The 112,417-nt window shown below is 73.0% G+C and carries 102 protein-coding genes and 7 tRNA genes (1 of these 109 cut by a window edge); 34 read left to right on the top strand and 75 right to left on the bottom strand.

The features are described 5' to 3' along the window. Positions 1-12, bottom strand: the start of a protein-coding gene (gene pgsA / locus IH25_RS0123295) for a phosphatidylinositol phosphate synthase (RefSeq protein ID WP_030613806.1). The gene continues 651 nt to the left of window position 1, outside the view; the window shows 12 of its 663 coding nt (coding positions 1-12); it begins with the start codon at positions 10-12; its stop codon lies beyond the left edge, outside the window. A 309-nt stretch (positions 13-321) separates the two neighbouring features. Between pgsA and IH25_RS0123290 the strand changes: the two genes are divergently transcribed. Further along, the gene (locus IH25_RS0123290) at positions 322-2,523 is read left to right on the top strand and encodes an elongation factor G-like protein EF-G2 (RefSeq protein WP_030613804.1); all 2,202 of its coding nucleotides are present in this window, start codon (positions 322-324) and stop codon (positions 2,521-2,523) included. Positions 2,524-2,723: 200 nt separating this feature from the next. After that, positions 2,724-4,370: a hypothetical protein gene (locus IH25_RS0123285; protein WP_030613801.1), complete on the top strand. Its 1,647-nt coding sequence runs from the start codon at positions 2,724-2,726 to the stop codon at positions 4,368-4,370. A 39-nt stretch (positions 4,371-4,409) separates the two neighbouring features. Here IH25_RS0123285 and IH25_RS0123280 read toward each other — a convergent pair whose 3' ends face one another. Both IH25_RS0123280 and thrS read right to left on the bottom strand, forming a co-directional pair. Then, positions 4,410-4,970, bottom strand: coding sequence for an HIT family protein (locus tag IH25_RS0123280; protein WP_037655464.1), 561 nt, complete (start codon positions 4,968-4,970; stop codon positions 4,410-4,412). Positions 4,971-5,076: 106 nt separating this feature from the next. Continuing rightward, complete coding sequence (gene thrS, locus IH25_RS0123275) at positions 5,077-7,053, bottom strand: threonine--tRNA ligase (RefSeq protein ID WP_030613795.1); 1,977 nt, start codon at positions 7,051-7,053, stop codon at positions 5,077-5,079. A 498-nt stretch (positions 7,054-7,551) separates the two neighbouring features. Between thrS and IH25_RS0123270 the strand changes: the two genes are divergently transcribed. Then, complete coding sequence (locus IH25_RS0123270; protein ID WP_030613792.1) at positions 7,552-8,277, top strand: 3'-5' exonuclease; 726 nt, start codon at positions 7,552-7,554, stop codon at positions 8,275-8,277. Between the two features lie 79 nt (positions 8,278-8,356). Here the strand turns inward: IH25_RS0123270 and IH25_RS0123265 are convergent. From IH25_RS0123265 to IH25_RS0123215, 10 genes are all read right to left on the bottom strand, one after another. After that, positions 8,357-8,428 (bottom strand) — tRNA-Val (locus tag IH25_RS0123265). Positions 8,429-8,467: 39 nt separating this feature from the next. Continuing rightward, positions 8,468-8,914: an SRPBCC family protein gene (locus IH25_RS0123260; RefSeq protein ID WP_030613789.1), complete on the bottom strand. Its 447-nt coding sequence runs from the start codon at positions 8,912-8,914 to the stop codon at positions 8,468-8,470. A 129-nt stretch (positions 8,915-9,043) separates the two neighbouring features. Next, positions 9,044-11,782 (bottom strand): exo-rhamnogalacturonan lyase family protein, encoded by a 2,739-nt coding sequence (locus IH25_RS0123255; RefSeq protein WP_030613786.1) that lies wholly within the window; start codon positions 11,780-11,782, stop codon positions 9,044-9,046. A 462-nt stretch (positions 11,783-12,244) separates the two neighbouring features. Continuing rightward, positions 12,245-12,835, bottom strand: coding sequence for a hypothetical protein (locus tag IH25_RS0123250; protein WP_030613783.1), 591 nt, complete (start codon positions 12,833-12,835; stop codon positions 12,245-12,247). A 3-nt stretch (positions 12,836-12,838) separates the two neighbouring features. Next, the gene (locus tag IH25_RS0123245) at positions 12,839-13,738 is read right to left on the bottom strand and encodes a carbohydrate ABC transporter permease (RefSeq protein ID WP_030613782.1); all 900 of its coding nucleotides are present in this window, start codon (positions 13,736-13,738) and stop codon (positions 12,839-12,841) included. Beyond that, positions 13,735-14,706: a carbohydrate ABC transporter permease gene (locus IH25_RS0123240; RefSeq protein ID WP_030613779.1), complete on the bottom strand. Its 972-nt coding sequence runs from the start codon at positions 14,704-14,706 to the stop codon at positions 13,735-13,737. Before IH25_RS0123240 ends, IH25_RS0123245 begins: the two co-directional genes overlap by 4 nt. Then, a complete protein-coding gene (locus IH25_RS0123235) occupies positions 14,706-15,989 on the bottom strand; it encodes an ABC transporter substrate-binding protein (RefSeq protein ID WP_030613776.1) in 1,284 nt (427 codons plus the stop codon). The genes IH25_RS0123240 and IH25_RS0123235 overlap by 1 nt, the downstream gene beginning before the upstream one ends. A gap of 240 nt (positions 15,990-16,229) precedes the next feature. Next, the gene (locus IH25_RS37745; protein WP_051754089.1) at positions 16,230-17,267 is read right to left on the bottom strand and encodes an alpha/beta hydrolase; all 1,038 of its coding nucleotides are present in this window, start codon (positions 17,265-17,267) and stop codon (positions 16,230-16,232) included. Between the two features lie 1,294 nt (positions 17,268-18,561). Beyond that, positions 18,562-18,633 (bottom strand) — tRNA-Val (locus IH25_RS0123220). Between the two features lie 84 nt (positions 18,634-18,717). Continuing rightward, entirely contained in the window at positions 18,718-19,182 is a 465-nt protein-coding gene (locus tag IH25_RS0123215; RefSeq protein ID WP_030613774.1) for a TIGR02611 family protein, read from the bottom strand. Between the two features lie 191 nt (positions 19,183-19,373). On the opposite strand from IH25_RS0123215, the gene IH25_RS0123210 reads away from it, so the two are divergent. Beyond that, the gene (locus tag IH25_RS0123210) at positions 19,374-19,787 is read left to right on the top strand and encodes an SsgA family sporulation/cell division regulator (protein WP_004002642.1); all 414 of its coding nucleotides are present in this window, start codon (positions 19,374-19,376) and stop codon (positions 19,785-19,787) included. A 399-nt stretch (positions 19,788-20,186) separates the two neighbouring features. Beyond that, the gene (locus IH25_RS0123205; RefSeq protein ID WP_030613772.1) at positions 20,187-20,747 is read left to right on the top strand and encodes a CGNR zinc finger domain-containing protein; all 561 of its coding nucleotides are present in this window, start codon (positions 20,187-20,189) and stop codon (positions 20,745-20,747) included. 99 nt (positions 20,748-20,846) lie between these two features. Here the strand turns inward: IH25_RS0123205 and IH25_RS41280 are convergent, their stop codons facing one another. Both IH25_RS41280 and IH25_RS0123195 read right to left on the bottom strand, forming a co-directional pair. Next, the gene (locus tag IH25_RS41280) at positions 20,847-21,014 is read right to left on the bottom strand and encodes a hypothetical protein (RefSeq protein WP_157847001.1); all 168 of its coding nucleotides are present in this window, start codon (positions 21,012-21,014) and stop codon (positions 20,847-20,849) included. A 138-nt stretch (positions 21,015-21,152) separates the two neighbouring features. Continuing rightward, complete coding sequence (locus tag IH25_RS0123195; protein ID WP_030613770.1) at positions 21,153-21,608, bottom strand: hypothetical protein; 456 nt, start codon at positions 21,606-21,608, stop codon at positions 21,153-21,155. A gap of 185 nt (positions 21,609-21,793) precedes the next feature. On the opposite strand from IH25_RS0123195, the gene IH25_RS0123190 reads away from it, so the two are divergent. Next, positions 21,794-22,327 (top strand): DsbA family protein, encoded by a 534-nt coding sequence (locus IH25_RS0123190; RefSeq protein WP_030613768.1) that lies wholly within the window; start codon positions 21,794-21,796, stop codon positions 22,325-22,327. A 73-nt stretch (positions 22,328-22,400) separates the two neighbouring features. Here the strand turns inward: IH25_RS0123190 and IH25_RS0123185 are convergent, their stop codons facing one another. From IH25_RS0123185 to IH25_RS0123175, 3 genes are all read right to left on the bottom strand, one after another. Then, positions 22,401-23,225: a GNAT family N-acetyltransferase gene (locus tag IH25_RS0123185; RefSeq protein ID WP_030613764.1), complete on the bottom strand. Its 825-nt coding sequence runs from the start codon at positions 23,223-23,225 to the stop codon at positions 22,401-22,403. Positions 23,226-23,342: 117 nt separating this feature from the next. Then, positions 23,343-24,164: an aminotransferase class IV gene (locus IH25_RS0123180; RefSeq protein WP_030613761.1), complete on the bottom strand. Its 822-nt coding sequence runs from the start codon at positions 24,162-24,164 to the stop codon at positions 23,343-23,345. Beyond that, the gene (locus IH25_RS0123175) at positions 24,161-25,216 is read right to left on the bottom strand and encodes a chorismate-binding protein (protein ID WP_030613758.1); all 1,056 of its coding nucleotides are present in this window, start codon (positions 25,214-25,216) and stop codon (positions 24,161-24,163) included. The genes IH25_RS0123180 and IH25_RS0123175 overlap by 4 nt, the downstream gene beginning before the upstream one ends. A gap of 178 nt (positions 25,217-25,394) precedes the next feature. On the opposite strand from IH25_RS0123175, the gene IH25_RS0123170 reads away from it, so the two are divergent. From IH25_RS0123170 to IH25_RS0123150, 5 genes are all read left to right on the top strand, one after another. Continuing rightward, positions 25,395-25,467: transfer RNA gene (locus IH25_RS0123170), tRNA-Gly, on the top strand. Between the two features lie 38 nt (positions 25,468-25,505). Continuing rightward, a tRNA-Cys gene (locus IH25_RS0123165) sits at positions 25,506-25,579 on the top strand. Position 25,580: 1 nt separating this feature from the next. Next, a tRNA-Val gene (locus tag IH25_RS0123160) sits at positions 25,581-25,652 on the top strand. Between the two features lie 38 nt (positions 25,653-25,690). Continuing rightward, positions 25,691-25,762, top strand: a tRNA-Val gene (locus IH25_RS0123155). A 29-nt stretch (positions 25,763-25,791) separates the two neighbouring features. After that, positions 25,792-25,863: transfer RNA gene (locus IH25_RS0123150), tRNA-Val, on the top strand. 52 nt (positions 25,864-25,915) lie between these two features. On the opposite strand, the gene IH25_RS0123145 is transcribed toward IH25_RS0123150, so the two are convergent. From IH25_RS0123145 to IH25_RS41710, 3 genes are all read right to left on the bottom strand, one after another. Continuing rightward, positions 25,916-26,215, bottom strand: coding sequence for a TFIIB-type zinc ribbon-containing protein (locus tag IH25_RS0123145; RefSeq protein WP_078844370.1), 300 nt, complete (start codon positions 26,213-26,215; stop codon positions 25,916-25,918). Between the two features lie 80 nt (positions 26,216-26,295). Next, positions 26,296-27,300, bottom strand: coding sequence for a phosphotransferase family protein (locus tag IH25_RS0123140; RefSeq protein ID WP_030613752.1), 1,005 nt, complete (start codon positions 27,298-27,300; stop codon positions 26,296-26,298). 238 nt (positions 27,301-27,538) lie between these two features. Continuing rightward, a complete protein-coding gene (locus IH25_RS41710) occupies positions 27,539-27,715 on the bottom strand; it encodes a hypothetical protein (RefSeq protein ID WP_030613749.1) in 177 nt (58 codons plus the stop codon). Between the two features lie 605 nt (positions 27,716-28,320). Between IH25_RS41710 and IH25_RS0123130 the strand changes: the two genes are divergently transcribed. Then, the gene (locus tag IH25_RS0123130) at positions 28,321-29,760 is read left to right on the top strand and encodes a serine/threonine-protein kinase (RefSeq protein ID WP_078844369.1); all 1,440 of its coding nucleotides are present in this window, start codon (positions 28,321-28,323) and stop codon (positions 29,758-29,760) included. Positions 29,761-29,919: 159 nt separating this feature from the next. Here IH25_RS0123130 and IH25_RS0123125 read toward each other — a convergent pair whose 3' ends face one another. From IH25_RS0123125 to IH25_RS0123080, 10 genes are all read right to left on the bottom strand, one after another. Beyond that, complete coding sequence (locus IH25_RS0123125) at positions 29,920-30,738, bottom strand: TrmH family RNA methyltransferase (protein WP_030613744.1); 819 nt, start codon at positions 30,736-30,738, stop codon at positions 29,920-29,922. Positions 30,739-30,852: 114 nt separating this feature from the next. Further along, a complete protein-coding gene (cobA, locus tag IH25_RS0123120; protein ID WP_030613741.1) occupies positions 30,853-32,085 on the bottom strand; it encodes a uroporphyrinogen-III C-methyltransferase in 1,233 nt (410 codons plus the stop codon). Positions 32,086-32,368: 283 nt separating this feature from the next. Beyond that, a complete protein-coding gene (cobT, locus tag IH25_RS0123115) occupies positions 32,369-36,679 on the bottom strand; it encodes a nicotinate-nucleotide--dimethylbenzimidazole phosphoribosyltransferase (RefSeq protein ID WP_030613739.1) in 4,311 nt (1,436 codons plus the stop codon). Positions 36,680-37,023: 344 nt separating this feature from the next. Beyond that, positions 37,024-38,271: a precorrin-6y C5,15-methyltransferase (decarboxylating) subunit CbiE gene (gene cbiE, locus IH25_RS0123110; RefSeq protein ID WP_030613736.1), complete on the bottom strand. Its 1,248-nt coding sequence runs from the start codon at positions 38,269-38,271 to the stop codon at positions 37,024-37,026. 91 nt (positions 38,272-38,362) lie between these two features. After that, on the bottom strand, positions 38,363-39,001 hold the full coding sequence (locus IH25_RS0123105) for a GNAT family N-acetyltransferase (RefSeq protein ID WP_030613734.1): 639 nt from the start codon (positions 38,999-39,001) through the stop codon (positions 38,363-38,365). A gap of 174 nt (positions 39,002-39,175) precedes the next feature. Next, positions 39,176-40,003, bottom strand: coding sequence for a MetQ/NlpA family ABC transporter substrate-binding protein (locus IH25_RS0123100; RefSeq protein ID WP_030613730.1), 828 nt, complete (start codon positions 40,001-40,003; stop codon positions 39,176-39,178). 21 nt (positions 40,004-40,024) lie between these two features. After that, on the bottom strand, positions 40,025-40,855 hold the full coding sequence (locus tag IH25_RS0123095) for a MetQ/NlpA family ABC transporter substrate-binding protein (protein WP_030613727.1): 831 nt from the start codon (positions 40,853-40,855) through the stop codon (positions 40,025-40,027). A gap of 118 nt (positions 40,856-40,973) precedes the next feature. Beyond that, a complete protein-coding gene (locus IH25_RS0123090; RefSeq protein ID WP_030613724.1) occupies positions 40,974-41,711 on the bottom strand; it encodes a methionine ABC transporter permease in 738 nt (245 codons plus the stop codon). Then, a complete protein-coding gene (locus IH25_RS0123085) occupies positions 41,708-42,742 on the bottom strand; it encodes a methionine ABC transporter ATP-binding protein (RefSeq protein ID WP_030613721.1) in 1,035 nt (344 codons plus the stop codon). The genes IH25_RS0123090 and IH25_RS0123085 overlap by 4 nt, the downstream gene beginning before the upstream one ends. A gap of 345 nt (positions 42,743-43,087) precedes the next feature. Further along, on the bottom strand, positions 43,088-43,738 hold the full coding sequence (locus tag IH25_RS0123080; RefSeq protein ID WP_030613718.1) for an HAD family hydrolase: 651 nt from the start codon (positions 43,736-43,738) through the stop codon (positions 43,088-43,090). Positions 43,739-43,807: 69 nt separating this feature from the next. Here IH25_RS0123080 and IH25_RS0123075 point away from each other — a divergent pair, with 69 nt between their 5' ends. Both IH25_RS0123075 and IH25_RS0123070 read left to right on the top strand, forming a co-directional pair. Next, positions 43,808-44,167 carry a hypothetical protein gene (locus tag IH25_RS0123075; RefSeq protein WP_030613715.1) on the top strand — a complete coding sequence of 120 codons (360 nt, stop codon included), beginning with the start codon at positions 43,808-43,810 and terminating at the stop codon, positions 44,165-44,167. 1 nt (position 44,168) lies between these two features. Then, positions 44,169-44,588 carry a hypothetical protein gene (locus IH25_RS0123070; protein ID WP_030613711.1) on the top strand — a complete coding sequence of 140 codons (420 nt, stop codon included), beginning with the start codon at positions 44,169-44,171 and terminating at the stop codon, positions 44,586-44,588. Between the two features lie 72 nt (positions 44,589-44,660). Here IH25_RS0123070 and IH25_RS0123065 read toward each other — a convergent pair whose 3' ends face one another. From IH25_RS0123065 to IH25_RS0123055, 3 genes are all read right to left on the bottom strand, one after another. Beyond that, entirely contained in the window at positions 44,661-45,158 is a 498-nt protein-coding gene (locus IH25_RS0123065) for a GNAT family N-acetyltransferase (protein WP_030613708.1), read from the bottom strand. A gap of 45 nt (positions 45,159-45,203) precedes the next feature. Beyond that, positions 45,204-45,710 carry an RNA polymerase sigma factor gene (locus tag IH25_RS0123060; protein ID WP_030613705.1) on the bottom strand — a complete coding sequence of 169 codons (507 nt, stop codon included), beginning with the start codon at positions 45,708-45,710 and terminating at the stop codon, positions 45,204-45,206. A gap of 91 nt (positions 45,711-45,801) precedes the next feature. Continuing rightward, positions 45,802-46,977, bottom strand: a complete 1,176-nt coding sequence (locus IH25_RS0123055; RefSeq protein WP_030613703.1) for a glycerophosphodiester phosphodiesterase — start codon at positions 46,975-46,977, stop codon at positions 45,802-45,804. Between the two features lie 331 nt (positions 46,978-47,308). Between IH25_RS0123055 and IH25_RS0123050 the strand changes: the two genes are divergently transcribed. Together IH25_RS0123050 and IH25_RS0123045 are read left to right on the top strand one after the other, a co-directional pair. Then, positions 47,309-47,998 (top strand): lysophospholipid acyltransferase family protein, encoded by a 690-nt coding sequence (locus tag IH25_RS0123050; protein ID WP_078844368.1) that lies wholly within the window; start codon positions 47,309-47,311, stop codon positions 47,996-47,998. 123 nt (positions 47,999-48,121) lie between these two features. Next, positions 48,122-49,729, top strand: coding sequence for a multicopper oxidase family protein (locus tag IH25_RS0123045; protein ID WP_030613697.1), 1,608 nt, complete (start codon positions 48,122-48,124; stop codon positions 49,727-49,729). A 45-nt stretch (positions 49,730-49,774) separates the two neighbouring features. On the opposite strand, the gene IH25_RS0123040 is transcribed toward IH25_RS0123045, so the two are convergent. The 5 genes from IH25_RS0123040 to IH25_RS0123020 form a co-directional block, all read right to left on the bottom strand. Beyond that, positions 49,775-51,298, bottom strand: coding sequence for an MFS transporter (locus tag IH25_RS0123040; protein ID WP_030613695.1), 1,524 nt, complete (start codon positions 51,296-51,298; stop codon positions 49,775-49,777). Further along, positions 51,295-51,846 carry a TetR/AcrR family transcriptional regulator gene (locus tag IH25_RS0123035; protein ID WP_030613693.1) on the bottom strand — a complete coding sequence of 184 codons (552 nt, stop codon included), beginning with the start codon at positions 51,844-51,846 and terminating at the stop codon, positions 51,295-51,297. The genes IH25_RS0123040 and IH25_RS0123035 overlap by 4 nt, the downstream gene beginning before the upstream one ends. 83 nt (positions 51,847-51,929) lie before the next feature. After that, a complete protein-coding gene (locus tag IH25_RS0123030; RefSeq protein WP_030613691.1) occupies positions 51,930-52,901 on the bottom strand; it encodes an aldo/keto reductase in 972 nt (323 codons plus the stop codon). An 88-nt stretch (positions 52,902-52,989) separates the two neighbouring features. After that, a complete protein-coding gene (gene argH, locus IH25_RS0123025; RefSeq protein ID WP_030613689.1) occupies positions 52,990-54,420 on the bottom strand; it encodes an argininosuccinate lyase in 1,431 nt (476 codons plus the stop codon). 116 nt (positions 54,421-54,536) lie between these two features. Next, positions 54,537-55,739: an argininosuccinate synthase gene (locus IH25_RS0123020; protein ID WP_030613687.1), complete on the bottom strand. Its 1,203-nt coding sequence runs from the start codon at positions 55,737-55,739 to the stop codon at positions 54,537-54,539. Between the two features lie 126 nt (positions 55,740-55,865). Here IH25_RS0123020 and IH25_RS0123015 point away from each other — a divergent pair, with 126 nt between their 5' ends. From IH25_RS0123015 to IH25_RS0122995, 5 genes are all read left to right on the top strand, one after another. Further along, positions 55,866-56,453, top strand: coding sequence for a pyridoxamine 5'-phosphate oxidase family protein (locus IH25_RS0123015; protein ID WP_030613685.1), 588 nt, complete (start codon positions 55,866-55,868; stop codon positions 56,451-56,453). A 3-nt stretch (positions 56,454-56,456) separates the two neighbouring features. Then, complete coding sequence (locus IH25_RS0123010; RefSeq protein WP_030613681.1) at positions 56,457-57,161, top strand: L,D-transpeptidase family protein; 705 nt, start codon at positions 56,457-56,459, stop codon at positions 57,159-57,161. Between the two features lie 81 nt (positions 57,162-57,242). Next, positions 57,243-58,625 (top strand): ferredoxin reductase family protein, encoded by a 1,383-nt coding sequence (locus tag IH25_RS0123005; protein ID WP_030613679.1) that lies wholly within the window; start codon positions 57,243-57,245, stop codon positions 58,623-58,625. Between the two features lie 17 nt (positions 58,626-58,642). Beyond that, the gene (locus tag IH25_RS0123000; RefSeq protein ID WP_030613677.1) at positions 58,643-59,080 is read left to right on the top strand and encodes an FMN-binding protein; all 438 of its coding nucleotides are present in this window, start codon (positions 58,643-58,645) and stop codon (positions 59,078-59,080) included. A gap of 37 nt (positions 59,081-59,117) precedes the next feature. After that, positions 59,118-59,858, top strand: coding sequence for an FAD:protein FMN transferase (locus IH25_RS0122995; RefSeq protein ID WP_209445357.1), 741 nt, complete (start codon positions 59,118-59,120; stop codon positions 59,856-59,858). 93 nt (positions 59,859-59,951) lie between these two features. Here IH25_RS0122995 and IH25_RS0122990 read toward each other — a convergent pair whose 3' ends face one another. From IH25_RS0122990 to IH25_RS0122950, 9 genes are all read right to left on the bottom strand, one after another. Further along, entirely contained in the window at positions 59,952-60,497 is a 546-nt protein-coding gene (locus tag IH25_RS0122990; protein ID WP_030613671.1) for an arginine repressor, read from the bottom strand. Positions 60,498-60,504: 7 nt separating this feature from the next. Continuing rightward, the gene (locus IH25_RS0122985) at positions 60,505-61,710 is read right to left on the bottom strand and encodes an acetylornithine transaminase (RefSeq protein ID WP_030613668.1); all 1,206 of its coding nucleotides are present in this window, start codon (positions 61,708-61,710) and stop codon (positions 60,505-60,507) included. Further along, a complete protein-coding gene (gene argB / locus IH25_RS0122980; RefSeq protein ID WP_030613666.1) occupies positions 61,707-62,606 on the bottom strand; it encodes an acetylglutamate kinase in 900 nt (299 codons plus the stop codon). Before argB ends, IH25_RS0122985 begins: the two co-directional genes overlap by 4 nt. Continuing rightward, positions 62,603-63,754, bottom strand: a complete 1,152-nt coding sequence (gene argJ / locus IH25_RS0122975; RefSeq protein ID WP_030613662.1) for a bifunctional glutamate N-acetyltransferase/amino-acid acetyltransferase ArgJ — start codon at positions 63,752-63,754, stop codon at positions 62,603-62,605. The genes argB and argJ overlap by 4 nt, the downstream gene beginning before the upstream one ends. A gap of 88 nt (positions 63,755-63,842) precedes the next feature. Beyond that, on the bottom strand, positions 63,843-64,871 hold the full coding sequence (gene argC / locus IH25_RS0122970) for an N-acetyl-gamma-glutamyl-phosphate reductase (protein WP_030613658.1): 1,029 nt from the start codon (positions 64,869-64,871) through the stop codon (positions 63,843-63,845). A 45-nt stretch (positions 64,872-64,916) separates the two neighbouring features. After that, entirely contained in the window at positions 64,917-65,285 is a 369-nt protein-coding gene (locus IH25_RS0122965) for a GtrA family protein (protein ID WP_030613656.1), read from the bottom strand. Beyond that, a complete protein-coding gene (locus tag IH25_RS0122960) occupies positions 65,285-66,235 on the bottom strand; it encodes a glycosyltransferase family 2 protein (protein WP_030613653.1) in 951 nt (316 codons plus the stop codon). The genes IH25_RS0122965 and IH25_RS0122960 overlap by 1 nt, the downstream gene beginning before the upstream one ends. A gap of 22 nt (positions 66,236-66,257) precedes the next feature. Continuing rightward, complete coding sequence (locus tag IH25_RS0122955; protein ID WP_209445356.1) at positions 66,258-68,798, bottom strand: YfhO family protein; 2,541 nt, start codon at positions 68,796-68,798, stop codon at positions 66,258-66,260. A gap of 255 nt (positions 68,799-69,053) precedes the next feature. After that, positions 69,054-69,656: an ABATE domain-containing protein gene (locus IH25_RS0122950; protein ID WP_245172862.1), complete on the bottom strand. Its 603-nt coding sequence runs from the start codon at positions 69,654-69,656 to the stop codon at positions 69,054-69,056. Between the two features lie 81 nt (positions 69,657-69,737). Between IH25_RS0122950 and IH25_RS0122945 the strand changes: the two genes are divergently transcribed. Continuing rightward, on the top strand, positions 69,738-70,970 hold the full coding sequence (locus IH25_RS0122945) for a cysteine desulfurase (protein ID WP_030613644.1): 1,233 nt from the start codon (positions 69,738-69,740) through the stop codon (positions 70,968-70,970). Positions 70,971-70,985: 15 nt separating this feature from the next. On the opposite strand, the gene IH25_RS0122940 is transcribed toward IH25_RS0122945, so the two are convergent. Further along, positions 70,986-73,466 (bottom strand): alpha-L-arabinofuranosidase C-terminal domain-containing protein, encoded by a 2,481-nt coding sequence (locus IH25_RS0122940; protein ID WP_030613641.1) that lies wholly within the window; start codon positions 73,464-73,466, stop codon positions 70,986-70,988. Between the two features lie 132 nt (positions 73,467-73,598). Here IH25_RS0122940 and IH25_RS0122935 point away from each other — a divergent pair, with 132 nt between their 5' ends. Continuing rightward, positions 73,599-74,075 (top strand): DUF6314 family protein, encoded by a 477-nt coding sequence (locus IH25_RS0122935; protein WP_030613638.1) that lies wholly within the window; start codon positions 73,599-73,601, stop codon positions 74,073-74,075. Between the two features lie 9 nt (positions 74,076-74,084). Here IH25_RS0122935 and IH25_RS0122930 read toward each other — a convergent pair whose 3' ends face one another. Next, positions 74,085-74,522, bottom strand: a complete 438-nt coding sequence (locus tag IH25_RS0122930; protein WP_030613634.1) for a GNAT family N-acetyltransferase — start codon at positions 74,520-74,522, stop codon at positions 74,085-74,087. A gap of 43 nt (positions 74,523-74,565) precedes the next feature. Next, positions 74,566-75,999: an aminotransferase-like domain-containing protein gene (locus tag IH25_RS0122925; RefSeq protein WP_209445355.1), complete on the bottom strand. Its 1,434-nt coding sequence runs from the start codon at positions 75,997-75,999 to the stop codon at positions 74,566-74,568. On the opposite strand from IH25_RS0122925, the gene IH25_RS0122920 reads away from it, so the two are divergent. Both IH25_RS0122920 and IH25_RS0122915 read left to right on the top strand, forming a co-directional pair. After that, positions 75,998-76,909, top strand: a complete 912-nt coding sequence (locus IH25_RS0122920; RefSeq protein WP_030613628.1) for a DMT family transporter — start codon at positions 75,998-76,000, stop codon at positions 76,907-76,909. The two genes, IH25_RS0122925 and IH25_RS0122920, sit on opposite strands and share 2 nt — an antisense overlap. A gap of 17 nt (positions 76,910-76,926) precedes the next feature. Next, positions 76,927-77,127 (top strand): DUF1918 domain-containing protein, encoded by a 201-nt coding sequence (locus tag IH25_RS0122915; protein WP_030613626.1) that lies wholly within the window; start codon positions 76,927-76,929, stop codon positions 77,125-77,127. Here the strand turns inward: IH25_RS0122915 and IH25_RS0122910 are convergent, their stop codons facing one another. Beyond that, positions 77,128-78,426 carry a family 10 glycosylhydrolase gene (locus tag IH25_RS0122910; RefSeq protein WP_030613623.1) on the bottom strand — a complete coding sequence of 433 codons (1,299 nt, stop codon included), beginning with the start codon at positions 78,424-78,426 and terminating at the stop codon, positions 77,128-77,130. A 171-nt stretch (positions 78,427-78,597) separates the two neighbouring features. Between IH25_RS0122910 and IH25_RS0122905 the strand changes: the two genes are divergently transcribed. Then, complete coding sequence (locus tag IH25_RS0122905) at positions 78,598-79,458, top strand: 3-hydroxybutyryl-CoA dehydrogenase (protein WP_030613619.1); 861 nt, start codon at positions 78,598-78,600, stop codon at positions 79,456-79,458. A 207-nt stretch (positions 79,459-79,665) separates the two neighbouring features. Further along, entirely contained in the window at positions 79,666-79,926 is a 261-nt protein-coding gene (locus IH25_RS0122900; protein ID WP_030613616.1) for a hypothetical protein, read from the top strand. On the opposite strand, the gene IH25_RS0122895 is transcribed toward IH25_RS0122900, so the two are convergent. From IH25_RS0122895 to infC, 10 genes are all read right to left on the bottom strand, one after another. Continuing rightward, positions 79,923-80,459: an NUDIX hydrolase gene (locus tag IH25_RS0122895; protein ID WP_209445354.1), complete on the bottom strand. Its 537-nt coding sequence runs from the start codon at positions 80,457-80,459 to the stop codon at positions 79,923-79,925. The two genes, IH25_RS0122900 and IH25_RS0122895, sit on opposite strands and share 4 nt — an antisense overlap. 65 nt (positions 80,460-80,524) lie before the next feature. Then, positions 80,525-81,865 (bottom strand): hypothetical protein, encoded by a 1,341-nt coding sequence (locus IH25_RS0122890; RefSeq protein WP_030613610.1) that lies wholly within the window; start codon positions 81,863-81,865, stop codon positions 80,525-80,527. A 28-nt stretch (positions 81,866-81,893) separates the two neighbouring features. Continuing rightward, entirely contained in the window at positions 81,894-82,961 is a 1,068-nt protein-coding gene (locus IH25_RS0122885) for a PP2C family protein-serine/threonine phosphatase (protein WP_030613607.1), read from the bottom strand. Positions 82,962-83,162: 201 nt separating this feature from the next. Further along, the gene (gene pheT / locus IH25_RS0122880) at positions 83,163-85,676 is read right to left on the bottom strand and encodes a phenylalanine--tRNA ligase subunit beta (RefSeq protein ID WP_030613605.1); all 2,514 of its coding nucleotides are present in this window, start codon (positions 85,674-85,676) and stop codon (positions 83,163-83,165) included. Then, positions 85,676-86,797: a phenylalanine--tRNA ligase subunit alpha gene (gene pheS, locus IH25_RS0122875; RefSeq protein ID WP_051754086.1), complete on the bottom strand. Its 1,122-nt coding sequence runs from the start codon at positions 86,795-86,797 to the stop codon at positions 85,676-85,678. Before pheS ends, pheT begins: the two co-directional genes overlap by 1 nt. A gap of 128 nt (positions 86,798-86,925) precedes the next feature. Then, positions 86,926-88,059 (bottom strand): sensor histidine kinase, encoded by a 1,134-nt coding sequence (locus IH25_RS0122870; RefSeq protein ID WP_030613598.1) that lies wholly within the window; start codon positions 88,057-88,059, stop codon positions 86,926-86,928. Between the two features lie 50 nt (positions 88,060-88,109). Beyond that, entirely contained in the window at positions 88,110-88,973 is an 864-nt protein-coding gene (locus IH25_RS0122865; RefSeq protein ID WP_030613595.1) for a TrmH family RNA methyltransferase, read from the bottom strand. A gap of 178 nt (positions 88,974-89,151) precedes the next feature. Continuing rightward, positions 89,152-89,535 carry a 50S ribosomal protein L20 gene (gene rplT / locus IH25_RS0122860; protein WP_006141703.1) on the bottom strand — a complete coding sequence of 128 codons (384 nt, stop codon included), beginning with the start codon at positions 89,533-89,535 and terminating at the stop codon, positions 89,152-89,154. Between the two features lie 98 nt (positions 89,536-89,633). Next, positions 89,634-89,828: a 50S ribosomal protein L35 gene (rpmI, locus tag IH25_RS0122855; RefSeq protein WP_004933563.1), complete on the bottom strand. Its 195-nt coding sequence runs from the start codon at positions 89,826-89,828 to the stop codon at positions 89,634-89,636. 124 nt (positions 89,829-89,952) lie between these two features. Then, positions 89,953-90,600, bottom strand: coding sequence for a translation initiation factor IF-3 (infC, locus tag IH25_RS0122850; protein WP_078844373.1), 648 nt, complete (start codon positions 90,598-90,600; stop codon positions 89,953-89,955). Between the two features lie 400 nt (positions 90,601-91,000). On the opposite strand from infC, the gene IH25_RS0122845 reads away from it, so the two are divergent. Beyond that, the gene (locus tag IH25_RS0122845; protein WP_030613570.1) at positions 91,001-91,357 is read left to right on the top strand and encodes a DUF1844 domain-containing protein; all 357 of its coding nucleotides are present in this window, start codon (positions 91,001-91,003) and stop codon (positions 91,355-91,357) included. 24 nt (positions 91,358-91,381) lie between these two features. On the opposite strand, the gene IH25_RS0122840 is transcribed toward IH25_RS0122845, so the two are convergent. The 3 genes from IH25_RS0122840 to IH25_RS39690 all read right to left on the bottom strand — a co-directional run bounded on the left by IH25_RS0122840 (position 91,382) and on the right by IH25_RS39690 (position 94,208). Then, positions 91,382-92,113: an SseB family protein gene (locus IH25_RS0122840; RefSeq protein ID WP_030613555.1), complete on the bottom strand. Its 732-nt coding sequence runs from the start codon at positions 92,111-92,113 to the stop codon at positions 91,382-91,384. Positions 92,114-92,232: 119 nt separating this feature from the next. Further along, positions 92,233-93,414, bottom strand: a complete 1,182-nt coding sequence (mycP, locus tag IH25_RS0122835) for a type VII secretion-associated serine protease mycosin (protein ID WP_030613551.1) — start codon at positions 93,412-93,414, stop codon at positions 92,233-92,235. Next, positions 93,411-94,208 (bottom strand): hypothetical protein, encoded by a 798-nt coding sequence (locus IH25_RS39690; protein ID WP_245172861.1) that lies wholly within the window; start codon positions 94,206-94,208, stop codon positions 93,411-93,413. The genes mycP and IH25_RS39690 overlap by 4 nt, the downstream gene beginning before the upstream one ends. Before the next feature lie 1,035 nt (positions 94,209-95,243). On the opposite strand from IH25_RS39690, the gene IH25_RS0122825 reads away from it, so the two are divergent. After that, positions 95,244-96,446 (top strand): amino acid deaminase/aldolase, encoded by a 1,203-nt coding sequence (locus IH25_RS0122825; RefSeq protein ID WP_030613545.1) that lies wholly within the window; start codon positions 95,244-95,246, stop codon positions 96,444-96,446. Between the two features lie 15 nt (positions 96,447-96,461). On the opposite strand, the gene IH25_RS0122820 is transcribed toward IH25_RS0122825, so the two are convergent. The 3 genes from IH25_RS0122820 to IH25_RS0122810 are packed head-to-tail and all read right to left on the bottom strand — an operon-like array spanning position 96,462 to position 99,984. Beyond that, positions 96,462-97,244, bottom strand: coding sequence for a 3-oxoacyl-ACP reductase (locus tag IH25_RS0122820; RefSeq protein ID WP_030613542.1), 783 nt, complete (start codon positions 97,242-97,244; stop codon positions 96,462-96,464). Beyond that, a complete protein-coding gene (locus tag IH25_RS0122815; RefSeq protein WP_030613538.1) occupies positions 97,241-98,614 on the bottom strand; it encodes an aldehyde dehydrogenase family protein in 1,374 nt (457 codons plus the stop codon). The genes IH25_RS0122820 and IH25_RS0122815 overlap by 4 nt, the downstream gene beginning before the upstream one ends. Before the next feature lie 11 nt (positions 98,615-98,625). Continuing rightward, a complete protein-coding gene (locus tag IH25_RS0122810; RefSeq protein WP_030613535.1) occupies positions 98,626-99,984 on the bottom strand; it encodes a glutamine synthetase family protein in 1,359 nt (452 codons plus the stop codon). A 96-nt stretch (positions 99,985-100,080) separates the two neighbouring features. Between IH25_RS0122810 and IH25_RS0122805 the strand changes: the two genes are divergently transcribed. Beyond that, on the top strand, positions 100,081-100,818 hold the full coding sequence (locus IH25_RS0122805; RefSeq protein WP_030613533.1) for a FadR/GntR family transcriptional regulator: 738 nt from the start codon (positions 100,081-100,083) through the stop codon (positions 100,816-100,818). A 110-nt stretch (positions 100,819-100,928) separates the two neighbouring features. Then, positions 100,929-101,615, top strand: a complete 687-nt coding sequence (locus tag IH25_RS0122800; protein ID WP_030613530.1) for a gamma-glutamyl-gamma-aminobutyrate hydrolase family protein — start codon at positions 100,929-100,931, stop codon at positions 101,613-101,615. On the opposite strand, the gene IH25_RS0122795 is transcribed toward IH25_RS0122800, so the two are convergent. Beyond that, entirely contained in the window at positions 101,584-102,549 is a 966-nt protein-coding gene (locus IH25_RS0122795; protein WP_030613527.1) for a phosphotransferase family protein, read from the bottom strand. The two genes, IH25_RS0122800 and IH25_RS0122795, sit on opposite strands and share 32 nt — an antisense overlap. A gap of 154 nt (positions 102,550-102,703) precedes the next feature. Next, on the bottom strand, positions 102,704-103,627 hold the full coding sequence (locus IH25_RS0122790; protein ID WP_030613524.1) for a LysR family transcriptional regulator: 924 nt from the start codon (positions 103,625-103,627) through the stop codon (positions 102,704-102,706). 70 nt (positions 103,628-103,697) lie between these two features. On the opposite strand from IH25_RS0122790, the gene IH25_RS0122785 reads away from it, so the two are divergent. Beyond that, on the top strand, positions 103,698-104,843 hold the full coding sequence (locus IH25_RS0122785) for a TDT family transporter (RefSeq protein WP_030613521.1): 1,146 nt from the start codon (positions 103,698-103,700) through the stop codon (positions 104,841-104,843). On the opposite strand, the gene IH25_RS0122780 is transcribed toward IH25_RS0122785, so the two are convergent. From IH25_RS0122780 to IH25_RS0122765, 4 genes are all read right to left on the bottom strand, one after another. Beyond that, positions 104,755-105,477, bottom strand: a complete 723-nt coding sequence (locus IH25_RS0122780) for a helical backbone metal receptor (protein ID WP_030613518.1) — start codon at positions 105,475-105,477, stop codon at positions 104,755-104,757. The genes IH25_RS0122785 and IH25_RS0122780 overlap by 89 nt on opposite strands. A 20-nt stretch (positions 105,478-105,497) precedes the next feature. Then, on the bottom strand, positions 105,498-106,070 hold the full coding sequence (locus tag IH25_RS0122775) for a helix-turn-helix domain-containing protein (RefSeq protein WP_030613515.1): 573 nt from the start codon (positions 106,068-106,070) through the stop codon (positions 105,498-105,500). 382 nt (positions 106,071-106,452) lie between these two features. Continuing rightward, on the bottom strand, positions 106,453-108,267 hold the full coding sequence (locus IH25_RS0122770; RefSeq protein ID WP_030613512.1) for an ABC transporter permease/substrate binding protein: 1,815 nt from the start codon (positions 108,265-108,267) through the stop codon (positions 106,453-106,455). Next, on the bottom strand, positions 108,260-109,336 hold the full coding sequence (locus IH25_RS0122765) for a quaternary amine ABC transporter ATP-binding protein (protein WP_030613509.1): 1,077 nt from the start codon (positions 109,334-109,336) through the stop codon (positions 108,260-108,262). The genes IH25_RS0122770 and IH25_RS0122765 overlap by 8 nt, the downstream gene beginning before the upstream one ends. A gap of 154 nt (positions 109,337-109,490) precedes the next feature. On the opposite strand from IH25_RS0122765, the gene IH25_RS0122760 reads away from it, so the two are divergent. Together IH25_RS0122760 and IH25_RS0122755 are read left to right on the top strand one after the other, a co-directional pair. Then, positions 109,491-110,411, top strand: a complete 921-nt coding sequence (locus tag IH25_RS0122760) for a 5'-3' exonuclease (RefSeq protein ID WP_037655454.1) — start codon at positions 109,491-109,493, stop codon at positions 110,409-110,411. Positions 110,412-110,602: 191 nt separating this feature from the next. Continuing rightward, positions 110,603-111,454 carry a siderophore-interacting protein gene (locus IH25_RS0122755; protein WP_030613504.1) on the top strand — a complete coding sequence of 284 codons (852 nt, stop codon included), beginning with the start codon at positions 110,603-110,605 and terminating at the stop codon, positions 111,452-111,454. A 282-nt stretch (positions 111,455-111,736) separates the two neighbouring features. On the opposite strand, the gene IH25_RS0122750 is transcribed toward IH25_RS0122755, so the two are convergent. After that, positions 111,737-112,318: a GNAT family N-acetyltransferase gene (locus IH25_RS0122750; RefSeq protein WP_030613500.1), complete on the bottom strand. Its 582-nt coding sequence runs from the start codon at positions 112,316-112,318 to the stop codon at positions 111,737-111,739. Positions 112,319-112,417: the final 99 nt, after the last annotated feature.

Raw genomic sequence — 112,417 nt, 5'->3', positions numbered from 1 at the left:
CTTGTTCAGCATGGCCTTCCCGACGGTCGGTGACGCCGCGGCCCCTGCTGGCCGCCGGCTGGCCCATCGTAGCCACGCGCGCGCGTGGGCGACGGGCGGGCACCCGCGGCCGGTACCCGCCGGGCGCCGCGCACGGCGCCCCACGAGGGAGGTGTGACGGAAACGGACATCGGTGCGCACTCTTCGTAGTCCTTCGTATGGACGCGACGTGACGGGAGTGGAAAGCTCGAAGAACCGCGGGCGTCGCCGGAAGCCGCCACAGCACGCGGATCCCGCGTGTCCGCGCCCACAGTGACCTCACCGTGCACGGGAGGCAGGATCATGGGCGACAAGGCACAGACACACCACCCCGGAGCCGCCGGCAGGGCTCTCACGGCCGACCGGCCCACCTCCGTACGGAACGTGGTGCTGGTCGGCCACACCGGCTCGGGAAAGACGACCCTGGTGGAGGCCCTCGCGCTGACCGCGGGGGCGGTGAACCGGGCGGGCCGCGTGGAGGACGGCGGCACCGTCTCCGACTACGACGACATCGAGCACCGCCAGCAGCGCTCGGTCCAGCTCTCCCTGGTGCCCGTCGCATGGGACGGCATCAAGGTCAACCTGCTCGACACCCCCGGGTACGCCGACTTCGTCGGGGAACTGCGGGCCGGGCTGCGCGCCGCGGACGCGGCCCTCTTCGTCGTCTCGGCCTCGGACGGGGTCGACGGCTCCACCCGGATGCTGTGGGAGGAGTGCGCGGCCGTCGGCATGCCCCGCGCCATCGTGGTCACCCACCTGGAGGCCGCCCGCGCGGACTTCGAGGAGATGACCCGGATCTGCGCGGAGGCCTTCGGCGGCGACGACCCCGACGCCGTGCTGCCGCTGTACCTGCCGCTGCGCGCACCCGAGGGACCCGACGGGCACGCGCCGGTCACCGGGCTGGTCGGGCTGCTGTCACGGAAGCTGTTCGACTACTCGACCGGGGAGCGCAAGGAGTCCGAGCCCGGCGAGGACCAGCTGCCCGGCATCGAGGAGGCCCGCAACCGGCTCATCGAGGGGATCATCGCCGAGAGCGAGGACGAGACCCTCATGGACCGCTACCTGGGCGGCGAGCAGGTCGACAACAAGACCCTGGTCCAGGACCTGGAGCGGGCCGTGGCACGCGGGTCCTTCTTCCCCGTGCTGGCCGCCGCACCCGCCGCCGACGGCGCCCGGCAGGGACTCGGCACCGTGGAACTGCTGGAACTGGTCACCGGCGGCTTCCCGACCCCCTTCGAGCACCCCATGCCGGGGGTCACCACGATCGACGGCAGGCCGCGCGAGCTGAAACCCTGCGACACCGACGGCCCGCTGGTCGCCGAGGTCGTCAAGACCTCCTCCGACCCCTACGTCGGCCGGCTCTCCCTGGTCCGCGTCTTCTCCGGCACGCTCCGCCCGGACCAGCCCGTGCACGTCTCCGGGCACGGCCTCGCCGACCGCGGCCACGAGGACCACGACGTGGACGAGAAGGTCGGCGCCCTGTCCATGCCCTTCGGCAAACAGCAGCGCCCGGTCACCCACGCCGTCGCCGGCGACCTGGTGTGCGTGGCCAAGCTGGGCCGCGCGGAGACCGGCGACACCCTCTCCGCCAAGGACGACCCGCTGCTGATGGAGCCCTGGCAGATGCCCGACCCGCTGCTGCCGGTCGCCATCCGCGCGCACAGCAAGGCCGACGAGGACAAGCTCTCCCAGGGCCTGTCCCGGCTGGTCGCCGAGGACCCGACGATGCGCCTGGAACAGAACCAGGACACCCACCAGGTCGTCCTGTGGTGCCTGGGCGAGGCACACGCCGACGTCGCCCTGGAACGGCTGCGCAGCCGCTACGGCGTCCAGGTCGACGTCGTCCCGCACAAGGTCTCCCTCCGCGAGACGTTCGCCGGCAAGGCCACCGGGCGGGGCCGGCACGTCAAGCAGTCCGGCGGGCACGGCCAGTACGCCATCTGCGAGATCGAGGTGGAGCCGCTGCCGGGCGGCTCGGGCATCGAGTTCGTGGACAAGGTGGTCGGCGGCGCGGTGCCCCGGCAGTTCATCCCGTCCGTCGAGAAGGGCGTCCGCGCCCAGGCCGCCAAGGGCGTCGCCGCCGGATACCCCCTCGTCGACGTCCGGGTCACGCTACTGGACGGCAAGGCCCACTCGGTGGACTCCTCCGACGCCGCCTTCCAGACGGCGGGCGCGCTCGCCCTGCGGGAGGCCGCCGCGGACGCGCGGATCCATCTGCTGGAGCCGGTCGCCGAGGTGACCGTGCTCGTCGGCGACGCGTACGTGGGCCCCGTGATGAGCGACCTCTCCAGCCGCCGCGGCCGGCTGCTCGGCACCGAGCAGGCCGGCTCCGGACGGACGCTGATCCGTGCCGAGGTGCCCGAGTTCGAGATCGGCCGGTACGCCGTCGACCTGCGCTCGCTCTCGCACGGCACCGCGCGCTTCGACCGCGCCTACGCCCGGCACGAACCGATGCCGCCGCAGATCGCCGAACGCCTGCGCGAACAGGCCGAGGACGAGGGGTAGCACGGAAGCACCGGACCGGCGCACGGGCGGGCGGCTTCGGCCGTCCGCCCACGGCTGTCGGTGCCGGCCGATACGCTGATCACCTGAAGACGTCGTGCCGCCGCCGTCCCGGCGGCGGCCCGGCAACCGGTCCAACAGGTGTGCGGAGCAAGGAAGTCGGGAAGGCCGCAGGCACGGCACCGGCGGCGATAGGGGCGGGAATGTCGATAGGAACGGAGTGGGACGGGCCCCAGGTACCCGTCTCGGTCGGCGAGGGACAGGCGGCGACCGCCGCGCTGGCCTCCGCGGCATACCGGGACAGCCCGATCGAGGAGATCAAGAAGGCCGACAACGAGTGGCACGAGTCGACCGTCAAGGCAGGCCGGATCAAGATGTTCCGGCCCAATCTGGGCGAGGCGTTCTCCCGGGCCCTGGTGGACCGGATGCTGTCCCCCGGCCGCAAACCGCTCATCCAGTCCTTCGGCACCGAACCGCAGTTCGTGGTCGAACACGCCCTGGCCGCCAACAACATCCGCCGGGAGCGGGACAACCGCCTGACGGTCATCACCGTCGTCTGCGGCCTGATCTTCCTGCCCGGCATGATCGGCTGGCTGCTCGTCTTCCTGCTGCGCTCCTTCGTCGCCCGCCGCGACGACAAGCGGGCCGGCACGCTGGCCACCACGCTCCTGCTGGGCTTCGGCCTGCTCGCCGCGCTGTTCCTGGTCAAGATGCCGTTCTCCGGCTTCTGGGCGTGGTACGCCCGCGCGGCCGTCGTCGCCCCCGTGGTCGGCTGGTACCTGGCCAAGCAGCTGTGCGAACGCACCGCCAGGGACCTGCGCGCGCGCTGGGACGGCCTGCTCTCCGGGACCAGCGTCGGCGCCAAGATCCCGGAGGCGGTGCCCCGCGGCCCCGACCAGACCGCCGCCGAGGAACTGCGCCAGTCCCTGGCCCGGCTGACCGCCGAGCAGCAGTCCAACTCGGTCTTCTACGCCGGCCCCAAGGGCATACTCGGCATGGGCACCCGCTGGGGCGCCTGGCAGCTCGCCGAGGACCTGGTGCCCGCCGACCCCGGCCGGGAGATCCACCCCTTCCGCAGCTGGGACGTGATACGCGCGATCCACGACAAGCTGTCCCTGCTGGAGCGCGGCCCGCTGCACACCGGCGGCTTCCCCAAGCCCTCCATACGGCACTGGATCGTCACGCCGATCGGTGAGAAGGCCACGGCGGTGTCCCGGCCCGAGGGCGCCGACGTCGAGGCGTTCCAGGTCAAGCCGCACGCCATACAGGAGATCTGCAACAAGCAGCAGTTCGGCAGCGGCGACCGGCACTACCTGGGCGTGCAGTGGACCCTGTGGGACGGACAGCTGGTCATCACCATGCTGATCACCGTCACCGTGCTGCACCAGACCCTGCGCATCGAGGTCACCGGGCACGCGCTGGGGCCGGTGAACCCGCTGTTCACCAGCAAGCCGGAGGCGCCGACCAAGGAAGTCGCCAAGTCCCTCAAGCCCTGGGAGAACCGCACGATCAAGCTGCCGCTGGTCACCACCGACGAGGTCGTACGGCTCGCCGTCCGCGCCCCGCTCACCTGGTACCCGCCGCTGCTGAACTGGCTCGGCGGCTCCCTCGGCCTGCCCGAGCCGTTCGGTCTGCGGCACGCCTGGGCCGACCAGCCGTGGCGCCATCGTTTCATGGCCGACGACGCGCTGCGCGCGGCCACGCCGGTGCTGCGCGTGGTGCACTCGGCGGCGATCAAGGTGCTGGAGGAGAACGGCGTGGACACCGAGAAGTTCGGCGCCCGCTCGTCGTTCCTCAGCGGCAACGTCCAGGACCCGATGCCGAGGAAGGCCGATCTCTACGACGCGTGAGCGGGTGGGTGCCCTGCGGAGAGGGCACCCACCGTCCGGCTAGGCGGCCGGCCAGGCCTCCGCGAGCATCTTCCGGGTGTCGGCCAGCAGCTGCGGCAGCACCTTGGTGTGACCCACCACCGGCATGAAGTTCGTGTCCCCGCCCCAGCGCGGCACGATGTGCTGGTGCAGGTGCGCGGCGATGCCCGCGCCCGCGACCGAGCCCTGGTTCATGCCGATGTTGAAACCGTGCGCGCCGGACGCGGTGCGCAGGGCCGTCATCGCCTGCTTGGTCAGCTCGGCCAGCTCGGCGGTCTCCGTCCCGGTCAACTCGGTGTAGTCGGCCACATGCCGGTAGGGCACGGTCATCAGGTGGCCGCCGTTGTACGGGTACAGGTTGAGCACGGCGTACACCTGCTCACCGCGCCGCACGATCAGCCCGTCCTCGTCCGACTTGGCCGGGATCGAGCAGAAGGGACAGCCGTCGTCGGCCCCCGGACCGGTCGGCTTGTTCTCGCCCTGGATGTAGGCCATCCGGTGGGGCGTCCACAGGCGCTGGAACGCGTCCTGCGTCCCCACTCCGATCTGCTGCTCCGGCTCACTCGTCATGCTAGGCAGCATATGGCGTCACCCCGGCCCACCGTGCGGCCGGGGCGGACTCGGGCGCTCTCCGCAACGGGCGCGGCCCCCGGGACGGTGGTCCCGGGGGCCGCGGAGCCGGTGCGGATCAGACCTGGGTCCGCTCCGTCACGATCTGCTCGATCTTCGCGATGGCCTCGTCGAACGGGATGCCGTTCTCCTGCGAGCCGTCGCGGTAGCGGAAGGACACCGAGCCGTTGGACATGTCCTCGTCGCCGGCGATGACCATGAACGGCACCTTCTGCTTCTGCGCGTTCCTGATCTTCTTCTGCATGCGGTCCGAGGAGGAGTCCACCTCGACGCGCAGGCCCTTCTTCTTCGCCGCGGTCGCGAACTTCTGGAGGTACTCCACGTGCGCGTCGCCGATCGGGATGCCGATCGCCTGGACCGGGGCCAGCCAGGCCGGGAAGGCGCCCGCGTAGTGCTCCAGCAGGACGGCGAAGAACCGCTCGATGGAGCCGAACAGCGCGCGGTGGATCATGACCGGGCGCTGCTTGGAGCCGTCCGGGCCGGTGTACTCCAGGTTGAACCGCTCGGGCAGGTTGAAGTCGAGCTGGATGGTCGACATCTGCCAGGTCCGGCCGATCGCGTCCTTGGCCTGGACGGAGATCTTCGGACCGTAGAAGGCGGCGCCGCCCGGGTCGGGAACCAGGGGCAGACCCTGCTTCTCGGCGACCTCGCGCAGGGTCTCGGTCGCCTCCTCCCAGACCTCGTCGGAGCCGACGAACTTCTCCGGGTCCTTGGTCGACAGTTCCAGGTAGAAGTCGGTCAGGCCGTAGTCCCGCAGCAGGCCGAGGACGAAGGTGAGCGTCTTGTCCAGCTCCTCGGACATCTGCTCACGGGTGCAGTAGATGTGCGCGTCGTCCTGCGTGAAGCCCCGCGCGCGGGTCAGGCCGTGCACGACGCCCGACTTCTCGTACCGGTACACGGTCCCGAACTCGAACAGGCGCAGCGGCAGCTCGCGGTACGACCGGCCGCGCGCGTCGAAGATCAGGTTGTGCATCGGGCAGTTCATGGGCTTGAGGTAGTAGTCCACGCCCTCGTCGAGCTGCATGGGCGGGTACATGCCCTCGGCGTACCAGTCCAGGTGCCCGGACGTCTCGAAGAGCTTCCCCTTCGTGGCGTGCGGGGTGTAGACGAACTCGTAGCCCTCTTCCTCGTGGCGGCGGCGCGAGTAGTCCTCCATCACGCGGCGGACGATGCCGCCCTTGGGGTGGAAGACGGCCAAGCCGGAGCCGATCTGCTCGGGGATCGAGAAGAGGTCCAGCTCGGCACCGAGCTTGCGGTGGTCGCGCTTCTCGGCCTCGGCGAGGAAGTCGAGGTACGCCTTCAGCTCGTCCTTGGACGGCCAGGCGGTGCCGTAGATGCGCTGGAGCATCGGGTTCTTCTCGCTGCCGCGCCAGTAGGCGGCGGCGTTGCGCATCAGCTTGAACGCCGGGATGAGCCGGGTGGAGGGCAGGTGCGGACCGCGGCACAGGTCCTTCCAGCACAGCTCGCCGGTCTTGGCGTCCAGGTTGTCGTAGATCGTCAGCTCGCCGGCGCCGACCTCGACGTCCGCGCCGTCGTCGTGCGAGGCCGAGCCCTTGAGGCCGATCAGCTCCAGCTTGTACGGCTCGTCCGCCAGCTCCTCGCGGGCCGCCTCGTCGGTGACGACACGACGGGCGAACTTCTGCCCGCGCTTCTGGATCTCCTGCATCTTCTTCTCGATGGCCTTGAGATCCTCGGGCGTGAACGGCTTGTCCACGTCGAAGTCGTAGTAGAAGCCGTCCTTGACGGGCGGGCCGATGCCCAGCTTGGCCTCGGGGAACAGCTCCTGCACGGCCTGCGCCATGACGTGCGCGGTGGAGTGGCGCAGGATGTTCAGGCCGTCCTCGGACGAGATCTCGACGCCCTCGACCTCGTCGCCGTCGGACAGTGCGTACGTGAGGTCCTTCAGCTCGCCGCCCACGCGCGCGGCGATGATCGAGCGCTCGCCCGCGAAGAGGTCGGCGGCCGTAGTGCCCGTCGTCACCACGCGTTCTTCCCGCTCGGAATCGCGTTGGATGATCACACGGACGTCTGACACCGGTCTCTCCTGACTGAAGGTGGGGTGCGGCGCCATACCAGGAGCGCGCGCACAGGCGATCGTACCGACCCGACGGCACCGACCGCGAAACGGTCACCCTGGGTGCGCGCCCGGCTACGGGGCCCGCCGGTCTCCTCCGGGAAGTACGGGTTTGCCGAGGGTGACGCGAAGTGCGGGACCGGAGGCGTCCATGGCGCCGGTGGCCCGCCGGTGGTCGACGGCCTCGCGGGTGCCGTGCGGGGCGTGGGCCGCCGGGAGTATCGCGCCACCAGCGGATCTTGTCGCCGGGTACGGCCAGGACGATCCGGTCGATGCCGTTGTCCGGACTCTGACCATGCCCAACTGCCTTACCAGCTCGGCGTTTTGCCGCTGCGGATCGCTGAACTGCGCTGATCCGCACGCCTGTTGACTTCTCGCGGCGTACGGCGCAAACAGGCCGGGTATCACCAAACTCCAGAAGTCGGCACGACAGCTGCCATGGGGGAGCGAGGAGTTGGGATGACGACCTGGTACGAGGGGCCGCTGGCCGCCTTCGACACGGAGACGACGGGCGTGGACGTCGAGACCGACCGGATCGTGTCGGCCGCCGTCGTCGTCCAGGACGCGCCGGGAACCCGGCCCCGGGTGTCGCGCTGGCTGGTGAATCCGGGGGTGCCGGTGCCGGCGGAGGCGACGGCGGTGCACGGGCTGACGGAGGAGCACCTCCAGCACAACGGGCGCTGGCCGGCGCCGGTGATGTACGAGATAGCGGAGCAGCTGGCGGAGCACGCGACGCTGGGCCGCCCGCTGGTGGTGATGAACGCGCCGTTCGATCTGACGCTGCTGGACCGTGAGTTGCGCCGGCACCGGGCGTCGTCGCTGGCGCGCTGGTTCGACTCGGTGCCGCTGAAGGTGCTGGATCCGCAGGTGCTCGACCGGCAGCTGGACCGGTACCGCAAGGGCCGCCGCACGCTGGGCGATCTGTGCGGGCACTACGGCGTGACGCCGCAGGGCGCGCATGACGCGGCGGCGGACGCGCTGGCCGCGCTGGATGTCGTACGGGCGCTGGGGCGGCGTTTCGCGACGCGGCTGGAGCGGCTGTCCCCGGCCGAGTTGCACGCGCTCCAGGTGGAGTGGCACGCGGCGCAGGCGCGCGGGCTGCAGGCGTGGTTCGCGCGCAGTGGTTCGGAGGAGACGGTGTGCCCGGAGTGGCCGCTGCGGCCGGAGCTGCCGGCGGCGGCGTGACCCGGGCGGCGGGGTGGAAGCGGACATCGAGAGGGCATGAAGAAGGCCGGTCCGCTGTTGGCGGACCGGCCTTTTCCGGTGGGCGATACTGGGATCGAACCAGTGACCTCTTCGGTGTGAACGAAGCGCTCTCCCGCTGAGCTAATCGCCCGGGAACGCACTGAACAATACAGGTCCGGGCGCCCTTCGTTCAAACCGCCTCCAGACGGCGCAGCAGTCCGCGCCGTCCGGCCCGCATCATCAGGCGGTGGTTGAGGCGGAACAGGGGCCGGCCGGGCAGGGCGAGCCGCCTGAGCAGGGGCCGGCCGACGAAGACGTCCTGTTCGTAGCGGGCGAGGGTGCCGGGGCCGCCGGCGGTGATCGTCCAGCGGGCCCAGCCTTCGAGGTCTCCGGAGAGGGCGGCCTCCAGGACGCCGGCGGCCGGGTCGCGGCGGGTCTGGCGCAGGGTGGCGGTGAGGGCGAGGGGCAGCGCGGACCGGATGACGATCAGGCCGGTGTGCTCGGCCAGACGGGTCGCCGACCGCACCTGGGGCCACCACCGGGGGTAGTCCTCGGCCCGCTCCAGCACCGCGTAGACGGCGGCCGGCGGGGCGGGCAGGGGCCAGAGGCTGTGGAAGTGGTAGTGGTGGGGGTCCATGGGGCGAGTGTGCCGGGGTGGGTTCACGAAGGTGAGTACGCGTACTCATGTGCCCCGCCGTGGGCCGGGTCACACTCGCAGGGCGAGCGCCGCCGCCCGTGCCGCGGCGCTCCCCCAGCCACCTCCCGGCTAGGCGGGCATCCTGTCGCCGAGCAGGGCGAGGTTCTCGATGGCGGCGAGGCCGTAGAGGGCGGTGTCGTTGGTGGACACCCAGGGCGCCTCGCCGCCCTCCACGAGGGCGGCCGGTCCGGTCAGCTTCTCCGTCCTCCAGGGGGAGGACTCGGTGTAGCCGTCGGAGTGGTAGAACTTGGCCCAGGCGCGCTGGGCGAGGGCCGCGTCGCCGGTCTGTACGGCGGCGTAGGCGTCGAGGCGTGAGTGCCCCTGGAAGAGCAGCAGGGTGCCGAAGCTGGTGCCGTAGCGGGCGGTCTGTTCGGTCTTGGTGGCGTTGAAGTAGCGGCAGTAGTCCAGGTAGGCCTCCTTGAACTCCGGCATGTCGACGAGGTGGATGAGTTCGGCGCACAGTTCGTTGAGTCCGAAGACGGCCGAGAGGTGGGAGACGGAGACGGCCGGCTTGTCGGCCACGGCGAACTCGCCGGTGTCGAGGTCGTAGAGTCCGCTGCCCTGGACGAAGCCGTTGGGCTGGGCGGCGATGCCCGCCATCGTGGACAGCACGCGTGCCCTGGCCTTCTCCCACTTGGGGCCCTTGCGTTCCCACTCGGTGAGCCAGGCCGAGACCAGGCCGCTCCAGTCGGTGCCGAAGCCGATGGACAGGGCGTGCCGGTCGGGGGTGTAGGGGTCGGTGCGGACCTTGCGCTGGGGGTCGAGGACGAGGAAGGTCTCGTCGGAGTCGACGTTGGCGTGCATGAGGTCGCCGACGCGTTCGTCGGCGGTGAGGAAGTAGTAGAAGCGCCGGTAGGTGGTGTTGGCGATGCGCTGCTGTTTGGCGCTGTCGGCGAAGTGCTGGACGCCGTGCCGGGTGCCGAGGCCCGCCCACTTGCCGAGGTGGTAGACGTCGACCTCGCCGGTGTGCCGGGTCATGGCCTCGGCGAAGCGGAAGATGTCGGAGCGGCCGCTTCTGAGGTAGGCGTACCAGAGCCACAGGTCGGGTGAGAGCTCGGAGTTGTCCCAGGCGTAGCCGCCGATGTCGTAGCGCCATACGTGCCGGGCGGAGTCGTAGGTGTGCATGATGTCGCCGTAGTCCCAGAAGCCGTACCAGCGGCGCGTCTCCACCTGGTCCTTGTAGTAGGTGAAGAGGAAGTCGAGGTGGTCCTCGATCTTCGCCTTGGCGGGGGTGGAGCGGTCGGGCTCGGAGTACAGGCCGGGGCCGAAGACCTTGGCCTTGATGAGCTGGCGGGGCGGGGCGGCGAGCTGGGGCAGGACGCGTACGGCGCGGGCCTGGCGGGCGAGGGTGTCGGCGGTGGGGGTGGAGTCGTTGGCCCAGAAGAGGAGTTCGGAGGTACGGGCGATGCCGTAGGGGGTGCCGAAGCCGGGCTCGTAGTCCTCGTAGGTGATGTTGAGGCCCTCGAGCTGTTCGGCGTAGGTGTCCTGGCCCATGCCGTCGTGGTAGAAGCGCAGGTCCATGGGCTGGGCCTCGGGTGACCAGAGCCAGAGGGTGACGGTGGCCTCGTCGGTGTGGGCGTCGCGGATGTCGAGCTGGGCGGGGAACTTCTCCCAGAAGTCGCGCAGGCCGAAGGAGAGGCCGCCGCTCGCGCCGCCGACGTAGCCGAAGCCGGAGGCGCGCCGGCCGCCGCCGGCGGTGATCCAGCCGTGGCCCTTCTTGGTGCGCTTGCGGACGGTGAAGCCGTCGGCGGAGAGCTGGGCGAGGGTGTAGTCGCCCCAGTGCGGGATGTACCGCAGGCGGGTGGTGACCCGCTGGTCCCAGGTGGCGGGGTCGGGCAGCTTCTTGCCCTCGTACTGGGCGGCCTGGACGGCGGCGCCGGGGTCGCGGCGCAGTCCGGTGATGCCCTGGACGGCCTCGCGCAGCAGTCCGCTGCCCTCGCCGCCGAGGCGGATGTGCCGGTCGTAGGCGGCGTCGCGCATCGGCACGGTGAAGCGGACGCCGAGGCCGCGGATGAAGTCGCCGCTCGCCTTGCCGGGCTCCTGCCTCCCGTCGTAGGTGAGGGTGTGCACCATGCGGAAGGAGTCGGAGCCGGCGTAGAAGTACAGGCGGAGGGAGAACGGCAGCCACTCGCGGTCGCCCTTGCGGTGCTTGCCGTCGACGCGGACGACGGCCCGGACCGGTCCGTCCTGTTCGACGGTGACGGACAAGACGGCGCCGTCGAAGCGTTCGGTCCTGACCGTGCCCTGGTCCTCGTCCTCGATCTCGGGCTGGCGCAGGAGGACGAGCCGGCCGTTGCGGGCGATCTCGGTGGAGCCGCGGGTGACGGACTTGATGAGCGTGGAGCCGTTCTTGCCGATCTTCGCGGTGATGACGCCGGTGGAGACGTCGACGGTGCCGCCGCCGCTGTCGACGGTGACCTTCTTCGCGGGCTCGGCGGGGGTGCCCGTGGTGAGGGTGAGTTCGCCGGTGCCGGTGCCGACGGCGTGGGCGGTCCATTTCAGGGAGCCGTCGGGCCAGTAGGCGAGCGGCCAGGTCTGCACGGGGACGTGCCTGCCGTCGGCGTCGGTGACCGCGAAGGACCGGTCCGCCGGGTGGGCGCCCATCGGCCAGGGCACGCCGACGGTGGCCCCGGGCGCGGCGCCGAGGCCGCCGTCCTCCAGCCAGTCCAGGGTCACCGGGTCGGCGCCGTCGGCGGCGGCAGCGGGCGCGGCCTCGGCGTCCCGGGCGCCCAGGGCCCAGCTGAACTGGGCGACCGCTCCGGCGACGGCGGCGGCCTTGAGGAGGGACCTGCGGGGGATGGGGGACATGACCTTTCCTTCCATGACGGTGCGGTCAGGGGCATGACAGCGGTGGTGACGGTGCTGGGGGCGGGTCCCGGAGAGGGGGGAGGGGTGCGGGTCCTGGGGAGGGGCTCGGGTTCCGGGCAGGGCGTGGGTCCGGTGGTGCCCGGCTCCCGGGGCCGGGCCGCTGGTGCCGGGCCGCTGGTGCCGCCCGGGTCCGGGAACGGTCCGTTCGCGGCGCCGGGTCCGGGAACCGCCTGTTCAGCGACACCCGGCTCCGGCGGACCACCCGTTCGGCGCAGCCGGAGTACGGGGCCGCGGGTTCCAAAGCGCCGGCCTCCGGTGGCCGCTGGTTCCACCGGTTCCGGGGTCCGGGCGGTCCGGTCTTCCAGCGGTGCCGCGCTCCACCGGCCGCCGCTTCCCGCCCCGTCCGGCGCCGGACGGGGCGCCGTCGGTCTCGGCGGTGGCCGGCCTGGGCGGAGCCGGGGGTCAGCGGCGGTGGTAGCGCTCCTCGACGGCGACGGCCGCCGCGGCCACGGCCCCCAGCACGGGAACCGCCAGCGGGGCGATGAGCAGGGCGGAACAGCAGATCAGGACGGCCCCGCCGACCAGCAGGGAGGACCCCGCGGGATCCCGTACGGTACGGCGCGCGGCGGCGGCGAACAGGACCCGCCACCGCTCCCCGGGCGTCCACACCGCCGCCGCCCGCAGCCCGGCCACCGCGAGCCCGAGCAGCGCGAACAGTCCCACGGCCCCGGCCAGGGGCCCGCCGGGCAGTCCGGCGTGCACGGCCCGGACGTCCAGCCAGGCGACCCATGCGGCGGCCCAGCCGGCGGCGCCGACGGCCCATCCCCCGCGCAGCGCGGAGCGGAAGTCGGCGGTGAACTCCCGCCATCCGCCGCCCTGGTGGGCGGTACGCCGGCGCAGGTGCCGGGCGCCGGCGGCGAACGCGGCCGGGTAGGTGACCACGCCGAGGCAGGCCACCGCGATCCACACCCCGGTCAGCAGGGACTCGGCGAAGACGCCGTACCGCTCCGCGAACCCGGACTCCCGGCGCGGTCTCACCCGAGCTTGGGACATGGTTCAGCCCTTCAGTCCGGAGGTCGCCATGCCGTCGATCAGATAGCGCTGGAAGGCGAGGAAGAACAGCAACACCGGCAGCAGCGCGACCAGCGACATGGCGATCATGCCGCCGTAGTTGGCGGCCACGCCGTCGGAGTCGCGGAACATCATCAGGCCCAGGGAGACGGTGTACTTGCCGGGCTCGTTGAGGTAGATCAGCGGGCCCATGAAGTCGTTCCAGGCGTTGATGAAGGTGAAGATCGCGCTGGTGATGAGCGCGGGCCGGCACAGCGGCAGCACGATCGACCAGTAGGTGCGCAGGTGCCCGCAGCCGTCGAGGCGGGCGGCCTCGTCCAGTTCCCGGGGCAGGTTCCGCATGAACTGCACCATGAGGAAGACGAAGAAGGCCTCGGTGGCGAGGTACTTGCCGATCAGCAGCGGGACGTAGGTGTTGACCAGCTCCAGCTTCTGGAACATCACGTACTGCGGGATCAGCAGCACGTGGTACGGCAGCAGCAGCGTGCCGATCATGAGGGAGAACAGCAGGTTGCGGCCGGCGAACTTGATACGGGCGAAGGCGTAGGCGGTCAGCGAGCAGGAGACCAGGACGCCGACGACCGCGCCGCCCGCGTAGAGCAGCGAGTTCTGGAAGAACGTCCAGATCCCGACATCCGCTATGCCGTCGGCCAGTCCCTTGAAGTTGGACAGGATGGGGCGGGAGGGGAACAGCGTGAGGCTGTTGATGATGTCCTTGCTGGGCTTGAACGAGGCGCCGATCACCCAGACGACCGGGTAGAGGATGACGGCCAGGATCAGCAGGGCGCCGAGGTGCCAGGCCAGGGAGCCGGCCCGGCGGCGGCCGGGGCCCGGGGTCCGGATGCCGGCCGCGCGCACCGGGGCCTTGGTGGTGGTGGCGCTCATCGGGCGTCCTCCTCGTAGTGCACCCACTTCTTCTGGGACCAGAAGAGGACGGCCGTCACCAGGGCCACGGCGAGCAGCAGCATCCAGGCCATGGCGGAGGCGAAGCCCATCTGGGCGTTCTTGAAGCCCTGCTGATAGAGGTAGCAGGTGTAGACGAGCGTGGCGTCGGCCGGTCCGCAGGCGGTGTTGGAGACGACGTAGGCCGAGCCGAAGATCTGGAAGGAGTGGATGGTCTCCAGCAGCACGTTGAAGAACAGCACCGGGGAGATCATCGGCAGGGTGATGTTCCAGAACCTGCGGAAGGGCCCGGCGCCGTCCATCTCGGCCGCCTCGTACAGTTCCCTGGGCACCTGCTTGAGCCCGGCCAGGAAGATGACCATGGGCGCGCCGAACTGCCAGACGGTCAGTGCGACCAGGGAGTACATCACCCAGTCGGCGTTGCCGACCCAGCCGCCGACGTGGAAGCCGAGGAAGGTCTGCGTACGGTCCACGACGGCGCCGTCGGAGAACAGCGAGCGCCAGACGAAGCCGACCGAGACGCTCGCGCCGATGAGCGAGGGGGCGTAGAAGGCGGCCCGGTAGAAGGCCTGGCCGCGGCGGCTCTGCGCGAGGAGCAGGGCGACGCCGAGGGCGAGGAGCAGCTTGAGCGGGGTGCCGATGACGACGTACTTGGCCGTCACCTCCACCGACTTCTGCCAGCGCGGGTCGTCGAACATCTTGGTGAAGTTGTCGAGACCGACCCACTTGGGGCTGGTGAAGAGGTTGTAGTCGGTGAACGCGAAGTAGAGGGAGGCGATCATCGGGCCCGCGGTCAGCAGCAGGAACCCGGCGATCCACGGGGACATGAACAGATAGCCGGCGAGGTTCTCCCGCCGCCGGCCCGGCCGCCCCGTCCTCGCGGTGGCGGCCCGGCGTGCGCCGCGGGTCGCGGGCACGGAGTCCTTGACGAGCGTCACGGCGTTTCCCATCAGGCCTGGAAGGCGGCTTCGGCCTCGGTGAAGAACTGCTTCACCGCGTCGGAGACCTTGGACTTGCCCTGTCCGAGGTCGCCGCCGATGCGCATGAAGGCGGCCTCGATGGTGTCGGCACCGGAAGGGTGCGGGGTGATCGCGCCGAGGACGCCGGCCTTGGCGGTGTCCTCCTCGTACTGCGCGATCTCCTTGTTGACCGCGTCGGCCGGCTTGTAGGCCGCGAACTGCTCGTTGCTGGTGAGGATGCCGCGGTCGTAGCCCATGATCGTGCCGACCCGGGGGTCGTGGACCATGAAGTCGATGAACTGCGCGACCTCCTTGGGGTGGGAGGTGCGGGCGGAGGCGCTGAGCATCAGGGAGGCGAGGTACTGGCCGGTGTGCTTGCCGTCCGTGGTGGGGATGGGCGCGAGGCCGTACTCGCTGTCGCCCTCGGCCGAGTAGCGGACGGTGAAGTTGTCCCAGGTGAACTCCGAGGCGCCGTGGCCGGCGGAGAGGGAGGACTTGGGCTTGTCCTGCTGGACGGTCTTGGGGTCGGTGACGACACCGGCCCTGACCCGGCCCAGGCCGTCCGTCCACCACTCCGTCAGATCGGCCTGGTCGAAGCCGAGTCCGTCGTCGGTGAAGAACGCCTTGCCGTTCTGGCGCAGGTAGAGGTCGTACAGGTACATGATGGTGAAGTAGCCGGTGTCCCCGGGGACCCGCGTCTTGTCGCGGATGGTCTTCAGGGCCTTGAAGTACTCGTCCCAGGTCCAGCCCGGCCGGGGTTCGACGCCCGCCTTCCGGAAGAGCTTCTTGTCGATGACGAGTGACATGGTGTTGGAGCCGACCGGGATTCCGAGTTGCTTGCCGTCGACTTCACCGACCTTCGTGACGCCCGCGCGGAAGTGATCCAGGCTCAGATTCCCGGCCTCCACCTGAGGCTTGAGATCGAGGAGAATTCCGCGCTTGTCGTACTTCCTGAGGAAAGTGACGGCGTTTTGGAAAACGTCCGGGGGGTTTCCGCCGGCGGCCTGGGTCTGGAACTTCTCCCAGAACGAGTCATACGTCTGGAAATCGGTTTTGACCTTGATCTTGGGGTATTTCTGCTCGAAGAGGGCGATGGACTGGTTGATCTTCTTGGCCCGCTCCTCGGCACCCCACCAGGAGTAACGGATCGTCACCGTGCCGTTTCCGGAGCCGCTTCCGCCGCCGCAGCCGGTGGTCGCGGCGAGCCCGAGCGTGGCCGCCGACGCCCCGGCCGCCTTCAGGATCGTACGCCTGTCAAGATTCCTGGTTCCCACAGTCGGGCCTCCCCGCAGCATCTCCGCCACGCGCATGAATCGTTTCAAGTAAGCGCTTGCTGGCACAAGGTACGAAGGGGCCCGGGGTGCGTCAATGACCCGAGCAGGATTTTCTTGCGGGCGCCCGGAGCGGCGGGCCCGCCCGGCGCCCGTCCCCACCGCCGGAAACAGGCCGGCCCGCCGGCCGTTCCCACTGGTGAGGGAAGCGTGGCCGACGGGCCGAACGAACCGAACGCCGCGTCAGGCGGGCAGGGAGGCCAGCCAGTCGAGCAGGATCCGGTTCGTCTCCTCCGAGCGCTCCTGCTGGACGAAGTGCCCGCAACCGTCCAGGATGTGCGAACCGAGAAGGCCGGGCAGCGTCTCGGGAAACGCCTTGACGGCGTCGGCCAGCCAGGTGAGGGAGGCGTCCCGTTCACCTCCGATGAACAGCGAGGGCCGCGTGATCGGCCGCCCCGCCCAATCGGCGAGGTCCGCCCAGTCCCGGTCCATGTTCCGGTACCGGTTCAGGGCCCCGGTCATCCCCGTCCGCTCGAACTCACCGGCGAAGACATCGAGGTCCCGCTCCCCCAGCCAGGACGGCAGCACGCCGACGGGGAAACGCTCGCGCAGCGTCCCGCCGGCCCCGGTGAAGTGCGGGTCGGGGGCGCCGGGGGCAGCCATGGTGTCGGCGGACAGAGCCGCGTAGAAGCCCGCGAGCCAGCCGCGCACATCGGGCTCCATCTCGGCCTCGGCCCGGCCGGGCTGCTGGAAGTAGGAGATGTAGAACTCCTGGGGGCGGGGACGGGGGTGGGGGTCGTGGTCGGGGCGGACGCCAGGTGACCCGGCGCCCGGCCGCTCGGCGCCGGGTTCGTCGCCCGCGCCGGGGCCGTCCGTGCCGGGTCCATCTGTGCCGGTTCCGCCCATGCGGGCGAAGATCTCGCTGGGGCGGGGGCCGCCGGGCGGGGTGTACGGCACGCCGAGCAGTCCCACGGCCCGGAACACGTCCGGCCTGGTCAGAGTGGACATGGCGGCGATCGTCGCGCCCCAGTCGTGCCCGACGACCACGGCGGAACGCTCGCCCAGCCCCTCCACCACGGCCACGTTGTCCGCGATCAGGTCGAGCATCCGGTACGCCTCCACGGCCTCCGGCTTGGAGGAACGGCCGTACCCGCGCACATCGATCGCCACCGCGCGGTAACCGGCCGAGGCGAGCGCCGCCATCTGGTGCCGCCAGGCGTACCAGGACTCCGGGAAGCCGTGCAGGAGCAGCACCAAGGGCCCGCTGCCCTGCTCGACCAGGTGGACACGGCCGGCCGGGGAAGGGAGGAGGCGATGGGTGGGTGTGGAGGAAGGCGCGGCGGAGGATCGGTCGGTGAGGGCGGAATGGCTGGACGCGGTGGAGACGGCGGGGCTGGAGCCGGCGGTCGGGGGCACGGGATCTCCTGGGGTTCGCGGAAGCTGGGACGGGCGGGTCTGGGTGAGTCCTGGGGGTGGGGGTGCGTGGGGGCTGGGGTGTGGGGCTTGGGCTCTGAGGGCCTGGGGCTCGGGGAGGTCGCGCGGTTTCGAGGTGCCGTCGGTCGACCTGAAGGCAGGAGACGGAGGGCGGAGGTCTGGTGGGCCACTGGGCAGAGCGCGGCAATGGGACACCCCGGGGCAGGAGCGCGCGGGCTGGCTCACTGAGGGCCGGTTGGCTGCGGGCGCGGCCCCGCGAAAGGGCCGGTCGGAAGGGGTCCGGTGGGCTGTGGGCGTAGGTGCGTGCGATCAGGTGTCGGAGACGGTGGGCGGCTCTTGCTCGGGGCCCTGGACACCATGATCCGGCGGATGGCCGGGCCGGGACGAGGGTTGTTGCCGGTTCGGCAAAACGCTCGGCTTGGGGTTGAACCGGGGGCCGAGCAAGGCCATTCACGTGCCTGGCCACGGTCACGTGTCGGACCAGCCACCCTCCGTCCAGCGCCGACCGCGCGAACCCGGCGCCCGACCAGGACCGGATGCCCCACCGCGGGCGCGGCCCGGCGCCCCGGACTCAGCGAGCCCCGCGCCGAGGCGTCCCGAGCCGTCGCCGCGGGCCGTACGCCCGAGCCGTCCCCGCGCCGCTGCGGTCACAGGGGCTCGCGGTTCAAGCAAGCCGCGAGGTCCGCTACCACCTCCGGTGGATCGGGGCCGGACGCAGGCGGGGCGGAAAGCTTCGGAACCCGAAATGACAGGGAGCCGCCCAGGAGAGGCACCAGGATCGAGAGGCTGGGGTGCCGAGGAGGCGCGTGCGACCTGAAGGGGGCCATGAGGCCGCCAGGGGTCAGGGGGCGCCAAAGAGGCCAGGCAGGAACGGGTAACGCCCGACAGACCCGGCCAAGCAGCCTGAGAGGGCCCCGAGGCCCCAGGGCGGAGGAGGCCGACGCCCCTACCACGCCGCTCCCCCGGCCCCGACCACCAGCCGTGCCACTCGCTCCCCGCCCGACTCCGGCCGTGTTGCCCCCCTGCCCGACCACCGGCCGTGCCTCCCCGCTCTGCCCTACGCCCGCTCCGGTGCGGGTGCGGGTGGGTGCGGATACGCCGACGGCCCATCTGCCTGTCGCAGATGGGCCGTCGGTCCGGGTGGGCGATACTGGGTTCGAACCAGTGACCTCTTCGGTGTGAACGAAGCGCTCTCCCACTGAGCTAATCGCCCGGGCGCAGGAAGAACATTACCCCATGTCAGGGGGTGCTTCCGACCAGGGGCGGGGCGGTGGAGGGCACCGGCCCCGCAGCCGTGTCACTGGTCCTTGATCTTCCAGGGCATGACGAAGCCGAACTTCCACAGGTAGATCCCGGCGAGTACGCCGATGATCACCAGTCCGATCACGGTGAGGGTGATGTTGCGGCGGCGCACCTTGGGATCGAGGGCCCGCTGGGCCGCCTCGGTGACCTTGCGTTTGGTCCAGCGGAGCACCAGCTGGGCCCACACGAACTCGGTCGCCCAGATCGCCATGCCGCCGAAGATCACGACCCAGCCGGGCCCGGGCAGCGGCAGCATGACGATGCCCGCGCCAACCACCGCGAGGCCGACCACGAAGACCCCGACCTGCCAGCTCAGATGCAGGAGCCGGCGGGATTTGATGAACTCCGGCGCCCGCGAGCCCAGCCCGCGCGCGGCTGCTTCACCGGTCTCCTGCCGGTCCGTCTTCGCCTTGTCCGATGCCACGGCGACCTCGCCCGGTTCGTCACTCCCCGTATTCATATAGACAAACCCTACCCGAGTGAAACCAGTCACCGGAATGGTGGTAGATCCGGTACGAGTTCTCGGCCGGAAGAGTTACGTAAACACACGCAAAACCCTCAGAGGGGTTTACAACGGCACCGTAGGTGGCATGTCGATTTCGCCGACGTGCGAATCCCCGAGCGCACACTGAGCGAAAGGCCCTGGCGCTTATGAACACCACGGTCAGCTGCGAGCTGCACCTGCGCCTCGTTGTGTCGAGCGAGTCCTCCCTGCCTGTCCCCGCAGGCCTGCGGTACGACACGGCCGACCCCTACGCCGTGCACGCCACCTTCCACACCGGAGCCGAGGAGACCGTCGAGTGGGTGTTCGCCCGCGACCTCCTCGCCGAGGGCCTGCACCGGCCCACCGGGACCGGCGACGTCCGCGTCTGGCCATCGCGCAGCCATGGCCAGGGCGTCGTGTGCATCGCCCTCAGCTCCCCGGAGGGAGAGGCTCTGCTGGAGGCCCCCGCGCGGGCCCTGGAGTCCTTCCTGAAGCGAACCGACGCCGCCGTGCCGCCCGGCACGGAGCACCGGCACTTCGATCTGGACCAGGAGCTCTCGCACATCCTGGCGGAGAGCTAGGTCGCGGCCCCTCCGAGCAGCCCGGCGCCGTCCACTCGGGGAGACGGCTCGGGCCAAGACAACCGCATACGGCAACGGACCGACGCCGCCCTCGTGAGCGTTCACGGGCGGCGTCGGTCCGGCCGCCGTCGACCGCGGTCCGCGAGCGGCCGAGTGCGATGCGTATACGGCGACGCCCGGACTCGGCCGCCGTATGCGCGCGCCCGGCCGTCGCCCGTGTACGGCCGGGCGGGCGCCTGTACCGCGCGGACGGAGCGGTGCGGCGGGAACCCCGTGCGGCGCGGGGGCGTTCTCACGGCAATCGGGGCGGGGAAGGACGGGTGCGGCCGGCGCGGTTGTCGCTACCATCGGCCAGCAATCGGCGGGCGCCCGCCCGACCCCCAGGCCAGGGAGCGAAACGTGCTGATCACCCACGACACCCGGTGTGCCCTCGACACCGTGGTGGATCTGGTGAACTCCGCGCCCGAGGACGATCCGGCGGCGGACGGTCTGCCCGACGTCCAGGCACTCACGGAATTCGTACGAAGCCACAAAATCAGCGACGTCGGCGTGCTGTCGGAGCTGGATCTCTCCGCCGTACGCAGGCTCAGGGGGCGCTTCACGGCGATCTTCGCGGCCCCGGACGCCCGGTCCGCGGCCCTGATGATCAACGAGCTGGTCGCCGCCGCCGGCACCACGCCCCGGCTGACCGACCACGACGGCTACGACTGGCACATGCACTACTTCGCGCCGGGCGCCTCCGTGGCCGACCATCTGGCCGCCGACTGCGGGATGGCGCTGGCCTTCTTCGTGGTGGCCGGAGAACAGGAGCGGCTGCGGCGCTGCGAGGCACCGGACTGCCGGCGGGCCTTCGTGGACCTCTCCCGGAACCGGTCGCGCCGCTACTGCGACAGCCGTACCTGCGGGAACCGGCTGCATGTCGCCGCCTACCGGGCCCGGCGCAAGGAAGCGGCCGGCTGAGCGAGGGCGGGACGGGGGCCGGTCGGCCGCGGGCGGCCCGGACGGCGCCCGGATGCGACGTCGGTCCCGGCGGGTGGCGCCGGGACGGACGTGTACGGCTCACAGCAACAGCAGATCATGCAGCGCAGCCATGAGCAGCAGACACCCGATCACCGCCAGGAAGATCATCAGCGGTGGCTGGGAAAGGGCGAAGAGGCACCCGCGAGGCTCGTCCTTGGGCGGCGCGGCCTCGCTCTGTGTAGTGTCCAGCATCTTGCCGCAGATCATGGCGTACCCGGTGCCCGGTCGCGATCAGCGCTCGGAGATCTTGCGGGAGTCGCCGAATACCGTGAGGTCTCGTCCGGGTGGTGAACGATTCCGGCCGCCCGGGGACTCACTGTGTCCCTTCGGCCAGTTATGTGACTGTCATATGCCGTGCTTCTTGAGGATGGCCTCGATGTCGCCGAAGTCCTCCGACGCGTCGGCGGACCGGGGGGTGGGCCGGGCGGTGGAAGGGCGTGCCGAGGGGCCCGCCGTCGTCCCGCCGAGGCGCGGCGCCGGCGCCGCGGGGGCCACCGCCTCCCGCTCCGCCCGTCTCGCCGGCTTGCGCTCGGCGCCGGTGGTTCCGCGCCGGCGCTCCACGGCCCGGGTGCCGGTGAACAGGAGCCAGGCCGCGCCCAGCACGCCGAAGCCGGCCCAGGCGGTGGGGCTCAGCGCGGTGTCGGCGAGCCAGCCGACGACCCCGGTCAGCACCAGGCCGACCGGGACGAGCGAGTAGGCCGCGAGGCGCGCCGCCGCCAGGAAGCGTCCGCGGTAGGCCGTGACCACCGCGATACCCAGACCCGCCGCGGAAACGGCGGAGCACACTGTCTCGGCGATCATCCGGTCCTCCTGGCGGGTTCGGTCCGTCGCTTCCATCGTGCACCGCCGGCTCCCCGCGAGGCCATGGTCCAGCCGGACATCAGGGACATCTCCGGGTCCTCTCCTACTGGAGTCCCGGTACGCGCCCCGCTCGCACGCCGAGGTCCGGTTGGGCCGCCCGGGCCCGGCCTGGAAGACTGGTGGGCATGAGCGACTCCTCCCCCGCCCGCACCGAAGCCCTCGTCCTCGACGTCTGGTGTGAGCTGCAGTGCCCCGACTGCCGTACGGCCCTGGACGACGTACGTGCCCTGCGTGCCCGCTACGGCGACCGGCTGGAGCTGCGGCTGCGGCACTTCCCGCTGGAGAAGCACAAGCACTCCTTCGCCGCCGCGCAGGCCGCCGAGGAGGCGCTGGAGCAGGGCAAGGGCTGGCCGTACGTGGAGGCCGTGCTGGAGCGGGTGGCGGAGCTGGACCGTCAGGGGGAACCCTTCCTGGTCGAGGTGGCGCGGGAACTCGGGCTGGACGCGGAGGAATTCGACACCGCGTTGATCGACGGCCGGCACATCCTCGCCGTGGACGCCGACCAGGCCGAGGGCAAGGCCATCGGTGTGACCGGCACGCCGACGTACGTCATCGGGGGCGAGCGTCTCGACGGCGGCAAGAGCCAGGAGGGCCTGCGCGAGCGCATCGAGCACATCGCGGACCGCCTGCTGGCCGACCGCACCGCCGAACAGGGCTGAGCACCGGCCGGGCCACCGGACGCGCCCTGCCGCGAGGAGGCGGGGAACGGAGGTGTCCGGCCGGTGGTGCCGTTCACAGCAGGGGTTTGCTCAGGGAGTACGTCACCGTCTCGTAGCCGAGCGAGGTGTACAGGGCCTCGGCCGGGGTGTTGCCCGCGAAGACGTTGAGGCCCAGCACCGGGCGGCCGGAGCCGGCCGCCTGGCGTTCCGCCAGGCGCATGAGCGTACGGCCGTGCCCCCGGCCCCGGTGGGCCGGATACGTCTGCACGTCGAACACGAACGCCTTGCCCTCCAGGAGTGCCACCCACAGCGTGCCCACCGGGCTGCCCTCGTGCTCCAGCACGCTGAAGAGCATGCCCTCGGTCGCGAGACCGTGCGGCAGCAGCCGTGCGTGGTCGTCGCGGGACTTGGCGCGGGCGGCCGCCTCCGGGATGCCGAGGTCGGTCCACGTGCGCGCGAACCGCTCGCGCTCCGCCTCCAGCCAGGCGTCGAACTCCTCCCCCGTCATGGGCCGCGCCCGGCTGCCCGGGGGCAGCTCGGGCAGGGTGCCGTCCAGGTGTTTCTCCATGCCGCGGTTGCGCACGGTGTAGCCCAGGGTGCGGAACAGGCTCAGGGCGGCGTCCGCCGTGACGGGCACCAGGGCCTCCAGCTGCGCGCAGCCCCAGCCGCGGGCCACCTCCTCCGCGGCCAGCGCCGCCACCGTGCCCCGCCCGCGCCGCCGGTCGGGCTCGGCGATCCGCAGGTCGATGACCCGGGCCACGGAGTCACCGAGGGACGGCGAGGTGCCGAGGTGGATCTCGCCGACGGGACGGCTGTTCACGCACACCGCGTAGCGCCGTGAGCGGGTCCCGTCGGGGTTCTGCCGGAGCGGCTCGGCCGGCCGCAGGGTCGTCGTCATCACAGAGGTTCTACCCGCGCCGGCCGGCCGAGTCAGCCGGTTTTCGGCCCCGGCCCCCGGCGACAGCGCCCCCGGCCCGGCGCGTCGCGGCTCGCCGGGGCCGGTCCGGCCGTCGGCTCAGGGGTCCAGGTCCTGCCCGGACCGCTCGTCGAAGACGCGCATCGCCTTGGCGGTCACCGGGCCCTCGGCGCCGGGCAGTTCGCGGCCGTCGACGCGGTGCAGGGCCTGTACGTCCCGCAGGGAGGAGGTGAGGAAGACCTCGTCGGCGCGCTGGAGGACGTCCAGCGGCAGGTCGGTCTCCCGGGCGCCCGTCCACTCGATGACCAGGGCGCGGGTGACGCCGGGCAGGCAGCCGGAGGCGACCGGCGGGGTGTGGATCTCGCCGTCCAGGACGACGAAGACGTTCGTCGCGGTGCCCTCGCAGAGCAGTCCGGCCGTGTTGCCGAACAGCGCCTCGGAGGCGCCCAGTTGGCGGGCGCGTTCGAGGGCGATGAGGTTCTCGACGTACGACGTGCTCTTCACGCCGGCGAGGGCGCCGCGCTCGTTGCGGGTCCACGGGACGGTGACCGCCGCGGTGGAGTCCGGGCGGCGGGTGGTCTCGGCGACGGCGACCACCAGGGTCGGGCCGTGCTCGCCGCGGCCGGTGCCGAGCGGGCCGTGGCCGCCGGTGCAGGTGATCCGCAGCCGGCCCAGCGGCATCGGGTTGGCCTCCAGTACGGCCGTACAGGCGCGGCGGATCTCGTCGTGGTCGGGGTCGGGCAGGCCGAGGACGCGGGCCGAGCGGGTCAGCCGGTCCAGGTGCCGGGTGAGCGCGAAGGGCCGGCCGTGGACCGTCTTCACGGTCTCGAAGACGCCGTCGCCGACGGTCAGGCCGCGGTCGAGGACGGAGACCCGGGCGGTTTCCGCCTCGCGCAGCCCGCCGTCCAGCCAGATCCTCATCCGAGGGCCTCCTCGGTCTCCTCGTACGCGCCCGACGCCACCGCGAGCAGCCGGGAGGCCTTCAGCTCGGTCTCCCGCCACTCCCTCTCCGGGTCGGAACCCCAGGTGATGCCGGCGCCCGTGCCGAAGCGCAGGACGCTCTCGGCGCGGTCGATCCAGAAGGTGCGTATGCCCACGGCCAGCTCGGCGGTGCCCCGGTCGGCGTCCACCCAGCCGATGCCGCCGCAGTAGGGGCCGCGCGGTGCCGTCTCCAGGGCCTCGATGATCCGCAGGGCGCTCGACTTGGGGGCGCCGGTGACCGAGCCGGGCGGGAAGGCCGCGGCCAGCAGCCCGGGCCAGCCGGTGTCCGGGCGCAGCTCGCCGCGCACGGTGGAGACGAGGTGGACGAGCCCGGGGTGCTTCTCCACCACGCACAGGTCGGGAACGGTCACGGTGCCGGTCGCGCAGACCCGCCCGATGTCGTTGCGGACCAGGTCCACGATCATCACGTTCTCGGCGTGGTCCTTGTCGAGGAGGTCCGCCTCGGTCCGCCCGGTGCCCTTGATCGGGCCCGACTCGACGATGCGGCCGTCCCGGCGCAGGAACAGCTCGGGGGAGGCGGTGGCGATCTCCACGCCGTGCTCCGGCAGGCGGATCGTTCCGGCGTACGGTGCCGGGTTGCCGCGGGCCAGTACGGCGGTCAGGGCGTCCACGTCGGCGCCGGGGGCGACGGGCGCGCTGAGTACGCGGCAGAGGTTGGCCTGGTAGACCTCGCCGGCCGCGATGTGCTCGCGGATGCGGTGGACGGCCGCGATGTATCCGGCGCGGTCCAGGGAGGACGTCCACTGCCCCGGCTGCGGGCCCCGCCACCGGCCGGGCCGCGGCACGGGCACCGGCTCCTTGCGTACGTGCGCGAAGCGGGCGCAGGTCAGCCGGCCCTCGAAGTCCGCGCAGACGGCCCAGAAGCCGCTGGAGTCCAAGGCGGCCGGGTCGCTGGTGACGTCGAGCAGACCGGTGGCGACGCGGTCCCCGAAGCGGGCGAGAGGGGGGAGGCCGGATGGGTGGTGGAGCACGATGTCGAGTCTAGGTCGGGTGTCCGCCGGGTGGCCGCGGGATGTCCCGCGCGGGGCGCTGACCACGGGGTACGCGGGGCGCACCGCAGCACGCTGCGCAAACGCGTTTTTGTACTGGCCGGGGAATCCGCTAGAGTTCAACACGTCGCCGGGACGCGGAAGCGGACCGAAACGACAAGCGGACGTAGCTCAGTTGGTAGAGCGCAACCTTGCCAAGGTTGAGGTCGCGAGTTCGAGCCTCGTCGTCCGCTCGAAGGAAGAAGGGGTCATCCCGATCCCCTACACTCCTGGTGGAGTGGCCGAGAGGCGAGGCAACGGCCTGCAAAGCCGTCTACACGGGTTCAAATCCCGTCTCCACCTCCAAGGACGATTAGCTCAGCGGGAGAGCGCTTCCCTGACACGGAAGAGGTCACTGGTTCAATCCCAGTATCGTCCACTGGATCTTCGGATCCCGGATCTTCTCGAAGGTCCCCCGCGCGATTAGCTCAGCGGGAGAGCGCTTCCCTGACACGGAAGAGGTCACTGGTTCAATCCCAGTATCGCGCACTGCCTGTGACCCCCGGGTCACGGTCCGCGGACGATTAGCTCAGCGGGAGAGCGCTTCCCTGACACGGAAGAGGTCACTGGTTCAATCCCAGTATCGTCCACACAGCAAGGAGCCCCCGGCCGTCTTATACGGCCGGGGGCTTCTTCGTGTGCTCAGCTGGAGAACAGCATGTGGCCGAAGCTCTTGTGGCGGTGGTGGCCGTAGTGACCGTGGTCACCGTGGTGACCGCCGTGCGGGGCGCCCCATGCGGGCGCGGGCGGGGCCGCCGCGGGGTAGGCCTGCGGGGCGGGCGGCGGGGGCGGGGCCGGCTGGGACCACTGGGCCTCCAGGCGGGTCAGCGCCTCCAGCTCGCCGTAGTCGAGGAAGATGCCGCGACAGCCGCTGCACTGCTCGATCTGGACGCCGTTGCGGTTGTAGGTGTGCATCGGCGCATGGCACTTCGGACACTGCATGCTCGGCTCAACTCCTCGCCGGTCGGTACTGCTTCGTGCTTCCCCAGGACAGACTCCGTCCGGCCCCGGGCGGTTGCAGCCTAGCCCGGGATTCCGGGCTCGCGGCGGGGAGGGTGCGCGGGGGCGGACGGCATGCGCGCGCAGGCGTCGGCCAGGGCCTGTTCCACCTCGTCCAGCGGGCGGCCGGCGGCGAGCGCCTTCGTGATCGCCAGGGCGGCCGTCTGCACGGTGAGCGCGCGGGCCGGGACGTCCAGGGCGGGCCAGGGGTCGCCGTCCGCGGGCACGGCCGGGCCGCCGGCCCGCCGGTAGGCGGTCAGGAAGCGGGTCCACTCGGCGGGTGGGAGGAGCCCGCAGGCGTACCAGGCGGCGGGGCGGGCGAGGTCCCAGGCGGGGACGCCCGCGCCGAGGTCGTCCACGTCGATGAGCCGCCACGGGCCGCCGGGCGCGGGGTGCCGGACGAGCTGGCCGAGATGCAGATCGCCGTGGCACAGGGCCGCCGGGCCGGGCATCGGGGCCCCGGCCCCGGCCCAGGCGGGCAGGGCGGCCCAGGCGGCCAGCACCGGGCGGGCGGCGGGGCGGGCGGGCCCGTGGGGCGTGGCACGCAGGGCCGCGTGGAGCCGGTCGAGGGCGCGGGCGGCCTTGGCGGGGCCGCGCATCGGGGGGAGGCCGGCGGGGACGGGGGTGCGGTGCAGCCGGGCCAGGAGGGTGGCCACGGCTTCCCAGGGGGCCGCGTCGGGGTCGTCCCGGTCGACGGGGGCGCCGTACGGCCAGAGGGTGACCAGACGGCCGTGCGGGTCGCGCGGTGGGGCCGGGGCGGGGGTGAGGGGCGGGAGCAGCACGTCCGGGAGGCGGGTGGCCGTGGTGACGCGGAGGGCCAGTGCGGCGGGGTCGGTGTCCGGGGCGTGGGCCTTGGCGACGGTGCCGGCGTGGCGGATGACGGTGGCGTCGGGGCGGACGGCGAGGGGGGTGGTGGCGCACCGGCAGGGGGCCGGGGTGCCGTGGGCCGCCGCCCTGGCCTGGGCGGTCAGGGCGGATATGAGGGGGTCGGCGGGCGTGTCCGTGCTGGTGGCTGTGTCTGCGGTCACCGTTGCCTCGGGGAAGGGGGTGGCTGTCCGGCCGAGGGTACTGGGGCGGTCGCGCGGCGGGTCGCCCGCCCATGGCCAGGAGGACCGCGGGGAAAGCGCGCCGTGGCGGGAAACGGCCGATGCCGGCGCAGCTCCCCAGCTGCGCCGGCATTCTGCCGTCCGCCGTACCCCCGTCCCCACGGGGTTTCATGGATCGATGTCCCCGCCCGGACCGCTCTTCCGGGCCTGGGGTCGCCGCTCAGCGCCCCAGCATCGCACCCACGGACGACGCTTGTGTGGCCACCGTCTCCCAGCCGTCGAAGACGAGCAGGAGCAGGGCCGCGAGGGGAAGGGCCATGAGTGTCGCCACCAGCGGGTGGCGGCGGCCCGTGCGGCGGGAGGCGAACGCCGGGCGTCGCGGTGCCGTATGGGCCATGGTCCCTCTCCTGACTGTTCGGTTGTCGGTTGCGGCGGCGGGTGTCCGACCTCGGGGGACGAGTACCGCAGCACCCGCCGCTCGTCCATAAATCTAGGTGGGCCGCGCCTGGCCGACGTCATGCCCTCGTACCGATTGCCGGGCCTCCGGGAGGATGAGCCGCCGGCCGCGATGTACTCCCCTGGGTGGAGACGCGGGCCCGGGTATAGGGGACTTCCCGGAGGGGTCGTCCGCTCTGTCCGGTCATTTCGGAAGCATCCCGCTCACCGGGGGGAGTGACTTCGATCACTCGGACCGGTGCCGGAAGGGGGGTCGGAGGCGGATCCCGGTCCGGGGCCCGGCCCCGCCCGCGGGCGGTCGACGGCCGGGGGCCGGCAGGGGTGCCGCCCGGGGGGCTTCGGCTTCGCGTGAGCTCAACCTCCCGGAGCGGCAGGCGGGTTGGGGGGCCGGCCGGCGCGAAGTCGCGCTAACGACTGGCCGGCTGACCGGGTTTCACCTCCCCCGGACGGCCCGCACAATCCGTCCCGCCGAGAGGGCGCGGCCTATGCGCGCGGGCGGCCGTGGAAACGTAAGCTGTGCCACGTCACAGGGACCGGGCAGCGGGGATGAACATGGCGATGATGCGCCTGAGGCGCGAGGACCCGCGCGTCGTCGGCTCGTTCAGGCTTCACCGACGGCTCGGCGCGGGCGGAATGGGCGTGGTGTATCTCGGCTCCGACAAGAAGGGGCAGCGGGTCGCGCTGAAGGTGATCCGGCCGGACCTGGCGGAGGACCAGGAGTTCCGGTCCCGGTTCGCGCGCGAGGTGTCCGCGGCCCGGCGGATCCGCGGCGGCTGCACGGCCCGGCTGGTCGCCGCCGATCTGGAGGCCGAGCGGCCCTGGTTCGCCACGCAGTACGTGCCCGGCCCCTCCCTGCACGACAAGGTCGCCGAGGAGGGGGCGCTCGGCGCGGCGGACACGGCGGCGATCGGCGCGGCCCTGTCCGAGGGACTGGTCGCCGTGCACGAGGCCGGTGTCGTCCACCGGGACCTGAAGCCCTCCAACATCCTGCTGTCCCCCAAGGGCCCGCGGATCATCGACTTCGGCATCGCCTGGGCCACCGGCGCCTCCACACTCACCCATGTGGGCACCGCGGTCGGCTCCCCCGGCTTCCTCGCCCCCGAGCAGGTGCGCGGCGCGGCGGTCACCCCGGCCACCGACGTCTTCTCGCTCGGCGCCACCCTGGCGTACGCCTCGACCGGTGACTCGCCCTTCGGGCACGGCAGTTCCGAGGTGATGCTGTACCGGGTGGTGCACGAGGAGCCGCAGCTGGCCGGCGTACCGGACGCGCTGGCTCCGCTGATCCGGGCCTGCCTGGCGAAGGACCCCGAGGAGCGGCCCAGCACGCTCCAGTTGTCGCTGCGGCTGAAGGAGATCGCCGCCCGGGAGGCGCAGGGGCTGAACGACGTACGGCCGCCGCACCCCCGGGCCGCCGAGGCCGACCGGCCCACCGGGCGGCTCGCCGACACCTACCCGGAGCCGCAGCGCACCCAGCGGCGGGGCTCCCCCGGCACGCCGCGCCCGGGCGTCCCGGCCCGGGGCGGGACACCGTCCCGGGGAGGCGTCTCCGCGCGCGGCGAGGCGCCGTCCCGTGAGGGCGCGCCCTCGCGGGGCGCCGGCGGCGGGCGGGGCGGGGCCGCGTCCGCCCGGCCGGGTACGGTACGCCACACTCCGGCGCCACGCGGCGGCGGCCCGCGCTCCGGCGGTGGCCGTCCGGCTCCGCGCGGCAATTCCGGACGGCGCCCGACGGGGACCGGCCTGCGGCCCGCCAATCCACGGCTGCTGCGGCAGCGGCTGTTCGTGTTCGTGGTGGTGACGCTGCTGGTGGCGCTCGGCATCGCGGTGGCCCAGGGCTGCCAGGGTCCGGCGCGCGGGCTGGGCGGCGACGGCGGGGTCCAGCGGGAGCGGCACGCGCAGCCGGGCGCTCCGGCGGGCCAGAGCCTTACGGGGCGGCCCGGTGATCCGTCGGCGGGTGACGGCGGGTTTACGGTGAACCGGTCGGCGTAGACGCCGGTCCGCCGCACCGGAAGCGGACGGTTGCGGGGAGGCGCGGGCGCTGAGCACCGGGGCGGGCACCGGCGGCCGGCTCCCCCGCCGGGCTCCGACTCCGGCTCCGAGGGGACCGTGGCCGGGCGAGGAGGGCGGCATGGCGTGCCGCCCCGCGGTTCAGGACCGCGGCCGGCCCGTCGCCACCGCGTAGAACGCCACCGCCGCCGCCGCGCCCACGTTGAGGGAGTCGACGCCGTGGGACATCGGGATGCGGACCCACGCGTCGGCGGCGACCAGGGCCTGCGTGGACAGGCCGTCGCCCTCCGCGCCGAGCATGAGCGCCACCCGGTCCATGCGGTGCGGGGCGGCCTCGTCCAGGCTGCCGGCCTTCTCGTCCGGGGTCAGCGCGAGCAGCGTGAAACCGGCCTCGCGGACCGACTCCAGCCCCTTCGGCCAGGTCTCCAGGCGGGCGTACGGCACGGAGAACACCGCGCCCATGGAGACCTTGACGCTCCGCCGGTACAGCGGGTCGGCGCAGTCGGGCGACAGCAGCACCGCGTCCATGCCGAGGGCCGCCGCCGAGCGGAAGATCGCGCCGATGTTGGTGTGGTCGTTCACCGACTCCATGATCACCACGCGGCGGGCGGTGCGGAGCAGTTCGCCGGCCGTCGGCAACGGCTTGCGCTGCATGGACGCGAGGGCGCCGCGGTGCACGTGGTAGCCGGTGACCCGTTCGGCGAGTTCCGGGCTCACGGCGTACACCGGGGCCGTGAGTTCGTCGATGACGTCGCGCATGGCGTCGATCCACTTGGCCGAGAGCAGCATGGACCGCATCTCGTAGCCCGCTTCCCTGGCCCTGCGGATGACCTTCTCGCCCTCGGCGATGAACAGGCCCTCCGCGGGCTCCCGCCGGCGGCGCAGCTCCACGTCGGTCAGGCCCGTGTAGTCGGTCAGGCGGGGGTCGTCGGGGTCCTCGACGGTGATGAGATCGGCCACGGGGTATTACTGCCTTGTCCTGGATGTGCTGCCAACGGCTGGGTAAGGGTTGTGTTACCCGGGGTTACTCGAGGGGTGTCCGAGGGTGTCCCGGTGGTGTCCCCGTAGGGGTGATCAGGCGGCGGGCCCGGGGCCGACCCGTACGACCTCGCCGACGACGATGACCGCCGGCGGCTTCACGTCCTCCGACCGTACCCTCTCGGCGACCGTGGCCAGGGTGGCGTCCACCCGGCGCTGCGCGGCCGTCGTGCCCTCCTGGACCAGGGCCACCGGCGTCGTCGGCGGCTTGCCGTGGGCGACGAGCGTCTCCGCGATCTTCCCGATCTTGTCGACGCCCATCAGGATCACCAGGGTGCCGGTGAGCTTGGCCAGCGAGGGCCAGTCGACCAGGGAACGCTCGTCGTCGGGCGCCACATGCCCGCTGACCACGGTGAACTCATGGGCGACCCCCCGGTGCGTGACCGGGATGCCGGCCGCGCCCGGGACCGAGATGGAGCTGGAGATGCCGGGAACCACCGTGCACGGGATGCCCGCCTCGGCGAGCGCCTGGACCTCCTCCATGCCCCGGCCGAAGACGAACGGGTCGCCGCCCTTGAGCCGGACCACCGCCTTGCCCTGCTTGGCGTGCTCGATCAGCGCGTTGTTGATGGCCTCCTGGGCCATGTAGCGGCCGTAGGGGATCTTGGCCGCGTCGATCACCTCGACGTGCGGCGGCAGCTCGGCGAGCAGGTCGCGCGGGCCCAGCCGGTCGGCGATGACGACGTCCGCCTCGGCGAGCAGGCGCCGGCCGCGGACGGTGATCAGGTCGGGGTCGCCGGGTCCGCCGCCGACCAGGGCCACGCCCGCGGTGCGGGTGCGGTGGTGCGGGGCGACGAGGGTGCCGTCGCGCAGGCCCTCCACGACCGCGTCCCGGATGGCGGCGGTGTGCCGGGGGTCGCGGCCCCGCGCGTCGGTGGTGAGCACGGCGACGGTGACGCCCTCGCTGTGGCCGGTCGCCGGGGTCCAGGCCGTGGCCTGGTCGGCGTCGTCGGAGCGGACGCACCAGACGCGGTGCCGCTCCGCCTCGGCGGAGGCACGAGTGTTGGCGTCGGGGTCGCTGGTGGCGATGAGGGCGTACCAGGCCTCGGCGAGGTCGCCCTCGGCATAGGTCCGCCGCTCCCAGGTGAGCTCCCCCGCCTCGGCCATGGCCTCGACCGAGGGGGTGGCCTGCGGGGATACGACGGTGATGTCCGCGCCGGCCGCGATCAGGGCCGGGAGACGGCGCTGGGCCACGGTGCCGCCGCCGAGGACGACCACGCGGCGGCCGGAGAGGCGGAGACCTACGGGGTAGGCGGGGTGTTCGGCCATGAGGGCGTCCTCCGGTGGCTGTGCGGTGGCGCTGACGTGCGGATTTTACGGTGGCGGCGGTGCGGGTGGAGCGGGTGTCCGATGGCTGGGCAGCGGCCATGGGGAGGGCCGGAGGGCACCCCGGCCGTGGTGGGGCCAAAGGGCGCGGGCCCGTGGACGCGGGAGGGCATCGGCGGGCGTCCGGTACCGGCCCGTGGACGCCGGACGGCAGCGGCGGGCGTCCCGGTACCGGCCCGTGGGCACTGGAAGGCGCCCGGCCTCGCGTGGGCCGGGCGCCTGTCCGTTACTTCTCGGTGACGCCCGCCGCGTCGAACGTGGCCACCTCGTGCATGGCCCTCGCCGTGCTCTGGACCAGCGGGAGCGCCAGCAGGGCGCCCGTGCCCTCGCCGAGGCGGAGGTCGAGGTCGACCAGGGGGCGCAGGCCCAGCTTGTTCAGCGCCGCGACGTGGCCCGGTTCGGCGCTGCGGTGGCCGGCGATGCAGGCCGCGAGCACCTCGGGGGCGATCGCGCGGGCGACCAGGGCCGCCGCGCCGGCGCTGACGCCGTCCAGGATCACCGGCGTACGCAGGGACGCGCCGCCGAGCAGCAGGCCGACCATGGCCGCGTGCTCGAAGCCGCCGACGGCCGCGAGGACGCCGATCGGGTCGGCCGGGTCCGGCTGGTGGAGTTCCAGCGCGCGGCGGACGACCTCGGTCTTGCGGACCAGCGTCTCGTCGTTGATGCCCGTGCCGCGCCCGGTCACCTCGGCCGGGTCGGCGCCGGTGAAGACGGAGATCAGCGCGGCGGACGCGGTGGTGTTGGCGATGCCCATCTCACCGGTGAGCAGGGCCTTGTTGCCGGCCGCCACCAGGTCGCGGGCGGTCTCGATGCCCACCTCGATGGCCGCCTTGGCCTCCTCGCGGGTCATCGCGAGGCCGGCGGTCATGTCGGACGTACCACCGCGGATCTTGCGCGGCAGCAGGCCCGGCGTGGCGGGCAGGTCGGCGGCCACTCCCACGTCCACGACGCACACCTCGGCACCGACCTGGGCGGCGAAGGCGTTGCAGACGGCTCCCCCGCCGAGGAAGTTGGCCACCATCTGGGCGGTCACCTCCTGCGGCCAGGGAGTGACGCCCTGGGCGTGCACGCCGTGGTCGCCGGCGAAGATCGCGACGGCGGCGGGTTCCGGGATCGGCGGCGGGCACTGCCGGGACAGCCCGCACAGCTGTGCGGAGATGATCTCCAGCATGCCGAGCGCGCCGGCCGGCTTGGTCATGCGCTTCTGGCGCTCCCATGCCTCGCCGAGCGCCTTGGCGTCGAGCGGGCGGATCTGTGCGACGGTCTCGGCGAGCAGGTCGTGGGGTTCCTCTCCGGGCAGGGCGCGGCGGCCGTATGTCTCCTCGTGCACCACCCAGGACAGGGGGCGCCGCTTGGACCAGCCGGCCTGCATCAGCTCGGGCTCGTCCGGGAACTCGTCGACGTACCCGACACACAGGTAGGCGACGACCTCCAGGTGCTCGGGCAGGCCGAGCGCGCGGACCATCTCCCGCTCGTCGAAGAAGCTGACCCAGCCGACGCCGAGGCCTTCGGCGCGGGCGGCGAGCCAGAGGTTCTCCACCGCGAGCGCCGAGGAGTAGGGCGCCATCTGCGGCTGGGTGTGACGGCCGAGGGTGTGCCGGCCGCCGCGGGTGGGGTCGGCGGTGACGACGATGTTGACCGGGGTGTCGAGGATGGCCTCGATCTTCAGTTCCTTGAACTGCTTGGCCCGGCCCTTCGGCAGCGACTTGGCGTACGCCTCGCGCTGTCTCATCGCCAGTTCGTGCATCGTCTGCCGGGTCTCGGCGGATCTGATGACGACGAAGTCCCAGGGCTGCGAGTGGCCCACGGACGGCGCGGTGTGCGCCGCCTCCAGGACCCGGAGCAGTACCTCGTGCGGGATGGGGTCGCTGCGGAAGCCGTTGCGGATGTCGCGGCGCTCGCGCATGACCTTCAGGACGGCCTCGCGCTCGGCGTCGGCGTAGGCGGGCGCGGCCGGGCCGGTGGACTGTCGTGCTTCCGCCACCGCGGCCGTGCTCTCTTCCTGGACGGCGGCCCCGGTGTCCGGGTCCTCCGTCCGCTGCGCGTGCGGTACGGCGTCGGGGGCGGCCGGCGTGTCCGCCCCGGCGGGTACCTGGGCCGGTACCTGGGCCGGCTCGCCCTCGCGGGGCGCGGGCACCGTGGCCTCCGGCTCCGGCTGCTCCGACTGCTCCTGCGGGACCGGGACCTGCGCGTCCTGCGGGACCTGCGGTTCGGCCGCGGGCAGCACCACGGGCTGCGGCGGGGTGGGCGCCAGGTGCGGGGTGGTGGGCACCTGGCCCTGCACCGGCACGAACTGCCCGAGCGGCTGCTCGGGGTCCGGCACTGCGGCGTGCGGTACGGCGGCGTCCGGCGCGGGGGTCTGGGGCTGCGGTGCCGGGACCTCCGGGGCCTGGGCTACGGCGGGCTGGGCGGCCGGTACGGCGTCCGGGGCGCCCGGGCCCGGCTGGGCCGGAGCGGCGGCGGGGGTGGCGGTGGGCTCGGTGGTCGCCTGCGGGGTGGTCGGGGCGACGGGCTCGGCCACCGGGGCAACGGGGTCGGTGTCCGGGGCGGCGGGCACGGCCGTCGGGGCGGCGGGTTCGGCTACCGGAGCGACGCCTTCGGCCGGGGCCTCGAAAGCGGCCGGGTCGGGAGCCTGGGCCGTCTCCTGGGCGTCGGCCGGGACTTCGGCGGGTGCCTGGGCGGCGACCGGGGCCACCTCTTGGGCGACGGCCGGGACTTCCGCGGAAACCTGGCCGGTGGCCTGGGCCGCGTCCGCGTCCTGGGTCACGTCGTGATCGGCGGCCGGGCCGACGGGTGTGACGGGTACGGGGGCGTCGACGGTGGGCTGGGACTGGGCGGGGTCGGTGACCTGCGGCACTTCGGTGACCTGCGCGGCCACGTCCGGCTGCGTGCCCTGGGCGGGCTGCTCGGCCTGGGCAGGCTGCGGGTCCTCGGTGAGCTGCGCGGCCTCGGCGGACTGCACGGCCTCGGCCGGCTCCGTGTCCGTGCCCGGCTGGACCGCTTCGGTCACGGCGGGGTCGGCTGCGGGAGGTTCGGTCACGGCGGCCTCGGCCACCACGGACTCGGGCGCGACGGGTTCGACCACTACGGGTTCGGGCGCGACGGGTTCCGTCACCGTCGGTTCGGCGGCCGTGGCCTCGGCGGCCTCGGCCTCGGAAGCGCCGTCGGTCTCGACGGCTACGGCGGCTTCAGGGGTCACGGCAGCGGCCTGAGCGGCGGCGGCCACCTCGGCGTTCATTACGGCGGCCTCGGCAGCCTGCGCGAGCCGCACGGCCTCCTCCGACACCGCCGGGTCCGCGACGGCCTCGGCAGCCGGTGCCTCCGCCGGTGCGGTGTACGCGTCTTCGTGTCCGTGCGCCGGCTGGGCCCCGTCAGGACCGTGCACGACAGGGAACTGGCCGGTGTCACCGGGCGCGGCTTGGGCCGCGGCCTGGCTGGCGAGGCGGGCCATCGCGGCCTGGGCCGCGTCGGCCGGCTCGGCGGCGGCAGGAGCGGCGGGGACGACGGACTCGACGGGGCCGGCCGGGCCAACCGTTTCCGCAGCCGGTGCCTGCGCGCCGACCGGAGCCTGAGCGGGGGCCTCGTCCGGAGCCTGAGCCGGGACCTGGGCCTCAACCGGAGCCTGCGCCTGCGCGGGAGCCGGTGCCTGCCCCTCAGCCGGAGCCGCAGCCTGAGCCTGCACCTCGAGCTGCGCCTGAACCGGAGCCTCCCCCGGAACCTCTACGTCGGCCGCGACCTGAGCCTCGGCCGGAACCTGTACGTCGGCCTGAACCGGAGACTTGGCCTGAACCGGAGCCTCCCCCGGAGCCTGTACGTCGGCCGCAACCTGAGCCTCGGCCTCGGCCGGTGTCTCGGCCTGGGCCGGTGTCTGGGCCTCGGCCTGAGCCGGAGGCGGCGTCTCGGGCTGAGCCGAAGGCGGCGTCTCCGGCTGAGCCGGGAGCTGGGTCTCAGGCTGGGCCGAAGGCAGCGCCTCGGGGGCCGCCCCCCACGGTGTCGCGTTCTGGGGGGCCGGCTGGGGCTGGGCGTCGAGGTACTCGGGGCCGGGGGCGGCCGGCGGGCCGGGCTGTCGTACCGGCGCTCCGGCGGGGCCGCGGTCGGCGAGGGAGCGCACCGGGCTCGCGGAGGCGTCGGGGATCGGCGGGCCGAGGTGCAGCGGACGGCGCGGCTGCGGCGCGGCCGCCGGGCCGTGCGGCGCCGAGAGGATGGGCGACGGCGGCACCGACGCGGGGCCCGGGTGGGGCGGGGGGGGGGGGGCGGGGGGGGGGGGGGGGGCCCCGCCGAGGTCGACCGAGCCGGTGTCACGGCCGGCCGTCTCGTGCGGGCCCGGCTCGTGGACGGCCTCCACCACCGGTTCCGGAGCGGGGGGCGGCACCTCGTTGCCCCACGCGCCCTGGGCACCCGGCAGCAGCAGGTCTTCGTCCTCGGCGGGCGCCTCGGAGAGGTAGGTGTACGCGCCGTGCGCGGGGACGCCCGGCTGTTCCACCATGCCTGCGCTCTCCGGCTGCCCCTCGCCCGGGACCTGGCCGGTGTCGGTCATGCGTACCCCTCGCCCATTCGGTTAGTGCTCCCTACGACCAGCTCACCCGGAACGGCGCACCGACCGCCCCGCAGTGAAGAACGAGCGTCCGTGCCCAGCGGCACGAACGACCCGCCGGAAAAGGCGACAAAGCCATTCAGTGGCATTGTCCCGGCCGTTCCGCCGTCGCGACAGCATGATCCGCGACAGCCCTCTGTGGACTGCGCCACGTTGCGCGTCCTCCGGTTCCGCAGTACCGCACCCGCCCAAGACGGGCGTGCGATCCGGACATTGGCGAACGAAGTCCGGGCCACCGGTGCGGTACAACGATCGGCCAGCCTACCGCGCGCGGTACGACAACCGGATCACGGGGCGCGATCGGGCAGCACCCCGCTGAGCAGGAACGCGACGTTCCGCTCGGTCTCCGTCCAGGCCCTGGTGTCGAGTTCGACGGACTGGATCAGGGCGCACTGGACCTGGTAGCCGTGCTCGGTCAGGTCGCGGCCGACGCGTTCGGCGGCGTCCCGGGTGGCGGCGTGGGTGACGATGCGCCGCGGGCGCCGGTCGGCGACCGCGGAGACGACGGCCGGGCCCCCGCCGCCGACCCGGACGACGTCGGGTTCGGGCAGGTTCTCCAGGACGTGCGGGGCGCTGCCGTAGACCACCTGGAGCTGGACCCCGAAGCGGCGGGCGGCCCCCTCGGTGCGGGTGCAGGCGGCCGGGTCGTGGTCGACGGCGATGACGGCCGCGCCGGCCCGGGCGGCCTCGGCGGCGAACGCGCCGGCGCCGCAGCCGATGTCCCACACGAGGTCGCCGGTCCGGGGCCCGAGGCGGGCGAGTTGGGCGGCGCGCAGCACCTCCCGTTCCCCCTCGCCGAGCACCCCGGCCGCACCGCCGCCCGGACCGTGGGCCGTTCCGACGGCGTAGCTCGCGTCGGGCTGTACCCAGCCGCGCGGGCCCGTGCCCGGGTCGCGGCCGGCGATCCAGCCGCCGCCCTCCCCGGCGCCGGCCGGCCCGCCGATGACGATGACGACGTTGGGGTCGCGCCAGGTGTGGTCGGCGGCCTTGTCGGAGGTGACGACGCTGACCTGTTCGCGTTCGGTGCCCAGTTCCTCGCAGATGACGAAGGTGCGGTGCACGCCCTCCAGCAGGAGCCCGAGTTCGGCGGGGCCGGCGCCGGGCGCGGTGAGGACGGCGACCTTGGGGTGGGCGCGGCAGACGTTCACGGCGCGGCGCAGGGTGCGCGGGTGGGCGACGACCACCTGGGCGTCGTCCCAGGGCATGCCGGCCCGGGCGAAGGCGGTGGCGACGGAGGAGACGGCGGGGACGACCTCGACCTCCAGGCCGTACTCGGGCGCGCGCAGGGTGCGTACGACGCCGAAGAAGCCGGGGTCGCCGTCGGCGAGGACGACGGCGGTGCCGCGGTGGGCGGCGATGCGGCGGGCGGCCAGCGGGAGGCTGCCGAGGCGGATGCGTTCGGCGGCGGGCGGCACCTCGGGCAGCGCCAGGTGGTGGGCGGCTCCGGCCACGAGGGTGGCGGCGCCGAGGGCGCCCCGTGCCGCGGCGGTCAGCGGCGAGCCGTCCCAGCCGATCACCGTGACCCGGTCGGCCATCGTCGTCAGTCTCCAGTGGTTCTGCGCGGGTCTTCGGGGAGGGAGCCCGGTGCGCGGGCTCCGTGAGCGTACCTGGTGACGCCCGGAGGTCTCAGTTCCAGTCCGAGTACGAGGTGAAACCATGCGCGTCGGCGAGCTGCTCGCCGACCCCGGCGAGGTCCTCGGGCAGTAGGCTCCAGACGATGACGTCGGTGCGTACCCGGGCCCAGGTGCCGTCCTCGGTCCGGGCGCGGGCTATCCAGGCGTTGCGCAGGACGCCCTCGCTGATGCAGCCGATCTTCTGGGCCACCTGCTGGGAGGCGGTGTTGTCGGCGGCGGTGCGTAGTTCGAGCCGTTCGAAGTCCTGGTCGTGGAAGAGCCACTGGGCGATGGCGAGGGCGGCCTCGGAGGCGTAGCCCTCGCCGCGGGCCCAGGGCGCGATGACGTAGGCGAGTTCGCTGGAGCGGACGCGCCAGTCCGTGTTCTTCAGGTGGACGATGCCGACGAGCCGCTGGGTGAGGAACTCGGTGACGGCGAGGACGATGCCGCGGCCCCCGGTGCGCTCCCCGGGGGCGAGCCGGGTGATCCACTGGCGGGCGTCGGCGTCGGTGTAGGGGTGGGGGACGGTGGTCCAGGCGACGACCTGCTCGTCGTTCATCATCTCGGCCAGGGCGGGCACGTCGTCCTCGTCGAAGGGACGCAGCACCAACCGCTCCGTGCTGATGGAGATGTTGGGGAAGGTGCTCGTCATGCGCCGCTCCGTAACCTTCGGAAGTTCCTCGGAAAGACCGTCAGGGCCGTCAGGTCCGCTGAACTGCCCAGCATGCAGCATGAAACCACCGAAGCGCACGACGGGGTCCGCTCCTCGCGAGGAGGGGACCCCGTGCGTCGCCGTACCCGGTGTGCGTACCCGGTGTGCGTGCCGTCAGCCGCCGGTCGCGGGCAGGACGGACCCGTGGTACTTGTCCTTGATGAACGCGCGGACCTCGGGTGAGACGAGCAGGCCGGCGAGCTTCTTCACCCGTGGGTCGTCCTCGTGGCCGCGTTTGACGGCGAGGAGGTTGGCGTAGGGGTTGTTCTTCGCCGACTCCAGCAGGATCGCGTCCTTGGTGGGGCTCAGGCCCGCGTCCTGGGCGTAGTTGTTGTTGACGACCGCCGCGTCCACGTCGTCGAGCGAGCGGGGCAGCTGGGCGGCCTCCAGCTCCTTGAACTTCAGGTGCCGGGGGTTGTCGGTGACGTCCCGGGGGGAGGCGTCGGTGCCGGCGCCCGCCTTGAGCTTGATGACACCGCCGGCGGCGAGCAGCTTCAGGGCGCGGCCCTCGTTGGTGATGTCGTTGGGTACGGCGACGGTGGCGCCGTCGGCGAGCCCGCTGATGTCCTTGACCCGGTGCGAGTAGACGCCCATGGGCGGCAGGTAGGGCTTGACGACGGAGACCAGGTCGGTGCCCTTGGACTTGTTGAAGTCGTCCAGGTAGGGCTGGTTCTGGTAGAGGTTGGCGTCCAGCTCGCCCTCCTGGAGGGCGGTGTTGGGCAGGACGTAGTCGGTGAACTCCTTGATCTCCAGCTTCAGCCCGGCCTTGGCGGCGAGGTGGTCCCTGATGTAGGTGAGCACCTCGCCGGCCGGGACGGCGGTGGCGCCGACGACGAGGGTGTCGTCCTTGCCACCGCCCTTGCCGGAGTCCGTGCCGGAGCCGCAGGCGGTGAGGCCGAGGCCGAGGGCCAGGGCCGCCACGGCGGCGACGGACGTGCGCATGGCTTCAGTCCCCTCGGCGGCTCAGAAGGACGGGATGACCGAGCCCTGGTACTTGTCCTCGATGAACTTCTTGACCTCGGGCGAGGTGAGGAGCCCCGCGAGCTTGGTCACCCGCGGGTCCTTCTCGTTGCCCTTCTTCACGGCGAGGAAGTTGCCGTAGGGGTTGTCCTTCGGGGACTCCAGGACGAGGGCGTCCTTGGCGGGCTTCAGGCCGGCGGAGATGGCGTAGTTGCCGTTGACCACGGCCGCGTCGACGTCGTCCAGGGAGCGCGGGGTCTGAGCCGCCTCGACCTCCTTGAACTTGAGGTCCTTGGGGTTCTTGGTGATGTCCCGCGGGGTGGCGTCGTTGCCGACGCCGTCCTTGAGGGTGATCAGGCCGTTGGCGGCGAGCAGCTTCAGGGCGCGGGCCTCGTTGACGGCGTCGTTCGGGACGGCGACGGTCGCACCGCTCTTGAGGGCGTCGGCCTTCTTGACCTTGTGGGAGTACAGGCCGAGCGGTTCCAGGTGCACCGTGACGACGGGCACGATGTGGGTGCCGCGCTTGTTGTTGAAGTCGTCGAGGTACGGCTGGTTCTGGAAGTAGTTGGCGCCCACCGAGCCGTCCTCGGTCGCCGTGTTCGGCGTGATGTAGTCGGTGAACTCCTTGACCTCCAGGTCGAGGCCCGCCTTCTTCGCCAGCTTGTCCTTGACGAAGTTCAGGATCTCGGCGTGCGGGGTCGGGCTCGCGGCGACGACCAGCGGGCCGCTGGAGTCGAGGGAGCCGGAGTCCTTGTCGGAGCCGCAGGCGGTCAGCCCGAGGGTGAGGGCTGAGGCGGCGAGGACGGCGGTGGTGAGCTTGGCGGTGTTACGCACGAAAAGTGCCTTTCCTTAAGGGTGGTGCGACCCCGGGTACGAGTGGCCGGGGAGCCTGGGGGTGCCTGACGCGGCCTTGCCGGTCCAGTGCGTTACGCGACCTTGCCGGTCCGGTGCGTCACGCGACCTTGCTGATCTCGGCCGCCGCGGGCTCCTTGGCCTTCAGCAGGCGGAGCTTGGGGGCCGGGCCGGAGCGGGCGCCGCGGCGGTGCAGGGAGCGCGCGGCGAAGTCGCCGGCGAACTGGATGAGGGAGATGACGACGGCGAGGATCGCCACCGTGATCCACATCAGTTCGGTCTCGAAGCGCTGGTAGCCGTAGCGGACGGCGAGGTCGCCGAGGCCGCCGCCGCCGACCGTGCCGGCCATGGCGGAGTAGCCGATGAGGGCGATGATCGTGGTGGTGGTGGAGGCGATCAGCGAGGGCAGGGCCTCGGGGACGAGGACCTTGCGGACGATCGTCCAGGTGTTGCCGCCCATGGACTGCACGGCCTCGACGAGTCCCTGGTCGACTTCGCGCACGGCCGTCTCGACCAGGCGGGCGAAGAAGGGGATGCCGCCGATGGCGAGCGGCACGATGGCCGCGGTGGTGCCGATGGTGGTGCCGGTGACCCAGCGGGTGAAGCTCATCAGCGCGACCATCAGGATGATGAACGGCATGGACCGGCCGACGTTCACGATCTGGCCGATCACCTTGTTGGCGAGGACGTTCTGCAGCAGGCCGCCGCGGTCCGTGAGGACCAGCAGGATGCCGAGCGGCAGGCCGGCGACGACGGCGATCACGGTGGACCAGAGCACCATGGTGAAGGTCTGGCTACACGCGTCCGACAGCAGCGGCTGCATCTCCGACCAGGTCACTTGGCACCTTCCTTCACCAGCGGGGCGTCCTGGCCCACGACGTCGATCTGCAGGCCCTGTTCGCGCAGGAACCCGATCGGGACCACGTTGTCCTCGTAGCGGCCGGGCAGCTCGATGCGCATCCGGCCGACCTGGAGACCGCCGACGGTGTCGATGGCGGCGCCGAGGATCGAGATGTCGATGTTGTAGGTGCGGGCGAGCTGGGAGACGACCGGCTGGGTGGCGCTCTCGCCGTGGAAGGTGACGTCGAGGACGGTGCGGTCGGCGCCGGTGGCCTCGCCGCCCACCGGGAACAGCGCGGCGGCCAGCGTGGAGCCCGGGGTGGCCAGGAGCTCGCTGACGGTGCCGGACTCCACGATCCGGCCCCGCTCCATGAGGGCGGCGGAGTCGCAGATCGACTTCACGACGTCCATCTCGTGGGTGATGAGCAGGACGGTCAGGCCCAGCTGGCGGTTCAGGTCGCGCAGCAGCTGGAGGATGGAGCGGGTGGTCTCCGGGTCCAGGGCGCTGGTGGCCTCGTCGGACAGCAGCACCTTGGGGTCGCCGGCCAGGGCGCGGGCGATGCCGACGCGCTGCTTCTGGCCGCCGGACAGCTGGGCGGGGTAGGCCTTGGCCTTGTCGGCGAGGCCGACGAGGTCCAGCAGCTCCAGGGCCTTGCGGGAGCGCTCCTTGCCGGACTTGCCGAGGATCTCCAGCGGCAGCTCGACGTTGTCCTGGACGGTCCGCGAGGACAGCAGGTTGAAGTGCTGGAAGACCATGCCGATCCGGCTGCGGGCGCGGCGCAGTTCCCGGCCGGCGCGCGGGCCGCGCCCGGCCAGGGCGGTGAGGTCCTGCCCGGCGACGGTCACGGTGCCGGAGGTGGGGCGCTCCAGCAGGTTGACGCAGCGGATGAGGGAGGACTTGCCGGCGCCGGACTGGCCGATGACGCCGTAGACCTCGCCTTCGCGGACGTGCAGATCGACGCCGTCGAGGGCGGTGACCTCACGGCCGCGGGAGCGGTAGACCTTGGTCAGGCCCGAGGTGGTGATCACGTGGGTTTCCGTCACTGTCGAGTGCGCGGGCGTGGGTGTGCCCGGGCACGGGTGCATGCGGTTGCGGCATGGAGCGGGGGTGTGCGTCTCGTACGGCCTACGGCGCACGGACATGCCACGGGTCTCGCTTCGGGGCGCGAGGCTCAGCTGATGCGGGGGCCCTCTAGAAGGCGCACATTCGACACATCAGGCGACACATACAACGAGCACCGGGCGTCATGGTCGCCTCGGTCGCAAGGGTGCGGCAGCTCGTCGTGGTCATGCGATCAGTAAACCAGACGGGCGGTCCCGGACGGTCGCCGCTGTCCGGATGCTGGACAGCGGCGGACAGGGCGAACCGGGGCCTCAGCCGCGGCGGGATATCGCCACGCCCCGGTCGGTGACCAGTACGGACAAGGCCGACAGGTCGTCGACCACCAGGTCGGCGTCCAGTTCCGCGGCCCGGTGGGTTGTGGCCAACGCCACGGTGGTCATACCGGCCGCGCGGCCGGCCCGCAGACCGGCGGGGGCGTCCTCGAAGACGACGCAGTGGGCGGGGTCCACGCCGAGCTGCCGGGCGGCCAGCAGATAGGGCTCGGGGTCGGGCTTGCCGCGGGTGACGTCGTCGGACGAGACCAGGGCCTTCGGCGTGATGCCGACGGCGCCCAGGCGGGCCTCGGCGAGCCGGCGGGTGGCGGAGGTGACCACGGCCCAGCGGTCGGACGGCAGGGCGTCCAGGAAGTCCCGGGTGCCGGGCAGCAGGCGCACACCCCCGCCGGGGACGTCCTCGACCTCCAGCTGCTCGACCCGGGCGACCGCCTCCGGGACCAGGTGCGCGGGCAGCAGGTCGGCGACGATCTCGACGGCCGGGCGACCGTGCAGTTCCACCCGGCCGAACTCCTCGGCGGTGATCCCGTACTCCCCGGCCCAGCGGGACCAGCAGCGCTCGACGGAGTCGAGGGAGGAGACGAGGGTGCCGTCGTTGTCGAACAGGAGGGCGTGCGCGTGGATCGTCATGGTCCAGACCCTACGGCGTTCGGCGGGGGCGGCGGCCCGGGCCCGTTTCGGCCGTAATAAGGTCACGGCATGCTCAACGCCCTGATGCTGGTGACCGGGGTCGCCGCGCTCCTGCTCGCCGCCTGGTGCGGCTGGGCCGCCTACCGGGACCAGCCGACGAAGGACTGGCACTTCATCGGCATGGCCGTGGTGTCGGTGCTGGCCCTCGTCCAGCTGGTGGCCGGGATCGTGCAGCTGGCGCGGGGTGAGAAGCCGGAGCAGGGCACGACGATCTTCGTGGCGTATCTGCTGGGCTCGTTCGCGTGTGTGCCGGCCGCGGGGTTGATGTCGCTGGCCGAGCGGACCCGCTGGGGCTCGGTGACGGTGGCGGCGGCCGGGGTGGTGCTGGCCGTCCTGGAAGTACGGCTCTACGACATCTGGGGAGGCTGAGGTGACGGCGGTCCAGGACAAGCCGGCCCGGCTGATCAGCGGGCCGGGCATGCTGCTCGTCTGGTTCTACGGCGTGATGGTGGTCGGCGCGCTGTCGCGTTCCGTGTACCAGATCGCCACGGAGTTCGACCGGGCGCCTCTGGCGTACACGCTGTCGGCCGTGGCGGGTGTGGTGTACGCGTTCATCACGTACACGCTGGTGCGGGGCGGGGAGACGGCGCGCCGGGCGGCGCTGGTGTGCTGCGCCGCCGAGCTGGCGGGGGTGCTGATCGTCGGCACCTGGACGCTGGTGGAGCCGTCGGCGTTCCCGGACGCGACCGTGTGGTCCGAGTACGGGATGGGATACGTGTTCATCCCCGTCCTGCTGCCCTTGTCCGCGATGTACTGGCTGCGGAGGGCGCGGGAGCGGAACAGCGCCTGAGGAACGCCGGCGGGTGCGGGTCGTCTGTGGCTTGTCGCGCCGTTCCCCGCGCCCCTTTCGGGGCGCGTGTCCTCACGCCGTGGCGACGTAGGCGCCCGCTTCCTTTTCCAGGACGATCAGTTCCACGCCGTCGTCGCCCTTGACCCGGCCCACCGTCTGGTAGCCCACCTTGCGGTACAGGCGGAGGTTGCCCTCGCTGCGGTGGCCGGTGTGGAGGCGGAAGCGGGTGGCGCCGTGCCGCTCGGCCAGGGCGGCCTCGGCCGCGCGCAGCAGCCGGGCGCCGATGCCGTGGCCCTGGAGGCGGGGGTGGACGCAGAGCTTGGCGATGGCCGCCGCGCCGTCCTCGGTCACCTTGCCGCGCACCGAGCCGACCACCTCCTCGCCGAGCCGGGCGACGAAGACGCAGTCGGTGGCGACCTCGTGGCGGACGGAGTCCAGGGTCTGCACGAGCGGGTCGATGCGGTAGTTGCCGTACAGCGCGGCCTCGCTCTGGAAGCAGAGGTACTGGAGCCGGAAGATCTGCTCCGCGTCCTGCTCGGTCGCCGCCGAGATGGTCACGCTCATGCCCATGTGCGCACGCCTCCCGCTCACCTGATCACCTGTCGTCCCCCACTCCTATCCCCGCCCTTCGCACGCCGCAACCTCCGGTGTGAGCAATCTCCGCAGACAACCGAGACATCTGGAACGTTCCGGTCCCAGACTGCCCTGTGAGATACCCAACTCCCCCGCGATTTCCCGGTAGGTGAGGTCCTTCGGCGAGAGCAGCGCCTCCATCAGACGCGGGCAGCGCCCGGGGAGCCGGCGGACCGCCTGGCGCAGGGCGCGCCGGCGGGAGGCGGCCAGGGCGTGCTGTTCGGGTCCGGGGCCGAGGACGTCGGGGGGTTCGCCGTCGTACGGACGTTCCCGCCAGGTGGCGTGCCGGGAGCGGCGGGCCTCGGCGCGGACGGCCTCGCGCAGCCAGCCGGGCGGGTCCGCCGGCGGCCCGTCGGCCCGGAGCCGCTCCAGCAGCCGGAGCCAGACGGCCTGCTCCAGATCGCCCGGCTCGCTACCGGAGGCATATGCCTCGGCGTGCGCCTCGGCGGCCAGCAGCGGGCGCAGGGTGGCCAGCAGGTCGTACGTCATATGCGGAACGACGAGCCGCCCCGGCGGCGGGTTGCCGGGGCGGCGCACACTCACCCCGAACGGGGGACGGCCGGTGCGGTGGTTGACGGCGTCAGCCGGCCAGGAAGTCGGCGCGGGCCAGCAGTCCGGTGTCGGCGTTGTCGGTGAAGACGCCGTCGATGCCGGTCGCGAAGTACTTCTCGAAGGCGCCGAGGACATCGCCGTAGCCGTCGGGGGCGCTGCCCTTGCGGTACTCGGCGGGCAGGAAGGGGTTCTCGTTGCGCAGGGTGTAGGGGTGCACGAGAAGGCCCACCCGGTGCGCGTCGGAGACCAGCGTGGTGGGCTCGGCCAGGGTGCCGTCCGCCTTCTTCGGGATGACCAGGTCCACGGTGGGGCCGATGCCCTGCGCGTAGCCGGCGATCTCCCGCAGGCCCTTGGGGGTGACGAGGTCGGCGACCGTGCGCGGGTCGTTCGCCGCCACGAAGTCGTAGGGCCGGCTGTTCGCCGAGGAGAGCAGGACGACCAGGGGGTTGTCGACCAGCCGGTTCAGCCGCTGGATGCTGGTCGGTTCGAAGGACTGGAGGATGACCGGGGAGTGCCGGCCGTCCTTGCCGTACTTGCGCAGCAGCTTGGCCACCCGCTCCTCCAGGCCGAGGCCGAGTGCGCGGAAGTAGGTGGGGTGCTTGGTCTCCGGGTAGATCCAGACCTGCCGGCCGCGCCTGCGGGTCTGCTCGTCCTGCCACTTCAGGACCTCTTCGAAGGTGGGGATCTCCCAGCGGCCGTCGTAGAGGGTGTTGTGCGGCCGGTTGGCGGGGACGCGCTCGACGGCGCGCAGCGTCTTCAGTTCGGCGAGCGTGAAGTCCTCGGTGAACCAGCCGGTCGTGGGGACGCCGTCGAGCACCTTGGTGGTCCTGCGGCCGGCGAACTCCGGGTGGGCGGCCACGTCCGTGGTGCCGCCGATCTCCGGTTCGTGCCGGCAGACCAGGTGGCCGTCCTTGGTCGGCACCAGGTCGCCGGCCTCGACCACGTCGGCGCCCAGGTCCAGCGCCAGGTCGTAGGAGCCGAAGGTGTGCTCGGGCCGGTAGCCGCTGGCTCCCCGGTGGCCGATGATCGTGGGCACCGGCAGGCTCTTCAGTCCGCGGCCCGCGCGCCCGGCCGGGCGGGTGCCGTCGGCCCGGGCGGCGCCGGGCAGCCCGAGGACCGCTCCGCCCGCGCCGAGCACCGCGGCGCCGAGCAGGGCCCGCCGTCCCGTCGCCTGCGTCTGCCCGTTCTCCTGGTCGCCGCCCATGCGCGCCCTCCTGCCGTTCGCTTCTGCCGGTGCGCGCCGATCGTAGGGGCGTACACATGACCGAAGGGAGGCCCTCGTTCGAACACCGGGATGCCGTCGGGTGTCCGGTGGGCGGCGCGGGGTGACGGGGTGTCGGCGGGGGCGGGCGCCCCTGGTCGGCGCGATGTCCGTCACATGCGCACAAGGCTGTTACCCGCCGTCCTGGGTACGCCACCCCAGGTGAACGCGTGTCAACAGTTGGTAAGACCTCGGCGAAGCGGACGCTTCCGATGTGCGCGCGGACGTGCCCCGCGAGTAATGTCCTCACCTGCACAGACTCATATCGCTCCCCTTGACATCGGAGGACCCGTTGTCCCGCTTCGCGCTCATCAAGGCAGTGCTCGGACCGATCATGCGCCTGATGTTCCGCCCCCAGGTGGAGGGCGCGGAGCACATCCCGGGGGACGGACCGGTGATTCTGGCCGGTAATCACCTCACGTTCATCGACTCGATCGTGCTGCCGCTGGTCACCAAGCGGCAGGTGCACTTCATCGGCAAGGACGAGTACGTCACCGGAAAGGGCGTCAAGGGACGGCTGATGGCCTGGTTCTTCACCGGCGTCGGCATGATCCCGGTGGACCGGGACGGGGCGAACGGCGGTGTGGCGGCGCTGATGACCGGGCGCCGCGTCCTGGAGGAGGGCCGGATCTTCGGTATCTACCCGGAGGGCACCCGCTCGCCCGACGGACGGCTGTACCGGGGCCGCACCGGCATCGCCCGGCTGACGCTGATGACCGGCGCGCCGGTGGTGCCGTTCGCCATGATCGGCACCGACAAGCTCCAGCCGGGCGGCAAGGGCTTCCCGCGGCCGGGCCGGGTCACCGTGCGGTTCGGCGAGCCCATGGAGTTCTCGCGCTACGACGGCATGGACCGGGACCGGTACGTCCTGCGGGCGGTGACGGACTCGGTGATGACCGAGGTGATGCGGCTGTCCGGGCAGGAGTACGTGGACATGTACGCCACGAAGGCGAAGGCCGCCTGAGACCCCGGGGCGAGGGTGCGGTCCTCCTCGCCCGTCCGCCTGCCGGTGGAATCTGCCCCCGACACATCGGGCATTCGGCCGTATTACCGGGCCATCTGACCACCCAACATGTCTTATTCAGACATGTTCACACCTTCTCGGCGTACCCTGCTCCGCACCCCCCTCGCCGCCGCCGGCGCGGGATTCCTGGCAGCCTGCACCAGCTCCGGCCCGGAGTCCGGCTCCGGACCCGAACACCCCGGCGGCGGGGAGAGGTTCGTCCCGGCCGGGCCCCGAGGCTATGTCAACCCCTCGGACCCGGAGGTGCTGGCCGCCGAACGCAGACGCGGGGCCGGCCGTGAGCGCGTCTTCCGGTTCACCGCGGCGGAGACCGAGCTGGACCTGGGCGGGCACTCCGTCAGGACGTGGGCGTACAACGAGGAGGTGCCGGGCCCGCTGGTGCGGGTCACCGCCGGCGACGTGCTCGACCTGACCCTGGCCAACCGGTTGCCCGAGACCACGACCCTGCACTCCCACGGCGTGCGGCTGCGCTGCGACATGGACGGCGTCCCCGACCTGACCCAGCGCGCCATCCACCCGGACACCGACTTCCGCTACCGCTTCACCGTCGCGCATCCGGGCACGTACCTGCTGCACTCCCACGTGGGGATGCAGCCCGACCGGGCCCTGTACGCGCCGCTCGTCGTGGAGGATCCCAAGGAACCCCTCTCCTACGACAAGGAGTGGGTCCTGGTCCTGGACGACTGGCTCGACGGCGTGCAGGGCTCCACCCCCGAGAACGTCCTGGAGCAGCTCAAGCCCGGCGGCGCCATGGACATGGGAGGCATGGCCATGGGCCCCGGCCACCCGACGAAGGGGCACCCGACGCCGTCCAAGAAGTCCACCGGCCCCAACCGGGTGCTGCACAAGTCCCACAGCCGCATGCTCAACGGGGAGGGCGGCAGCGTCGCCTACCCGCACTACCTCATCAACGGCCGGCTGCCCGACGCGCCGTCGGTGTTCCGCTGCCGCCCCGGCGAACGGGTGCGGCTGCGGATCATCAACGCCGGTTCCGAGACCGCCTTCCGGGTGGCGCTGGGCGACCACCGGATGACCGTCACGCACACCGACGGCTACCCGGTGCGGCACAAGGAGACCGACGCGCTCCTCGTCGGCATGGCGGAGCGCTACGACGTCCTGATCACCGCCCGGGACGGCATGTTCCCGCTGGTCGCGCTCCCCGAGGGCAAGAAGGGCAGGGCCCTCGCCGTCCTGCACACCGGCAAGACGCGCAAGTCCCCGCCCTCCGGCGAGGTCCACCCGCGGGAACTCGACGGCAACACCGTCCCCGCGCGCCGGCTGCTGCCCCATGAGTCCGTGACCCTGGACGACCGCAAGCCGGACCGCGAGGTGCGCATCCGGATCACCGGGACGATGGCGAAGTTCGACTGGGGGTTCGACCACAAGACCTACACCCCGCAGCAGCGCCACGCGGTCCGCGCCGGGGAGCGGGTGCGGCTGACCCTCATCAACGCCACCGACATGTGGCACCCCATGCATCTGCACGGGCACACCTTCGCGGTGACCGGGCTGGACTCCGCGGGTGCGCGCAAGGACACCGCGCTGGTGCTGCCGCACCGCAAGCTGGTGCTCGACTTCGACGCCGACAACCCGGGGCTGTGGATGCTGCACTGCCACAACCAGTACCACTCGGAGAGCGGGATGATGACGGTCCTCGGCTACAAGAAGTGAGGGGGACGGCCCCGGCTCACCCGGCGCCCTGGGGGCGGCCCCGGCTCACTCGGCGCCCTCCAGTTTCTGGTCCCGCAGCAGGACCCATGCCACCGCCGACGCCGTCAGCAGGACCACCGCGCCCGCCGCCGAGGCCAGGTGCAGGCCGTGGACGAAGGACTCGCGGGCCGCGTCGAGCAGCGCCCCGGCCTGCTGCGGGGGCAGGTGCGCGGCGTCCTGCACCGCCGCGCCCAGCGACTCGTGGGCCCCGGCCGGGGTGCCGGCCGGCCCCGCGAAGTCGCGGTAGACGCCGGTCACGATGGAGCCCAGCAGGGCGATGCCGAGGGCCGCGCCCAGTTCGTACGCCGTCTCGGAGACCGCCGAGGCCGCGCCCGCCTGGTCCTTCGGGACGCTGGAGAGGATGACGTCGGCGGTCACCGTGAAGGAGAGGCCCGCGCCGACACCCACCACCAGCAGGGCGGCGCCGAGGACCGGGTAGCCGGTGGACTGGCCGAGCGTGGTCAGCGCCGCCAGGGCGACGCCGACCGCGGCCAGGCCGCCCGCGACCACCGCGCGGACCGAGAAGCGCCGGGCCGCGCGGCCCGCGATCAGCCCGGCCGTCACCGCGCCCACCGCGGCGGGCAGTTCGGCCAGGCCCGCCTCGAACGGACGCCGGTCCTGGACGAGTTGCAGGAACTGGGAGAGGAAGAACACCAGGCCGGACATGCCGAGGACGGTCAGCAGGTCGGCGAGGACCGCCCCGCTGAAGCCGCGCCGCCGGAACAGCCGCATGTCCAGCAGCGGCACCGGCATGGTCAGCTGGCGGCGGACGAAGCCGTACAGCGCCGCCGCGCCCAGCAGGCCGGCGCCGAGGGCCGGCCAGGAGAAGCCGTGCGCCGCCGCCTCCTTGACCGCGTAGACGAGCCCGATCATGCCGGCCAGCGACAGCAGCACGCTGGTCAGGTCCCACGGCCCCGGGTGCGGGTTGCGGGACTCGGGCAGGGTGCGGACGCCGACCAGCACCAGGACGGCCATCACCGGCAGGTTGATCAGGAAGACCGAACCCCACCAGAAGTGTTCCAGGAGGAATCCGCCGGCGATCGGGCCGACGGCCATGCCGGCGGAGGCGGTGGCACCCCAGACGCCGACGGCCAGGCTGCGTTCGCGCGGGTCGTGGAAGATGTTGCGGATCAGGGCCAGGGTGGCGGGCATCAGGGTGGCGCCCGCGACGCCGAGCAGCGCCCGGGCCAGGATCATCAGCTCGGGCGTGGTGGCGTAGGCGTTGAGCACGGACACCGCGCCGAACGCGGTGGCGCCGACGAGCAGGATCCGCTTGCGGCCGATGCGGTCGCCGAGGCTGCCCATGGAGACGAGCAGACCGGCGATGACGAAGGAGTAGACGTCGCCGATCCACAGCAGCTGGGTGCCGGAGGGGTGGAGGTCTTCGCTGATGTAGGGGGTCGCCAGGCCGAGGACGGTGGCGTCGACGGCCACCAGCAGCACGGCCAGGACGAGGACGGACAGCGCCAGCCAGCGGCCCGGGCGCTTCACCGCCTCGGTCGTCCGGTCCGGCCGCAGGGTGCTGGTCATGGTTCCTCTCTTCGCAGAGCGCCGCCGAGCAGCAGCTCGGCGATCATGGTGGGGAAGTCCCGGGAGGCCACCCGGCCGTCCAGGGTGGCCCAGGCGCACGAGGCGATGAGCCCGTACAGCGCCTCGGTGAGCCAGACCGGGCTGAGATCGATGCGGAATTCGCCGGCGCGCTGACCGCGCTGGAAGAGGGCGCCGATCCGGGCGTCCAGGCGCTGCCAGCCCTCGTGGGGCCCGTCGCCCTCCCACAGCTGGTTCTCGCCGTAGAGGAACGACAGCAGTCCGGCGGCCGGCTGGATCTCGCGGACCAGCCGGCGGACGGCCTCGGCCGCGGGTCCCTCCTCCGGCCGGGCGCGGTCCAGCGCGCCCTCGCACTCGGCGATGCCGAGCTGTTCCAGCGCCCTGACGAGCGCGTCGCGGCCGGCGAAGTGGCGGTGCAGCGTGGCCCGGCTGATCCCGGCGGCCTTGGCGACCTCGTCCATGGTCGCGGTGGATTTACGGGTCAGCAGGGCGGCTGCGCTGCGCAGCACGTGGTCACGGTCGAGGGCCATGAGACAAGAGTAGCCCAGATGAGACATTGATGTCTCATTCTAGGCGTGCGTGACTCATTTCCCCAGCTCATAGGGGGTGTGTGTCAGTGCCAGGCCAGCTGGCGGCGCCGCTCCCAGTAGGCGCCCGGTTCCTCCCGCAGCGTGGCGAGACGGGTCAGCTGCTCCGCGTCCAGGCCGACGGCGGGAGCGTGCAGATTGGACAGCAGCTGCTCGACGGTCGCGGCGCCGGAGAGGACCACGCCCGCCCAGGGCCGGCGCAGGATCCAGCCGAGGGCGACCGCGTCGCAGCCGAGTCCGGTGGCGGCGGCCGCGGCCTTGAGGGCGTCCGGGGCGTGCGGTCCGGCCAGCCGGCCGTTCGCCATGCCCTCCTTGACGATCACGGTGAGCCCGGCGTCGTGCGCCTCGGCGAGGGCGGGACCGGCCGAGGTCTCCAGGAGGTTGTACGTCGACTGGACGGTACGGAAGAGGGGCTTTCCGCCGACGGTGACGGCGAGGGCCGCGCGGATGGTGTCGGCCTGGGCGGGGCCACTGGTGGAGAAGCCGACGGTGAGGCCCCGGTCGGCGGCCTCCGCCAGCCTGGCGTGCAGGTCCTTGTCGGTCAGGGCCGGGCTGTCCGGGGTCACCGAGTGGATCTGGTAGAGGTCGAGCCGGTCGCCGAGCAGGGCGTCGGTCTCGGCGCGCTGCCGGTCGTAGGCGGCGGGGCTGTGGTCCTTGACCTCGTGCGTCTCGGCGTCCACCGACCAGCCGGCGGTGTAGGTGTAGCCCCATTTGCTGCCGATGACCACGTCGTCGCGGCCGGGGTGGGCCGCCAGCCAGTCCGCGAGGAACTCCTCGGAGCGGCCGTAGGAGCGGGCGGCGTCGACGTAGCGGACGCCCTGGGCGTAGGCGGCGTCCAGGAGCGCGTGGGTGCGGGCGCGCAGCGTCTCCGCGCCGCGGTCCTCGCCGAGGTCCCTGTCCCGGCCCAGGTTGATGTAGCCGGGGCGGCCCACCGCGGCGAGGCCGAGGCCGATGCGGCAGGTGGGGGTGGTCGCTGTGGCCAGGCGGGCGAAGGGCATCGCGGGGTCCGTTCGGTCGGGTCCGGTACGGCTCCGACCAACGTAACCCGCGACGACCTCCGTGCCGGCGGTACAGCCCGGGCCGTGCTCAGCCCTTCTTCGCGTCCGCCCATGCGTGCTGGGCCGCCACGTCCGCCTTGACCTCCGCCAGCTGGACCGCCACCGCGCTCGGGGCCGTGCCGCCGCGGGCGCTGCGGGAGGCGAGGGCGCCGGGGACGTTGAGGACCGTGCGGACCTCGGGGGTGAGGTGGGGGGAGATCTTCGCGAACTGCTCGTCCGTGAGGTCGTCCAGCTCCTTGCCCTCGGCCTCGGCGGCCTTGACGCACTCCCCCGCGACCTCGTGCGCCACCCGGAACGGCACGCCCTGCCGCACCAGCCACTCGGCGATGTCGGTGGCCAGCGAGAAGCCGGCCGGGGCCAGCTCCTCCATGCGCTCGCGGTGGACGGTGAGCGTGGCGATCATGCCGGTGAAGGCGGGGAGCAGCACCTCCAGCTGGTCGCAGGAGTCGAAGACCGGCTCCTTGTCCTCCTGGAGGTCGCGGTTGTAGGCGAGGGGCAGGGCCTTGAGGGTCGCCAGCAGGCCGGTCAGGTTGCCGATGAGGCGGCCGGACTTGCCGCGGGCCAGCTCGGCGATGTCCGGGTTCTTCTTCTGCGGCATGATCGACGAGCCCGTCGAGAAGGCGTCGTGCAGGGTCACGAAGGAGAACTCCTTCGTGTTCCAGATGATGATCTCCTCGGCGATCCGGGAGAGGTTCACGCCGATCATCGCGGTGATGAAGGCGAACTCCGCGACGAAGTCCCGGGAGGCGGTGCCGTCGATGGAGTTGCCGGCGCTGCCGTGCTCGAAGCCGAGGTCCCGGGCGACCGCCTCCGGGTCCAGGCCCAGGGAGGAGCCGGCCAGGGCGCCGGAGCCGTACGGCGACACGGCCGTCCGCTCGTCCCACTGGCGCAGCCGCTCGGCGTCCCGGGACAGGGACTGGACGTGGGCGAGGACGTGGTGGGCGAAGAGCACCGGCTGGGCGTGCTGGAGGTGGGTGCGGCCGGGCATCGCCACGTCCGGGTGGGCCTCGGCGAGAGAGATCAGGGCGTCCTGGAGGTCGGCGATCAGACCGCCGATGATCCGGGCGTGGTCGCGCAGGTACATCCGGAAGAGGGTGGCGACCTGGTCGTTGCGGGACCGGCCGGCGCGCAGCTTGCCGCCGAGGTCCGGGCCGAGGCGCTCCAGCAGGCCGCGCTCCAGGGCGGTGTGCACGTCCTCGTCGGCGATGGTGCCGACGAAGGCGCCCGAGGCCACGTCCGCCTCCAGCCGGTCCAGGCCGGCCAGCATCCGGGTCAGCTCGTCCGCGGTGAGCAGCCCCGCCTGGTGCAGCACGCGCGCGTGGGCACGCGAGCCGGCGATGTCGTAGGGCGCGAGCCGCCAGTCGAAGTGGACGGACGCGGACAGCTTCGCCAGGGCCTCGGCGGGTCCGTCGGCGAAACGGCCGCCCCAGAGCCGTACGTCACCGCTGTTGCTGCTCACTTGCGTTGCTCCTCGAAGCTCGTGATGTGCCACCGCCTCCCCACACTTCCGGGCGGGGAGGCGGCTGTCGGGCCGATGCGGGGGAGGTGTCCCTCGTAAGTCAGGCCGGGTCCGCGTCAGGCTCCGCCGGCCAGGTCACGCCGCGCGGCGATCTTCGACGACAGGCTGTAGATGTCGATGAAGCCCTTGGCCGCCGACTGGTCGAAGGTGTCGCCCGTGTCGTAGGTGGCGAGGTCGAAGTCGTACAGCGACTCCTGGGAGCGCCGGCCGGTGACGACCGCGCGACCGCCGTGCAGGGTCATCCGGATGTCGCCGGAGACGTGCTGGTTGGCCTCGTTGACGAAGCCGTCCAGGGCGCGCTTGAGCGGGGAGAACCACTGGCCGTCGTAGACCAGTTCGCCCCAGCGCTGGTCGACCTGGCGCTTGAACCGGGCGAGTTCGCGCTCGACGGTGACGTTCTCCAGCTCCTGGTGGGCGGTGATCAGGGCGATGGCGCCCGGGGCCTCGTACACCTCGCGGGACTTGATGCCGACCAGGCGGTCCTCGACCATGTCGATCCGGCCGATGCCCTGGGCGCCGGCGCGCTCGTTGAGCTGCTGGATGGCCTGGAGGACGGTGACGGGCTTGCCGTCGAGGGCGACCGGGACGCCCTCCTTGAAGGTGATGACCACCTCGTCGGCCTCGCGGGGGGCGGCCGGGTTGGAGGTGTACTCGTAGATGTCCTCGATCGGGGCGTTCCAGATGTCCTCCAGGAAGCCCGTCTCGACGGCGCGTCCGAAGACGTTCTGGTCGATGGAGTACGGGGACTTCTTGGTGGTGGCGATCGGGAGCTGCTTGGCCTCGCAGAAGGCGATCGCCTTGTCCCGGGTCATGGCGTAGTCGCGGACCGGGGCGATGCACTTCAGGTCGGGGGCGAGGGCGACGATGCCGGCCTCGAAGCGGACCTGGTCGTTGCCCTTGCCGGTGCAGCCGTGGGCGACGGTGGTGGCGCCGTGCTTCTTGGCGGCGGCGACCAGGTGCTTGACGATGGTCGGCCGGGACAGGGCGGAGACCAGCGGGTAGCGGTCCATGTACAGCGCGTTGGCCTTGATCGCCGGGAGGCAGTACTCGTCGGCGAACTCGTCCTTGGCGTCCGCGACCTCGGCCTCGACGGCACCGCACGCGAGGGCGCGCTTGCGGATGACGTCCAGGTCCTCGCCGCCCTGGCCGACGTCGACCGCAACGGCGATGACCTCGGCGCCCGTCTCCTCGGCGATCCAGCCGATGGCGACGGAGGTGTCCAGACCGCCTGAGTAGGCGAGTACGACGCGCTCGGTCACGGGAATCTCCTCACAGTGCATTCGCTGATATGCATGAGTATGCAGGGCTCTGCATGATTCGTCAATCAGCCTCTCGTGTGAGAAATGCTTAGACAGTCGAAGGATCTTCGGCGATACTCGTCGGACATGGGAAAGACCTACGAGCGCATAGACGGCAGACTGCGCGCCTTCATCGAGGACCAGCCGCTCTTCTTCACCGCGACCGCCCCGCTCTCCGGCGACGGCACGGTCAACCTCTCCCCCAAGGGGCTCAAGGGCTCCTTCGTGGTGCTGGACGAACTCACCGTGGCCTACCTGGACTTCGCCGGGTCCACCGCCGAGACCATCGCCCACCTGCGGGAGAACGGGCGGATCACGCTCATGTGGTGCGCCTTCCAGGGCCCGCCCAACATCGTGCGGGTGCACGGCCGGGGCGAGCCCGTCTTCCGCGACGACCCGCGCTTCCCGGACCTCCTCGCCCGCTTCCCGGACATCGACCACACCGCGCACGGACTGCGCGCCGTCATCGTGGTCCACGCCGACCTGGTCCGCGACTCCTGCGGCTACGCCGTCCCCTTCATGGCGTACGAGGAGGACCGCGATCTGCACGGCAGGCGCTTCGCCCGCGAGGACGACGCCTCGCTGAGCGCGTACTTCACCAAGAAGGAGCACATCGCGACCAGCCTGGACGGACTGCCCGGGCTGCCGCTGCCGCTGCCGCCGTCTAGCGTCTGAGGCATGCGCCCCGGTGTGGTCCTCGCCCTCGTGTCCGTCTCCGCTCTCGCCCTGCTCGGCGCCGCCCCCGGCCGGGACCCGGAGCCGCTGCCGGCCCGCATGGCGGACACCGGCGGCGGTTCCCAGCTGATCGTCGCCCAGGCCCCGGACACCGGCGCCACCGAGGGCACGGTCGGCTGGTGGGACCTGCGGGACGGCCGGTGGGTCCAGGCCGGATCCGCGCCGGCCCGTTTCGGGGCGCGCGGGCTGGTCGAGGGCACCACCCGCGTGCAGGGCACCGAGACGACCCCGACCGGCCTGTACGACCTCCCGTTCGGCTTCGGGACCGAGCCGGCGCCGGCCGGGACGAGCGTCGAGTACCGGGCGGTGAAGGACAGTTCCTGGTGGTGCCAGGACAACGACTCCCGCTCCTACAACCGCTGGACCGACCCGCTGCCCGCCGACTGCCGCGCCGCCGAGTCCGAGCACCTGGCCGACTACCGGGAGCAGTACGCCCACGCCCTGGTCATCGGCTTCAACTACGACCGGCCCGTGCGCGGCCGCGGCGCCGGGATCTTCCTGCACGTCAACGGGCGCGGGGCGACGTCCGGTTGTGTGTCGGTGCCCAAGGACGCGATGGAGCGGATCCTGCGCTGGGCGACGCCGGACCGGGGGCCGCACATCGCGGTGGGCACCGAGGACGGGGCCACCGCCGTCACCCGCTACTGACGCGCCGCCGAGCACGCCGCTGAACACCCGGCGCGCCCGGCACGTATCCGTGGGCCAAGGGCCGAGTCCCACGGAGGAACCGTGACCACCACGCTCGCGGGCGGACGCGCCGCCCGCCGCCAGACCACGCGCCGCATCCGCCCGCGCCGCTCCCCGGCCGCCCTGCTGCTGCTCGCCGTCTGGGCGGGCGCGGCGGCCGTGCTGTGGCTGTGGTGGCACACCACGCCCGCCATCGCCGACGACACCGGCCGGATCCTGGGCGCGGGCCGGATCACCGGCCTGCTGGCCGGCTATCTGATGGCGCTCGTCGTCCTGCAGATGGCGCGCGTACCGGCGCTGGAGCGGCGGGTCGGCTCCGACCGGGTGGCCCGCTGGCACGCGATGACCGGCCGGTACACGCTGAGCCTGGTCGTGGCGCACGTCCTCCTCACCATGTGGGGGTACGCGCGTCAGGCCGGCCGGTCGCCCGCCGGCGTCCTGGCGCAGACCGCCGAGTCGATCGACCGGCTCCCGGACCTCGGCAAGGCGGCCGTCGGCACCGGCCTGTTCGTGGTCATCGGCCTGACCTCGGCCGGCCCGGTGCGCCGCCGGCTGCCGTACGACGCGTGGTACCACCTGCACCTGCTGACGTACGCGGCGGTGTACCTGACGTTCTGGCACCAGATCAGCACCGGCAACGACTTCGCGGTCGAGCCCGCCGCCAGGACCTTCTGGTACGGCCTGTACGGCACGGTCACCGCGCTGGTGGTGTGGTACCGCGTCCTCACCCCGGTCCGGCTGAACCTGCGGCACCGGCTGCGCGTGGCGGCGGTCGTCGAGGAGGCACCCGGCATCGTGTCGGTGCTGATCGGCGGGCGCCGGCTGCACCGGATGGGCGCGGAGGCGGGCCAGTTCTTCCGCTGGCGCTTCCTCGCCCCCGGGCTGCGCTTCAGCTCGCACCCGTACTCGCTGTCGGCCGCGCCGCGCCCGGACACGCTGCGGATCACCGTGAAGGCGAACGGCGACCACAGTGCCCGGCTGCGGGAACTCGCGCCCGGCACGCGGGTGTGGGCGGAGGGCCCGTACGGCGCCCTGACCGCGCGGCGCCGCAGCCGGGGCAAGGTGCTGCTGGTCGCGGGCGGGGTGGGCATCACGCCGATGCGCGCCCTGTTCGAGACGCTGCCGGGGGCCGCCGGGGACCTCACCCTGCTGTACCGGGCCGGCACCACCCGGGACCTCGCGCTGTGGGACGAACTGGCGGCGATCGCGAAGGAGCGGGGCGCCCGGCTGATGTACGCGGTGAACAGCCCCAACGGCGAGCGCCCGGACATCTCCGCGCGGACCCTCCGGCAGAAGATCCCGGACCTCGACCGGCACGACGTGTTCCTGTGCGGCCCGCCCGGGTTCGCCCGGTCGGTGTACGAGGCACTGCGCGGGGCGGGGGTTCCCGCCCGCCGTATCCACCACGAGTCGTTCGAGATGTGAGCGGAGCCGCGAGAGCGATGAGGAAGAACCACCCCGTACGGCGGGCCGTGCTGGCCGCCGCCGCGACCGTGTCCGGTGTCGTCCTGCTGCTGTCACTGAAACCGGCGTCGGACCCGGCCACCGCACCGGCGGCGGGCGCGGCCCCGGGACGGCCGGCGGCGGGGGCGTCCGCCCCGGCCGGGGCCCGGACGGTCACCGGCGAGGCGGTACGGACGCCGTACGGGCCGGTGCGGGTGCGGATCACCGTCGCCGCCGGGAGGATCGTCCGGGCGGAGGCGGTCCAGGCGCCCTCGGGCGGCCTGAGCGATCAGAAGACGGAGCTGGCCGTGCCCCGGCTCGACCGGGAGGCGGTGGCGGCGGGGAACGCCGACATCGACACCGTCTCCGGGGCCACCTACACCAGCACCGGCTACCGGCGGTCCTTGCAGTCGGCCCTGGACCGGGCCGGTGGCTGATCCGGTGACCGGCCCGGTGCGGCACGCGGAGGAGGTCATGGGGACGGTCTTCTCCTTCGACGTGCGCGGCGGGGAACCCGGGGCGGTCGGCGCGGCGCTGGAGGAGGCGGTGGACGGGTTGCACGGGGCAGACGCCGTCTTCAGCACCCACCGCGAGGACAGCGAGGTGTCGCGGCTGGGCCGGGGCGAGCTGGAGCTCTCGGGGTGTGCGCCGGAGGTGGCGGAGGTGCTGCGGCTGGCGGCGGAGGCGGAGCGGGTGAGCGGGGGCTGGTTCAGCGCGCGGTACCGGGGCGCGCCGGACCCCACCGGTGTCGTCAAGGGCTGGGCGGCCGAGCGGGCCGCGCGGAGGCTGGCCGCGGTGGACGGGGTGCGCGGGGTCGTCGTCAACGGCGGCGGGGACGTCCAGCTGCTGGGCGCGCCGGAACCGGGGCGGGCCTGGCGGGTGGGGGTGGCCGATCCGCTGCGGACCGGGGGGCTGGCGGCGGTGGTCTCGGCGGCCGGGGCCCGGGAGTGGGCGGTGGCCACGTCCGGTACGGCGGAGCGGGGCGCGCACATCGTGGATCCGCGGACCGGTCGTCCGGCGGTCACGGATCTGGTCTCGGTGACGGTGGTCGGGCCCGGCCTCGCGCTCACCGACTGCTGGGCCACGGCCGCGTTCGCCATGGGCGCGCGGGAGGGCCTGGCCTGGCTGGAGTCCCTGCCGGACGCGGAGGGCCTGCTGATCACGGCGGACGGGGAGGTGCGGTGCACGCGGGGCTTGGGGGCGTGGCTGGAGTGAACGGCGGCCGGGCAGCGCCCCGCCAGGGGCGCGGGGAACCGCGCGGCCAGCCACGACCGGCCCGCACCCTGCACTCCCCCGCCGCCGCCCCCTTCAGTGGCCGTTCTGGGCCAGTCGCAGCAAGTGGTCCGCCAAGGCCTGGCCCCCGGTGGGGTGCCGGCTGATCAGCAGCAGCGTGTCGTCGCCGGCGATGGTGCCCAGGATGTCGTGGAGCTCGGCCTGGTCGATGGCGGAGGCGAGGAACTGCGCGGCGCCGGGCGGCGTGCGCAGGACCACGAGGTTCGCCGAGGCCTCCGCGGAGATCAGCAGCTCCTGGGAGAGCCGCCGCATCCGCTCCTCCTTCGCCGACTCCCCCAGCGGGGCCCGCGGCGTACGGAACCCGCCCTCGCTCGGCACCGCGTAGATCAGGTCGCCGTCGGTGTTGCGGATCTTGACCGCGTTCAGCTCGTCCAGATCCCGGCTGAGCGTCGCCTGCGTGACGCTCAGCCCGTCGTCGGCGAGCAGCTTCGCCAGCTGGCTCTGCGACCGCACCGGCTGCCGGTTGAGGATGTCCACGATCCGGCGGTGCCGTGCGGTGCGGGTCTGCGGTACGGCGGGCCCGGCCCCCACGCCCTGCTCGTGGTCCTGCGCCTCGCTCATCGTCGTCTCATTCTCCGGATCGTCCGTCCCCGTCCACGGGGTGCGCTGCGTCGAGGATGCCGGGCAGCGCCCCGAGCAGCGCGTCCACCTCGTCGTCGCGCAGGTTCAGCGGCGGCATGAGCCGTACGACGTCGGGGGCGGGCGCGTTCACCAGGAACCCGGCCTCCTGGGCCGCCGCCTGCGCCTGAGGCGCGCGCGGCCCGGTGAGCACGATACCCAGGAGCAGGCCCGCTCCCCGGACACCGTGGACCAGCGGGTGGCCCAGCGCCTCGATTCCCTCCCGCAGCCGCTCGCTCTGCCGCTTGACGTTGTCCAGCAGGCCCTCGGCCTCGATGGTGTCGAGCACGGCGAGTCCGGCGGCGCAGGCGACCGGGTTGCCGCCGAAGGTGGTCCCGTGGTGGCCCGGCCGGAGCAGTTCGGCGGCCCGGCCGAAGGCCACGGTCGCGCCGAGCGGCAGTCCGCCGCCGAGCTGCTTGGCGAGGGTGACGACATCGGGCAGTACGCCCTCGTGGGCCTGGTACTCGAACCAGGTCCCGGTCCGGCCGATGCCGGTCTGCACCTCGTCCAGGACCAGCAGCGCGCCGGTGGCGGCGGTGATCGCGCGGGCGGCCTTGAGATAGCCGGCCGGGGGCACGACCACGCCGTTCTCGCCCTGGATCGGCTCGATGACCACCAGGGCGGTGTCCTCGGTGACCGCGGCGGCCAGCGCCTGGGCGTCGCCGTAGGGAACGTGGGTGACCTCGCCGGGCAGCGGCCGGAACGGGTCCTGCTTGGCGGGCTGGCCGGTGAGCGCGAGGGCGCCCATGGTCCGGCCGTGGAAGCCGCCGTCGGTGGCGACCACATGGGTGCGCCCGGTCAGCCGGCCGATCTTGAAGGCGGCCTCGTTGGCCTCGGCGCCGGAGTTGCAGAAGAAGACCCGGCCGTCCCGGCCGAAGAGGCGCAGCAGCCGTTCGGCGAGGGCGACGGTGGGCTCGGCCATGAAGAAGTTGGAGATGTGGCCGAGGGAGGCGATCTGCCCGCTGACGGCGGCGACGACGGCCGGGTGGGCGTGGCCGAGCGCGTTGGTGGCGATACCGCCGACGAAGTCCAGGTACTCCCGGCCCTCGGCGTCCCACACCCGGGTGCCCTCGCCCCGGACGAGGGGCAGGCGCGGGGTGCCGTAGTTGTTCATGAGCGCGCCCTGCCACCGCGCGGTCAGTTCCTGGTTGCTCATGACTCCCCCTGTTCGTCCGGCACGACCATGGTGCCGATGCCTTCGTCGGTGAAGATCTCCAGCAGGATCGAGTGCTGGACCCGGCCGTCGATGACCCGGGCGGTGTTCACGCCGTTGCGCACGGCGTGCAGGCAGCCCTCCATCTTGGGCACCATGCCGGCGCTCAGGTCCGGCAGCAGCTTCTCCAGCTGGGCGGCGGTGAGGCGGCTGATCACCTCGTCGGAGTGGGGCCAGTCGACGTAGAGGCCCTCGACGTCGGTGAGGACCATGAGGGTCTCGGCGCCGAGGGCGGCGGCGAGGGCCGCGGCGGCCGTGTCGGCGTTGACGTTGTAGACGTGTCCGTCGTCCTCGGAGCGGGCGATGGAGGAGACGACCGGGATGCGGCCGTCGGCCAGCAGGGCCGCTATGGCGCCGGTGTCGATGGCGGTGATCTCGCCGACCCGCCCGATGTCGACCGGCTCGCCGTCGATCTCGGGGGTGTGCCGGGTGGCGCTGATGGTGTGGGCGTCCTCGCCGGTCAGGCCGACGGCGAGCGGGCCGTGCCGGTTGAGCAGGCCGACCAGCTCGCGCTGCACCTGCCCGGCGAGCACCATCCGTACGACGTCCATGGCGTCCTCGGTGGTGACGCGCAGACCCGCCTTGAACTCGCTGGCGATGCCGTGCTTGTCGAGGGCGGCGCTGATCTGCGGGCCGCCGCCGTGCACGACGACCGGCTTGAGGCCGGCGTGGTGCAGGAAGACGACGTCCTGGGCGAAGGCGGCCTTGAGTTCCTCGTCCACCATGGCGTTGCCGCCGAACTTGATGACGACGACCTTGCCGTGGTGCCGGGTGAGCCAGGGCAGCGCCTCGATGAGGATGCGGGCCTTGGGCAGCGCGGTGTGCTTACGGGTTGTCATGAGGAGTAGGCGCTGTTCTCGTGGACGTAGTCGGCGGTCAGGTCGTTGGTCCAGATGGTCGCGGTCTCGGTGCCCGCGGCCAGGTCGGCGACGATGTGGACCTCGCGGTAGCGCATGTCGACCAGGTCGCGGTCCTCGCCGACGGAGCCGTTCCTGCACACCCAGACGCCGTTGATGGCGACGCCCAGCCGGTCGGGTTCGAAGGCGGCCCGGGTGGTGCCGATCGCGGAGAGCACCCGGCCCCAGTTGGGGTCCTCGCCGTGGATCGCGCACTTGAGGAGGTTGTTGCGGGCGATGGAGCGGCCCACCTCGACGGCGTCCTCCTCGGTCGCCGCGTTGATCACCTCGACCTTGATCTCCTTGCTGGCGCCCTCGGCGTCGCCGATGAGCTGCCGGCCGAGGTCGTCGCAGACCTGGCGTACGGCGTCGGCGAACTCGTCGTAGTCGGGGGTGGTGCCGGAGGAGCCGGAGGCGAGCAGCAGCACGGTGTCGTTGGTGGACATGCAGCCGTCGGAGTCGACGCGGTCGAAGGTGACCCGGGTGGCCGCGCGCAGCGCCTTGTCCAGCACCTCGCTCTCCAGGTCGGCGTCGGTGGTGAGGACGACCAGCATGGTGGCGAGGCCGGGGGCGAGCATGCCGGCGCCCTTGGCCATGCCGCCGACGGTCCAGCCGGACCGCGTCACCACGGAGGTCTTGTGGACGGTATCGGTGGTCTTGATGGCGATGGCGGCCTTCTCGCCGCCGTGCTCGCTCAAGGCCGCGGCGGCCGTCTCCACGCCCGCCAGCAGCTTGTCCATGGGCAGCCGCACGCCGATCAGGCCGGTGGAGCAGACGGCGACCTCGATGGCGCCCCGGCCGAGCACCTCGGCGGTCTTCTCGGCGGTGGCGTGGGTGTCCTGGAAGCCCTGCGGTCCGGTGCAGGCGTTGGCGCCGCCGGAGTTGAGGACGACGGCCGAGACCTGGCCGCTCTTGAGGACCTGCTCGGACCACAGCACCGGGGCCGCCTTGACGCGGTTGGAGGTGAAGACGCCCGCGGCGGCACGGCGGGGCCCGTTGTTGACCACCAGGGCCAGGTCGGGGTTGCCGTTCTCCTTGATCCCGGCGGCGACCCCCGCCGCCGTGAATCCCTTGGCTGCCGTGACGCTCACTGCATCTCCTTGTTCGCTTCTCCGCCCGCGCAGCGCAGCGGTGCGGCCATCGTCGTCGTCTGCGGCCCGGTGGCTGCACGCGCGTCGCTCACGGTGCGACTCCGATCGTGGAAAGCCCGGTGGTCTCAGGGAGACCGAGGGCGATGTTCATGCTCTGGACGGCACCGCCGGCGGTGCCCTTGGTCAGGTTGTCGATGGCGCTGATCGCGATGACGCGGTCCACGGAGGCGTCGTAGGCGACCTGCACCTGGACGGCGTTGGAGCCGTGGACGGACGCCGTGGCGGGCCACTGGCCCTCGGGGAGCAGCTGCACGAACGGCTCGTCGGCGTACGCCTTCTCGTAGGCGGCGCGGACGCTGTCGGCGGTCACGCCGGGGACGGCGGACGCGCTGCACGTGGCGAGGATCCCGCGGGGCATCGGGGCCAGGGTCGGGGTGAAGGAGACCCGCACGGGCCGACCGGCGACGGCGCTGAGGTTCTGGATCATCTCGGGGGTGTGCCGGTGGCCGCCGCCGACGCCGTACGGCGACATCGAGCCCATGACCTCGCTGCCCAGCAGGTGCGGCTTGGGCGCCTTGCCCGCGCCGGAGGTGCCGGACGCGGCGACGATCACCGCCTCGGGCCCGACGAGGCCGGCCGCGTAGGCCGGGAACAGGGCGAGGGAGACGGCGGTCGGGTAGCAACCGGGCACCGCGACGCGCTTGGACCCCTCCAGCGCGACGCGGGCGCCCGGGAGTTCGGGAAGGCCGTAGGGCCAGGTGCCGGCGTGCGGGGAGCCGTAGAACCGCTCCCAGTCGGCCGGGTCCTTCAGCCGGAAGTCCGCGCCCATGTCGATCACCAGGACATCGGGGCCGAGCTGTTCGGCGACGGCCGCGGACTGGCCGTGCGGCAGCGCGAGGAAGACCACGTCGTGCCCGGCGAGGGCCTCGGGCGTGGTCTCGGCGAGCACCCGGCCGGCCAGCGGCGACAGGTGCGGCTGGAGCGCACCGAGCCGCTGCCCGGCGTTGGAGTTTCCGGTCAGGGCACCGATCTCGACCTCGGGGTGCGCGAGGAGCAGCCGCAGGACCTCTCCGCCCGCGTATCCGCTCGCTCCGGCCACCGCCGCACGTACTGCCATGTCCATCCTCCTCCAGATGGCATGACTATACGTATCGCTGCACGTTTATGCAATGGACTTGGGGAGCATCACCCAGCGGGAGACGACGAAGGTGACCGGGATCGCCGCGGCGGACGCGACCAGCGGGGCGAAGCGGTTCCCGGCGTGCAGGACGTCCACGATCAGGTACACCCCGGCCGTCGTGATCACGAAGTTGGTGACGTTGGTCAGCGGGAACAGCAGGAATTTCCGCCAGGTGGGCGGGGTCCGATAGGTGAAGCGGGCATTGAGGAAAAAGGAACCGACCATGGCGAGCGTGAAGGCCAGGATGTGTGCCGCGAGATACGGCAGGCCGGTCAGGAACAACAGGTAAAGACAGTAGTAGGTCGCCGTATTGACGACACCGACCGCCGCGAAGGTCAGTATCTGCCGCATCAGGGAATGAGGTCCTTCGTCCGTTCCACGTTGGTAGCCTTCACCAGGAAGTGCGGACGCCGCTTCACCTCGTAGTAGATGCGGCCGGTGTACTCCCCGATGACTCCCAGCATGACCATCTGGACGCCCGCGAGGGCCGTCACGGCGGTGATGATGGTCACATAGCCGGGCGTCTGGACACCGTGGACGAGCGCGGCGCCCACGATCCACGCGGTGTACGCCCCCGCGCACAGCAGCAGGGTCACCCCGAGCCAGAGGGCGGCGCGCAGCGGGCGGTTGTTGAAGGACAGCAGGCCGTCCAGGCCGTAGTTGAGCAGTCCGCGCAGGTTCCAGGAGCTGCGGCCGGCCTCGCGGACGGCGTTCTGGTACTCGAAGGTGGTGCTCGGGAAGCCCACCCAGGCGAACAGGCCCTTGGAGAAGCGGTTGTACTCGGTCAGGTCCAGCACCGCGTCCACCACCCGGCGCGACAGCAGCCGGAAGTCGCCGACGCCGTCCACGAGTTCGACGTCGACCAGGCGGTTGACGAGCCGGTAGTACAGGCGCGCGGTGAGGGTCCGGGTCAGCCGGTCGCCGGTGCGGGTGCGCCGGGCGATGACCTGGTCGTGGCCCTGTTCGCGCAGCTCGACCATGCGCTTGATCAGGCCCGGCGGGTGCTGGAGGTCGGCGTCCATGACGATCACCGCGTCGCCCGAGGCGTGCCGCAGTCCGGCGAGCAGGGCCGCCTCCTTGCCGAAGTTGCGGCTGAAGGACACGTAGCGCACCCGGGCGTCGCGCGCGGCCAGCTCCTGCAGGACGGCGAGCGTGCGGTCCCGGCTGCCGTCGTCGACGTAGACGAACTCCATGTCGTGACCGAGGGGCAGCAGCTCCTCGGCGATCTTCTGGACCTCTTCGTGGAAGCGGGCGAGGACATCCTGCTCGTTGTAGCAGGGCGCGACGATGGATATCAGCATGGTGGTCTCCCCCTGGGCGCGATCAGCGGGCGGTGGCCGCCGGCTCGCGCGGTGATGTGGTCGTGGGCGCCGCCGGGGCGCGTCGGCGGCGCACGGCGGCAGCGGTGGTCAGCACGGCGAGGACGAGCAGCGAGGCGCCCCCGACCGCCGTGCCCAGCCGGAGGCCGGGCGGGTGGAAAGTGCAGGTCAGGCTGGTGGTCTCGGGGTCGACGGGAACGGCGATCAGGCCGTGGTACTCCCCCGCCGGCCGCTGCGGTCCGTCCCCGGTGGCGCACCGCCAGCCGGCGATGCGGGGCGCGGCGAGGACCGCGAGACCCCGGCTCCCGGCGGGCAGCCGGGCGTGCACGGTGCCGTCGGAGACGGTGACGTCCCGCGCCCCGCCGGCCGTCAGGCGCGCGGCGGCGGCGCGCAGCCGGCCGGTGTCCAGGCAGCCGATCGCGCCGGGCGGGATACTGCCGGGCCGGGTCGGGGTGAGCCGGACGGTCAGCCGCCCGGAGGCCGGGGTGGTGCCGAGCGGGGCCATGGCGGCGCGGCTGCGGGTGTCCTTGGCGTTGAAGAGCGTGGCGGTGCCGCCGTCGAGCCGGGCGGTGCCGGAGTAGTGCGGGGCCCACAGGTGGACCTGGGTGCCCGCCGGGCAGCGGGCGGTGATCACCGGCCGGGTCCGGGCGGTGCCGGAGCCGGTCCGGCGGTTCGCCAGCGGCCGGCCGGAGTCGTCGCGCACGGCGAGCGGCGGGACGGTGTAGACGCGGCTGCCGAGCAGGATCTCCTGGTTGCGGTAGGGCGAGCTGCCGAAGGGCCGGGTGTCCGGGTGGGGCCGCACGGTCACCAGGGGCGGCACGTCCCGCCGGGTCAGGTGCGCCGGGTACGGGGCGGGCGGGGAGTGCCTCTGGTGCGGGTCGGGCGGGGAGTGCACCCGGGCGCCGACGGAGAAGAGCACGTCGGTGACGGCGTTGTCCAGGCTCTGCACGCTGCGTCCCCGGGAGGTCCAGCCGCCGCCGAGCGCGGTCAGGGTGCGGCTGAGGACGTCGGAGGTCAGGCTGCTGTAGTACTGGGCGCCCTCGCCGCCCACCAGCAGCGGGTCGTTGCCGACGGTCTGTTCCCGGCCCGGTTCGGTGCGGTGGCGGGGCCAGTCGTCGGCCTCGGCGATCAGCGCGGACTGCCTCTCCTGCCGCTCGCCCCAGGGCGCGTAATCGTCCAGGCGCGCGAGGTGCAGCCGGGTGGTGACGGCCGTGGTGGCGGCGCTCTCCCCGAGCTGCGCGCCGAGCAGCAGGGCGACGGCCAGCCCGGCGAGCGGCCCGCGCCGCCCGGCGCGGGCCAGCAGCGCGAGGCCGCCCAGCGCGCCGGCGACGGCGAGCAGCAGCACCGGCCAGGTGAGCGGCCGCAGCACGGTGCTGCGGCCGGCGAGGGCGGTGATCAGGGCGAACAGCGCGGCGGCCGGGACGAGGGCGCGCGGGCCGGGCGGGCCGTAGGACAGGGTGTGCCAGGCGGCGATGACGAGGAGCCCGCAGACGACGAAGGTCTGCCGGTAGGGGCTGCCCTGCGGGGTGGCGAAGGCGTGCCAAACCAGATGGGTGGGCGCCCATTGCAGGGAGAGCACGGCCAGTAGCACCAGGGCGGTCCAGCCGGCCCGGACCCGCCCGGGGACGGCCCGGTGGAAGGGCAAGGCGAGGGCGAGCAGCAGCGCGGTGGTGCCGACGTAGAGGGCCGGGGAGCCCCAGCCGTACGCCGTCGGCAGCAGCCGGGCGAGCACGTCCTCGGCCGGCACCGGGGCGAAGGCACGCGCCCGGCCCGGATAGGCGTGCCGGGTGCCGAAGTAGACGGTCAGCACCAGCGGGGCGGCGAGGCCCACCCCGAGGGCGGTGGTCAGGGCGGCGCGGCCGGCCGTCGCGAGGGCCTGCCGACGGGACGGCCGGATGAGCACGAGCCGGAGCAGCAGCACCAGGGCGGCGCCGAGGGTGGCCATGTAGGCGGTGTAGAAGTTGGCGGTCCAGGCCAGCGCGACGACGAGCACGCCGGGCACGAACCGGCGCCCGGTGCGCGCCCATTCGCCGACCAGGCACAGCAGGGGCAGGGCGATCAGCCCGTCCAGCCACATCGGGTTGTAGTCGGCGTCGGCGAGGGTCCAGCCGCACAGCGCGTACGAGGCGCCGAGCAGGCCCGCCGCCCACCAGCGGCCGGGCCGGCAGGCGAGCAGCAGCCCGGTCATGGCCGCGGCGGCGCAGGCGATCTTCAGGACGGTGATCAGGTACACCGCGAGGTCGGTCTCGTCGCGCGGGAAGAGGGCGACCAGCAGGGCGAACGGGCTGCCGAGGTAGGTGCCGAGGTCGGGCAGGAAGGAGGCGCCGTAGCCGGACTGCCAGTTGACGAGGAGGCCGCCCTCGGCCCTGCCGTGCAGCAGGTCCCACAGGTGGGCGTGGAAGGGCACGAACTGGTTGCCCAGGTCGTTGACGTTCCGGGTGCGCGGGCCGAAGGGGTAGCTGCGCGCGAGGGCGTCACCGGCGCAGAACGCGGCGGCCGCGAGGGCGGCGGCGAGCAGGCAGGCGGCCCGCCCCGGCCGGGACATCGCTTTCACATCCGGTTCCCGTCCGGGTGCGGCCACGACGTGTGCCCGGCATTGCCGGGCGCGTCCGGTGGAGTGCTGCGCTGCATTTTCGGTGTCCTCACAGAATGCGTGCCCCGTCTTTTCGCGGACTTAGACGGAGCCCGTTTCCGATTGGTTGTGCGCTCACCGAAAAATGGAGCTGATTTCTCCGGAACGGGGAAACACCGAGTGAATTGGATGACCGGCCGGATAATTTTTGATTTCCGGCAGGTGTTTTTAAGGTGAACCGGCTTTGCGGGCCGCGTAGGCCCGGGCCGCGCGGACCCGGTTGCCGCACTTGGTGGTGCACCAGCGGCGGGCGCCGTGGGAGCGCAGGAACCAGCGGGCGCAGTTCTGGGCGGCGCACTCGGTGAGCTGGGCGGCGTCGGTGCCGGTGAGCAGGTCGGTGGCGTCCTCGGCGAGCAGAAAGAGCGCGGCGGCGGCCGGGTTGCCGGTGTCGGGGAGGTCGGCGCGGCGCGGGCCGTCGGCGCCCCAGTCCAGGCGGGGCGTGGCGGGGGCGGCGGCGAGGGCGGCGTTCAGGGTGCCGAGGGCGTCGGCGGGCGGCCGCGTCCCGGCGGCCCGGGCCGTGAAGAGGGCCCGCAGCGCCTCGCGCAGGGCCCGCAGCCGGCCGGACTGGCGGCCGTTCAGTTCCACCGGGTCGGGCAGCAGGGCGTGCCGGACCAGCCACAGGTGCGCGGCCTCGGTGCCGTCGAGCAGGTCGACCCGGCCGTGGCTGACGGTGAACCGGGTGTTGACCAGCGCCAGCGAGGCGTACCGGTCCTCGCCGGGGACCGGGAGTTGGTACAGGTAGACGGGTGTCTCATTCTCCACGCCTCTCATGGTATTCCTTGCGGTTCTCCGTGAGAATGACCTAGCGTGCCTCACGGTGAACCCAACACGAAACCGTGAGAGGTGAGAGCCGTGGCCTTCGATGTGGACACGCTGCGCGAGGACTTCCCGATCCTTCGGCGGACGGTGGCGAGCGGCGCGCCGCTGGTCTACCTGGACTCCGGGGCCACCACCCAGAAGCCGCTCCAGGTGCTGGACGCGGAGCGGGACTTCTACCTCACCCGCAACGCCGCCGTGCACCGTGGGGCGCATCAGCTGGCCGGCGAGGCGACGGAGGCCTACGAGGGCGCGCGGCACACGGTCGCCCGGTTCATCGGCGCCGCCGACGACGAGGTGGTCTTCACCAAGAACACCACCGAGGCCGTCAACCTCGTCGCGTACGCGCTCGGCCACGCCGGCCGGGTCGGGCCCGGGGACCGGATCGTGGTGACGGAGATGGAGCACCACGCGAACCTGGTGCCCTGGCAGCAGCTGGCCGCGCGGACGGGCGCCACGCTGGACTGGTTCGGCCTGACCGACGAGGGCCGGCTGGACCTGTCCCGGGCGGCGGAGCTGCTGGACGAGCGGACCAAGGTGCTCGCCCTCACCCACCAGTCCAATGTGCTCGGCACCCTGAACCCGGTGCGGGAGCTGGCCGACCGGGCGCACGCGGCCGGGGCGCTGGTGGTGGTGGACGGCGCCCAGTCGGTGCCGCACCGCCCGGTGGACGTGGGCGAGCTGGGCGCGGACTTCCTGGCCTTCTCCGGGCACAAGATGCTCGGCCCGAACGGCATCGGCGTGCTGTGGGGCCGCGCGGAACTGCTGGCCGGTCTGCCGCCGTTCCTGACCGGCGGCTCGATGATCGAGATCGTGGAGATGGACCGCACCACGTTCCTGCCGCCGCCGCAGCGCTTCGAGGCGGGCGTGCCGATGACCGCGCAGGCGGTGGGGCTCGCGGCGGCGGTGGAGTACCTGGAGCGGCTGGGCATGGCGCAGGTCGCGGCGTACGAGGACACGCTCACCGCCCGCGCCCTGGACCTGCTCACCGAGGTGCCGGGGGTGCGGATCGTCGGCCCGCGGGGCCTCACCGACCGCGGCTCGGCCGTCTCCTTCACGGTGGACGGCGTCCACCCGCACGACGTCGGGCAGGTGCTGGACGAGCGGGGCGTCGCCGTCCGCGTCGGCCACCACTGCGCCCGGCCGCTCGCCCGGCGGTTCGGCGTCCCGGCGACCACCCGGGCGAGCTTCTACGTCTACAACACCCCCGAGGAGGTCGACGCGCTGGTGGCGGGGGTGCGGGCGGCCCAGCGGTACTTCGGGGTCTGAGCCGCCCACCCGCTCCTACTTCTCCTTGATCCTGAGGAAGGTGACGGAGTTCGCCGGGAAGGTGTACGTGAACTTCCCCGCGACCCCGGTGACGGTGGACGTGCGCGGGGCGACCGCCGTGGCCGTCTCGGAGTTCACCGCGTCCGGCGCGGCGGCGAGCGTGGTCGCCCTGGCCCGGGACGCGACCTCGGCGCCGCCCAGGTCGATGGCGGTACGGGCGGCGGCGGACTGGGCGTTGACGACCTTGACGATCAGCTCACCGGTCTTCGCGTCGCGCGTGACGACCTGGCGGAACGGCTCGGCCGGCTTGTCGTCGGTGAAGCCGCCCCACTCCTTTCCGTCGAGGTAGAGGGTGACCTGGCGGCCGCGCACCTTGACGTGAAGGTCGTAGGCGCGGCCGGTCTCGACCGAGCCGGCCTTGGTCATCAGCGTGGACTTGCCGCCGTCCACAGCCTGCTCGACGGCCGACTGGGTGTTGTTCCAGCCGCCGAGGTTCCACCAGTAGTAGTTCCCGGTGTCCTTGACGCCGAAGGCGACGAGGAAGCCCTCCTTGCCGGACTGCTTGGTGGCCTTCACATGCAGGTCGTAGTCGTGCCAGGACGGGTCTCCGGCCTGGACCATGGTGTTCTCGGCGGTGTCGTCGGTCTGGACGTAGCGGCCGTCCTGGACGGTCCAGCTGCCGGCCCCGCTGTGGGTCCACTGCGAGGCGTCGCCGGAGAAGTCGTCGCTCAGCAGCGTGGAGCCGTCGGCGCCGGTGACCCGTACGTCGTCGTAGGCGGCGCCGGTGTTCCAGGTGGACAGCCCGATCGCGCCGGTGACGGGTCCGCTGACGTTCGGGGTGCCGGTGGCCGTGCTGGGCACCACCCGGTCGCCCACGTTGGTCATGAACAGCTTCTGCACCTCGTAGTTGGCCGTTCCCCAGGAGGCGTGGTTGTTGAACCACACCAGGTCCGGGCGCCACTGGACGTAGTCCTCGTTGGCGAACAGCGGGGCGTAGGAGGCGAGTTGGACCACGTCCGCGTTGCGTTCCAGGCCGGTCATGTAGGCCGCCTCGGCGAGGCCGTTCTCGAAGGCGTTGCCCTGGGAGGCGTACTCGCCGAGGAAGACCTTGGGGCCCTGGCGGTCGTAGGAGTCGTAGCGGCCGTTGTTCTGCAGGAACCACCGCGGGCTGTTGTAGTAGTGCTCGTCGACCATGTCGACCTTGGCGTCCCGGTTGAGCTTCCAGGCGGTGTCGAAGGTCGTGCCGGAGTCGTCGGGGCCGGAGTTGGAGACGACCTTCATGTACGGGTACTTCGCCTGGACGGCGGCGCGGAACTGCTGGAAGCGGGCGAAGAACTCGGCGGGCAGGTTCTCCTCGTTGCCGACCTCGATGTGGGTGAGGTGGAAGGGCGCCGGGTGGCCCATCCGCGCCCGCACCTTGCCCCAGGTGGAGGTGGCCGGGCCGTTGGCGAACTCGATGAGGTCCAGGGTGTCCTGGATGTGCCGCTTGAGCAGGGCGTCGTCGGCCACGGCCTGGTTCTGGCCGCAGCCGGTCACCAGGGCGGGTACGACGGGCAGCGGCATGGCGCCGATGTCCTCGGCGAACCGGAAGTACTCGTAGTAGCCGAGGCCGTAACTCTGGTTGTAGCCCCAGAAGTTGGCGTTGGTGGCGCGCTGTTCGACCGGGCCGACGGTGTCCTTCCACTGGTAGGAGCGCTTGCGCTGCCAGCCGGACGCCTCGCTGTAGTCCCGCATGGAGCCGGTGTTGACCAGGCAGCCGCCGGGGAAGCGGACGAAGCCGGGGTGCAGGGCGGCGACCTTCTCGGCGAGGTCCTTGCGCAGACCGTTGGGCTCGTGCTTGTAGGTGTCGCGCGGGAAGAGGGACACCATGTCCAGGGCCGTGCCGGCGTCGGCGGCCACGGTGAGCCGGCCCGTGGTGCTGGTCCGGGTGGCGGTGAAGGTGGCCTGGTACCGGGCCCAGCCGTTCTTCTTCACGGCGATCCGCCGGGCGGTGGCGAGCGGGCCGCCGGAGTCCTGGAGGGAGACGGTGAGCGTGGCGCCGGCCTCGGCGCGGGCCCACACCGAGAAGTCGTACCTCTCGCCGTCCCGTACGGCGATGCCCGTGTTGTAGCCGGCGTTGGTGACGGACGAGCCGGCGGCCAGTGCCAGGTAGGTGCGGTTGCGCTCGTTGAGCCGGCCGGAGTCGTCCACCGCCCGGGCGGAGCCGGAGACCGTCCAGGCGGTCAGCGGGGTGTAGGAGGCGTTGTCGGCGGCCGTGTACTCGAAGGACCGGTTCTGGACGAGTTCGGCGTACAGACCGCCGTCGGCGGCGCGGTTGATGTCCTCGAAGAAGACCCCGTACATGGTCCGGGGGATCGCGGGACCGGTGGCGGAGGGGTCGACGCTGATCGCGTAGTCGGTGACCTCCTCGGCGTGGGCGGGGGCGGGGAGGGCGGCCGTGGCGAGCAGGACGGCGCCCGCGCCCAGGCCGAGTCTGAAGCGGGTGGTGCGTGACATGGATACTCCGCGGCTCGATTGTTCGAAATATCAGACATTGGTCAGCACTTCGAACGGCAAGATAGGGAAGGGGTATGAGCACGTCAATGGGGCGGACCGAGACCGCACGGAAAGAGGGGCAGGCCGCAAGGGATGCGTGAGGACGAGTTCTGGCCGGTGGCCGACCCGCTGGCCTATCTGTCCGGCCGCTGGCGCGTCGAGCGCGCGGTGCGGGATCTGGCGAGCGGCGACGAGGGCCGCTTCACCGGGACCACCGTCTTCGGCCCGCTGGTCGGAGGCGGGCTGCTGCACGAGGAGTCCGGCGTCTTCACCTGGCGCGGGGTGGCCCGGCCGGCCACCCGGACCCTGCGGTTCCTGCCGGGGCCCGCGCCGGGCCGGGCACAGGTGCGCTTCGCGGACGGGCGGCCCTTCCACGACCTGGACCTGACCCGGGGCCGGTACATCGCCGACCACCCCTGCGCGGCCGACCTCTACCGGGGCGAGTTCACCGTCCTGGACGCCGGCCGCTGGCGCACGGTGTGGCGGGTCGGCGGCCCGGCGAAGGACCTGGAGCTCACCACGGACTACACCCGCGAAGGGCCCGCCGCGGACGGCACCCGCGAGGACTGAGCCGGGCGCTCACTCGAAGGTGTGCGCCATGTACTGCTCCGGGCGCTCCAACGGCCGGAAGCCCAGCCGGGCGTACACCTCGTGCGCGTCCTCGGTGGCGAGCAGCAGCCGGCGCAGCCCGAAGGGCGCCAGGTGGTCGCGGATCCGGCCGACGAACGCGGTCCCGACACCCTTGCCGCGCACCGACGGGTCCACGTACACATCGGCGAGCCAGGCGAACAGCGCCCGGTCGGTGACCACGCGCGCGTACGCGACCTGCTCCCCGGACCCGGTGGCGTAGACCCCGAAGTTCAGCGAGGACGCCATCGCCCGCTCGTGCTGCTCGCGGGGGCGGCCGAGCGCCCAGTACGTGTCGGTGGACAGCCAGCCGTGCACACGGTCGGCGTCGACGCGGGCGGGGTCGGCGGAGAACTCGTAGCCCTCGGGGAGGTCGGGTGTATCGCTCATACGATGATCCTCACAGCCCACAGTCCTTGCGGACCAGGGCTTTTCACCGCACCTCCTCGTATGCCGCCCGCAGTCGCCGCACCCCTTCCGTGATCTCCCCGGTGCCGGCCACCGCGGCGAAGCTCAGCCGGAGGTGGGCGGCGGGCGGTTCGGCGCTGAAGTAGGGGCGGCCGGGGGTGAGGGCGACGCCCGCGCGGAGCGCCGCCGCGGTCAGCGCGGCCTCGTCCACTCCGTCGGGCAGCCGCGGCCACAGGTGGTAGCCGCCGGTCGGGATGTAGGGCAGGGACAGCTCGGGCAGCTCCCGGGCGAGCGCGCCGGTCATGACGTCGCGGCGGATCTTCAGCTCGGCCGACAATGCCCGCAGATGGCGCGGCCAGGCCGGCGAGCCGACGAGTTCCAGGGCGGCCTCCTGGAGTGGGCGGGGCACGAAGAAGCTGTCCACGACCTGGATCGCGCGCAGGCGTTCCAGCACCGGCCCGCGCGCGGCCAGCGCGCTCACCCGGAAGCTGGGCGAGGTCGCCTTGGTGAGCGAGCCGACGTGCACCACCACGCCGTCGGGATCGTCGGCGGCCAGCGGGCGGGGCAGCGGCCCGGCGTCGGCGTGCACCAGACGGCGCACGAAGTCGTCCTCGACGACGAACGCCCCGGCCTCGCGGGCGATGCGCAGCACCTCGGCGCGCCGGGCGGGGGCCAGCACGGCGCCGGTCGGGTTCTGGAACAGCGGCTGGCAGACGAAGACCCGGGCGCCGGTGGCGTGGAAGGCGTCCGCGAGCAGGTCGGGGCGGACCCCGTCGGGGTCCACGGGCACCGGGACCGGCCGCAGCCCGGCCGCGCGGGCCAGGGCCAGCATGCCCGGGTAGGTGGGCGACTCCACCAGCACCGGGGCGCCGGGCGGGGCGAGCGCGCGCAGGGCGGTGGCCAGGGCCGCCTGGCCGCCCGCGGCGATCAGCACCTCGGCGGCGGTGACGGCACCGCCGATGCCGCGCGCGAACCACTCCCGCAGCTCCGGCAGCCCCTCCAGCGGCGGCCGCTCCCAGGCGCCGGGCCGCCGGCCGGCCCGGGCCAGCGCCGCCGCCATGGCCCGCTCGGGTTGCAGGGAGGGGTGCGGATAGCCGCCGCTGAACTCCAGCACCCCGGGCGGCGGGGCGGCCAGCGAGACGGTGACGCCCGAGGCGTCCACGGTGCGCGGGACCAGGTCGGCCGCGCCGTCGGCACTGAGGGCGACCTCCTGCCAGGAGGTGTCCCCGGCGGGGCCCTCCGGCCGGTGCGGCCGGGCCCGGAAGGCACCGGCGCCGGGGCGGGTGACCACCAGACCCTCGGCGGCGAGCTGGGCGAGGGCCCGGGAGACGGTCACCGGGCTGACCCGGAACCGCTCGACCAGGGCCCTGCTCGACGGGAGCTTTCCACCAGGAGAGTAGCGGTCGAGCTCCCGCCGGAGCTGTTCTGCCAATTCGGCCACGCTGCTACGCTGTTGCATGAGAACACAGAGTAGCGCTACTACCGCGAGCCCGATAGCAGTCACCGCCCCCGGTGACCTGGGGGGCCTCGGCACCGTCCAGGCCGGGCTCGGCGTGATCGCCTTCTCGCTGACCTTTCCCTCCACCGCCTGGGGCCTGGAGAGCTTCGGCCCGTGGTCGCTGGTGGCGGTGCGCGGGGTCCTCGCCGCGATCGTGGCCGGGGGCTGTCTGCTGGCGCTGCGGGTACGGCTCCCGGCGCGCCGTCATCTGGCCGGGCTGGCCGTGGTCGCGGCCGGCGTGGTGCTGGGCTTCCCGATGCTGACCACGCTCGCGCTGGAGACGTCCACCACCTCCCACGCGGCCGTCGTGGTGGGGCTGCTGCCGCTGACCACCGCCGTGTTCTCGGCCCTGCGCACCGGCGCCCGGCCCTCCCGCCGGTTCTGGCTGGCGGCCGTGGCGGGCGCGGCGGCCGTGATCGCCTTCACCCTCACCCAGAGCGGTGGCGCGCTCACCACGGCCGACGGCTATCTCTTCGCGGCGCTGCTGGTGTGCGCGGCCGGCTACACCGAGGGCGGCCGGCTGGCCCGGATCATGCCGGGCTGGCAGGTCATCGGCTGGGCGCTGGTGCTGTGTCTGCCGCTCAGTGTGCCGGCCGCCGCGGTGGCGCTGGCGTACGAACCCGTGCACCTGACCGGGCACGGCATCGCCGGGCTGCTGTGGGTGGCCCTGGGCTCGCAGTTCCTCGGCCTGGTCGTCTGGTACCGGGGCATGGCGGCCATCGGCATCCCGCGCGCCAGTCAGTTGCAGTTGGCCCAGCCCCTGCTCACACTGGTGTGGTCGGCGCTGCTGCTGGGCGAACACTTCACGGTGGCCGCACCGCTGACCGCCGTGGCCGTGCTCGTGTGCATCGCCGTCACCCAGCGGTCGTGAGCGCAAGGAGGGCCCCGATGCACGCATCCAAGGGCGACAAGCTGGTCCAGCACGGCAGGGTGGTGGGTCAGCACGACCACGTCGTGGAAGTGGTCGAAGTACTCGGTCCCGAGGGCACCCCGCCGTACCGTGTCCGCGCCGAGAACGGACACGAGACGATCATGTCCCCCGGGCCCGACTGCCAGGTCAGGCACCGGGAAGAGCAGCAACAGCGGTAGTCAGCGCGGTGGTCTCGCCGGCCCCCGGTAGTGGTCGGCGACCACGCGCGCCATCGCTCCGGCCGGGTCGGCCGCCAGATCCCGGGCGGCGAAGAACACATGCCCGCGCACCCGCGGGTACCGGGCGGCGAGGGTGAGGTGCCGGGACAGCTCGACCGGATCCTGCCAGGCCGACGGCTGGTCCGCGGCGCCCGCCTTGTACAGGGCCTCCCCGAGATACAGGTGGGTCGCCGTGCCCTCGGCCACCTCGGACCACCAGGCGGCGAGGGCCGCGTAGTCGGCGTCGGGATGGCCGATGTGCCAGTACAGCTGGGGGACGACGTAGTCGATCCAGTGCTCGCGGACCCAGGTGCGGGTGTCCGCGTACAGGTCGTCGTACGTCTGGACGCCCGCCCGGGTCTCCGAGCCGCGCGGGTCGGTGGCGGCGTTGCGCCAGACGCCGAAGGGGCTGATCCCGAACCGGGTGCCGGGCCTCACCCGCCGGATGCCGGCGGCCGTCTCGCGCACCAGCGTGTCGATGTTGTGCCGGCGCCAGGCGGCCCGGCTGGGAAAGGCCCCGCCGTGGCGGTCGTAGGACGCGTCGTCGTCGAAGGTCTGCCCGGCGACCGGATAGGGGTAGAAGTAGTCGTCGAAGTGGACGGCGTCGACCGGGTAGCGGGCGACCGCGTCCAGCATCGCCCGCCGCACGAAGTCCCGGACCTCGGGCCGCCCCGGGTCGTAGTACAGCCGTCCGCCGTACGGCACCACCCAGTCGGGGTGCTCGCGGGCCGGGTGGGAGGCGGCCAGCCGGGTCGGGTCGGTGTGGTTCGCGACCCGGTACGGATTGAACCAGGCGTGCAGTTGCAGGCCCCGGGCGTGGGCCTCCCGCACGGCCGTGCCCAGCGGGTCCCAGCCCGGGTGGCGGCCCTGGGTGCCGGTGAGCCACTCGGACCAGGGCTCGTACGGCGACGGCCACAGCGCGTCGGCGGCCGGCCGCACCTGGAGGATCACCGTGTTGAGCCGGTGGCGGACCGCGCGGTCGAGATGGGCGATCAGCTCCGCCCGCTGCCGGTCGGCCGGCAGGCCGGGCCGCGAGGGCCAGTCCCGGTTGGCGACGGTCGCGAGCCACACGCCCCGCATCTCCGCGGCCGCCCGCGGCGGGTGGTAGGGGCCCGGGGCCGCGGCGGCGCTCCGGACGGCGGGAGCAGAGCCCCCGCCCGCCGGGGCGCCGGAACCGCCCGGCGCGCCCGGGACGGGGGCCGGTGTGGCCAGCGCGGACAGCGCGGCCCGTGCGAGGGTCCGTCGCGAGATGTGCGCCACCGGCCGCCTCCCGTACGCTGCGGATCCGTCCGGTCACGGATCGTCTCGCCCTCCAGGATGCCCCCACCCGGGCGATCGATCATCGATACTTGGCGGTAACGTGCACGGTCGGAGCAGGCGCCGAACCCGGGGATCCTGCCAGCCAGCCGGAAGACCAGCGAAGGGGACGATGTGACCGACATCGAGCGCGTCGGAGTCGTGGGCTGCGGCCAGATGGGCGCGGGCATCGCCGAGGTGTGCGCCCGGGCGGGACTGGACGTGAAGGTCGCCGAGACCACCGGCGAGGCCCTGGAGATCGGCCGTACCCGGCTGTACAACTCCCTGGCCAAGGCCGCCGAGCGCGGCAAGATCACCGAGGCGGAGCGGGACGCCACCCAGGCGCGCCTGAGCTTCACCACCGACCTCGGCGAGTTCTCCGACCGGGACCTCGTGATCGAGGCCGTCGTCGAGAACGAGCAGGTCAAGACCGAGATCTTCCAGGTGCTCGACCAGGTGGTGACCCGGCCGGACGCGATCCTGGCCTCCAACACCTCCTCGATCCCGCTGGTGAAGCTGGCCGTCGCCACCTCCCGCCCGGACCACGTCGTCGGCATCCACTTCTTCAACCCGGCCCCGGTGCAGCAGCTGGTCGAGCTGATCCCGGCGCTGACCACCTCCGAGGGCACGCTCAGCCGCGCCCAGGTGTTCGCCGAGAAGGTGCTCGGCAAGCACGCCATCCGCGCCCAGGACCGCTCCGGATTCGTGGTGAACGCGCTGCTGGTGCCCTACCTGCTGTCGGCGATCCGGATGTTCGAGTCCGGCATCGCCAGCCGCGAGGACATCGACAACGGCATGGAGATGGGCTGCGCGCACCCGATGGGTCCGCTGAAGCTGTCCGACCTGATCGGCCTGGACACCATCGTCTCCATCGCCAACTCGATGTACGCCGAGTACAAGGAGCCGCTGTACGCCGCTCCCCCGCTGCTCCAGCGCATGGTGGAGGCGGGCCGGCTCGGCCGGAAGACCGGGTCGGGTTTCTACACCTACGGCTGAACCCACGCCTGATTACGAAGAGCGACGCCCGTCGGGCCCGGCACCGGAGTACGGTGCCGGGCCCGACTGTTTCACACACCGTGTGCGCGGCGGGCACGCATATGCCCGCCACACACGCTTTCCACGCACCCACCAGCCGAGTTGACTCATCATGCGCATGCAAGGGATGCGGAACCACCGCTTTCGACCACCGAAAGGAGCGGACCCGTGACCGCCGAACCGGAGCATCCCGTGGTCCATGGAGAACTCGCAGAGTTACGACGCCGTCTCGACGTGGCCTACGCCAGAGTCGAGGGAGGACTGGCGCTGCTGCGCCACCGCACCGAGGAGACCGCCAAGGAACTGGACGATCTGAACTCCCGGATGGCCTCGCTGGAACACGCACGCTGGCCGCTGCCCTCGCTCGCCGCGCTGACCGCGCTCGGCGCGCTCGTGGTGACGCTCTGGCAGGCGTTGTCGGCCCACTAGCCCTCGGCGAGCCTGAGGTGGTGCAACAGGAGTAACGCGGCCGCCATGTTGGCGGCCGGGACCTCCCCACGGGCGATCAGGTCGGGGACGAGTTTGAGAGGGACCCATTCCCGCCGGTCCGACTCGAAGTCGTCCACGGGATGTCCGGCGAACTCGCCCCGGTCGGACCAGTAGACGTGGTGCCGGGCGTCGGTGAGGCCGTTGGACGGCTCCACGCTCATCAGGTGGTGCAGGGGCCCCGGCCGCCAGCCGGTCTCCTCCTCCAGTTCCCTGGCCGCCGCGCCCGCGATGTCCTCGCCGTCCTCGACGACGCCCGCCGCCAGCTCCCAGCCCCAGCTGTCGGTGATGAAGCGGTGCCGCCACAGCAGCAGCACCTCGTTCGCCTCGTTGACGATCGTCGCCACGGCCACGGGCCGCAGCCGGATCACGAAGTGGTCGAGGTGCCGGCCGTCCGGCAGTTCGACATCCGCGAGGTTGACACGGAACCAGCGGGTCTCATACACGGTTTTTTCACAGTGTTTCGTCCACTGCACGGTATGCCACCTTCCGTCGGGTGAGTGGCAATATCGCAGCAGGGACCGTGTACCCCACAGTGGGCCTACAACGGCACGCGCAGCGCTCCGTCGATGAGTTCGGCGGCCTCGGCGGTGCCGGCCGAGCCGCAGCGCACCAGATGCTCGCGCACCGCGCGCAGCCGGTCGCGCAGCCGCTGGGACTCCATGCCGCGGGCCTGCTCCGCCATCTGCACGGCGGTGGCCACGGCCTGGTCGGCGTTGCCCCGGCGCAGCTCGATGGTGCTGAGCATGGCCAGCCGGTGCACCCGGCCCCGGTCGTGGGCGGGGGTGCCGACGGCCGCCGCCGCGTGCTCCCGGGCCCCGGTCAGGTCACCGAGGCTGAGCAGCGCCTCGGCCACCTGCACATTGACCAGCCCCGGCTGCACATACCCGGTCTCGGCGGGCTCGTGGCCGCGCCGGATCCGCTCGGCCGCCGTCTCCGCGCGCCGGATGCGGGACAGCGCGCCGCCGCTGTCGCCGAGGTGGGCGTACGCCTTGGCCTGCATGGCGTACAGGTCGGAGGCGAGCGCCGGGGTGATGTGCCGGCCGGCGGTGCGCAGCGCGGCCTCGGCGAAGGCGACGGCCTGCCGGTACTCCCGCATGAACAGGGACTGGTTGACCAGCAGCGCGATCACATAGGCGCCCAGTCCCCGGTCCCCGCTGGCCTTGGCGAGCCGGAGCGCCTGGTGGAAGTAGCGCTGGGCGAGTCCATGGGCGTCGGAGTCGTACGCGCAGATGCCCGCGATCGCCACCAAGGCGCCCGTGGCGCGGTGCAGTTGGCGGCCGGTGGCGTCGGGGTAGCTGCCCCGCAGCAGCGGCGCGGCCTCGGCGTTGAGGAAGCCGACGACCCGGGTGCGGGTCGCTATCCCGCCGGCCTTGCGGTACATCTGCTCGTAGTGCGCCCGGGCGGCGCGCAGCACCTCGATGTCGGCCGCGGTGACCTGCTGCCGGCCGCCCCGGGAGACGTCGACGTCCTCGGGCGGGTTCTCCCACTCCCACACCGGCATCACGGCCGGGGTGCCGGTGACGGCGGGGGCGTCCAGCACATGGGGGCGCTGCTGTTCGTCCGACCGCCACAGGGCGGTGGCCCGCTCCACGAACCCGCCCAGCGAACCGGCGTGCGGGCTGCTCGGGCCACCGGGCACACCGAGCCCGATGTCGTCCAGCGTGACCGGTCTGTGCAGCCGGGCCGCCAGTACCTCGCAGATCAGGTCGGGCACCTGGCCGCCGGGCCGCTGGCCCTTCAGCCAGCGGGCCACGGCGGTGTGTTCGTACCGCAGCGCGAGACCGCGGGCGCGGCCCGCCTGGTTGACGTGGGCGGCGAGTCCGGCGTGCGAGATCCCCGCCTCGTCCAGGATGGCGTCGAGCAGAGTGTTGGGCTGCATGGGATGACCCCCGAGTGGCCTGGTGCGGTCAGCGTAGTGGTTCCGCCTTCACACGGGGTGTGAACCGGGCGCCGGGCTCCGTGGCCGCCGTCCGGGGCCTGGGCTCGCGCGCGTTGCGCAGCACCAGGAGCGCCACGTCGTCGTCGGGGGTGCCGCCCGTGTGGTCGAGGAGGGCGCGGAAGACCGTGCGCAGGACCGTCTGCGGGGTGACCGGCTGCCCCCGCGCCGCCTCCGCCAGCACTTTCGGCAGCGGGAAGAACCGCCCCCGCGCGTCCCGCGCCTCCTCCGCCCCGTCGGTGAACAGCACCAGGGACTCCCCCGGCAGCAGCCGGCCGCAGGAGCGGACCGTCAGCTCGGCCGGCAGCGGGAACGGCCCGAGCGGCGGCAGCGGATCGAGGTGCGAGAGCGGGCCGACCGTCGGACCGCTGAGCAGGTAGGGCCAGGGGTGGCCGCAGTTGAGGGCGCGCACCTCGCCGTCCGGGCCGATCTCCAGGAGCAGTACGGTGACGAACTCCTCCGCGACCGGGGTGTCCGGCTCGGTGCCGCCGTGCGCCGGGTGCTCGGCGCGGGCGCGTTCGCGCAGGTGGCGGGCGAGGGCGCGGTCCAGCCGGCGCAGCACCCGGTCCAGTCCTGCCTCGTCGTGGGCGGCCTCGCGGAAGCTGCCGAGCAAGGCGGCGACGGTGCCGAGGGCGGCCAGGCCGTGGCCCCGTACGTCCCCCATCACCACGCGGACACCGTGCTCGGTGGCGAGGGCCTCGTACAGATCGCCGCCCACACTCGCGCCCCGGTCGGCGGAGAGCTGGGCGGCGGCGAGGTCGATGCCGTCCACGCGTGGCGGCGGCGGACGCAGGACGACGTTCTGCGCGGTGCGCGCCACCTTCCGGGCGAGCCGCAGCTCCTTGAGCAGGGTGCGGCGGACGTGCAGGACGAGGCCGGTGCCGACGGCGAAGAACACGGCGCTGGTGACGATGCGCGCCCCGAGGCCGTTCTGCTGGGCGAGCGGACAGCCGAACTTGTAGCCGAGCGCGACGGCTCCCCAGACCGTGGGCAGTACGGCTGCCCGCCCGGTGGGCGCCCGTGCCTTGATGCGGATCATGCCTGTGGTCCCCCATGTGGCCTGACAGAGCAGACGGACCGACCCCGAAAGGCCGGTCCGATTCTGTCGAGGGGAGGACCCGAGCGGACCGGATCACCCCGAGTTCCCACTCGAATGAGTGATCCGACCGTCAGTCAACCCGCATTTATGCAGTTGGCGGTGGGGTCGGCGCCCCCGCAGGGGCGGTGACCCCACCCGGGCTCAGCCGCGCAGCACCGCACCCGTCCGCTCGCCCGCGAGGGCGACCGCCGCGTCCCGCGCGGCCGACGCCTCGTCCACGGTCAGCGTCCGGTCGCCGGCCCGGAACCGCAGCGCGTACGCGAGCGACTTGCGGCCCTCGCCCAGCTGCTCCGCGTTCTCGTAGACGTCGAACAGCCGGATGGACTCCAGCAGTTCACCCGCGCCCTCGCGCAGCGCCGCCTCGACCTCCGCGGCCGGGACCGGCTTGTCGACGACGAGGGCGACATCCTGCGTGGCGACCGGGAACGTGGAGATGCCCGGAGCCTGCGGAACGCCGTCGCCCGCCGCCTCCAGGGCGTCCAGGTCCAGCTCCATCGCGCAGGTGCGCTCGGGCAGGCCCAGGGCCTTCAGGACCCGCGGGTGCAGTTCGCCCGCGTGGCCGACGACCTTCTCGGTGCCGTCGGCGACGACCACCAGCTCGGCGCACCGGCCCGGGTGCCAGGGACCGTACTGGCCCTTGCGCACGACCAGCTCCGCACCGGCCTCGCGGGCGAGGGCGCGCGCCGCCTCGACGGCGTCGGCCCAGTCCGCCGGGCGGCCCTTGCCCCACCAGCCGGCCTGCTCGCGCGCGCCGGCCAGGACGACGGCCGCGTGCCGCGGCTGCTCGGGCAGCGCGGCGTTCAGCGCGGCGATCTCCTCGTCGGTGGGACGCCGGTCGACGGGCAGGTGCGCGGCGGCACGGCTCTCCTCACGCGGGTGGAAGACCAGCCCGGTCTCGAACAGCGCCAGGTCGTGCGAGCCCCGGCCCGCGTTGCGCCGCAGCGCGCCGAGCAGGCCCGGCAGCAGCGTGGTGCGCAGCGCGGGCTCCTCGTCGCTCAGCGGGTTGACCAGCTTGACGACGCGGCGGGCCGGGTCGTCGGCCGCCAGCTGGAGCTGGTCGAAGACCTGCTCGCTGACGAAGGGGTAGTTCGGCGCCTCGACGTACCCGGCGCCGGCCAGCGCGCGGCCGGCCCGGCGGTGCAGCCGCTGGCGGTGGGTCAGACCGCGGCCGGAGGGCGGCTTGGGCAGCGTGGAGGGCAGGTTCTCGTACCCCTCCAGGCGGATGACCTCCTCGGCGAGGTCGTTCGGGTCGGTCAGGTCGGGCCGCCAGGACGGGACGGTGACGATCAGCTCGTCCTGTCCGTAGACGTCGCAGCCGACCTCCTGGAGGCGGCGGACGACCGTCTCACGGCCGTAGGTGACGCCCGCGACCTTGTCCGGGTGGTCGGCCGGCAGGGTGATGGTGTGCGGGGCCGAGGGCGCGATGACCTCGGTGACACCGGCCTCCGCCGTGCCGCCCGCGAGCAGGACCAGCAGGTCCACGGTGCGCTGCGCGGCGGCGGCGGCCGCCTGCGGGTCGACGCCGCGCTCGAAGCGGCGGGACGCCTCGGACAGCAGCTTGTGCCGGCGGGCCGTACGGGCGATGGAGACGGCGTCGAAGTGGGCGGCCTCGATGACGACCTCGGTCGTCGCGTTCTGCGCGTCCTCGTGGTCGGCGATCTCGGTGTGGGCGCCGCCCATCACGCCGGCGAGCCCGATCGGGCCGCGCTCGTCGGTGATGACCAGGTCCTCGGAGTGCAGGGTGCGCTCGACGCCGTCGAGGGTGACGAGCTTCTCGCCCTCCTCGGCCCGGCGCACGCCGATGGTGCCCTGGACCAGCCCCCGGTCGTAGGCGTGCAGCGGCTGGCCCAGCTCCATCATCACGTAGTTCGTGATGTCCACGGCGAGCGAGATCGGGCGCATGCCGACCTTCTGCAGCCGGCGCTGGAGCCAGATCGGGGAGCGCGCCTCGGGGCGCAGTCCGGTGACCGTGCGGGCGGTGAAGCGGTCGCAGCCGTACGGCTCGGAGACCTGCACCGGGTGGCCGAAGGCGTTCGGGGCCGGTACGTCGATCAGGGCCGGGTCGCGCAGCGGCAGGCCGTAGGCGATGGCAACCTCGCGGGCCACGCCGCGGATGGACAGGCAGTCGCCGCGGTTGGCGGTGACGGCGATGTCCAGGACCTCGTCGACCAGCTCCAGCAGCTCGATGGCGTCCTTGCCGACCTCGGTCTCCGGTGGCAGCACGATGATGCCGTGGGCACCGTCGTCGCCCATGCCCAGCTCGTCGCTGGAGCAGATCATGCCGTGCGAGACCTTGCCGTAGGTCTTGCGGGCGGCGATGGAGAAGCCGCCGGGCAGGGTGGCGCCGGGCAGGACCACGACGACCTTGTCGCCGACCGCGAAGTTGCGGGCGCCGCAGACGATCTCCTGGGGCTCACCGGTGCCGTTGGCCTGGCCGACGTCGACCGTGCAGAAGCGGATCGGCTTCTTGAAGCCCTCCAGCTCCTCGATGGTCAGCACCTGGCCGACGACCAGCGGGCCCTTGAGGTCGGCGCCGAGCTGTTCGACGGTCTCGACCTCCAGGCCTGCCGAAATGAGCTTGGCCTGGACGTCGCGGCCGGTCTCCGTCGCCGGCAGGTCGACGTACTCCCGCAGCCAAGAAAGCGGGACCCGCATCAGATCTCCATCCCGAACGGCCGGGTGAACCGGACGTCACCCTCGACCATGTCTCGCATGTCTTCGACGTTGTGGCGGAACATCAGCATCCGCTCGATGCCGAACCCGAAGGCGAAGCCGCTGTACTTCTCCGGGTCGACGCCGCAGGCGGTGAGCACCCGCGGGTTGACCATGCCGCAGCCGCCGAGCTCGATCCAGCCCTCGGACGAGCAGGTGCGGCAGGGCCGGTCGGCGTTGCCGACGGACTCGCCCTTGCAGACGTAGCAGAGCATGTCCATCTCGGCGCTCGGCTCGGTGAAGGGGAAGAAGTTCGGGCGCAGCCGGGTCTTCATGCCCTCACCGAACAGGGACTGGACCATGTGGTCCAGGGTGCCCTTGAGGTCGGCCATGGTCAGGCCCTCGTCCACGGCGAGCAGCTCGACCTGGTGGAAGACCGGGGTGTGGGTGGCGTCCAGCTCGTCGGTGCGGTACACGCGGCCGGGGCAGATCACGTAGACCGGCGGTTCGCGGTCGAGCAGGGAGCGGATCTGCACGGGCGAGGTGTGGGTGCGCAGCACCACGCCGGACTCGGCGCCGCCGTCGGGCGCCTGGACGAAGAAGGTGTCGGCCTCGCCGCGGGCCGGGTGGTCCGGGCCGATGTTGAGCGCGTCGAAGTTGAACCACTCCGCCTCGACCTGCGGGCCCTCGGCGACCTCGTAGCCCATGGCCACGAAGATGTCCTCGATGCGCTCCGAGAGCGTGGTGAGGGGGTGGCGGGCGCCGGCCGGGACGCGGTCGTACGGCAGCGTGACGTCGACGTCCTCCTCGACCAGCACCCGGGCGTCGCGCTCCGCCTCCAGCTCGGCCTGGCGGGCGGCCAGGCCCTTGTTGACGGCGCCGCGGGCCATGCCGACGCGCTTGCCGGCCTCGGCCTTGGCGTGCGGGGGCAGGGCGCCGATCTCGCGGTTGGCGAGGGCCAGCGGTGAGGCGGGGCCGGTGTGGGCGACCTTGGCCTCGTGGAGCGCGTCGAGGGAGTCCGCGGCGGCGAAGGCGGCGAGCGCCTCGTCCCGCATGCGCTCGATCTCTTCCGGTTTCAACGCCTCGACCTCGACAGGGTCGTACGACTTATTGGGTGCCGACATCTCTTCCCGTGCTTCCGATTGCTGGCGGATGGTCCCCGTCACCGACTCGCGAGGGCCGCGTGAAGGACACAAAGGTGCCAAAGGCCGAGTCTAACGGGGTGGAGGTGTGCGAATGCGCCCGTGGGCCACTAGGCGAGATACGCCGGGGCCGCCACGGGCAGGGTAAATCGGAACTCGGCGCCGCCGCGGTGGGCGCGGCCGACCGTGATGGTGCCGCCGTGGGCCTCCACGATGCCCTTGACGATGTACAGCCCGAGTCCGGTGCCGCCGCGCTTGCTGCCCCGCCAGAAGCGGGTGAAGACGCGGTTCATGGACTCCTCCGGGATGCCGGGCCCTTCGTCGCTCACCGTGACCGATGTGCCGGTTTCCTCGCCCTCGCGCGGGGACGCCGAGGGCGTGATGCCAATGGTGACGGTTCCCTCGCCGTGCCGCACGGCATTTTCGATGAGGTTGCTGAGCACCTGGTCGATCTTGTCGGGGTCGGCCCACAGGGCGGGCAGCGGCTGTTCGATGCGGAGCAGGAACCGCTCGGCGGGCTGGCCGGCCGCCACATAGGCCTGGATGTGCCGGGAGACGGCGGCCTTGATATCGACGGGCTGGCGGCGGACCTCCAGGCGCCCGGAGTCGATGCGGGAGATGTCCAGCAGTTCGGCGATGAGCCGGGTGACCCGGTCGGCGTCGGCGTCGACGGTCTCCAGCATGAGCCGCTTCTGGTCGTCGGTGAAGCGCTCCCATTTGGCGAGCAGGGTGGCGGTGAAGCCCTTCACGGAGGTCAGCGGGGAGCGCAGCTCGTGGGCGACGGTGGCGATCAGCTCGGCGTGGCTGCGCTCGGTGCGGCGGCGGGCCTCGGTGTCCCGGAGGCAGACGACCACGGACCGCACCGGCCCCAGTGGTGCGTCGCGCACATAGCGGGCGGTGACCAGGACCTCCCGGCCGCCCGGCAGCAGCAGGTTGCGCTCCGGCTGCCGGACCCGGATGGCGAGTCCGCCGTAGGGGTCGGTGAGCTGCCACCAGCGGCGCCCCTCCAGGTCCTCTAATGGCAGCGCCTTCTCCAGCGGCTGTCCGAGGGCGTCGGCGGGTGCCACCCCGGTGATGCGTCCGGCGGCGGCGTTGAAGCAGGTCACGCGACCTTGTTCGTCGGCGATGACCAGGCCGTCGGGCAGCTGGTCCGGGTCGAGGTCCCGGTGTCCGCCGGGTGCGGGCACAGGTGTGTCCCGTTCGTCCCGTCCCCCCGGCGCGGTATTCGTGCCGGCCACACTCATCCCCGTACCCCACCTCTCAGACGGCGCAGGGCCCCGCGCTGGTCACCCTACTAGCTCTCGGTGACGGAGCGGCACCCTCCGGAGGCGCGCTGCGCACGGGCCGACGCGTAGAGGCATACGGCGGCGGCCGTGGCGAGGTTCAGGCTCTCGGCCCTGCCGTGGATGGGGACGCGTACGACGGCGTCGGCGAGGGCCCGGGTCTCCTCGGGCAGCCCCCACGCCTCGTTGCCGAACACCCAGGCGGTGGGGGTGCCCATGGTGCCCTTGTCCAGTTCCTCGTCGAGGTCGCGGTCGCCGGCCCCGTCGGCGGCGAGGATCCGCACCCCGGCCTCCTTCAGGCCGGCCACGGCCCGCTCGACGGGCACGCCGACGGCGACCGGCAGATGGAAGTGGGAGCCGACGGAGGCCCGGACGGCCTTGGGGTTGTACAGGTCCACGGAGGCGTCGGTGAGGATCACGGCCTCCGCGCCCGCGGCGTCGGCGCAGCGCAGCACCGTGCCGGCGTTGCCGGGGTCGCGTACGTGGGCGAGGACGGCGACCAGCCTGGGCCGGGCGGCGAGGATCTCCTCGAAGGGGGTGTCCAGGAACCGGCAGACCCCGACCAGGCCCTGCGGGGTGACGGTGGTGGAGATCTCGGCGATGACCTCCTCGGAGGCCAGGTGCACCCGGGCGCCGGCGGCCCGTGCCTCCCCCACGATGTCGGGGTAGCGCTCGGCGGCCTCGACGGTGGCGAACAGCTCCACGAGCGTCGCGCTGCCGTCGGCCCCCCGGTGTCCGGCCCCCTCGCGCACGGCCTGCGGCCCCTCGGCGAGGAACAGCCGGTCCTTCCCCCGGAAGTTCCGCTTGGCAAGCCGCCGGGCAGCGGAGACACGCGCGGACCGGGGGGAGATCAGCTCGGGGCTGACGGGGGGCATGTTGTTCTTCACCTTCGGATGAGTTCTCTTGCACAGCGCCCCGACGGGGCGCGGGGAACTGCGCGAGCGACCACGACGGACCCGCGGCCGGACGACTCGTGACGGGCCCCAACAACAGGACCCGCAAGCTATGCAGCCTGCGGGTCCCGAGTGAGCGTCGGCTAAAGCCAGCGCAGCGTCACGCGGCCTTCGGCGCGTTGACGTCCGACGGCAGCGCCTTCTGCGCGACCTCGACGAGCGCCGCGAAGGCGTTCGCGTCGTTCACGGCCAGCTCGGCCAGGATCTTGCGGTCGACCTCGACGTTCGCGGCCTTCAGACCCTGGATGAAGCGGTTGTAGGTGATGCCGTTGGCGCGGGCAGCGGCGTTGATGCGCTGGATCCACAGCTGACGGAAGTCGCCCTTGCGCTTCTTGCGGTCGTTGTAGTTGTAGACCAGCGAGTGGGTGACCTGCTCCTTGGCCTTGCGGTACAGGCGCGAACGCTGACCGCGGTAGCCGGAGGCCTGCTCGAGGATCGCCCGGCGCTTCTTGTGGGCGTTGACTGCCCGCTTGACGCGTGCCACTTGTTAACTCCTTGTAGCGGGGTCGTGGGGGTCCTCACACGACCCGGAAACGATTCGGTCCCGGTCCAGACGCGCGGCGCTCACAGGGCGCCGCCGCGTCACTTGCCGAGAAGCTTCTTGATCTTCGCGGCGTCGCCCGGGGCCATCTCGGCGTTGCCGGTGAGGCGACGCGTGACGCGGGACGACTTGTGCTCGAGCAGGTGGCGCTTGCCGGCGCGCTCACGGAGCACCTTGCCGGAGCCGGTGACCTTGAAGCGCTTGCTGGCACCGCTGTGCGACTTGTTCTTCGGCATAGCGCCGTTATCTCCTCGTCGGTGGCGCTCCGGTGCCCGGTCGGAAAAACCGGGCACGCTGGAGCGTCGCTCTCTTCTATCGGTTACATCCTCGGGGACGTACAGGGATGCACATCCCCGGGGATCACGCCTCGGCCGGCTCCTCGGAGGGCGCCTCTGACGCCTCGGCCTCGGCAGGGTTCTGCGACTTGCCGGGGTTCGCCTTCGCCTCGGCCTTGCGGGCCTCCTGCGCCTGACGGGCCTCGGCCATCGCCTCGGTCTTCTTCTTGTGCGGACCGAGGACCATGATCATGTTTCGGCCGTCCTGCTTCGGGTTCGACTCCACGAAACCGAGGTCCTGGACGTCCTCCGCGAGCCGCTGGAGCAGTCGGTAGCCCAGCTCGGGGCGGGACTGCTCACGACCACGGAACATGATCGTGATCTTGACCTTGTCGCCCTGCTTGAGGAACCGGACGACGTGACCCTTCTTGGTGTCGTAGTCGTGCGGGTCGATCTTCGGCCGGAGCTTCATCTCCTTGATGACCGTGTGCGCCTGGTTCTTGCGCGCCTCACGGGCCTTCATGGCCGACTCGTACTTGAACTTCCCGTAGTCCATGAGCTTGCACACGGGCGGACGGGCGTTCGCCGCGACCTCGACCAGGTCCAGGTCGTACTCCTGCGCAAGCTCCAGTGCCTTCGCGAGCGGCACGATGCCGACCTGCTCGCCACTGGGACCGACAAGTCGCACCTCGGGAACGCGAATCCGGTCGTTGATGCGGGGCTCGGCGCTGATGGATCCTCCTCGGTAGCACCACGCGACGGTCTGGCGGACAGCCGCGTAACGTCTGTGTTCGTTAGACCTAACCGCGCCGAAGCAACAAAAATGCCCCGGACGATCACAAGCGGGGCTCCCATGCATCCGGAGCACCGCCGCGATGTCGCGGGGCGCGCTTTCGGGCGACTCCATCGCCCGTACGGAACGATGGCGGTCACCTGACCGGACCCGCCGTCCCTCGGGACGGAGCAGGTGGGAGATCGGAGCCTCCACTTGTGGGCCGAACACGCAGGTGTCCGGCCGGTCGTTTCCCCCAGACTACAGGGTTGACACAGAGGGTGCCAAACCGTGCGTCCGGGCCGTGCGGGGCGGGCTCCCGCGGGCCGGGGCGCGCCCGGCGGGGCCTATCGTGTGGGGCATGAGTGACACCCCTCCTGAGTCCCCCGACTTCGACGCGATGACCCGGGACATCGCCGAGGTCCCCGCCGTCGAGGTGATCGTGACGGTCGCCGTCAACCTGATGAGCGCCGCCGCCGTGAAGCTCGGGCTGAGCGAGGAGGGCGACACGTACAAGGACCTGGACGAGGCCCGCAAGCTGATCACCGCGCTCGCCGGTCTGCTGGACGCGAGCGCGACCGAGATCAGCTCCTTCCACGCGGCCCCGCTGCGCGACGGCCTGAAGTCGCTCCAGCTGGCGTTCCGCGAGGCGTCGGTCGTCCCGGACGAGCCGGGCCAGGGTCCGGGCGAGAAGTACACCGGCCCGGTCTACGGCTGACCCTGCCCGTACTCGCGTACGGCTTCATTCCCTCACGTACAAGGGCTCGCCCGGAGGCGTGGTCCCGGCCGGCAGCAGTGCCAGGTCGAGGCCGCGCACCAGGCGGGCCCGCAGTGTTTCGTCGGCGGCGAGCCGTCCGGCGACCGCGCGGGCGGCCTCGGCGGGCGGCGCGGCCGGGTCGAGGACGAGGGCGAGGGTGCCGTCGGCCCGTCCGGGGCCGAGGTGGGCGCGCAGCACGGCGGGCTCCGCCGCCACCGCCGCCCGGACGGCCGCGACCACGGCGGGGTCGTCGAGCGGGTCGGTGCTGGTGCGACCCTCGGCGAGGGCGAGCAGCGCCGGGCCGGTCAGCTCGAACGGCACCGGCCCGGCGAGGTCCAGCACGACCGTGTCGGCCTTCTCGTGCGCGGCGGCCTGGAGCGCCTGGTGCAGGGGTACGGCGACCGGGCGGGCCGCGGGGTCCCAGCGGGCCAGGGAGTCGGTGGAGGTGAAGGCGGGCAGCGCGGTGCGGCCGCCGGCCTTCAGCGTGGGTACGGCCATGTCGCTGGTCTTCTCGCGGCGCAGTCCGTTCTCGTCCTCCTCCACCTCGCCGAGCACGGCGACGACGGGGACCAGCAGGCGGGCGCCCTTGAGCGCCCGCAGGACGGGTCCGACGGCGCCGCGGTCCTCGGCCCAGGCGGCGAGCGCGGCGCTCAGCCGGGGGTCGGCGGAGCCGTCGTCGTCGGAGAAGCCGGGGTCGGGAATGTTCTTGTTCGCCACGGTCACCGACCCTATCGGGGGCGGGCCGGCCCCCGGCCGCCGGGCCGACACGGGCAGAGACGGGCCGGGGTCGCCCCGCCGACTCCTGCGGTACGGGTACGTCGCCGGGTGGCGTCAGCTCACAGCGGGTGCCTGCGGGTCCGCCACAGGACCGCCCCGGCCACCAGGAGGACCGCGCCCGCGCCGCCGGCCAGCGGGGCCGCCCAGTCGCCGGCGCCGTCGGCGGCCTCGGGGGTGTCCGGGCCGGGGCCGAAGTACTTCTCGCCGTACGACGCGGCGTGCAGGCGCCGCGGCTCAAGGCGGGCGGCGGCCTTCAGTGCCGCCGCCGGGTCGATCATGCCGAAGCCCCGGGAGTCGTCCCGCCCGCCGGCCGGGGCGTCCCGCGCGGTGTCCTCCAGCAGCTTCTTGATCTGGGCCGGGGCGAGGTCCGGGTGGGCCGAGCGGATCAGGGCCGCCGCTCCGGAGACGAAGGCGGAGGCCGCGCTGGTGCCCCAGCCCGCGTAGTACTTGTGGTCGGGGTCGGCGATGACGACGTCGACGCCGGGCGCGCTGACGGCCGCGTACCAGCGGCGGGTGGAGAAGGCGGCGCGGGTGCCGTACTTGTCCACGGCGGTGGCGGCGACGACGCCCGGGTAGGCGGCCGGGTAGGAGACGTGGTCGCCCTTGTCGCCGCCGTTGCCCGCCGAGGCGACGACGACCACGCCCTTGCCCAAGGCGTACTGCACGGCCTCGTCCTCGCCGGGTTCGGGGTGGGCCGAGTTCGAGTCGTCGCCGAGGGAGAGGTTGATGACGTCGGCGCCGTGGTCGGCGGCCCAGCGGATGCCGTCGGCCAGGGCGGTGCCGCGGGTGGTGCGGGCCTTGGCGCGGGCCGGGTCGCCGTCCTCCAGGATCACGCGGACCGGCAGGATCTTCGCCTCCGGGGCCACGCCGAGGACGCCGTCGGCGTGGCCGGGGCCGTGGCCGTGCCCGGCGATGATGCCGGCCATGGCGGTGCCGTGCCGGGCCCACAGGCGCTCGCCGGGCCCGGCGCCGAAGCCGATCATGTCCTTGCCGGGCAGCACGTTCCCGGCGAGGTCCGGGTGGTCGGACTCCACGCCGGTGTCCAGGACGGCGACGGTGACGCCCCGGCCCTCGGTGGTCCGCCAGGCCTCGTCCAGGTGGAGCGCGGTCAGGGCCCACTGCTGGGCGCGCAGGCCGTCGGCGTGGGCCGGGGCGGCGGGCAGCAGGGCGAGGGAGCCGGTGAGCAGCAGGCTCGCCACGGCGGCGAGGGCCCTGCGGCGGCCGCCGGTCGATCGGGTCATGCGGGCTTCTCCGTGGCCGTGCCGATGGTCTTGCGCAGCCGTCGTTCGACGCGGTCGGCCAGGCCCTTGGCCTCGTTGCCGAGGCCGGCCTGGGCCGGCGCGGTGGCGGCACCGTCGCGGACGGCGTCGGCGGCGGGCTGGGGCTCGTCGACGGTGCGGCCGTCGGCCCAGCCGGACACGGCGTACGCCACCACGGGGGCGTCGGTGAGGACGGAGAGGGTCCAGGAGGCCCGCTGCCGGTCGCCGAAGCCGGCGGCGGCCGTGCCGGGGGCGGCGTACGGCCGGGGCATCAGGTCGGGGCGCCGGTCCAGGCGCTCGTCGCGGAAGCGGGCGGCGAGCGCGGACATGGCGGCGGGGTCGGCCTTGGTGAACAGCAGGCCCACGGTGGTGACATGGCTCTGGGTGGCGTCGGTGTAGGTGGCGCGCAGCAGCCGCCGGCAGCCGACCGGGGCGAGGGCCCGGGCCAGCAGCGGGTCGAAGGCGTGGGCGCAGCCGCCGTCCGGGGCCACGGCGATACGGGTCCAGGTGCGGTCGGCGCCGCCGGGTCCGGCGCCGTCGCCCCGGACGGTGGGCGGGAAGAGCTGGTCCACGGGCACGCTGTGCCACAGGGCGCCGGCGGCGGTGTACGCGGTGCGGGCGGCGTCGTCGCCGTCGTCTCCGCTGAGCCGGCTTCCGGCGGCGGCCCCGCCGATGAGGCCGAGGCCGAGGACGAGACAGGTGGCGGCGGCGACGGTGCGCGGCCCGACCCGGGGGCGGGTGCGCGCGCCGGACAGCTCCGGTTCCGCGAACGACACGAGGGGCCGGCTCGCCGGTGCGGCGCTCCACGAGCGGCCCGGGCCGGGCGCGCCGGGTCGTCCCGCTCCCCCGGCCGTCGGCGGGGCCCAGGCCCGTACGCCGGGCGCGGAGCGTGCGGTTGACGGCGCGTCACCGGGAGCGGGTGGTACGGGCCGGAGCCGCCGGGTCGTCTCCGCCGCCGACTCGGCCGGAGCCCCCTGCCCGGGGGTCCCCCGACGGGGCGGCTCGTCGCCGGGACGCGGCCCGGTCCCCGCCGCCCGCGCCGACGGTGCGGCAGGCCGGGTGACGGCCCCAGGAGCGATCCGCGAGGCGCTCCCCTCGGCCGTTCCCGCGGACGTACGCGCGGGAGTCGCCGCGTGGCCGGACCCGGCGCCGGGGTGCACCGCGGGCCGCTCGCCCGGTCCCTGGGGTCCGCCGTCGGCAGGCCACGCGTCTCCCCGCGTCGGTCCCCTGCCGCCGGCACGGCCGGCACCGGCCCCCGCGCTCGGCGGCGCGTCGGGGAAGCGGGCGGACGCGGGCGGCGGTGGCGGGCTCACCGGGTCGGGGACCTCGGGTACCGCGACAGGACGCGGGGGGCGTACGACGCGCGGGGTGAAGACCGACGGCTCGTCGTCGGGGTCGTCGGCCGGGCGGGGGGCCGTGGGTGTGGACGGGCGCGGGACCGTACCGGCCGCCCCGGCGTCGGGACGGGCCGTGCCGGCGGCGGGGGGCGGGGCGGAGGGGCGGGGCGGTACGGGGGTGTGCCGCGCTTCCGTGCTCATGCACCCCCCGTTTCCTCGTGCCCAGGGCCGTTTCCTTCGTACGCGGGCCGTCCGCCGTCCGGCCGCGCCCGGAGCGCAGGTTCCTCCCGGGCACGCATACCCGTACGGCCGGACGGGCATCCCGGTTCACCTGGTGCGCCGGGCGCGGTCCGCCGTACGTGCGCGTCACTCTACGGCTTGTCGGGGGCCGGGACGGAACCGGTCCACGGGCCCGGGGCATCTGCCCGGAACGTCCCCCTACCCTGCGGTAATCCTCTCTGGCAGGCTTCCGCCATGACTGCGCCTGCCGCCGCCCGGGCCCGTTACGACCGGGCCACCGCCCATCTCGACGCCCCCCTCGCGATCGTGGACCTGGACGCGTTCGACGCCAACGCGGACGACCTGCTGCGCCGGGCCGGGGGCAAGCCCGTACGGGTCGCCAGCAAGTCGGTGCGCTGCCGGGCCCTGCTGGAGCGGGTCCTGGCCAAGGACGGCTTCCGGGGCGTCATGTCCTTCACCCTGGCCGAGTCGCTGTGGCTGGCCCGGTCGGGGTTCGAGGACGTGCTGCTGGCCTATCCGTCCGCCGACCGGGCGGGCTTCGCCGAGCTGGCCGCCGATCCGAAGCTCGCCGGTGCCGTCACCGTGATGATCGACGATCCGGCGCAGCTGGACCTCGTCGACGCGGCCCGCGACGGCGGGCGCGAAGTGATCCGGGTCTGCCTGGAGTTGGACACCTCGCTGCGGCTGCTGGGCGGCCGGGTGCGGATCGGCGCCCGGCGTTCACCGCTGCGCTCCCCCGCCCAGCTGGCCGAGCTGGCGCGCTCGGTGGTCCGGCGGCCGGGTTTCCGGCTGGTGGGGATCATGGCGTACGAGGGGCATGTCGCCGGGGTCGGGGACGCGGTCGCGGGGCGGCCGCTGCGGTCCCGGGCGATCCGGCTGATGCAGGCCGCCGCCCGGCGGGAGCTGGCCGAGCGGCGGGCCGCGGTCGTCCGTGCGGTGCGGGCCGTCGCCCCGGACCTGGAGTTCGTCAACGGCGGGGGCACCGGCAGCGTGCAGCACACCGCCGCCGAGGACGCGGTGACCGAGATCGCCGCCGGTTCGGGGCTGTACGTGCCGCGCCTGTTCGACAACTACACCTCCTTCACCGGCCGTCCGGCCGCCCTGTTCGCGCAGCCGGTGGTGCGGCGGCCCGGTGTGGGGGTGGTGACCGTGCTCGGCGGCGGCTATCCGGCCTCCGGCGCCGCCGGAGGCGACCGGCTGCCGGTGCCGTATCTGCCCGAGGGGCTGCGGTACGACCCGCAGGAGGGCCCCGGGGAGGTGCAGACCCCGCTGCTCGGCTCGCCCGCCGACGACCTGCTCATCGGCGACAAGGTGTGGTTCCGGCACGCGAAGGCGGGCGAGCTGTGCGAGCGGTTCGAGGCGCTGCACCTGATCGAGGGGGACACGGTGACCGCGACCGTGCCGACCTACCGGGGCGAGGGGCGCACCTTCCTGTGAGGCGTCCTACAGTCCCTACAGGGGTGTGACGTAGGCGCCGGTGAGGCCGCCGTCCACCAGGAAGTCGGTGGCGTTGACGAAGGAGGAGTCGTCGCTGGCCAGGAAGGCGACGGCGGCGGCGATCTCCTCGGCCTCGGCGAACCGGCCGGCGGGGATGTGCACCAGGCGGCGCGCGGCGCGCTCGGGGTCCTTGGCGAACAGCTCTTGGAGCAGCGGGGTGTTGACCGGGCCGGGGCACAGGGCGTTGACCCGGATGCCCTCCCGGGCGAACTGCACGCCGAGTTCGCGGGACATGGCGAGGACCCCGCCCTTGGACGCGGTGTAGGAGATCTGGCTGGTGGCCGCGCCCATCCGGGCCACGAAGGACGCGGTGTTGATGATGGAGCCCTTGCCCTGGCGCCGCATGTAGGGGATGGCGGCCTTGCAGCACAGGTACACGGAGGTGAGGTTGACCTCTTGGACGCGCTTCCAGGCCTCCAGGCCGGTTTCGAGGATGGAGTCGTCGTCGGGCGGGGAGATGCCGGCGTTGTTGAAGGCGATGTCGACGCTGCCGTAGGTGTCGTAGGCCGCCTTGAACAGCGCCTCGACCTGCTCGGGGTCGGTGACGTCGGTCTTGACGAAGAGTCCGCCCACCTCCTCGGCGGCGGCCTTGCCGCGGGTCTCGTCGATGTCCGCGCAGACCACGTGGGCGCCTTCGGAGGCGAGGCGGCGGGCGGTGGCGAGGCCGATGCCGCTGCCGGCTCCGGTCACCACGGCGGTACGGCCGGTCAGGCGGCGGCAGACACTGTTGTCGGTCACTGTGCGGGGCCCTCCGTGCTGATGAAGACGTTCTTGGTGGCGGTGAAGGCGGTCAGGGCGTCGGGGCCGAGTTCGCGGCCGAGGCCGGACTGCTTGAAGCCGCCGAACGGGGTCCAGTAGCGGACGCTGGAGTGGGAGTTCACGGACAGGTTGCCCGCGCGGACGGCCTGGGAGACGCGCAGGGCGCGGCCCACGTCCCGGGTCCAGATGGAGCCGGACAGGCCGTAGGGGGTGTCGTTGGCGAGGCGGACGGCGTCCTGCTCGTCGGTGAAGGGGAGCAGGACGGCCACGGGGCCGAAGATCTCCTCGCGGGCCGCCCGGCTGTCGTGCCGCTCCCCCGTGAGCACGGTCGGCGGGAACCAGAAGCCGGGGCCGTCGGGGGCGCTGCCGCGCAGGGCCGGGGCGTCGTCGGGCACGTAGGACCGTACGCGCTCGCGTTGCCGGGCCGAGATCAGCGGGCCCATCTGGGTCTTCTCGTCGGCCGGGTCGCCGACGACCACGGCGGCCAGCGCGTCGGCGAGCAGGGCCCGGGCCTCGTCCAGCACGCTCTCCTGGACCAGGACGCGGGTGCGGGCGCAGCAGTCCTGGCCGGAGTTGTCGAGGAAGGAGAAGGGGTCGAGGGCGGCGGTGAGGTCGGCGTCGGCGAAGACGACGTTGGGGCTCTTGCCGCCGAGTTCCAGGGTGACCGGTTTGACCAGCCGGGCGCAGCGTTCCATGACCTCGCGGCCGGTGCGGGTGGAACCCGTGAAGACGATCTTGGCGACGTCCGGGTGGTCCACCAGGGCGCGGCCGGTGGTGGTGCCGTAGCCGGGCAGCACCTGGAAGAGGTGTTCGGGCAGGCCGGCCTCCAGGGCGAGGGCGGCGAGGCGGAGCGCGGTGAGCGGGGTGGCCTCGGCGGGCTTGAGGACGACGGCGTTGCCCGCGGCGAGCGCCGGGAAGGAGCCCCAGGCGGCGATCGGCATGGGGAAGTTCCAGGGGGCGATCACGCCGACCACGCCGAGGGGTTCGTGGAAGGTGACGTCCCAGCCGCCGGGTGCCGGGATCTGCCGGCCGAGCAGGCGTTCGGCGCCGCCGGCCGCGTACAGCAGCAGGTCGCGGGCGTTGCCGGCCTCCCAGCGGGCGGTGCCGAGGGTGTGGCCGGCCTCGCGGACCTCCAGTTGGGCGAGTTCCTCGGCGCGGGCGTCGACCACGTCGGCGAAGCGGCGCAGCAGCCGGGCCCGGTCGGCGGGGGCGACGGCGGCCCAGGTCCGCTGGGCGCGTACGGCCCGTGCGACGGCGGCGGCGACGTCCTCCTCGCTCGCGGCGGGGACGGTGGCGACGGTCTCCTCGGTGGCGGGGTTGAGGACGGTCAGCTCGTTCGGGTCGGACACGTGGTGACCTTTCACAGGCGTTCGAAGGAGCGGCGCAGTTCCCAGTCGGTGACCGCGGCGTCGAAGGCGTCCAGTTCGACGCGCGCCATGTTGCGGTAGTGCGCGACCACCTCGTCACCGAAGGCGGCCTTGGCGATCGGGCTGTTCTCCCAGAGTCCGGCGGCCTCCCGCAGGGTGGTCGGGACGTGCTCGAACCCGGCGGTGTAGGCGTTTCCGGGGCAGGGCTCGGGCAGTTCGAGCCGGTGCTCGACGCCGTACAGGCCGGCCGCGATCAGTCCGGCGACGGCGAGGTGGGGGTTGACGTCGCCGCCGGGGAGGCGGTTCTCGAAGCGCAGGGAGCGGCCGTGGCCGACCACGCGCAGGGCGCAGGTGCGGTTGTCGTGGCCCCAGGCGACGGCGGTGGGCGCGAAGGAGCCGGGCTGGAACCGCTTGTAGGAGTTGATGTTGGGGGCGTACAGGAGGCAGAAGTCGCGCAGGGCGGCGAGCTGTCCGGCGAGGAAGTGCCGCATCACGTCGGACATGCCGTCGGGGCCGGCCATCGCGTTGCGGCCGTCGGCGTCGGCGAGGGAGAGGTGGATGTGGCAGGAGTTGCCCTCGCGTTCGTTGTACTTGGCCATGAAGGTGATCGAGACGCCCTCCTGGGCGGCGATCTCCTTGGCGCCGGTCTTGTACAGGGCGTGCTGGTCGCAGGTGCGCAGGGCCTCGGCGTAGCGGAAGGCGATCTCGTGCTGGCCGGGGTTGCACTCGCCCTTGGCGGACTCCACGGTGAGGCCGGCGCCGGCCATGTCGTTGCGCAGCCGGCGCAGCAGGGGTTCGACGCGGCCGGTGCCGAGGATGGAGTAGTCGACGTTGTACTGGTTGGCGGGGGTCAGGCCGCGGTAGCCCGCGTCCCAGGCGGCCTCGTAGCTGTCCTTGAAGACGATGAACTCCAGCTCGGTGCCGACCTGGGCGGTGTAGCCGAGGGCGGCGAGCCGCTCCAGCTGGCGGCGCAGGATCTGGCGGGGCGCGACGGCGACCGGGGTGCCGTCGTTCCAGGCGAGGTCGGCCAGGAGCAGGGCGGTGCCGGGGTGCCAGGGGATACGGCGCAGGGTGGCGGGGTCGGGGCGCATGGCGAAGTCGCCGTAGCCGCGCTCCCAGGAGGACATCGCGTAGCCGTCGACGGTGTTCATCTCGGGGTCGACCGCGAGGAGGTAGTCGCAGCCCTCGGTGCCGTGGTGGAGGACCTCGTCGAGGAAGAAGCGGGCGGCGAACCGCTTGCCCTGGAGCCGCCCTTGCATGTCGGGGAAGGCCAGGACGACGGTGTCGATCTCGCCGCCCGCGACGAGGGCGTGCAGTTCCTCGACGCTGAGCGGGGGTGTGCGGTCTGCCACGGGAGAGCCTCCTTCGGCGCCAACGCGCTTTTCCCGGCCGAGCCGGGAGCCATAAGGTATTGCCGGGAACCATTGGTTGGGAAGGGGGCACGGCGGATGGCGCGGGAGGCGGCCCCGGACACGCCTGAGGACCGGCTGGCCGCGGTGCTGCGGCCGGTGCGGGCGGGCAACGGCTTCGAGGAGGCGCTGCAGCAGATCCTCCAGGTCGTCCGGCTGGGCCTGGTGCCGGACGGCGGACGGCTGCCGGCCGAGCGGGAGCTGGCGGAGCGGCTCGGGATCAGCCGGGTGACGCTGCGCGAGGTGCTGAAGGTGCTCCAGGACCAGGGCCTGGTGCGGGCGCGGCGCGGGCGGTACGGCGGAACGTTCGTGCTGCCGCGTCCGGACGCGGGCGGCGAGGACGAGCTGCGGCGCCGGGTGGCCGGGGTCGACATCGAGGACGTGCTGCGCTTCCGTGAGGTGCTGGAGGTGGGCGCCGCCGGGCTGTGCGCGGCGCACGGGCTGGCCGGGGAGCGCGCGGAGCGGCTGCGCCGGGCGCTGGAGCGCACGCACGAGGTCCCGCTCACGGACTACCGGCGGGCGGACACGCTGCTGCACCTGACGCTGGCCGAGCTGTGCGGCTCGCCGTCGCTGACCGCGCAGTACGCGGCGGTCCGGGCCACGGTGAACGACCTGCTGGACTGCATCCCGCTGCTGGTGCGCAACCTGGAGCACTCCCAGCGGCAGCACACCGCGCTGGTGGAGGCGGTGCTGGAGGGGGACGCGGACGGGGCCCGGGAGATGATGCGCGAGCACTGCGCGGGCACGGCGGCCCTGCTGCGGGGCTTCCTCGCCTGATCCGGCCATGCAAAAGGTTCGCATGGACACCTTTACCGAGGCGCTCTTGAAGCGGGCGCCCTGATCGAGCACGGTGGGACGAGGACCGCCGGGTTCCCGTGGAGGGCTGCATGACGGCACGGCCGCTGATCGGAGTGAGCACGTATCTGGAGTCCGGCGCGCGCTGGGGGGTGTGGGCACTGGAGGCGGTGCTGCTGCCGGCCGCGTATCCACGGCTCGTGCAGCGGGCCGGCGGGGTGGCGCTCCTGCTGCCGCCGGACGCGCCCGAGCGGGCCGCCGCGGCGCTGGCCCCGCTGGACGGGCTGGTGATCGCGGGCGGCCCGGACGTCGACCCGGCCCGGTACGGCGCCGAGCGCTCCCCGCACACCGGACCGCCGGCGCCCGAGCGGGACGCCTGGGAACTCGCGCTGATCGAGGCCGCGCTGGCGGCGGGCGTACCGCTGCTCGGCGTCTGCCGGGGCATGCAGCTGCTGAACGTCGCCCTGGGCGGCACGCTGGTCCAGCACCTGGAGGGGCACGTGGAGACGGTCGGCGTGTTCGGCGGGCACCCGGTGAAGCCGGTACCGGGGACGCTGTACGGCGGGATCGTCCCGGAGGAGGTGACCGTGCCGACGCACCACCACCAGGCGGTGGAGCGGCTCGGCGCCGGACTGGTGCCCTCGGCCTACGCGGCGGACGGCACCGTCGAGGCCGTGGAGCTGCCCGCGGACCGGGGCTGGGTGCTCGGGGTGCAGTGGCACCCCGAGCAGGGCGAGGATCTGCGGGTCATGCGCGCCCTGGTCGCAGCCGCTTCCTGAGCCAGGCCAGGGCGGCGTCGCCCTGGGCGCGCTGGAAGGGGCGCAGGGTGGGCAGGCCGGGCGGGGCCGGTCGCAGCGAGCCGTGCAGGAAGTAGCCGGCGAGGGCGGCCAGCGCCGAAGTCACGGCGGCCGGGTCCGCGTCCCGGCCCACGGGGTGCGCGGTGAACACCTCCTCGGGGTCCGGTCCGCCCTGGGCCCGCACGCACGGCAGCATCACCAGCAGGTCGAACCACGGCGCGGCGCGCAGGGCGTGCGGCCAGTCCACGAACACGACGCCCGCGCCGTCCGTGAGCAGGATGTTGTCCGCGCGCAGGTCGCCGTGGGCCAGGGTGTCCCCGGACGCGCCCTCGGCCCACCCGGCCTCCAGCGCGGCGAGTTCCGGCAGCCGGCCGGCGGTCCACTCGCCGAGCCGGTCCCGTACGTCCCCGGCCTCGCCGCCGGCCAGCCGGCGCCAGCCGGAGAAGGCGTCGGCCAGGTCCTCGGCGACGGGCGGGGCGCCGACCTCCGGGGCGTCGGTGCGGGCGAGGACGGCCACGGCGTCGAGCACCCGGCGCAGTTCCGCCGGCCGCCAGGGCACGTGCGGCTGGCGGCCCTCCACCTCCTCGAAGACCAGCGCCACCCAGGTGCCGTCGTCGTAGGAGCCGAGCAGCCGGGGCGCGGGCACGCCGGCCGGCAGCGCGGCGGCGTGCCGGGCCTCCTTGCGGTGCAGGCCGGGGCTGTGCGGATTGGCCTCGGCGCTCACCGCCTTGACGAAGCCGGTGCGGCCGGCGGCGGTGCGGACCCGGGCCGCGACGCCCGGGGAGAAGCCGCCGGCCTGGGTCACGGCGCGTACGACCGGAGCGCCCAGCACGTCGCCGACGGCGTCGCGGACGGCGGCCGGGAGGGACTCCCAGGGGGCGCGGACGCCGGTGGCGGGTGGGGCGGTGAGGGTCATGCGCAGCAATGGTGTCGGGGGCCGGGGGGTTCGGCCACCTCTTTTTGGGGGCGGGGTGGGTTGGGCGCGGGGGCGCGTCGTGGGGGCTGTCGATGTTCGCCGGGTGCGGGTCGTTCTTGGCTGAGCGCGCCGTTCCCCGCGCCCCTTCGGCGGCTCATGCCCGGGTGAGGGACAGGAGTTCCCTTGCCGGGCCTGTGGGGCGGTGGCCGGTGGGCCAGACCGCGCGGAGGGCTCGGCGCAGGGGGACGCCCTCCACGGGGATGCTGACCAGGCGGCGCAGGGACAGCTCCTCGCCCACCGCCAGTTCGCTGAGGACGGAGGGACCCGCGCCGCTGACCGCGGAGGCCTTGACCGCCGTGGTCGAGGACAGCTCGATCAGGGGGCGGGCCAGACCGCCGAGCGCCGCGTCCAGGACCTGGCGGGTGCCGGAACCGCGCTCACGGAGGATGAGCGGGGTGGAGGCCAGCTCCTCCGCCGTCAGGGGCCGCCGGCGCCGGGCCCACGGGTGGCCGGGCGCGGTGACGACGATCAGCCGGTCATGGGCGATGACCGTGGAGTCCAGGCCGGTCGGCACGTCCAGGCCCTCCACGAAACCGAGGTCCGCCTCCCCGGCCAGCAGCAGCTCCGCGACCTTCGCCGAGTTGCCCGCGAGCAGCGAGACGGCCGTGTCGGGCCGCTCGGCGTGCAGCGCCAGCAGCCAGCCGGGCAGCAGGTACTCGGCGATGGTCATGCTGGCCGCGACCCGGAGCCGGGAGTCGCGCCGGTCCCGCAGCGCCCGCGCGCCCGCGTCGAAGGCGGCCGCCGCCTCCACCACCCGGCGGGCCCAGTCCGTGACCAGGGCGCCCGCGTTGGTGAGCCGGGAGCCGCGCGGGGAGCGGTCGACGAGGGCCACCCCCAGCTGCCGTTCCATGGAGCGCAGCCGGCTGCTCGCGGCCGGCTGGGTGATGCCGACCTCGCGGGCCGCCGCGCCCAGGCTGCCCAGCCGCGCCACCGCGAGCAGCAGCTCCAGCGCGGCCAGGTCCGGCACCCGGTGCGCCAGAGATTCCGTGCGTTCCCGCTGTCCCTCGGCCCTGCTCATAAGACCAGCTTATGCCCTCATAGACAGGAACTCCCTGGTCAGGGGGAAATCCCTGGGACATCGTGGGCGCATGATCACCGCAGCACCGTCCCGTACGTCACCGGTCAGACACCTCGGCCCCAACTGGTACGCCTCCGTGATGGGCACCGCCGTCGTCGGCTCCGCCGGTGTCGCGCTGCCCGCGCCGGCGAACGGGCCGCACGCCGTCTTCGCCGCCGTCTGGGTGCTGTCGCTGCTGCTGCTCGTGGCCCTGCTGGCCGCCCGCGCCGTGCACTGGGCCCGCCACCGCGACCAGGCCCGCGCCCATCTCCTCGATCCGGCCATGGCTCCCTTCCACGCCTGCCTGGCGATGGCGCTGCTGTCGGTGGGCGGCGGCGCCCTGACGGCCGGCCGGGACCTGATCGGCACCCGCGCGGCCGTCGCCCTGGACACCGTGCTGTACACCACCGGTACGGCGGCCGGGCTCGGGGCCGCCGTCGCCGTGCCGTACCTGATGGCCGTACGGCACCGGGTCGAGCCCGGCCAGGCCAGCCCGGTGTGGCTGCTGCCGCTGGTCGCGCCCATGGTGTCGGCCGCGTGCGGCCCGGCGCTGGTGCCGCATCTGCCGCCGGGGCAGCCCCAGGAGACCCTGTTGCTGGCGTGCCTCGCGCTGTTCGGCGTGAGCCTGCTGGCCGTGCTGCTGATGCTGCCGCTGGTGTTCGCCCGGCTGCTCACCGCCGGGCCGCTGCCGCTCGCGCTCACCCCGACCCTGTTCCTGGTGCTCGGCCCGCTCGGGCAGTCCGCCACCGCCACGGGGGTGATCGCGGACGCCGCGCCCGGGGTCGTACCGGCGCCCTACGACCGTGGCCTCGCGGTCTTCGCCGTGCTGTACGGCGTGCCCGTGATGGGGTTCGCGCTGCTCTGGCTGGCGCTGGCGACCGCGCACGTGGTGCGGGCCCGGCGGCACGGGATGGGGTTCGCGCTGACCTGGTGGGCGTTCACCTTCCCGGTGGGCACCTGTGTCACCGGCGCGGCCGGCCTGGCCCGGCACACCGGCCTGGCGGTGTACGAGGCGCTGGCCGTGGGGTTGTACGTCGTCCTGGTGGCGGCCTGGTTCGCGGCGGCCCTCGGCACCCTGCGCGGCCTGCTCAGCGGCGAGCTGCTCGCAGGGCCTCGGCCAGTATCCGTGGTGCTCGCGTCAGGGACGGCCCGTACCACGTCAGGTGCCGTCCGCTGACCAGGGCGCAGGGCAGGCCCGGGAAGGCCTCGGGGCCGTCGTCGGCGGTGAAGCGGTAGGGCTCGTCGGGCAGGACGACCAGGTCCGGGGCCGCCGCGCGCAGCTCGGTCACCGGGACGCGCGGATAGCGGTCGGGGTGGCCGGCGTAGCGGTGGTCCACGCCGAGGCGGGCGAGGACGTCCCCCGCGAAGGTGTCCCGGCCGAGGACCATCCAGGGCCGGCGCCAGACGGGTACCACCGCCGTCGTACGCTCCACCGGCTCGGGCAGCGCCGCCCAGGTCTGCTGCGCCGCGTCCAGCCAGCCGGGCCGGCCCGGGGCGCCGCACGCGGTGAGCACCCGGTCCAGCTCGGTGAAGGCCTGCGGCACGCTCCGTACCTCGGTGACCAGCACCTCGATGCCGGCCGCGCGCAGGGTATCGAGGTCGGCGGCGCGGTTCTCCTCCTCGTTGGCGATCACCAGGTCCGGGGCGAGGGAGACGATCCGGTCCAGGCGGGGGTTCTTCGTGCCGCCGATCCGGGGGACGTCCAGGCCCGCCGGGTGGGTGCACCAGTCGGTGGCGCCCGCGAGGACACCGGGCCGTGTCACCGCGACGGCCTCGGTCAGGGACGGGACCAGGGAGACCACCCGCGTCACGGCAGCGTCCTCCGCCCGCGTCAGCGGGTCTTGTTCTGGACGGCCTCGATGTGCTCGGCGACCGCCACCACGATGATCCGGGTGTCCGGGACCGTGGCCCGCCAGCGGTGCCGGACACCACCGGTCAGATACAGGGTGTCGCCCCGGCCGAGGCGGTAGGCGCGGCCCTCCGCCTCGATCTCCACCGCGCCGTCGGCGACGTACATCAGCTCGTCGTTGCGGTGCTGGAGCTCGCGGCCGGCGTCGTGGTCGCCGGTGAACTCGGAGGCGTGCAGCTGGTGGTGGCCGCGCACCAGGGCACGGGTGCGCGGGTCGAAGTCGCCCTCGGCGACCGGCTCGGCGCGCACCACGTCCACGCTGGCCGCCGGATCGGCGGCGGCGAGGAGTTCGACGGCCGTGGTGCGCAGCGCGTCGGCCAGCTTCTCCAGGGAGGTGCTGCTGGGGCGGGCCCGGTCGTTCTCCACCTGGCTGAGGAAGGGCACCGACAGGCCGCTGCGCTCGGCCACGACGGCGAGGGTCAGTTCCAGCGCCCGGCGGCGCCGCCGGACGGCCGCGCCCACCCGCACGGGCTGCTGCTCTTTGTGGTCGCCCATCGCTCCGGCTCCCTCCCTCACTCGTCGTACCGCTGTCCGGGTGCCCCTTACGGGGCGCCTCTCTTCTGATGACTTCTCTGCACCCTACGCATGTTCGGCAAACCGTTTCACGTGCCTGTCACATCCCCGACATCTCCCTGATCCCCCACCCTCACTGTTCGCGCCAGTATCCCGGGTAACGACGGGCCCCGGAGCCGGTGCTCCGGGCGGATGAAGACACGGACCGGCGGGGCCCGGCCCGGGGCCCGGGCCAGAGGTCGTCACACCCGGTGATTGGCCTGAAGTGTGTCGTGTCCGGAACAGCCCGCGGGGCGGGCGGCACCGGACGCGGCTGCGCGTCCGGCGGCACCCGCCCCTCGACAGGCGGTCCGGGCCGGTCAGGTCACCCGGCCGCCTCGCTGTGGGGGCCGTCCTTGGCGACGGAGGCCCACTTGTCCACCAGGCCGGGGTGGTCGCGCAGCCAGTCGCGGACGGCGTCCTGCTCCTTGCCCTTGCCGGCCTTCTGGATCCGGGCCTCCAGGCCGGTCAGCTGCTCCTCGGTCATCGAGAAGTCCTTCAGCCACCGGCCGACCAGCGGGTTGTCGGCGGTGAAGCCCTTGCGGGCCAGGGTGTGCACGCCGTCGCCCTTGCCCCAGGCGCCCTCGGGGTCCTCGAGCTTCTTCAGGTCGTAGTCGCTGTACGCCCAGTGCGGCGACCACAGGGTGACGAGGACCGGCTGGTGCCGGGCGTAGGCGCGCTTGAGCTCGGCGAGCATGGCCGGGGTGGAGCCGTCGACGACGTCGTAGGTGCCTTCGAGGCGGTACTTCTTCAGCACCGTGCTCTTCAGCAGGCTCATCATGCCCGCGCTGGGCTCGATGCCGATGATCTTCCCGTCGAACTCGGAGGCGTGCTCCTTCAGGTCCGCCAGGGAGTTCACGTCCTTCACATAGGAGGGCACGGACAGCTCCAGGGACGTGGGGCCGTACCACTTGCCGAGGTCGTCCAGTTGCCCGCCGTACTTCTTCCAGTACTCGGCGTGGGTGGTGGGCAGCCAGGAGTCGGTCTGGAAGTCGAGCTGGCCGGTGGCCAGACCGGTGTAGAGCGGACCGGCCGTGTACTGGGTGGTGCTCACCTTGAAGCCGCGCTCCCGGAGGATCTCCTTCCACAGGAAGGTGGAGGCGATGCCCTCATCCCAGGGGATGTAGCCGATCCGGATCTCCTGGCCCTTGCCGACGTCCGTGCCGGAGGCCTCGGAGGTGCCCGCCGAGGGGCCGAAGACGCCGAGTCCGCCCGCGACGAGGGCGAGGACGACCACACCGGCCAGGGCGACGGCCGGACGCGGACGGTACGACCACGCGCGCGTGCGCGTCTTCGCGGCGGCCCTGCGGCCCAGCGGGGAGAGCTGGGTGCCGAGCGCGCCGGTGACCCGGTCCAGGTAGATGGCGAGGACGACGATGCCGACGCCCGCCTCGAAGCCGTAGCCGATGTCGAGCTGGCCGATGGCCTCGTTGACGGCGCCGCCGAGGCCGCCGGTGCCGACCATGCCGGCGATGACGACCATGGACAGGCCCAGCATGATCACCTGGTTGACGCCGGCCATGATGGTCGGCAGGGCGAGCGGCAGCTGCACCCGCCACAGGATGTCGCGCGGGGTCGTGCCGAACGCCTCGGCGGCCTCGACCAGTTCGGCGTCGACCTGGCGGATGCCCAGCTCGGTCATGCGGACGCCGGGGGCCAGCGCGAAGATCAGGGTGGCGACCACACCGGCGGCGGTGCCCAGCCCGAAGAAGAGCATGGCCGGGATCAGCAGCACCATCGAGGGCATGGTCTGGAGCAGGTCCAGGACCGGCCGTACGGCGGCGCTGACCGTCTTGGAGCGGGCGGCCCAGATGCCCAGCGGGAGGGAGATCACCAGGGCGATCACCGTCGCCACCAGGACCAGGGCGAGGGTGGACATGGCCCGGTCCCACAGGTCGAGCGAGTCGACCAGGGCGAATCCGGCGAAGGCGAGGACGCCGGCGAGCAGTCCGCGCAGCCACCAGGCGACGACGGCGAGGATGCCGGCCATCAGCAGCGGCTGCGGGGCGGCGAGCACGGTGTCGATGCCGTCGTACATGCCCTCCATGACCGCCTTGACGGCGTCGAACAGCCAGGAGAGGTGGGCGACCAGCCAGTCCACGCCGGAGTCGACCCAGTCGCCGAGGGGGATCCTAGGCATGGCTGATCACCTTCCCCTCGGGGTTGTCGCAGGCCACGGGGGCGGCCGTCTCGTCGCCGAGGAAGCCGAGCAGGCGCCGCCGCGGCACCACCCCGACGACCCGGCCCGCCTCGTCCAGCACCGAGACCCGGTGGGACAGCCGGGCGCCGATCGCGCACAGCCGCGTGAACGGCGTCTCGGGGGTCGCGGTCTCGCAGCCGCACAGCGGCGCGTCGGCGGTGACCGAGGTGTCCATGAGCGCGCCCGCCGTCAGCACCCGGGAGCGGTCCACGTCCTGGATGAAGGAGGCCACGTAGTCGTTCTCGGGGCGCAGCAGGATGTCCTCGGCGGTGCCGGTCTGCACGATGCGGCCGTCCCGCATGACGGCGACGCGGTCACCGAGCCGCATGGCCTCGTTGAGGTCGTGGGTGATGAAGACGATCGTCTTCTTCAGGGTCTTCTGAAGCTGAAGCAGCTGGTCCTGCATGTCGCGGCGGATCAGCGGGTCCAGGGCGCTGAAGGACTCGTCCATCAGCAGCAGGTCCGCGTCGGTGGCGAGGGCGCGGGCCAGGCCGACGCGCTGCTGCATGCCGCCGGACAGCTCGTCGGGCCAGGAGGTCTCCCAGCCGGCCAGGCCGCACAGGGCGAGCGCCTCGTCGGCGCGGCGCTCGCGCTCGGCGCGGGGCACGCCCTGCACTTCCAGGCCGTAGGCGGCGTTGTCGCGGACACTGCGGTGCGGGAAGAGCGCGAAGTGCTGGAAGACCATGCTGATCTTCCTGGAGCGCAGTGCGCGCAGCTCCCGGTCGCCGAGCGCGGTCAGGTCCTGCCCGTCGAAGCGCACGCTGCCCGCGGTCGGCTCCAGCAGCCCGTTGAGCATGCGCAGCAGGGTGGACTTGCCGGAGCCCGACAGTCCCATCACGACGAAGATCTCGCCGGCCTCGACGCGGAAGGAGGCGTCGATCACGGCGGCCGTCGCGCCGTCCGCGCGCAGCTCCGCCCGGTCGGCGCCGCGCCGCAGCCGCTCCACCGCGTCGTCGGGTCGTCTTCCGAACACCTTGAACAGATGCTCTGCCTCAAGCCTGGGTGACACGCGCACCTCTCGTTTCCGGGGACAGGACAGAGGCCGCGCCTCCCCAGGTCAAGCCGGGGCAAACGCACAAGTGGCCGGGTTCACGGCGGTGCGCGTCACGCAACGCGTTCCCGGTCCGCGGGGTGCTGTCGGTGCCGTGCGGCATGATGCGTGCGTGACCGGACGACTCATGCTTCTCGACACCGCCTCGCTGTACTTCCGTGCCTACTTCGGCGTCCCGGACTCGGTGCGCGCACCGGACGGCACGCCCGTCAACGCGGTGCGCGGGCTGCTGGACTTCATCGACCGGCTGGTCAAGGACCACCGGCCGGACCACCTGGTGGCCTGCATGGACGCCGACTGGCGCCCGCGGTGGCGGGTGGACCTCATCCCCACCTACAAGGCGCACCGGGTCGCCGAGGAGCACACCGGCGCGCCGGACGCGGAAGAGGTGCCGGACACCCTGGCCCCGCAGGTGCCGGTGATCGAGGAGGTGCTGGACGCGATCGGCATCGCGCGCGTGGGCGTGGCGGAGTACGAGGCGGACGACGTGATCGGCACGTTCACCGCGCGGGCCCGGGGCCCGGTCGACATCGTCACCGGCGACCGCGATCTGTACCAGCTGGTGGACGACGAGCGCGGGGTCCGGGTGCTGTATCCGCTCAAGGGTGTCGGCACGCTCCAGGTGACCGACGAGGCGGTGCTGCGCGAGAAGTATGGCGTCGACGGGCGCGGGTACGCGGACCTGGCGCTGCTGCGCGGCGACCCCAGCGACGGTCTGCCGGGCGTGGCCGGGATCGGCGAGAAGACGGCCGCCAAGCTGCTCGCCGAGTTCGGCGACCTGGCCGGGATCATGGCGGCGGTCGACGATCCGGGGGCGAAGCTGACGCCGTCGCAGCGCAAGCGGCTGACCGAGGCCCGGCCGTATCTGGCGGTGGCGCCGAAGGTGGTGCGGGTGGCCGGTGACGTGCCGCTGCCGGAGGTCGGCACGGCCCTGCCGGACGCCCCGCGCGATCCGGCGGCGCTGGCAGAGCTGGCGCGGCGGTGGGGGCTGGGCGGCTCGCTGGACCGCCTGCTGACCACGCTGACGAGCTGAGCCCGGACAGAGGGGCCGCGGGGCCGCGGGGACGGAGGGGAGCGAGAGAACGGAGGGACCGAGGGGGCCGGCCGGGCGGGGCCGAACGAAAGATTCCGGCAAAAGACTCGCATCGGCGCCCACGGGAGGGGTGTTGACACGACCGAGGTGTTAACTTAGGTAAACCTAACCAACCCCGCCAGGAGGCCGTCATGGCAGAGCGCCCGGGACGAAAGCCGCGCAAGCCCCATACCGCCCAGGTCGTGCGTACCGAACGGCTGACCCCGCACATGCAGCGCGTGGTGCTCGGCGGCACGGGTCTCGCCGGATTCGCCGCGGACAGCTGCACCGACCACTACGTCAAACTGCTCTTCGGCGCCGAGGGCGTGAGCTACCCGGAGCCGTTCGACCTGGAGCGGATCCGCGCCGAGTTCCCGCGCGAGCAGTGGCCGGTGACCCGGACGTACACCGTGCGCGACTGGGACGCGGAGCGGGGCGAGCTGACGCTGGACTTCGTCATCCACGGCGACGAGGGCCTGGCGGGGCCATGGGCCGCCCGCGTGCGGCCCGGTGAGACCGTGCGCTTCATGGGCCCGGGCGGCGCGTACGCACCCGACCCGGAGGCCGACTGGCACCTGCTCGCCGGCGACGAGAGCGCGCTGCCCGCGATCGCCCGCGCCCTGGAGACGCTCCCCGCCGGCGCCCGCGCACACGCCTTCATCGAGGTCTCCGGCCCCGAGGAGGAGCAGAAGATCGACACCGGGGTACGGGTCGTCTGGCTGCACCGCGGCGAGCGGCCGGTGGGCGAGGCCCTGCTGGAGGCCGTGCGCGGGCTGGAGTTCCCGCAGGGCCGGGTCCACGCCTTCGTGCACGGCGAGGCGGGCGTCGTCAAGGAACTGCGCCGGCTGCTGCGCATCGAGCACCAGATCCCGCGCGAGGACCTGTCGATCTCCGGCTACTGGCGCCTCGGCCACAACGAGGACGGCTGGCAGGCCTCCAAGCGCGAGTGGAACGCCCGGGTGGAGGCCGAGCAGGAGGGCGACACCACGACGGCGGCGGCGTGAGCGGGCGGGAACCCGCCTCATCGGCCGGGCCGGGCAGCGCCTGAACCGGCCGGGCCGGGGCGAGCCCGAGCGAGCCGGGGCCTGAGCGAGCCGCCGGCTGGACAGCCGGGCGACGGACGGCGGCACCGACCACGAGGAGCCGCCGCTTTCCCGGCACCCGCGTCCGCACCGGCTCTCCACAGGCCCACGACGAGGGACCACCGCCTGGCCGGCCGCGTACCGGCGGGGCCGGGTGCCCCGGGTACGCGTCTCACGCCCCCGGTCATTCCCGTCTCCCCGGGCTCAATCCCCCCGCACCCGCGCGTGGAAGTGCATGTCGTGCCAGCCGTCCTGGTGCAGGAGGGCGCTGCGCTTCGTGCCCTCCAGGGCGAAACCGGCCTTGGCGGCGACCCGGCAGGACGCCTCGTTGGCGGTGGCGTGGAAGAGTTCGAGGCGGTGGAAGCCGATCTCCTCGAAGGCCCAGTGGGACAGGGCGGCGGCGGCCCGGGCGGCGACACCCTGCCCCCGCGCCCGCGCCACCGTCCAGTACGCCACCTCGGCCACGCCGCTCCCGAGCAGTATCTGCCGCAGCGCGACCCGGCCCCGCAGTTCGTCCGTCCGCTCGTCGACGACGGCCCACTGGGCCTCGTTCTCCCCCGCCCACGACGCCTGCCACCGCGCGATCCAGCCGGCGGCCTCCTCCTCGGAGTGGCAGGCCCTCATGTGCCACTGGTGCAGCGCCGGGTCCTGGAAGGCGGCGTGCACGGCGGGCGCGTCCTCGGTCCGCCAGGGGCGCAGGAGCAGGCCGCCGGCGGCGGGAAGGGTGGGCTGCGGACCGCCGGCCAGGGCACCGGCGGTCAGGACCGGCTTGACGAGAAAGGGCATGATCCACATCCTGCCGGGTCCACACCCGCGACCACACCCTTTTTCACCCACCCCGGGTGACCCCGCCCCCACTCCCTTGACGCCGCCCCGCCCCCGCCC

The sequence above is a fragment of the Streptomyces achromogenes subsp. achromogenes genome (assembly GCF_000720835.1).
GTDB classification, from domain to species: domain Bacteria; phylum Actinomycetota; class Actinomycetes; order Streptomycetales; family Streptomycetaceae; genus Streptomyces; species Streptomyces achromogenes.
This window is presented reverse-complemented; position numbering and strand designations above follow the sequence as displayed.

Bases quoted from the DNA above. Each gene is read 5' to 3' on its own strand.
- IH25_RS0123215 (WP_030613774.1), bottom strand. From the start codon at position 19,182: ATGAATACGGGGAGTGACGAACCGGGCGAGGTCGCCGTGGCATCGGAC.
- IH25_RS0122825 (WP_030613545.1), top strand. From the start codon at position 95,244: ATGACTGCGCCTGCCGCCGCCCGGGCCCGTTACGACCGGGCCACCGCC.
- IH25_RS0123195 (WP_030613770.1), bottom strand. From the start codon at position 21,608: ATGATCGCCGAGACAGTGTGCTCCGCCGTTTCCGCGGCGGGTCTGGGT.
- IH25_RS0123180 (WP_030613761.1), bottom strand. From the start codon at position 24,164: ATGAGGATCTGGCTGGACGGCGGGCTGCGCGAGGCGGAAACCGCCCGG.
- IH25_RS0122800 (WP_030613530.1), top strand. From the start codon at position 100,929: ATGACGGCACGGCCGCTGATCGGAGTGAGCACGTATCTGGAGTCCGGC.
- IH25_RS0122915 (WP_030613626.1), top strand. From the start codon at position 76,927: ATGCACGCATCCAAGGGCGACAAGCTGGTCCAGCACGGCAGGGTGGTG.
- IH25_RS0123240 (WP_030613779.1), bottom strand. From the start codon at position 14,706: ATGGGAAACGCCGTGACGCTCGTCAAGGACTCCGTGCCCGCGACCCGC.
- IH25_RS0122775 (WP_030613515.1), bottom strand. From the start codon at position 106,070: ATGGGCGACCACAAAGAGCAGCAGCCCGTGCGGGTGGGCGCGGCCGTC.
- IH25_RS0123105 (WP_030613734.1), bottom strand. From the start codon at position 39,001: ATGACGAGCACCTTCCCCAACATCTCCATCAGCACGGAGCGGTTGGTG.
- IH25_RS0123075 (WP_030613715.1), top strand. From the start codon at position 43,808: ATGCTCAACGCCCTGATGCTGGTGACCGGGGTCGCCGCGCTCCTGCTC.
- IH25_RS0122930 (WP_030613634.1), bottom strand. From the start codon at position 74,522: ATGAGCGATACACCCGACCTCCCCGAGGGCTACGAGTTCTCCGCCGAC.
- IH25_RS0122935 (WP_030613638.1), top strand. From the start codon at position 73,599: ATGCGTGAGGACGAGTTCTGGCCGGTGGCCGACCCGCTGGCCTATCTG.
- IH25_RS0123245 (WP_030613782.1), bottom strand. From the start codon at position 13,738: ATGAGCGCCACCACCACCAAGGCCCCGGTGCGCGCGGCCGGCATCCGG.
- IH25_RS0123260 (WP_030613789.1), bottom strand. From the start codon at position 8,914: ATGGACCCCCACCACTACCACTTCCACAGCCTCTGGCCCCTGCCCGCC.
- pheS (WP_051754086.1), bottom strand. From the start codon at position 86,797: ATGTCGGCACCCAATAAGTCGTACGACCCTGTCGAGGTCGAGGCGTTG.
- IH25_RS0122845 (WP_030613570.1), top strand. From the start codon at position 91,001: ATGAGTGACACCCCTCCTGAGTCCCCCGACTTCGACGCGATGACCCGG.
- IH25_RS0123060 (WP_030613705.1), bottom strand. From the start codon at position 45,710: ATGACGTACGACCTGCTGGCCACCCTGCGCCCGCTGCTGGCCGCCGAG.
- IH25_RS0123250 (WP_030613783.1), bottom strand. From the start codon at position 12,835: ATGTCCCAAGCTCGGGTGAGACCGCGCCGGGAGTCCGGGTTCGCGGAG.
- IH25_RS0122785 (WP_030613521.1), top strand. From the start codon at position 103,698: ATGATCACCGCAGCACCGTCCCGTACGTCACCGGTCAGACACCTCGGC.
- IH25_RS41710 (WP_030613749.1), bottom strand. From the start codon at position 27,715: ATGGCCCATACGGCACCGCGACGCCCGGCGTTCGCCTCCCGCCGCACG.
- IH25_RS0122965 (WP_030613656.1), bottom strand. From the start codon at position 65,285: ATGCGGCAGATACTGACCTTCGCGGCGGTCGGTGTCGTCAATACGGCG.
- IH25_RS0123045 (WP_030613697.1), top strand. From the start codon at position 48,122: ATGTTCACACCTTCTCGGCGTACCCTGCTCCGCACCCCCCTCGCCGCC.
- IH25_RS0123040 (WP_030613695.1), bottom strand. From the start codon at position 51,298: ATGACCAGCACCCTGCGGCCGGACCGGACGACCGAGGCGGTGAAGCGC.
- IH25_RS0123255 (WP_030613786.1), bottom strand. From the start codon at position 11,782: ATGTCCCCCATCCCCCGCAGGTCCCTCCTCAAGGCCGCCGCCGTCGCC.
- IH25_RS0122865 (WP_030613595.1), bottom strand. From the start codon at position 88,973: ATGCCCCCCGTCAGCCCCGAGCTGATCTCCCCCCGGTCCGCGCGTGTC.
- IH25_RS0122805 (WP_030613533.1), top strand. From the start codon at position 100,081: ATGGCGCGGGAGGCGGCCCCGGACACGCCTGAGGACCGGCTGGCCGCG.
- IH25_RS0123015 (WP_030613685.1), top strand. From the start codon at position 55,866: ATGGGAAAGACCTACGAGCGCATAGACGGCAGACTGCGCGCCTTCATC.
- argC (WP_030613658.1), bottom strand. From the start codon at position 64,871: ATGGCAGTACGTGCGGCGGTGGCCGGAGCGAGCGGATACGCGGGCGGA.
- IH25_RS0122870 (WP_030613598.1), bottom strand. From the start codon at position 88,059: ATGAGTGTGGCCGGCACGAATACCGCGCCGGGGGGACGGGACGAACGG.
- IH25_RS0122750 (WP_030613500.1), bottom strand. From the start codon at position 112,318: ATGCCCTTTCTCGTCAAGCCGGTCCTGACCGCCGGTGCCCTGGCCGGC.
- cobA (WP_030613741.1), bottom strand. From the start codon at position 32,085: ATGGCCGAACACCCCGCCTACCCCGTAGGTCTCCGCCTCTCCGGCCGC.
- IH25_RS0122940 (WP_030613641.1), bottom strand. From the start codon at position 73,466: ATGTCACGCACCACCCGCTTCAGACTCGGCCTGGGCGCGGGCGCCGTC.
- IH25_RS0123285 (WP_030613801.1), top strand. From the start codon at position 2,724: ATGTCGATAGGAACGGAGTGGGACGGGCCCCAGGTACCCGTCTCGGTC.
- IH25_RS0122790 (WP_030613524.1), bottom strand. From the start codon at position 103,627: ATGAGCAGGGCCGAGGGACAGCGGGAACGCACGGAATCTCTGGCGCAC.
- IH25_RS0122755 (WP_030613504.1), top strand. From the start codon at position 110,603: ATGGCAGAGCGCCCGGGACGAAAGCCGCGCAAGCCCCATACCGCCCAG.
- rpmI (WP_004933563.1), bottom strand. From the start codon at position 89,828: ATGCCGAAGAACAAGTCGCACAGCGGTGCCAGCAAGCGCTTCAAGGTC.
- cbiE (WP_030613736.1), bottom strand. From the start codon at position 38,271: ATGGCCGACCGGGTCACGGTGATCGGCTGGGACGGCTCGCCGCTGACC.
- IH25_RS0123080 (WP_030613718.1), bottom strand. From the start codon at position 43,738: ATGACGATCCACGCGCACGCCCTCCTGTTCGACAACGACGGCACCCTC.
- IH25_RS0123065 (WP_030613708.1), bottom strand. From the start codon at position 45,158: ATGGGCATGAGCGTGACCATCTCGGCGGCGACCGAGCAGGACGCGGAG.
- IH25_RS0122770 (WP_030613512.1), bottom strand. From the start codon at position 108,267: ATGCCTAGGATCCCCCTCGGCGACTGGGTCGACTCCGGCGTGGACTGG.
- pheT (WP_030613605.1), bottom strand. From the start codon at position 85,676: ATGCGGGTCCCGCTTTCTTGGCTGCGGGAGTACGTCGACCTGCCGGCG.
- IH25_RS0123035 (WP_030613693.1), bottom strand. From the start codon at position 51,846: ATGGCCCTCGACCGTGACCACGTGCTGCGCAGCGCAGCCGCCCTGCTG.
- IH25_RS0123190 (WP_030613768.1), top strand. From the start codon at position 21,794: ATGAGCGACTCCTCCCCCGCCCGCACCGAAGCCCTCGTCCTCGACGTC.
- IH25_RS0122920 (WP_030613628.1), top strand. From the start codon at position 75,998: ATGAGAACACAGAGTAGCGCTACTACCGCGAGCCCGATAGCAGTCACC.
- IH25_RS0123055 (WP_030613703.1), bottom strand. From the start codon at position 46,977: ATGGGCGGCGACCAGGAGAACGGGCAGACGCAGGCGACGGGACGGCGG.
- IH25_RS0122960 (WP_030613653.1), bottom strand. From the start codon at position 66,235: ATGCTGATATCCATCGTCGCGCCCTGCTACAACGAGCAGGATGTCCTC.
- IH25_RS0123185 (WP_030613764.1), bottom strand. From the start codon at position 23,225: ATGACGACGACCCTGCGGCCGGCCGAGCCGCTCCGGCAGAACCCCGAC.
- IH25_RS0123290 (WP_030613804.1), top strand. From the start codon at position 322: ATGGGCGACAAGGCACAGACACACCACCCCGGAGCCGCCGGCAGGGCT.
- IH25_RS0122995 (WP_209445357.1), top strand. From the start codon at position 59,118: ATGGGGACGGTCTTCTCCTTCGACGTGCGCGGCGGGGAACCCGGGGCG.
- IH25_RS0123010 (WP_030613681.1), top strand. From the start codon at position 56,457: ATGCGCCCCGGTGTGGTCCTCGCCCTCGTGTCCGTCTCCGCTCTCGCC.
- IH25_RS0123100 (WP_030613730.1), bottom strand. From the start codon at position 40,003: ATGCGCACGTCCGTCGCCGCCGTGGCGGCCCTGGCCCTCGGCCTCGGC.
- cobT (WP_030613739.1), bottom strand. From the start codon at position 36,679: ATGACCGACACCGGCCAGGTCCCGGGCGAGGGGCAGCCGGAGAGCGCA.
- IH25_RS0123210 (WP_004002642.1), top strand. From the start codon at position 19,374: ATGAACACCACGGTCAGCTGCGAGCTGCACCTGCGCCTCGTTGTGTCG.
- IH25_RS0122890 (WP_030613610.1), bottom strand. From the start codon at position 81,865: ATGCAGCCCAACACTCTGCTCGACGCCATCCTGGACGAGGCGGGGATC.
- IH25_RS0122990 (WP_030613671.1), bottom strand. From the start codon at position 60,497: ATGAGCGAGGCGCAGGACCACGAGCAGGGCGTGGGGGCCGGGCCCGCC.
- IH25_RS0122955 (WP_209445356.1), bottom strand. From the start codon at position 68,798: ATGTCCCGGCCGGGGCGGGCCGCCTGCCTGCTCGCCGCCGCCCTCGCG.
- IH25_RS0123000 (WP_030613677.1), top strand. From the start codon at position 58,643: ATGAGGAAGAACCACCCCGTACGGCGGGCCGTGCTGGCCGCCGCCGCG.
- IH25_RS0123270 (WP_030613792.1), top strand. From the start codon at position 7,552: ATGACGACCTGGTACGAGGGGCCGCTGGCCGCCTTCGACACGGAGACG.
- argB (WP_030613666.1), bottom strand. From the start codon at position 62,606: ATGACAACCCGTAAGCACACCGCGCTGCCCAAGGCCCGCATCCTCATC.
- IH25_RS0122795 (WP_030613527.1), bottom strand. From the start codon at position 102,549: ATGACCCTCACCGCCCCACCCGCCACCGGCGTCCGCGCCCCCTGGGAG.
- IH25_RS0122985 (WP_030613668.1), bottom strand. From the start codon at position 61,710: ATGAGCAACCAGGAACTGACCGCGCGGTGGCAGGGCGCGCTCATGAAC.
- IH25_RS0123130 (WP_078844369.1), top strand. From the start codon at position 28,321: ATGAACATGGCGATGATGCGCCTGAGGCGCGAGGACCCGCGCGTCGTC.
- IH25_RS0122950 (WP_245172862.1), bottom strand. From the start codon at position 69,656: ATGAGAGGCGTGGAGAATGAGACACCCGTCTACCTGTACCAACTCCCG.
- IH25_RS0123145 (WP_078844370.1), bottom strand. From the start codon at position 26,215: ATGCAGTGTCCGAAGTGCCATGCGCCGATGCACACCTACAACCGCAAC.
- mycP (WP_030613551.1), bottom strand. From the start codon at position 93,414: ATGACCCGATCGACCGGCGGCCGCCGCAGGGCCCTCGCCGCCGTGGCG.
- IH25_RS0123280 (WP_037655464.1), bottom strand. From the start codon at position 4,970: ATGCTGCCTAGCATGACGAGTGAGCCGGAGCAGCAGATCGGAGTGGGG.
- IH25_RS0122885 (WP_030613607.1), bottom strand. From the start codon at position 82,961: ATGATCCGCATCAAGGCACGGGCGCCCACCGGGCGGGCAGCCGTACTG.
- IH25_RS0122925 (WP_209445355.1), bottom strand. From the start codon at position 75,999: ATGCAACAGCGTAGCAGCGTGGCCGAATTGGCAGAACAGCTCCGGCGG.
- IH25_RS41280 (WP_157847001.1), bottom strand. From the start codon at position 21,014: ATGATCTGCGGCAAGATGCTGGACACTACACAGAGCGAGGCCGCGCCG.
- IH25_RS0123030 (WP_030613691.1), bottom strand. From the start codon at position 52,901: ATGCCCTTCGCCCGCCTGGCCACAGCGACCACCCCCACCTGCCGCATC.